The organism is Streptococcus sp. NSSLK0004, assembly GCF_059039125.1.
The window spans coordinates 1417644-1527817 of sequence record NZ_CM180142.1; the positions used below are offsets into that span (position 1 = coordinate 1417644).

General features: G+C 41.0%; 138 protein-coding genes, 1 tRNA gene and 2 pseudogenes (1 of these 141 only partly in view). 17 read left to right on the plus strand and 124 right to left on the minus strand.

The window, feature by feature from the left end; translation table 11 throughout:
* The 30 genes from AC4CS8_RS07200 to AC4CS8_RS07345 form a co-directional block, all read right to left on the minus strand.
* On the minus strand, positions 1-1248 hold the 5' portion of the coding sequence (locus AC4CS8_RS07200; protein ID WP_493892587.1) for a DNA translocase FtsK. 1122 nt of this gene lie to the left of the window's left edge; 1248 of the gene's 2370 nt are visible here — the first part of the coding sequence; it begins with the start codon at positions 1246-1248; its stop codon lies beyond the left edge, outside the window.
* Positions 1249-1627: 379 nt separating this feature from the next.
* Positions 1628-2032: a type II toxin-antitoxin system HicB family antitoxin gene (locus tag AC4CS8_RS07205; protein ID WP_029185623.1), complete on the minus strand. Its 405-nt coding sequence runs from the start codon at positions 2030-2032 to the stop codon at positions 1628-1630.
* Positions 2033-2091: 59 nt separating this feature from the next.
* Positions 2092-2277: a type II toxin-antitoxin system HicA family toxin gene (locus AC4CS8_RS07210; RefSeq protein WP_024381116.1), complete on the minus strand. Its 186-nt coding sequence runs from the start codon at positions 2275-2277 to the stop codon at positions 2092-2094.
* A gap of 146 nt (positions 2278-2423) precedes the next feature.
* Positions 2424-3098, minus strand: a complete 675-nt coding sequence (locus tag AC4CS8_RS07215; RefSeq protein WP_493892588.1) for a hypothetical protein — start codon at positions 3096-3098, stop codon at positions 2424-2426.
* A gap of 3 nt (positions 3099-3101) precedes the next feature.
* The gene (locus AC4CS8_RS07220; protein WP_493892589.1) at positions 3102-3422 is read right to left on the minus strand and encodes a hypothetical protein; all 321 of its coding nucleotides are present in this window, start codon (positions 3420-3422) and stop codon (positions 3102-3104) included.
* An 8-nt stretch (positions 3423-3430) separates the two neighbouring features.
* Positions 3431-3856 (minus strand): peptidase associated/transthyretin-like domain-containing protein, encoded by a 426-nt coding sequence (locus AC4CS8_RS07225; RefSeq protein ID WP_493892590.1) that lies wholly within the window; start codon positions 3854-3856, stop codon positions 3431-3433.
* Between the two features lies 1 nt (position 3857).
* On the minus strand, positions 3858-4478 hold the full coding sequence (locus AC4CS8_RS07230) for a CHAP domain-containing protein (RefSeq protein WP_493892591.1): 621 nt from the start codon (positions 4476-4478) through the stop codon (positions 3858-3860).
* A gap of 120 nt (positions 4479-4598) precedes the next feature.
* Complete coding sequence (locus tag AC4CS8_RS07235; RefSeq protein WP_493892592.1) at positions 4599-4862, minus strand: hypothetical protein; 264 nt, start codon at positions 4860-4862, stop codon at positions 4599-4601.
* 345 nt (positions 4863-5207) lie between these two features.
* Positions 5208-5441 carry a phage holin gene (locus AC4CS8_RS07240; RefSeq protein WP_493892593.1) on the minus strand — a complete coding sequence of 78 codons (234 nt, stop codon included), beginning with the start codon at positions 5439-5441 and terminating at the stop codon, positions 5208-5210.
* 3 nt (positions 5442-5444) lie between these two features.
* Positions 5445-5720: a DUF7365 family protein gene (locus AC4CS8_RS07245; protein WP_493892594.1), complete on the minus strand. Its 276-nt coding sequence runs from the start codon at positions 5718-5720 to the stop codon at positions 5445-5447.
* 3 nt (positions 5721-5723) lie between these two features.
* A complete protein-coding gene (locus tag AC4CS8_RS07250) occupies positions 5724-5939 on the minus strand; it encodes a hypothetical protein (RefSeq protein ID WP_493893888.1) in 216 nt (71 codons plus the stop codon).
* The gene (locus tag AC4CS8_RS07255; protein ID WP_493892595.1) at positions 5881-6303 is read right to left on the minus strand and encodes a DUF1366 domain-containing protein; all 423 of its coding nucleotides are present in this window, start codon (positions 6301-6303) and stop codon (positions 5881-5883) included. The genes AC4CS8_RS07250 and AC4CS8_RS07255 overlap by 59 nt, the downstream gene beginning before the upstream one ends.
* A 12-nt stretch (positions 6304-6315) precedes the next feature.
* On the minus strand, positions 6316-6747 hold the full coding sequence (locus tag AC4CS8_RS07260; protein ID WP_493892596.1) for a phage baseplate protein: 432 nt from the start codon (positions 6745-6747) through the stop codon (positions 6316-6318).
* Between the two features lie 11 nt (positions 6748-6758).
* On the minus strand, positions 6759-7511 hold the full coding sequence (locus AC4CS8_RS07265; protein WP_493892597.1) for a hypothetical protein: 753 nt from the start codon (positions 7509-7511) through the stop codon (positions 6759-6761).
* A complete protein-coding gene (locus AC4CS8_RS07270) occupies positions 7508-9049 on the minus strand; it encodes a phage tail spike protein (RefSeq protein ID WP_493892598.1) in 1542 nt (513 codons plus the stop codon). Before AC4CS8_RS07270 ends, AC4CS8_RS07265 begins: the two co-directional genes overlap by 4 nt.
* Positions 9046-9627 carry a hypothetical protein gene (locus tag AC4CS8_RS07275; protein ID WP_493892599.1) on the minus strand — a complete coding sequence of 194 codons (582 nt, stop codon included), beginning with the start codon at positions 9625-9627 and terminating at the stop codon, positions 9046-9048. The genes AC4CS8_RS07270 and AC4CS8_RS07275 overlap by 4 nt, the downstream gene beginning before the upstream one ends.
* A gap of 140 nt (positions 9628-9767) precedes the next feature.
* Positions 9768-12131, minus strand: coding sequence for a phage tail tape measure protein (locus tag AC4CS8_RS07280; protein WP_493892600.1), 2364 nt, complete (start codon positions 12129-12131; stop codon positions 9768-9770).
* The gene (locus AC4CS8_RS07285) at positions 12132-12521 is read right to left on the minus strand and encodes a hypothetical protein (protein ID WP_493892601.1); all 390 of its coding nucleotides are present in this window, start codon (positions 12519-12521) and stop codon (positions 12132-12134) included.
* A 29-nt stretch (positions 12522-12550) separates the two neighbouring features.
* Positions 12551-12877, minus strand: a complete 327-nt coding sequence (locus AC4CS8_RS07290) for a hypothetical protein (RefSeq protein WP_493892602.1) — start codon at positions 12875-12877, stop codon at positions 12551-12553.
* A 15-nt stretch (positions 12878-12892) separates the two neighbouring features.
* The gene (locus tag AC4CS8_RS07295; RefSeq protein WP_493892603.1) at positions 12893-13399 is read right to left on the minus strand and encodes a phage major tail protein, TP901-1 family; all 507 of its coding nucleotides are present in this window, start codon (positions 13397-13399) and stop codon (positions 12893-12895) included.
* 16 nt (positions 13400-13415) lie between these two features.
* Positions 13416-13823: a DUF5072 family protein gene (locus tag AC4CS8_RS07300; protein WP_493892604.1), complete on the minus strand. Its 408-nt coding sequence runs from the start codon at positions 13821-13823 to the stop codon at positions 13416-13418.
* Position 13824: 1 nt separating this feature from the next.
* On the minus strand, positions 13825-14193 hold the full coding sequence (locus AC4CS8_RS07305; protein WP_493892605.1) for a hypothetical protein: 369 nt from the start codon (positions 14191-14193) through the stop codon (positions 13825-13827).
* Positions 14190-14504, minus strand: coding sequence for a hypothetical protein (locus AC4CS8_RS07310; protein ID WP_493892606.1), 315 nt, complete (start codon positions 14502-14504; stop codon positions 14190-14192). Before AC4CS8_RS07310 ends, AC4CS8_RS07305 begins: the two co-directional genes overlap by 4 nt.
* Positions 14501-14824, minus strand: a complete 324-nt coding sequence (locus tag AC4CS8_RS07315; RefSeq protein WP_493892607.1) for a phage head-tail connector protein — start codon at positions 14822-14824, stop codon at positions 14501-14503. Before AC4CS8_RS07315 ends, AC4CS8_RS07310 begins: the two co-directional genes overlap by 4 nt.
* Positions 14825-14833: 9 nt before the next feature.
* Positions 14834-15031, minus strand: coding sequence for a hypothetical protein (locus tag AC4CS8_RS07320; protein WP_493892608.1), 198 nt, complete (start codon positions 15029-15031; stop codon positions 14834-14836).
* A gap of 2 nt (positions 15032-15033) precedes the next feature.
* Entirely contained in the window at positions 15034-15906 is an 873-nt protein-coding gene (locus AC4CS8_RS07325; RefSeq protein ID WP_493892609.1) for a phage capsid protein, read from the minus strand.
* A 13-nt stretch (positions 15907-15919) separates the two neighbouring features.
* Entirely contained in the window at positions 15920-16495 is a 576-nt protein-coding gene (locus tag AC4CS8_RS07330; protein ID WP_493892610.1) for a DUF4355 domain-containing protein, read from the minus strand.
* A gap of 158 nt (positions 16496-16653) precedes the next feature.
* Positions 16654-16785: a hypothetical protein gene (locus tag AC4CS8_RS07335; RefSeq protein ID WP_493892611.1), complete on the minus strand. Its 132-nt coding sequence runs from the start codon at positions 16783-16785 to the stop codon at positions 16654-16656.
* 45 nt (positions 16786-16830) lie between these two features.
* Positions 16831-17160: a hypothetical protein gene (locus AC4CS8_RS07340; RefSeq protein ID WP_493892612.1), complete on the minus strand. Its 330-nt coding sequence runs from the start codon at positions 17158-17160 to the stop codon at positions 16831-16833.
* Entirely contained in the window at positions 17157-17621 is a 465-nt protein-coding gene (locus tag AC4CS8_RS07345; RefSeq protein ID WP_493892613.1) for an ADP-ribosyltransferase, read from the minus strand. The genes AC4CS8_RS07340 and AC4CS8_RS07345 overlap by 4 nt, the downstream gene beginning before the upstream one ends.
* 330 nt (positions 17622-17951) lie before the next feature.
* Here AC4CS8_RS07345 and AC4CS8_RS07350 point away from each other — a divergent pair, with 330 nt between their 5' ends.
* Genes AC4CS8_RS07350 through AC4CS8_RS07365 form a run of 4 tightly spaced genes read left to right on the plus strand, consistent with a single transcriptional unit; the run spans position 17952 to position 22293 of the window.
* The gene (locus tag AC4CS8_RS07350; protein WP_493892614.1) at positions 17952-18230 is read left to right on the plus strand and encodes a helix-turn-helix domain-containing protein; all 279 of its coding nucleotides are present in this window, start codon (positions 17952-17954) and stop codon (positions 18228-18230) included.
* Positions 18231-18244: 14 nt separating this feature from the next.
* On the plus strand, positions 18245-18397 hold the full coding sequence (locus AC4CS8_RS07355; RefSeq protein WP_493892615.1) for a hypothetical protein: 153 nt from the start codon (positions 18245-18247) through the stop codon (positions 18395-18397).
* Positions 18398-18412: 15 nt separating this feature from the next.
* On the plus strand, positions 18413-20869 hold the full coding sequence (locus tag AC4CS8_RS07360; protein WP_493892616.1) for a type I restriction-modification system subunit M: 2457 nt from the start codon (positions 18413-18415) through the stop codon (positions 20867-20869).
* Positions 20866-22293 (plus strand): restriction endonuclease subunit S domain-containing protein, encoded by a 1428-nt coding sequence (locus tag AC4CS8_RS07365; protein ID WP_493892617.1) that lies wholly within the window; start codon positions 20866-20868, stop codon positions 22291-22293. The genes AC4CS8_RS07360 and AC4CS8_RS07365 overlap by 4 nt, the downstream gene beginning before the upstream one ends.
* Here AC4CS8_RS07365 and AC4CS8_RS07370 read toward each other — a convergent pair.
* The 5 genes from AC4CS8_RS07370 to AC4CS8_RS07390 all read right to left on the minus strand — a co-directional run bounded on the left by AC4CS8_RS07370 (position 22288) and on the right by AC4CS8_RS07390 (position 28036).
* The gene (locus AC4CS8_RS07370) at positions 22288-23886 is read right to left on the minus strand and encodes a transposase (protein ID WP_493892618.1); all 1599 of its coding nucleotides are present in this window, start codon (positions 23884-23886) and stop codon (positions 22288-22290) included. The genes AC4CS8_RS07365 and AC4CS8_RS07370 overlap by 6 nt on opposite strands.
* A 147-nt stretch (positions 23887-24033) precedes the next feature.
* Positions 24034-24969, minus strand: a complete 936-nt coding sequence (locus AC4CS8_RS07375) for a minor capsid protein (protein ID WP_493892619.1) — start codon at positions 24967-24969, stop codon at positions 24034-24036.
* Positions 24899-26236 carry a phage portal protein gene (locus AC4CS8_RS07380; RefSeq protein WP_493892620.1) on the minus strand — a complete coding sequence of 446 codons (1338 nt, stop codon included), beginning with the start codon at positions 26234-26236 and terminating at the stop codon, positions 24899-24901. The genes AC4CS8_RS07375 and AC4CS8_RS07380 overlap by 71 nt, the downstream gene beginning before the upstream one ends.
* Complete coding sequence (terL, locus tag AC4CS8_RS07385; RefSeq protein WP_493892621.1) at positions 26236-27642, minus strand: phage terminase large subunit; 1407 nt, start codon at positions 27640-27642, stop codon at positions 26236-26238. Before terL ends, AC4CS8_RS07380 begins: the two co-directional genes overlap by 1 nt.
* Positions 27635-28036: a hypothetical protein gene (locus AC4CS8_RS07390; protein WP_493892622.1), complete on the minus strand. Its 402-nt coding sequence runs from the start codon at positions 28034-28036 to the stop codon at positions 27635-27637. Before AC4CS8_RS07390 ends, terL begins: the two co-directional genes overlap by 8 nt.
* A gap of 99 nt (positions 28037-28135) precedes the next feature.
* On the opposite strand from AC4CS8_RS07390, the gene AC4CS8_RS07395 reads away from it, so the two are divergent.
* Together AC4CS8_RS07395 and AC4CS8_RS07400 are read left to right on the plus strand one after the other, a co-directional pair.
* Positions 28136-28321, plus strand: coding sequence for a type II toxin-antitoxin system HicA family toxin (locus AC4CS8_RS07395; RefSeq protein WP_095122502.1), 186 nt, complete (start codon positions 28136-28138; stop codon positions 28319-28321).
* 47 nt (positions 28322-28368) lie between these two features.
* The gene (locus AC4CS8_RS07400) at positions 28369-28746 is read left to right on the plus strand and encodes a type II toxin-antitoxin system HicB family antitoxin (protein WP_493892623.1); all 378 of its coding nucleotides are present in this window, start codon (positions 28369-28371) and stop codon (positions 28744-28746) included.
* A gap of 65 nt (positions 28747-28811) precedes the next feature.
* Here AC4CS8_RS07400 and AC4CS8_RS07405 read toward each other — a convergent pair.
* From AC4CS8_RS07405 to AC4CS8_RS07535, 27 genes and pseudogenes are all read right to left on the minus strand, one after another.
* A tRNA-OTHER gene (locus AC4CS8_RS07405) sits at positions 28812-28917 on the minus strand.
* 141 nt (positions 28918-29058) lie between these two features.
* Positions 29059-29481: an ArpU family phage packaging/lysis transcriptional regulator gene (locus AC4CS8_RS07410; RefSeq protein WP_105106956.1), complete on the minus strand. Its 423-nt coding sequence runs from the start codon at positions 29479-29481 to the stop codon at positions 29059-29061.
* A gap of 77 nt (positions 29482-29558) precedes the next feature.
* On the minus strand, positions 29559-29858 hold the full coding sequence (locus AC4CS8_RS07415; protein ID WP_493892624.1) for a helix-turn-helix domain-containing protein: 300 nt from the start codon (positions 29856-29858) through the stop codon (positions 29559-29561).
* On the minus strand, positions 29855-30289 hold the full coding sequence (locus tag AC4CS8_RS07420) for a YopX family protein (protein ID WP_493892625.1): 435 nt from the start codon (positions 30287-30289) through the stop codon (positions 29855-29857). The genes AC4CS8_RS07415 and AC4CS8_RS07420 overlap by 4 nt, the downstream gene beginning before the upstream one ends.
* Positions 30273-30659, minus strand: coding sequence for a hypothetical protein (locus AC4CS8_RS07425; RefSeq protein WP_493892626.1), 387 nt, complete (start codon positions 30657-30659; stop codon positions 30273-30275). Before AC4CS8_RS07425 ends, AC4CS8_RS07420 begins: the two co-directional genes overlap by 17 nt.
* The gene (locus AC4CS8_RS07430) at positions 30659-31156 is read right to left on the minus strand and encodes a DUF1642 domain-containing protein (RefSeq protein WP_493892627.1); all 498 of its coding nucleotides are present in this window, start codon (positions 31154-31156) and stop codon (positions 30659-30661) included. The genes AC4CS8_RS07425 and AC4CS8_RS07430 overlap by 1 nt, the downstream gene beginning before the upstream one ends.
* Complete coding sequence (locus tag AC4CS8_RS07435) at positions 31140-31694, minus strand: hypothetical protein (protein WP_493892628.1); 555 nt, start codon at positions 31692-31694, stop codon at positions 31140-31142. The genes AC4CS8_RS07430 and AC4CS8_RS07435 overlap by 17 nt, the downstream gene beginning before the upstream one ends.
* Positions 31658-31864 carry a hypothetical protein gene (locus AC4CS8_RS07440; RefSeq protein WP_493892629.1) on the minus strand — a complete coding sequence of 69 codons (207 nt, stop codon included), beginning with the start codon at positions 31862-31864 and terminating at the stop codon, positions 31658-31660. The genes AC4CS8_RS07435 and AC4CS8_RS07440 overlap by 37 nt, the downstream gene beginning before the upstream one ends.
* On the minus strand, positions 31851-32048 hold the full coding sequence (locus AC4CS8_RS07445) for a hypothetical protein (protein WP_493892630.1): 198 nt from the start codon (positions 32046-32048) through the stop codon (positions 31851-31853). Before AC4CS8_RS07445 ends, AC4CS8_RS07440 begins: the two co-directional genes overlap by 14 nt.
* Positions 32048-32614 (minus strand): hypothetical protein, encoded by a 567-nt coding sequence (locus tag AC4CS8_RS07450; RefSeq protein WP_493892631.1) that lies wholly within the window; start codon positions 32612-32614, stop codon positions 32048-32050. Before AC4CS8_RS07450 ends, AC4CS8_RS07445 begins: the two co-directional genes overlap by 1 nt.
* Positions 32607-32855, minus strand: coding sequence for a hypothetical protein (locus AC4CS8_RS07455; protein WP_493892632.1), 249 nt, complete (start codon positions 32853-32855; stop codon positions 32607-32609). The genes AC4CS8_RS07450 and AC4CS8_RS07455 overlap by 8 nt, the downstream gene beginning before the upstream one ends.
* Complete coding sequence (locus AC4CS8_RS07460; protein ID WP_493892633.1) at positions 32855-33133, minus strand: DUF1372 family protein; 279 nt, start codon at positions 33131-33133, stop codon at positions 32855-32857. The genes AC4CS8_RS07455 and AC4CS8_RS07460 overlap by 1 nt, the downstream gene beginning before the upstream one ends.
* Complete coding sequence (locus AC4CS8_RS07465) at positions 33115-33360, minus strand: DUF3310 domain-containing protein (protein WP_493892634.1); 246 nt, start codon at positions 33358-33360, stop codon at positions 33115-33117. The genes AC4CS8_RS07460 and AC4CS8_RS07465 overlap by 19 nt, the downstream gene beginning before the upstream one ends.
* A 12-nt stretch (positions 33361-33372) precedes the next feature.
* Positions 33373-33696, minus strand: coding sequence for a MazG-like family protein (locus tag AC4CS8_RS07470; protein WP_493892635.1), 324 nt, complete (start codon positions 33694-33696; stop codon positions 33373-33375).
* A complete protein-coding gene (locus AC4CS8_RS07475) occupies positions 33689-34078 on the minus strand; it encodes a RusA family crossover junction endodeoxyribonuclease (protein WP_493892636.1) in 390 nt (129 codons plus the stop codon). The genes AC4CS8_RS07470 and AC4CS8_RS07475 overlap by 8 nt, the downstream gene beginning before the upstream one ends.
* A 136-nt stretch (positions 34079-34214) precedes the next feature.
* Positions 34215-34406: pseudogene (locus AC4CS8_RS07480) on the minus strand (helix-turn-helix domain-containing protein); the annotation flags it as partial.
* Complete coding sequence (locus tag AC4CS8_RS07485) at positions 34403-34582, minus strand: hypothetical protein (protein ID WP_493892637.1); 180 nt, start codon at positions 34580-34582, stop codon at positions 34403-34405. The gene AC4CS8_RS07485 and the pseudogene AC4CS8_RS07480, both read right to left, overlap by 4 nt.
* 132 nt (positions 34583-34714) lie before the next feature.
* A complete protein-coding gene (locus tag AC4CS8_RS07490; RefSeq protein WP_493892638.1) occupies positions 34715-35551 on the minus strand; it encodes a PD-(D/E)XK nuclease-like domain-containing protein in 837 nt (278 codons plus the stop codon).
* Entirely contained in the window at positions 35548-36483 is a 936-nt protein-coding gene (locus AC4CS8_RS07495) for a recombinase RecT (protein ID WP_493892639.1), read from the minus strand. Before AC4CS8_RS07495 ends, AC4CS8_RS07490 begins: the two co-directional genes overlap by 4 nt.
* Positions 36480-36668 (minus strand): hypothetical protein, encoded by a 189-nt coding sequence (locus AC4CS8_RS07500; RefSeq protein WP_493892640.1) that lies wholly within the window; start codon positions 36666-36668, stop codon positions 36480-36482. Before AC4CS8_RS07500 ends, AC4CS8_RS07495 begins: the two co-directional genes overlap by 4 nt.
* Positions 36669-36791: 123 nt before the next feature.
* Positions 36792-37643 carry a DnaD domain-containing protein gene (locus tag AC4CS8_RS07505; RefSeq protein WP_493892641.1) on the minus strand — a complete coding sequence of 284 codons (852 nt, stop codon included), beginning with the start codon at positions 37641-37643 and terminating at the stop codon, positions 36792-36794.
* Positions 37643-37855, minus strand: a complete 213-nt coding sequence (locus tag AC4CS8_RS07510) for a hypothetical protein (protein ID WP_222293549.1) — start codon at positions 37853-37855, stop codon at positions 37643-37645. The genes AC4CS8_RS07505 and AC4CS8_RS07510 overlap by 1 nt, the downstream gene beginning before the upstream one ends.
* A 2-nt stretch (positions 37856-37857) precedes the next feature.
* Positions 37858-38298, minus strand: a complete 441-nt coding sequence (locus tag AC4CS8_RS07515) for a hypothetical protein (protein WP_493892642.1) — start codon at positions 38296-38298, stop codon at positions 37858-37860.
* A gap of 13 nt (positions 38299-38311) precedes the next feature.
* Positions 38312-38521 (minus strand): hypothetical protein, encoded by a 210-nt coding sequence (locus tag AC4CS8_RS07520; protein WP_493892643.1) that lies wholly within the window; start codon positions 38519-38521, stop codon positions 38312-38314.
* 63 nt (positions 38522-38584) lie between these two features.
* The gene (locus AC4CS8_RS07525) at positions 38585-38776 is read right to left on the minus strand and encodes a helix-turn-helix domain-containing protein (RefSeq protein ID WP_043028975.1); all 192 of its coding nucleotides are present in this window, start codon (positions 38774-38776) and stop codon (positions 38585-38587) included.
* Positions 38777-39381: 605 nt separating this feature from the next.
* Positions 39382-39555: a hypothetical protein gene (locus AC4CS8_RS07530; protein WP_493892644.1), complete on the minus strand. Its 174-nt coding sequence runs from the start codon at positions 39553-39555 to the stop codon at positions 39382-39384.
* Between the two features lie 2 nt (positions 39556-39557).
* On the minus strand, positions 39558-39707 hold the full coding sequence (locus AC4CS8_RS07535) for a hypothetical protein (RefSeq protein ID WP_153308639.1): 150 nt from the start codon (positions 39705-39707) through the stop codon (positions 39558-39560).
* A 344-nt stretch (positions 39708-40051) separates the two neighbouring features.
* On the opposite strand from AC4CS8_RS07535, the gene AC4CS8_RS07540 reads away from it, so the two are divergent.
* Positions 40052-40234, plus strand: a complete 183-nt coding sequence (locus AC4CS8_RS07540) for a YegP family protein (protein WP_493892645.1) — start codon at positions 40052-40054, stop codon at positions 40232-40234.
* Here the strand turns inward: AC4CS8_RS07540 and AC4CS8_RS07545 are convergent.
* The 6 genes from AC4CS8_RS07545 to AC4CS8_RS07570 all read right to left on the minus strand — a co-directional run bounded on the left by AC4CS8_RS07545 (position 40200) and on the right by AC4CS8_RS07570 (position 41944).
* The gene (locus tag AC4CS8_RS07545) at positions 40200-40328 is read right to left on the minus strand and encodes a hypothetical protein (protein WP_261291948.1); all 129 of its coding nucleotides are present in this window, start codon (positions 40326-40328) and stop codon (positions 40200-40202) included. The genes AC4CS8_RS07540 and AC4CS8_RS07545 overlap by 35 nt on opposite strands.
* Positions 40329-40406: 78 nt before the next feature.
* Positions 40407-40760, minus strand: coding sequence for a hypothetical protein (locus AC4CS8_RS07550; RefSeq protein WP_493892646.1), 354 nt, complete (start codon positions 40758-40760; stop codon positions 40407-40409).
* 102 nt (positions 40761-40862) lie between these two features.
* Complete coding sequence (locus tag AC4CS8_RS07555) at positions 40863-41027, minus strand: hypothetical protein (RefSeq protein WP_493892647.1); 165 nt, start codon at positions 41025-41027, stop codon at positions 40863-40865.
* 32 nt (positions 41028-41059) lie between these two features.
* The gene (locus AC4CS8_RS07560) at positions 41060-41314 is read right to left on the minus strand and encodes a hypothetical protein (RefSeq protein WP_493892648.1); all 255 of its coding nucleotides are present in this window, start codon (positions 41312-41314) and stop codon (positions 41060-41062) included.
* An 82-nt stretch (positions 41315-41396) separates the two neighbouring features.
* Positions 41397-41723, minus strand: a complete 327-nt coding sequence (locus AC4CS8_RS07565; RefSeq protein WP_493892649.1) for a hypothetical protein — start codon at positions 41721-41723, stop codon at positions 41397-41399.
* A gap of 35 nt (positions 41724-41758) precedes the next feature.
* Entirely contained in the window at positions 41759-41944 is a 186-nt protein-coding gene (locus tag AC4CS8_RS07570; protein ID WP_238711184.1) for a helix-turn-helix transcriptional regulator, read from the minus strand.
* A gap of 78 nt (positions 41945-42022) precedes the next feature.
* On the opposite strand from AC4CS8_RS07570, the gene AC4CS8_RS07575 reads away from it, so the two are divergent.
* Complete coding sequence (locus AC4CS8_RS07575; RefSeq protein WP_493892650.1) at positions 42023-42700, plus strand: DUF4145 domain-containing protein; 678 nt, start codon at positions 42023-42025, stop codon at positions 42698-42700.
* On the opposite strand, the gene AC4CS8_RS07580 is transcribed toward AC4CS8_RS07575, so the two are convergent.
* Entirely contained in the window at positions 42690-42830 is a 141-nt protein-coding gene (locus tag AC4CS8_RS07580) for a hypothetical protein (RefSeq protein ID WP_493892651.1), read from the minus strand. The genes AC4CS8_RS07575 and AC4CS8_RS07580 overlap by 11 nt on opposite strands.
* 475 nt (positions 42831-43305) lie before the next feature.
* Between AC4CS8_RS07580 and AC4CS8_RS07585 the strand changes: the two genes are divergently transcribed.
* The 4 genes from AC4CS8_RS07585 to AC4CS8_RS07600 all read left to right on the plus strand — a co-directional run bounded on the left by AC4CS8_RS07585 (position 43306) and on the right by AC4CS8_RS07600 (position 46404).
* A complete protein-coding gene (locus AC4CS8_RS07585; protein WP_493892652.1) occupies positions 43306-44073 on the plus strand; it encodes an XRE family transcriptional regulator in 768 nt (255 codons plus the stop codon).
* A 57-nt stretch (positions 44074-44130) separates the two neighbouring features.
* Positions 44131-44265: a hypothetical protein gene (locus AC4CS8_RS07590; RefSeq protein ID WP_493892653.1), complete on the plus strand. Its 135-nt coding sequence runs from the start codon at positions 44131-44133 to the stop codon at positions 44263-44265.
* Positions 44266-44311: 46 nt separating this feature from the next.
* Positions 44312-45028, plus strand: a complete 717-nt coding sequence (locus AC4CS8_RS07595; protein WP_493893880.1) for an Abi family protein — start codon at positions 44312-44314, stop codon at positions 45026-45028.
* Between the two features lie 278 nt (positions 45029-45306).
* Complete coding sequence (locus AC4CS8_RS07600) at positions 45307-46404, plus strand: site-specific integrase (RefSeq protein ID WP_493892654.1); 1098 nt, start codon at positions 45307-45309, stop codon at positions 46402-46404.
* A 172-nt stretch (positions 46405-46576) separates the two neighbouring features.
* Here AC4CS8_RS07600 and AC4CS8_RS07605 read toward each other — a convergent pair whose 3' ends face one another.
* From AC4CS8_RS07605 to AC4CS8_RS07635, 7 genes are all read right to left on the minus strand, one after another.
* The gene (locus AC4CS8_RS07605) at positions 46577-47935 is read right to left on the minus strand and encodes a glycoside hydrolase family 32 protein (RefSeq protein ID WP_493892655.1); all 1359 of its coding nucleotides are present in this window, start codon (positions 47933-47935) and stop codon (positions 46577-46579) included.
* A 3-nt stretch (positions 47936-47938) separates the two neighbouring features.
* Entirely contained in the window at positions 47939-48781 is an 843-nt protein-coding gene (locus tag AC4CS8_RS07610) for a carbohydrate ABC transporter permease (protein WP_493892656.1), read from the minus strand.
* Entirely contained in the window at positions 48774-49655 is an 882-nt protein-coding gene (locus AC4CS8_RS07615) for a carbohydrate ABC transporter permease (protein WP_493892657.1), read from the minus strand. The genes AC4CS8_RS07610 and AC4CS8_RS07615 overlap by 8 nt, the downstream gene beginning before the upstream one ends.
* Positions 49656-49741: 86 nt before the next feature.
* The gene (locus AC4CS8_RS07620) at positions 49742-51043 is read right to left on the minus strand and encodes an ABC transporter substrate-binding protein (RefSeq protein WP_493892658.1); all 1302 of its coding nucleotides are present in this window, start codon (positions 51041-51043) and stop codon (positions 49742-49744) included.
* Positions 51044-51230: 187 nt separating this feature from the next.
* Positions 51231-52214, minus strand: a complete 984-nt coding sequence (locus tag AC4CS8_RS07625; RefSeq protein WP_493892659.1) for a LacI family DNA-binding transcriptional regulator — start codon at positions 52212-52214, stop codon at positions 51231-51233.
* A 102-nt stretch (positions 52215-52316) separates the two neighbouring features.
* A complete protein-coding gene (locus AC4CS8_RS07630) occupies positions 52317-52610 on the minus strand; it encodes a hypothetical protein (RefSeq protein WP_493892660.1) in 294 nt (97 codons plus the stop codon).
* Entirely contained in the window at positions 52611-53150 is a 540-nt protein-coding gene (locus AC4CS8_RS07635) for a hypothetical protein (protein ID WP_493892661.1), read from the minus strand. It abuts the gene before it with no gap.
* A 244-nt stretch (positions 53151-53394) separates the two neighbouring features.
* Here AC4CS8_RS07635 and AC4CS8_RS07640 point away from each other — a divergent pair, with 244 nt between their 5' ends.
* The gene (locus tag AC4CS8_RS07640) at positions 53395-54192 is read left to right on the plus strand and encodes a peptidylprolyl isomerase (protein ID WP_493892662.1); all 798 of its coding nucleotides are present in this window, start codon (positions 53395-53397) and stop codon (positions 54190-54192) included.
* A 67-nt stretch (positions 54193-54259) separates the two neighbouring features.
* On the opposite strand, the gene AC4CS8_RS07645 is transcribed toward AC4CS8_RS07640, so the two are convergent.
* The 13 genes from AC4CS8_RS07645 to AC4CS8_RS07705 form a co-directional block, all read right to left on the minus strand.
* Positions 54260-56677: a GBS Bsp-like repeat-containing protein gene (locus AC4CS8_RS07645; protein WP_493892663.1), complete on the minus strand. Its 2418-nt coding sequence runs from the start codon at positions 56675-56677 to the stop codon at positions 54260-54262.
* A gap of 98 nt (positions 56678-56775) precedes the next feature.
* A complete protein-coding gene (locus tag AC4CS8_RS07650) occupies positions 56776-57465 on the minus strand; it encodes a 5'-methylthioadenosine/adenosylhomocysteine nucleosidase (protein WP_493892664.1) in 690 nt (229 codons plus the stop codon).
* 9 nt (positions 57466-57474) lie between these two features.
* On the minus strand, positions 57475-57795 hold the full coding sequence (gene macP / locus AC4CS8_RS07655) for a cell wall synthase accessory phosphoprotein MacP (RefSeq protein WP_493892665.1): 321 nt from the start codon (positions 57793-57795) through the stop codon (positions 57475-57477).
* Between the two features lie 9 nt (positions 57796-57804).
* Positions 57805-58350, minus strand: a complete 546-nt coding sequence (locus tag AC4CS8_RS07660; protein ID WP_493892666.1) for an NUDIX hydrolase — start codon at positions 58348-58350, stop codon at positions 57805-57807.
* A gap of 8 nt (positions 58351-58358) precedes the next feature.
* Positions 58359-59741 carry a bifunctional UDP-N-acetylglucosamine diphosphorylase/glucosamine-1-phosphate N-acetyltransferase GlmU gene (gene glmU, locus AC4CS8_RS07665; protein WP_493892667.1) on the minus strand — a complete coding sequence of 461 codons (1383 nt, stop codon included), beginning with the start codon at positions 59739-59741 and terminating at the stop codon, positions 58359-58361.
* 133 nt (positions 59742-59874) lie between these two features.
* Positions 59875-60345, minus strand: a complete 471-nt coding sequence (locus AC4CS8_RS07670; protein WP_493892668.1) for an ASCH domain-containing protein — start codon at positions 60343-60345, stop codon at positions 59875-59877.
* Entirely contained in the window at positions 60342-60893 is a 552-nt protein-coding gene (locus tag AC4CS8_RS07675; RefSeq protein ID WP_493892669.1) for a GNAT family N-acetyltransferase, read from the minus strand. The genes AC4CS8_RS07670 and AC4CS8_RS07675 overlap by 4 nt, the downstream gene beginning before the upstream one ends.
* An 11-nt stretch (positions 60894-60904) precedes the next feature.
* Positions 60905-61603, minus strand: a complete 699-nt coding sequence (locus tag AC4CS8_RS07680; RefSeq protein ID WP_493892670.1) for a 3-oxoacyl-ACP reductase — start codon at positions 61601-61603, stop codon at positions 60905-60907.
* Positions 61596-61832, minus strand: coding sequence for a DUF2829 domain-containing protein (locus tag AC4CS8_RS07685; RefSeq protein ID WP_004194840.1), 237 nt, complete (start codon positions 61830-61832; stop codon positions 61596-61598). Before AC4CS8_RS07685 ends, AC4CS8_RS07680 begins: the two co-directional genes overlap by 8 nt.
* A gap of 71 nt (positions 61833-61903) precedes the next feature.
* Positions 61904-62728: a DUF1129 domain-containing protein gene (locus AC4CS8_RS07690; protein WP_493892671.1), complete on the minus strand. Its 825-nt coding sequence runs from the start codon at positions 62726-62728 to the stop codon at positions 61904-61906.
* 1 nt (position 62729) lies between these two features.
* Complete coding sequence (locus tag AC4CS8_RS07695) at positions 62730-63524, minus strand: DUF1129 domain-containing protein (protein WP_493892672.1); 795 nt, start codon at positions 63522-63524, stop codon at positions 62730-62732.
* Between the two features lies 1 nt (position 63525).
* Complete coding sequence (locus AC4CS8_RS07700) at positions 63526-63843, minus strand: PadR family transcriptional regulator (protein ID WP_493892673.1); 318 nt, start codon at positions 63841-63843, stop codon at positions 63526-63528.
* A complete protein-coding gene (locus tag AC4CS8_RS07705) occupies positions 63840-63992 on the minus strand; it encodes a hypothetical protein (protein WP_493892674.1) in 153 nt (50 codons plus the stop codon). Before AC4CS8_RS07705 ends, AC4CS8_RS07700 begins: the two co-directional genes overlap by 4 nt.
* Before the next feature lie 251 nt (positions 63993-64243).
* On the opposite strand from AC4CS8_RS07705, the gene AC4CS8_RS07710 reads away from it, so the two are divergent.
* Positions 64244-65188: an IS30 family transposase gene (locus tag AC4CS8_RS07710; RefSeq protein WP_172095684.1), complete on the plus strand. Its 945-nt coding sequence runs from the start codon at positions 64244-64246 to the stop codon at positions 65186-65188.
* 58 nt (positions 65189-65246) lie between these two features.
* Here AC4CS8_RS07710 and AC4CS8_RS07715 read toward each other — a convergent pair whose 3' ends face one another.
* From AC4CS8_RS07715 to AC4CS8_RS07740, 6 genes are all read right to left on the minus strand, one after another.
* The gene (locus tag AC4CS8_RS07715; protein ID WP_493892675.1) at positions 65247-65588 is read right to left on the minus strand and encodes a P-II family nitrogen regulator; all 342 of its coding nucleotides are present in this window, start codon (positions 65586-65588) and stop codon (positions 65247-65249) included.
* 13 nt (positions 65589-65601) lie between these two features.
* Positions 65602-66837, minus strand: a complete 1236-nt coding sequence (locus AC4CS8_RS07720) for an ammonium transporter (protein WP_493893881.1) — start codon at positions 66835-66837, stop codon at positions 65602-65604.
* 240 nt (positions 66838-67077) lie between these two features.
* Entirely contained in the window at positions 67078-69090 is a 2013-nt protein-coding gene (locus AC4CS8_RS07725) for an ABC transporter permease (protein ID WP_493892676.1), read from the minus strand.
* Position 69091: 1 nt separating this feature from the next.
* Positions 69092-69850: an ABC transporter ATP-binding protein gene (locus AC4CS8_RS07730; protein ID WP_493892677.1), complete on the minus strand. Its 759-nt coding sequence runs from the start codon at positions 69848-69850 to the stop codon at positions 69092-69094.
* Positions 69851-69945: 95 nt separating this feature from the next.
* Positions 69946-70926, minus strand: coding sequence for a sensor histidine kinase (locus AC4CS8_RS07735; RefSeq protein ID WP_493892678.1), 981 nt, complete (start codon positions 70924-70926; stop codon positions 69946-69948).
* Complete coding sequence (locus tag AC4CS8_RS07740; RefSeq protein ID WP_493892679.1) at positions 70919-71602, minus strand: response regulator transcription factor; 684 nt, start codon at positions 71600-71602, stop codon at positions 70919-70921. The genes AC4CS8_RS07735 and AC4CS8_RS07740 overlap by 8 nt, the downstream gene beginning before the upstream one ends.
* A gap of 134 nt (positions 71603-71736) precedes the next feature.
* Between AC4CS8_RS07740 and AC4CS8_RS07745 the strand changes: the two genes are divergently transcribed.
* Entirely contained in the window at positions 71737-72918 is a 1182-nt protein-coding gene (locus tag AC4CS8_RS07745) for a DUF2974 domain-containing protein (RefSeq protein WP_493892680.1), read from the plus strand.
* A 13-nt stretch (positions 72919-72931) separates the two neighbouring features.
* On the opposite strand, the gene AC4CS8_RS07750 is transcribed toward AC4CS8_RS07745, so the two are convergent.
* From AC4CS8_RS07750 to AC4CS8_RS07790, 9 genes and pseudogenes are all read right to left on the minus strand, one after another.
* Positions 72932-74056: an aminotransferase gene (locus tag AC4CS8_RS07750; protein WP_493892681.1), complete on the minus strand. Its 1125-nt coding sequence runs from the start codon at positions 74054-74056 to the stop codon at positions 72932-72934.
* 92 nt (positions 74057-74148) lie between these two features.
* The gene (locus AC4CS8_RS07755; RefSeq protein WP_493892682.1) at positions 74149-74781 is read right to left on the minus strand and encodes a DUF421 domain-containing protein; all 633 of its coding nucleotides are present in this window, start codon (positions 74779-74781) and stop codon (positions 74149-74151) included.
* A 3-nt stretch (positions 74782-74784) separates the two neighbouring features.
* On the minus strand, positions 74785-75234 hold the full coding sequence (locus tag AC4CS8_RS07760; RefSeq protein WP_493892683.1) for a DUF3290 domain-containing protein: 450 nt from the start codon (positions 75232-75234) through the stop codon (positions 74785-74787).
* Between the two features lie 125 nt (positions 75235-75359).
* A pseudogene (locus AC4CS8_RS07765) lies at positions 75360-75580 on the minus strand (nuclear transport factor 2 family protein); the annotation flags it as partial.
* 109 nt (positions 75581-75689) lie between these two features.
* The gene (gene nmlR / locus AC4CS8_RS07770) at positions 75690-76076 is read right to left on the minus strand and encodes a stress response transcriptional regulator NmlR (protein WP_493892684.1); all 387 of its coding nucleotides are present in this window, start codon (positions 76074-76076) and stop codon (positions 75690-75692) included.
* Between the two features lie 100 nt (positions 76077-76176).
* The gene (locus AC4CS8_RS07775; RefSeq protein ID WP_105110388.1) at positions 76177-76641 is read right to left on the minus strand and encodes a DUF8821 family protein; all 465 of its coding nucleotides are present in this window, start codon (positions 76639-76641) and stop codon (positions 76177-76179) included.
* A 95-nt stretch (positions 76642-76736) separates the two neighbouring features.
* Entirely contained in the window at positions 76737-77672 is a 936-nt protein-coding gene (locus AC4CS8_RS07780; RefSeq protein WP_493892685.1) for a manganese-dependent inorganic pyrophosphatase, read from the minus strand.
* Positions 77673-77852: 180 nt separating this feature from the next.
* A complete protein-coding gene (galT, locus tag AC4CS8_RS07785; RefSeq protein WP_493892686.1) occupies positions 77853-79328 on the minus strand; it encodes a UDP-glucose--hexose-1-phosphate uridylyltransferase in 1476 nt (491 codons plus the stop codon).
* Between the two features lie 9 nt (positions 79329-79337).
* The gene (locus tag AC4CS8_RS07790) at positions 79338-80510 is read right to left on the minus strand and encodes a galactokinase (protein WP_493892687.1); all 1173 of its coding nucleotides are present in this window, start codon (positions 80508-80510) and stop codon (positions 79338-79340) included.
* Positions 80511-80643: 133 nt separating this feature from the next.
* Here AC4CS8_RS07790 and AC4CS8_RS07795 point away from each other — a divergent pair, with 133 nt between their 5' ends.
* A complete protein-coding gene (locus AC4CS8_RS07795; protein WP_493892688.1) occupies positions 80644-81642 on the plus strand; it encodes a LacI family DNA-binding transcriptional regulator in 999 nt (332 codons plus the stop codon).
* A gap of 49 nt (positions 81643-81691) precedes the next feature.
* Here AC4CS8_RS07795 and gatB read toward each other — a convergent pair whose 3' ends face one another.
* The 6 genes from gatB to AC4CS8_RS07825 all read right to left on the minus strand — a co-directional run bounded on the left by gatB (position 81692) and on the right by AC4CS8_RS07825 (position 89648).
* Positions 81692-83131 (minus strand): Asp-tRNA(Asn)/Glu-tRNA(Gln) amidotransferase subunit GatB, encoded by a 1440-nt coding sequence (gene gatB / locus AC4CS8_RS07800; protein ID WP_493892689.1) that lies wholly within the window; start codon positions 83129-83131, stop codon positions 81692-81694.
* Complete coding sequence (gene gatA / locus AC4CS8_RS07805; protein WP_493892690.1) at positions 83131-84597, minus strand: Asp-tRNA(Asn)/Glu-tRNA(Gln) amidotransferase subunit GatA; 1467 nt, start codon at positions 84595-84597, stop codon at positions 83131-83133. The genes gatB and gatA overlap by 1 nt, the downstream gene beginning before the upstream one ends.
* On the minus strand, positions 84597-84899 hold the full coding sequence (gene gatC, locus AC4CS8_RS07810) for an Asp-tRNA(Asn)/Glu-tRNA(Gln) amidotransferase subunit GatC (RefSeq protein WP_493892691.1): 303 nt from the start codon (positions 84897-84899) through the stop codon (positions 84597-84599). The genes gatA and gatC overlap by 1 nt, the downstream gene beginning before the upstream one ends.
* A 243-nt stretch (positions 84900-85142) precedes the next feature.
* On the minus strand, positions 85143-86402 hold the full coding sequence (locus AC4CS8_RS07815) for a transposase (RefSeq protein WP_493892440.1): 1260 nt from the start codon (positions 86400-86402) through the stop codon (positions 85143-85145).
* Positions 86403-86651: 249 nt separating this feature from the next.
* Positions 86652-88820, minus strand: coding sequence for a PTS transporter subunit IIBC (locus AC4CS8_RS07820; protein WP_493892692.1), 2169 nt, complete (start codon positions 88818-88820; stop codon positions 86652-86654).
* Positions 88821-88856: 36 nt separating this feature from the next.
* Entirely contained in the window at positions 88857-89648 is a 792-nt protein-coding gene (locus AC4CS8_RS07825) for an endonuclease/exonuclease/phosphatase family protein (RefSeq protein WP_493892693.1), read from the minus strand.
* 197 nt (positions 89649-89845) lie between these two features.
* Here AC4CS8_RS07825 and AC4CS8_RS07830 point away from each other — a divergent pair, with 197 nt between their 5' ends.
* Positions 89846-90553, plus strand: coding sequence for a UTRA domain-containing protein (locus tag AC4CS8_RS07830; protein WP_493892694.1), 708 nt, complete (start codon positions 89846-89848; stop codon positions 90551-90553).
* Between the two features lie 63 nt (positions 90554-90616).
* Here AC4CS8_RS07830 and glgP read toward each other — a convergent pair whose 3' ends face one another.
* The 14 genes from glgP to AC4CS8_RS07900 form a co-directional block, all read right to left on the minus strand.
* Complete coding sequence (glgP, locus tag AC4CS8_RS07835) at positions 90617-92881, minus strand: glycogen/starch/alpha-glucan family phosphorylase (protein WP_493892695.1); 2265 nt, start codon at positions 92879-92881, stop codon at positions 90617-90619.
* Positions 92874-94382, minus strand: a complete 1509-nt coding sequence (gene malQ / locus AC4CS8_RS07840) for a 4-alpha-glucanotransferase (RefSeq protein ID WP_493892696.1) — start codon at positions 94380-94382, stop codon at positions 92874-92876. The genes glgP and malQ overlap by 8 nt, the downstream gene beginning before the upstream one ends.
* Positions 94383-94587: 205 nt before the next feature.
* Positions 94588-96687 carry an ATP-dependent Clp protease ATP-binding subunit gene (locus tag AC4CS8_RS07845; RefSeq protein ID WP_493892697.1) on the minus strand — a complete coding sequence of 700 codons (2100 nt, stop codon included), beginning with the start codon at positions 96685-96687 and terminating at the stop codon, positions 94588-94590.
* Positions 96688-97074: 387 nt separating this feature from the next.
* The gene (locus tag AC4CS8_RS07850) at positions 97075-97440 is read right to left on the minus strand and encodes a VOC family protein (RefSeq protein ID WP_493892698.1); all 366 of its coding nucleotides are present in this window, start codon (positions 97438-97440) and stop codon (positions 97075-97077) included.
* 39 nt (positions 97441-97479) lie between these two features.
* The gene (locus tag AC4CS8_RS07855; RefSeq protein ID WP_493892699.1) at positions 97480-98682 is read right to left on the minus strand and encodes a chloride channel protein; all 1203 of its coding nucleotides are present in this window, start codon (positions 98680-98682) and stop codon (positions 97480-97482) included.
* A 50-nt stretch (positions 98683-98732) separates the two neighbouring features.
* Entirely contained in the window at positions 98733-99245 is a 513-nt protein-coding gene (locus AC4CS8_RS07860) for an HdeD family acid-resistance protein (RefSeq protein ID WP_493892700.1), read from the minus strand.
* A gap of 28 nt (positions 99246-99273) precedes the next feature.
* The gene (locus AC4CS8_RS07865; protein ID WP_493892701.1) at positions 99274-99876 is read right to left on the minus strand and encodes a TetR/AcrR family transcriptional regulator; all 603 of its coding nucleotides are present in this window, start codon (positions 99874-99876) and stop codon (positions 99274-99276) included.
* Between the two features lie 284 nt (positions 99877-100160).
* The gene (locus tag AC4CS8_RS07870; RefSeq protein ID WP_493892702.1) at positions 100161-101495 is read right to left on the minus strand and encodes a 5-methylcytosine restriction system specificity protein McrC; all 1335 of its coding nucleotides are present in this window, start codon (positions 101493-101495) and stop codon (positions 100161-100163) included.
* On the minus strand, positions 101485-103401 hold the full coding sequence (locus AC4CS8_RS07875; protein WP_493892703.1) for an McrB family protein: 1917 nt from the start codon (positions 103399-103401) through the stop codon (positions 101485-101487). The genes AC4CS8_RS07870 and AC4CS8_RS07875 overlap by 11 nt, the downstream gene beginning before the upstream one ends.
* A gap of 87 nt (positions 103402-103488) precedes the next feature.
* Entirely contained in the window at positions 103489-104469 is a 981-nt protein-coding gene (gene trhO, locus AC4CS8_RS07880) for an oxygen-dependent tRNA uridine(34) hydroxylase TrhO (protein ID WP_493892704.1), read from the minus strand.
* Between the two features lie 389 nt (positions 104470-104858).
* The gene (lplA, locus tag AC4CS8_RS07885) at positions 104859-105848 is read right to left on the minus strand and encodes a lipoate--protein ligase (protein ID WP_105140666.1); all 990 of its coding nucleotides are present in this window, start codon (positions 105846-105848) and stop codon (positions 104859-104861) included.
* A gap of 287 nt (positions 105849-106135) precedes the next feature.
* Entirely contained in the window at positions 106136-106519 is a 384-nt protein-coding gene (locus AC4CS8_RS07890; protein WP_105095601.1) for a VOC family protein, read from the minus strand.
* Positions 106520-106614: 95 nt separating this feature from the next.
* The gene (lpdA, locus tag AC4CS8_RS07895; RefSeq protein WP_461682367.1) at positions 106615-108375 is read right to left on the minus strand and encodes a dihydrolipoyl dehydrogenase; all 1761 of its coding nucleotides are present in this window, start codon (positions 108373-108375) and stop codon (positions 106615-106617) included.
* Positions 108376-108644: 269 nt separating this feature from the next.
* Positions 108645-110033: a dihydrolipoamide acetyltransferase gene (locus AC4CS8_RS07900; RefSeq protein ID WP_493892705.1), complete on the minus strand. Its 1389-nt coding sequence runs from the start codon at positions 110031-110033 to the stop codon at positions 108645-108647.
* Between the last annotated feature and the right edge of the window lie 141 nt (positions 110034-110174).

The following is a 110174-nucleotide window of genomic DNA, read 5'->3' on the forward strand; positions in this document are numbered from 1 at the left end:
AATACCGACTAAGGATTTTCCAGGAATCGGTGCTTCAATACGGACATCTTTCGCAGCAAGAGCCAAGGCCAAATCATCTGCCAAATTAGAAATCCGATTAACACGAACCCCAACTGCTGGTTTTAACTCGTATCGTGTAACTGACGGTCCAATCTCAGCACGCTCTACCACGACCTTGATACCAAAACTTGCAAAAGTGTCTTCCAAAACTTTGATATTCTGACGAACAATTTTTTTCTCATTGGTTTGACTTTTTACCTTTATTGGTGCAAAAAGATCAATCGAAGGTAGCTTGTATGCTAGACTTTTCTTCGGTTTAAAATCAATCTCCAATTCTGGGACTCCTTCTTCAATAACCGTGCTCGCTTCTACAGGTAAACTTTCCTCTTCCACTAACATAACCGGAAATTCATCTTCAAGGTCAAGAGGTTGGTTGTCTAGATAGATTGGAACTGGTGAATCCTGTTCTAAGATTTCTCCTGTTTCCAAATCAACATTAGGATAATTTTCACTCACTTCTTCTTTGACAGTGCTCTGAGCAAGACGATGACGTTCTTCCATTTCACGCTCTGCTTCCTCCTCGGCCTCTCGAGCAGCAATTTCTGCTTTTCGCTCTGCTTTTTCCGCAGCTTTAATAACCCGTTTTTCAGATCGACGTTTCTGGCTTTGGGTAAATTTCTCTTTCAGTATCGCTAGCATATCTGCCACATCATAAACAGACCAAGGACTCATGAAGAAGAGACCGAAGGCAATGAACAGAAGACCAATGAAAAAGCTACCGATATTAGCAAATAGGAATGAAACAGGAAGGTAGAGAATACCGCCAAGAAGGCCGCCTCCCAAAAACTCTGTAATCTGAAATGAAGTCAGTTCCTGAAATGCCGTATTGAACGTATGTCCCAGTAGGTCTTTCCCCTTATACATCCAGTCAAAATAAGCTTGGTATTCCAAAAGAAGCCCTGCAAAAAAGAATAGAAAACCTGATAAGGTTCCTTCTCTTTTCTCGATCAGTGTTGGGAAAACTGTGAAAACAGCAATCCCAACCATGCAGACGTAGACACTGCTTCCGACCAATAAGCGTAGTAAATTATAGACCGTCACACCGAACACCCCAACTCGGGTCGCTGCAAAAATGAGAACTGCGATGATAAGAACTCTCACTAACAAAAATTTAATTTTCTGCTGTTGTGCTAATTCTGCCTTGGTGGGGCGACGAGTTGTTTTTCCTTTTTTTGTACTCTTTGCCATAAACTCCTCAACTTTCTCGATTTCTTTATTTTATCATAATTTGAAAAACATATACAGTGAATTGCTAACAACCTAAAAAACCTGATTAAATCAATGTTTTTTAAAGAATACAATAGTTAGTCACTATCCGTTTAATCCTATTGGAACGTATTAAAGAACGTATTAATTTTTTGTTGGGGAGTGCCCAAGACCTCTGGACAAGGTCTTTTTTTATGTCCGCAAAAACGACAATTTTTGAAAATGTCCGTAGAAAAGGCAAGCGCTATTGTTCAATTTTGCCTATTTTGTCAAAATAGAAATCAAATCTTGCAACCATTATTGTCAAAATGGCTATTTTGGACAAATAAAACGCCCCCCAACAATCGCTGAGGGGGTGAAATTATACCTGCAATTCCTCACGGATTGCTTTTTGTAATAATTGGCTAAAATTGACTTTGTTTTCTTTTCCAATTTCAACAAGCCAGCTTGGTAGTGTAACGGTCTTATTGACAATTTTAGAGCGTTCACGTTCACGGACAAGCTCGGTATCAACAGAGATGGCCTGAATCACATCATCATCGCTTGCTAGATTGCTTGCAAGTGCTTTGAATGATGATGGTTTAGGAAATTCTTTACCCTCGTCTTCAAACATGATGGTATAGATTTCAAGAACTTCACGAGCGTTGAAAATAGCTTCGCTTAGATTGTCAGCTTCGCTAAATGCTCCAGGGAAATCAGGGAAAGAAATGCTGTAGCCACCATTTTCCTTATCTGCTTCAAACAATGCTAAATAATTATATTTCATAGTGATAGATTAAGCCAATGATCAGAGTAACCCCTTTAGGGGTATGGGGAGGAGTACCCTCACTCCCCATACAAAACTTTGAGAATGTTGCTTAGTGTGCCTGGTCTGTAATCCTTCTCTTTTGGTTTAGGTATCGTCACTATCCGTCCATCTGGATGTTTCCAAACCTCGTGAGACCCTTTGCCAAAGTTTGTTTTACTGAAACCTTGCTTCTTAGCAATCTTCTTAAGCTCTCGCTCTGTCATTGGCTTATCTCCTTTCCTTATCTTTAATTATATTATACACTTGTTTTCAACACTTGTCAATACAAAACACTTGTTTTTAACAAATGTTTTTCAAAAATATCCGTCATAATAGAAAAACGCCCCCAGCAATCTGCTAGGGGCATTTCTTACATCTTAGTGCCTGGCAATACGTCTGGCCAAGCTTCATCACTGATATAGGTCAACATAGGCAATCGCATGACTGCGCCATTCGACTGCATGATGTCCTTGTAATTGTGGATACCCAGCCAGTTACTATCACTTATACCACCCAGATAAAGGGTACCATCTAGGACCTTGCCATCGTGAGCGATAGGAAGAAAGAGCGATACCGAACTACGGAAACCAACCGGTACTTCTGTGGTTTTTAACAATCTCAAGGAGCCGTTTGCAAATCGATATCCGTCTGTATTGTTTTCCGGACGTAACAATGTCACAGTCCCCCATCGTCCGCCTGTTGCGTTAACGAGACATTGATTATTAATCCGGCGGAACGTCAAATAGCCAGCCGTCAACCCCGGAGTGGTAATCTTACGCCATCCAGTATCGCCATTTGAAACGACCCAAGCAGACCCCCGCTTGACCCACTCCCAAGCACCGACACCAGCACCGTCTGTTGATTCGTAGACTGTACCATCGATTTCAGTACCAGTAATCACACCGTTTGTTGTCTCGGGCTTATCTGGCCGACCTACACCCGTTTTAATACGACTGTCGCTCTTTAAGAGATAATTACCTAGCTCTAATTTAAGAGCTTTAAAATCGGCTCCAATCGCTTGTGCTAACGCTCTTAAATTATCCATAAACTACTCCTTTGCTGTAGTATAAACAGCAACCAAATCAAGGTTGGTAATACTATCAATACGGGCACCAAGCTCTGCCAATTTTTTTACAATCGCAGTCTCAGTGTCGCCATTGATTGCAGAAATAGCGTCTGCCAGCTCTTTTAACGTATCCAACTGCTCAGGCACACCTTCGCCCAAAATATCCGATTTTAGCGCTGTTTTGGCTTGCTCAATCGCTTGTGACAAAGCTTCATTTGTTACTTTATCACCCAAAGCCAGTTTGAGCTCTTTGATATCTATTCCGACCGCTTGGGCAAATGCCGTTAATTTACTTGTACTCATTTCTTACCTCATATCTTTCCTAAATTATAAAACATCAACAAATCAGGGATATCCTGTTCCTGCTCTACATACTCTTTGACAATTTTTCTAAGGCCATAGAGCTCAATAGCCTCGCCTGACACAAACTCACCCAAATTCTCATTGACCGTCAAGGTAACCGAATCCGTTGACGGGAATACATAGCCAGCGTGTTCCACTTCAACGGTATAATTACCAATAGGCAGAGCTTTTTCCAGACGGAAACTGACAACACTATCCACCACTTCCGCCTCAAACTCAATCATGCCTTTCGAACTATGGATAAGCTGAATTTTAGCCGGACCATTGAGCACCGCATTATCATCTGTCCGTAGCTTTAACTTAAAGACTGATGACGTATCGCCTTGTTTAATCACATAGGCACTGTCCCAATATAATTTTGTTTGATTAACCATATCAAACCTCTTTAGCTTTGAGCAGATTAACAGTCGTGTTAAGATAGTTGACCGATTTAGTTGCTAATTTCATTTTTTTATGAGCTTCAGGCCACAGCTCTTTGGCTGTATTATACTCATCGCCCGACAAGTGATGGAAAGTACGAGCTGATGGATTGATAATGTAGATTTGACCCGCTCTACGCTTGTCATTTAAGTCTTCTGCTAATTTGATAAAAATCATGTCCTCTTCTCCTTCTGTTTTAATTTCAGATGTAGTTACAGGCTCGGTATACGGCAGTCTAAACCAACCGATGACGCCATCATAATTCCGAGAATGGTGACGAGTATAGCCACCGCCTCCAATTTCTAGCTGGTCATTGATGCCATTAGCGTTCTCGTCTTTCCAGCCGTCAATATTTTGCTCAACCGACACAATCATATTACGGTCTGCCGTCACACATACACCAATATGACCAAATAGATCGCTCGGACCCCATTGACAAACAAAAAAATCACCCACATCTGGCACGTTGGTACCGTTATAGTAGATGACTTCTAATCCTTTTTTCTTTGCACGGTCAAGGCAATCTTTGGCATTGGTGTAGGCCATGTTAAGCTTGCCGTCCGTAAAATGCTGCATGATATGGTCAATCAAGGCCACACACTGCTATATGTTACGTCACAACTCTCCACGATTGAATTTCTTCAATCGCTTGTATATTGTGACTCTTTAGATTTCTCCAAAGTTCAGACTATATCTTTAGTAAATACGTAAACTTTCACTATGTTTTCTGTTAAACTCTTTTATTGCCGAAACTCTTGCCAAATGCGCCTCGTCAGAAGGTGCTTTCCCGACATCTTTAAAAAATGCCATAAAACCATCCTTCCATTCTTGACACATTACTATACCTCTACCGCCATACCTATCATAATGCTGGTACGATTTTTGGTAACATCTTTTTTTAATGCCCTTCCAAGTGTTGTATTCTTTTGTTCCGTGCATTCCGTGTTTTGTTTTAAACATAATTTATACCCCTTTATATATATATTATACCACATGGGGTACTCTGTGTCACATACTTTACCATCCCGTGCTGTCTTTCGATTGAAAGCGCCTAGTCGTTGAAGCTTCCACCTCTGTTACCGAGGTGGCTCGCCTGCTGATTGCCCAATCTTTGCCTCTTTTACTGTATTCTGCTCATTACTGGCAGACGGAGTGTGCAAAGCTCTAAGGGTGTTCCAGTCAATTCTCGGGATTGTGAGGCCAGTTAATTAACCTCCATACGGATTCGTAGGCACAGTGACCTTTTGACCAACCAAACTGCGAGCGTAACTAGCGACTTGGTATTTTGTCGTCATAGGCTACCTCCTACCCAAGCTCATCATAGCCCATAGCACGCTCACTATCGCTCAAACCTGTTGTGGTAGGGTCATTGATGACCCCGACAACAGTCAAGATAGACATAATTGTGCCAAAAGTAGTCTCCCAATCTTTCGGCACCCAATTAAAACCCAGTTGTTGAGACAAAAGTACCAATAACGGCACCAAGGTCCACCAGAATGTTGTATTTCGTAGTCGGATAGACCAATTAATTTTTTTCATTTTTCAACCCTCTTTCATGATTACTCGTTTCAATTCGCGCACGTCATCTCCGAGACTTTTGACCTGCTCCGCAAGGACTAAGATAGCCTTGTTCTGCTCGTCATGATTGTCCAGACGATGATTAGCGCTGTTTTTAAACTCCTTGAGATTTTCGATATCTTTCTCAAGGACTGTAATGCGATTTTCCTGTTTTGTGATTTTGCCCGAAAAGCTGTTCCACAGCGTCCAAATAGTCGCTACAAAACCAATAAATGCATATACATGTTCTGGTTTAAACATAGGCTAATCTTCCTTAGCTAACTCTTCCAAGCCAAGGTCCGATAAACAATCCCTCACCTCATCTCTGAAAGACTTCGGATAGTTTTTGAGTGCTGAAAATTTCAATTTTCCTTTTGCGATACGGTTTGCGATAAAAATTGCCATCATTGATTTGTCCTCTCTATTCGTTAAAAGCTTCATCAGCACCGCTGATGTTAGTGTTGTCAATAAATTCTTCATGGTCGGTACCTCCTGCCATGATCTGTAAAATTAATTCTTGCATGGTTTGTTGAATCAGCTCACTCTCTGCTTTAAGAGACTCAAATTGCTTTTTCATCTCCTCAAACTCTTTAGAGCGAACCTCCTCGTTTTCAACCATCTTAGCCATCTGCCTATCAATATCCGAAAATTTCTCATTTTCAGCACGGTTAGGGAACAGGGAGTTGTACAATTCGTCAAGAGCGAATATGACGATATCATCATCTGTAAACGCTGAGATATCCCCTTCAAAACTCGATTCATATCGTAAAAACGGCTCGTCTTGTTGAACTACATAGCGAATGGACTTCCCTGATTGAAATTTGGTCTTAACTTGTAATGCCATACTTCCCCCTAATTAAGCTGTTCGAACCCACATATAGACTGCGATGTACGGTGGCATGTTGTTATGAGCTTGCCCTCCACCAGTCGACTTAGTCGTGGCACTTGCAACTTGCTTCGAGCCGTAAATCTGCTCTGCGTTTGCTTCTTTTTTCACATAGTTGTTGATTGTCATTCCTGCGAATTCGTGCGTATGGGATGGCATTTCAGACACCGTCAAAACATGTTCCTTCTCACCGCCCGTTGCACCAGCAGAAAAATCAGAATCAGCAGGATCTACACCAACCAACATGCGCCCAGCCCCAAAACTCTCCCACGTCCCATGTAAGAAACGCGATGGGTTGGTAGAGTCAATGCTTGTATAGATGGCTCCCACTGGGAAAATCCCCTCAAAATTCTCATTGATTGCTTCTGGACCGTTTTCCATACCTTTGTAAATCTGTTTCATCTTCTTACCTCTTATTCCTTGATGACGGCACTAACTGCTCCGTCTTCCACCTCAAACTTTATCGTTGTCAATCCGTCAATTAGTAGCACAACTGTTGGACTGACAACTGTAAATGTACCTGCTATCTTATAACTAGCTGGCATTGACACTTCCGCTACTTGGCCATTGTAGTTTACACTGACTGGTATAGCCTCGCTCGTTTGACCACCAAAGCTTCCGCTAGGACCTGTTCCAAGCCCGCCAGGCTCTGTACCAATTGCATATTGATAGCGTGTCGCAGTGATTGTTGGACGACGCGACAAATTATGTGTGATATTGACCTGGAAACCTTCCGGAACGTACTGAGATACCAAACGTTCTAGATTCTCTAAACGGTCATCCAGGACATTAAATGAACCGTACCGTTCGCTATTACGCGCCAAGATTAGCTCAGTTTCGCTCGTGACTGCCGATACAATCTCTTTAAACTGCGTCTCAATCTCTCTTTGCCGGTTTTCCAATTCTTCTTGTCGACTGCTATTTGCTCGTACTTGATCACTAGCCCGATGGAACATCATGGCATGATAGAGCACCGAACGAGCGATAGCTTCCCTGACATCGGCGCCATACTTTTTCTGACGTAACCACTCTGCGAGCTGGATAGCCGTAGCATCTCCAGCGTTTGCTAGTTCCTCGGTTATAGCCGTGATATGCGTTGGGTCCCTGTATACATTTACGTTTGCGGTAGCTTCCGCGCTTAGTTCGTTAAAGTCGTAGCTACTCATGTGCTACCTCCTATTTCTGCAATTTTAGCCCTTAATTCAGCAATTAAGAGACCGATGTTATCAATCCTAGATTGGATTGTAGCTCGTTGGACAACAAGCATTGGAATTTGGATTTTAGCTTCGTCTGTATCCAATTCTGTCAGCCGAGCAATTTCTTTCTCGACCATTTCAAGGCTTTTCGATTCACTATCCATCATGGATTGTACTCGGCTTACTTCGTCGTTTAACAGCTCGACTTTCATCTCACGTTGGATTGAGAGAGCATTATTGGCTAACACTTCCTGTTCCTTTGCTAGACGCCCCTGCTCCTCTTTTAACATCTGCTCAGAGGCTTTGCGTGCTGCATCACTATCTGAAAAAGCTTTCTGCATCGACGATTGAGCTTCTCTTTGTTGCAATTGATACGCTGTTAATGATTGCTTGTTAGAGCCAATCGTTACTTCGACCGATTGCGGATTGAGGACATCAATCGTCTTACTGATTACTTGTAATTTCTCGATACCAGCAAGAGGCGGATTGTCAAGTGGATAGGTATTACCAAGACGTGTCTTTTTAAACTGCGCATCTACCAATGACCGCTCAACCATAGACACAGTCCAGGAACTAATTGCGATTCGTTGGTCTCTCAGGTACTGATTCCCTCGCGTCTTTAATGTTGACGGATTGGATATATCTGACCATTCTACAGACTTTTGGATAATGCCAAACTCTTTGACAAGCTCTGTATCTTCCAGGTAGTTCTTTCCCTTATTGACGGATTCGATGGTTACCTTTCTGCGTGTCGTATACTGCCCTGTATCCTCATCGCGGTTCTTATCATCGGCATCTGCACCAATTGGCACAATACGTGTCAATAAACCATCAAGGTTAAGTTCACGCTTAGAGGATTTGATATTCTTTCCAAGGCGGATTGGCGAATCGACAAATTCACCAACCTCAGCAAGATAATCTAGATATAGCCCATCTTTTTCTGACCTAACACGTAGATAACCGCCCAACTGTTCCAGCAAATACTTCTTAATCGTGGCAAGCGTAGAATCATAGCCTGTATAGCGGTACTTGGTGTTGGACTGACTCTTGACAGTTACTTTACCAAGCCTAAACTGCTTCCACGGCTCAACCTGAGCATTATGGACAGTCAAAATTTGTCGCAACAAATCTTCCGGACTTGCATTTGCCATCCGTGCATAGACTTGCGAGCTATCATTCAGATAACCAAGAAAATCCTCACACACAACGGACTTGCTAAATGCTCCGTCACTACTCATTTCTCCCACATCTGTTAAGATGCGCCCGAAGAATTCGACTTCATTGTCAATCGTATTAACTACTTGGACAATGCCTGTCAAAACCTCTAATTGGGAATAATAGGCATGGGTCAAATACAAAGAAAATTCAAATGACGGCACCTCATCCAAGGATTGATTAATCTTTCCTGCCGTTACCTTCTCGCCGTACGAATACGGTTCGTGCAAGATGACAACATCGCCCTGATTAAAGGCTGTATGACTCTTAGCGTACTTAACCATATATGTCATGCCATCACCTCCACACGAGAATGAAAAGCAATCGTTCCAGTACCCTCTACTCTAACCGTAGAAAGACCAGGCAAGATAGAAAATAATGGATTGCTAGTTGTCCCTTTTTTAAACGCAAAGGTTTCGCCCTTGTGAATAACCTTGAAATCGCTCGTAGCTTCCACTTCGGGCTTGACAGAGTTGGTCCCTGCGTTAAATAACGTGATTTCTTTAAACCCTTTGACTTCATACTTCGTCCAATTGGCTACATCATCTTCAAAATCAAATGTATCCCATACATCATCAAAATAAGTCGCTTCACCAATCAAGAACGGATAACAGTTAAACTCTAACTGGATATCTAACGTCTTTGCTTCTTCGTCATCATCGACTGATACATTGACGCATTTTCCAAGCCAATAATAACCTTCATCATGTGTATCATATAGCTTCTGCTCACCGTACGGCATCAATAATTGCCGAATCTCACGCTCAATAGATTTATGCGCATCATAATCAACACCTAAAATCTGAAATTTATAGGTAATCGCTCGATTCTCAAATACTCGTTCACCAAGCAACATCGAAAAATCAAGCACCCCTTGCATAAAAGGGATGCTCTCGATGATTTCTTTTTCCGCCGGAACAGGCGCTGACCTGTCGACCAGCAACATGTTAAAATCTTTTGAGTTAAAACCCATAAATTGGATATACTCAGTAATCTCAAAAAAGTGATTAATTAACGTAATGACAATCGACCTCCAATCTGCGCCTTTTGACCAAGTCTGGTGTCAATAATTCCACCGACAACTTGACCATCCATGATAACTTGCGACCCTTTAGCTAGCAGTTGCTTCATAGCTCGTAGCTCTGTCAAGATAGACGTGTCAGCCTTACCGTTAGATGGTTGATTGATAGCAACGACATCTGGTTGATTCGCTCTCGCGCTTTCTCGCGCATACTTCATTGATACATCATGAGGCACAACTATGCTACCGTTTGGTAGATAGGTCAATTCCCCACGTCCGCCCTCATTCATTCGAGCAAAACCACCCTGCCAATCGTCAGTCCCTCGGTAAAGCTGAGGAATTTCTGAGATGCTCACACCAGGCACTTTATTGATCACGTCAATAGCCGTGTTAATGCCCTTGATAACTCCGTTAACAAACCCTTTGACTTGGTTTACCAATGCTTCTACAGAGCTAGAAATGCCATCAAATACCCCACCGACAAAACCTGTCAAACCTGACCAAGCACCTTTTACAGCCTCAAAAACTCCTGAAATCTTACTACCGACCGATTCCATGATGCCAGAAACGATGCTACTAATCGACTGGAATACAGATGAGAACGTGCTGATGAGATTCTTAACAATACCGCTAGCTTTACCGACCCACGTACTGATAAAAGTAGCCACAGTTGTCAAGCTATCGCCTATAATCGTTCCAGCTGTAGTAAACACATCACCAAAGAAATCAACAATCGGCTTGATTACCGGGCCAATCCATGCAACCATAGCAGAAATAACATCTGCGATAAACGTTGTTAAATCAGCCACTATTGATACAATCATCGAAACAATCGCGATAATGACCGTCAAAATGGACTTGATAATCGGTGTCACTATCTGAATCGTAGTTGTGATGATAGAAATTATCCAGCTAAAAACAGGACCGACGACAGCCATGATAGCCGTAAAGACATTGCCAATAATTGTTGCTACGTTGCTCAACAACGGCACAATTGCTTCTACAGCAGGCTCAGCCAGACTAACCAAGCTATCCCACAAGACTTGGAACATCGTAATGACAGGCTCAAGATATTGCTGTGCTGTACCAGCAATCTTTCCGAACTGAGCCTGAACATTTGCAATCAGCTCCCCAACGGAATTTCGGAACGTTTCGGATTTATTCCATAAATTGGTAAATGCTGTGACAACCACCGCAATGACCCCTGCGATGGCAGCAATCCCAGCAATTATTGGGCCAGCGCCAACCGCTGCCATACCTCCTGCGGCAGTTCCGGCTGCGGTCCCCGTCGCACCAAAAGCGCCTGCAATAGTAGATAACAGTCCAGATAACGAACCGAATGCGCTAACCAATGTCCCGACCGTGCTAACAATTTTCCCGACAATCAGCAAGGCTGGTCCAACGGTTGCAAGAGCCCCAGCAATAGCCAAAATCTTCTGCTGCGCACTGCTATCTAAGCTACCAAAGGTCGTTACCATATCCGTAGCCTTTTGGATGAGTGGTGTAATAATCGGCAAGAGATTCTGACCTAATTCTGCTGCAAGGTTGCTCACTTCCGCTTGGAAGGTCCGGATTGAGTTTGCCGTTCCGTCCGAGGTGCGTGCATAGTCTCCTTGAGCATTCTTGGTCGCGTCCATGACATAAGCATATCTGAGAGCAACTTTCTCGGATTGGCTCATCTCTGCTGTTGTCTTACCAAAGCCCTTTTCTAGAGCATAGGCATTTAAGTTGGTATCCGTCATAACGATACCCAGCGTTTTGAGAGATTCGGTTTCGCCTGTAAATACACCATTCAGAGCCGTCATAGCCTGACTGATATCAATATTCTTAAACGATGACAAATCCCCTGCGAGACCTGCCAATGAGGTTGCCATGGAGGACGCTTCGCCTGTTGACAAGCCCATACTAGTCGCCATATCGCCAAATAAAGCCGTGGCTTCAAGTGCTGCATTCTTTGACAAGCCAAATTGCTTAGTAGCAGTATCTGCCCAAGTTTTGACCTCTTTGGCATTGTTACCAAATGCGACATCAACCTTGTTCAGGTTTTCGTCCATATCGGATGCCGCATTAGTTAAAGCGACCCCTGCTGCAACGATCGGAGCAGTGACCGTAGCGGTAGCAACCGTGCCAAAACCTGCTACCTTATCGCCCCAATCAGAGATTTTCCCTCCAATTTCCTGAGCCTTTTTAGAAATATCAGACAGTCTCGATTGTAAACCACCAATTTTATTAGATGTACCAATTCCATCAATTTCTTTTTTTAGCTTGTCAGCTGATTTTTTTGCATCTTCAAAGGCTTTTTGCATATCGGACGAATCGCCCTTGATTTCAACTCCTAATGTGTAATCAGCCATCTATTCCCTCCTCTCGTTCGGTTTCTTCATACCGTTTTCTTTGTAAATCGCATCGACCCAAGACTTACCGTCCGCTTCTTCTACCTGCTCGATGATTTCCAAGTGGTTAGCGACCATCTCGACATCAACAGGCAACTGAGCTTTTTTCCACAGCTCCACAAACCTAGCAGACTTCTTCCGCAAGGCATTCGATACAGCATTCAGCGTCGCATTCCTGCTGTAAGTCGTCTCGCGAATAAGCTTATCTTCCCAAGCCTTGATGATAAAAGCTTTCTCACGCCTTGTTAGATCTAGATACTCGCTTTTTGAGGTACCAAAATTTACAAAGAAAAAAGCGAAGTCAATATCGTTTTGATATTGCTCCGCTTCCACATCGTACTCTGAATCCACAGAATCCGAAACGAGGTACTCAAGACCGACTAGCTTCCGAGGAAGAAAAAAGGGCAGTCACGCTTGATGGTCACGATAACCAATTGATTGACATACCCAAAACCTTTCTCTCTCAACACAGCCTCATACACACTCGTAGCGTGCTCAGGCGACATCTTCCCTCCATCCACTGCATAAAGCGCTTGGACGAAGTATTGACGCAAAGAACTAAGCGACAACAAGCCGTTTGAGTTAGCAATTGTATCCATAAAACCACGCTTGGTTACAGCTTCAATCGTTTCAATCGTTCGCTCAGAGTATTTCAATTCATAATGTTTTTCATTGTATACAATCGTTTCTTTTTCTGTTGGATTCATCTTTCACTCCTTCTTTTATCGCTCAGGCATCGCTGTCACTTTCGTACTATCCTCGGAAGATAGCGTAGACAGGTCAACCAACGCACCGTTCCCATCCAAAGCGATAGAGTAGGTCATTGCATCATCGTACGGCGCTTCAAGTGGATAGTCCGTCACATAAGCCAGACCGCCAAACATAGCCGTTTTAGTCTTACCGTTGATAATCTTGATACAAACAGGGTCTCCATTCTCAAAAGCCTGCGACAGCGTCTTGTGAGTCGCATCACTCGGCACATACAGACCATCATTATCGATAGACCATTCCTTCATTCCTGCGATTTTAGACTTCCAACCACCCTTAGTATCCTTCGAGGATACTTCGATTGAGTCAGCCGAACGGTTAATCGTTAACCCACGCTGACCACTGACCGCTAACAGACTCGCTCCTGTGCTATCAAAGATAGCCAAGATAACATCCTTACCAGCAATCGCTTTAGTCGCACTTGCGTCAAAATTACAATACACATTTTCATCAAATGCCATTCTGTATTCTCCTTTTTTATTTCACTTTAAAACCATAGCTTATCTTAAATTCATAAGCTATCACAGCATGCATTTCATTAGTCTCATCCTGTTGTAGAGACTGCATGCCAACTTCCGTCTGCCTCAATATCGTAAAAGCTTCAGGGATTGCGATTTCTTCTGTCAAAGCCTCTTCCAGACTTTGGATAAGATTGTAAATGCCGACCTTACTGTTTCCCGCTTCTGCGATTGCGTGTATCCAGACAGTAAATACCTCGCACCACATCATCTTTGTATCTTCTGGTCGCTTATCCACTATTTCCAAAAAATAAAAAGGAGAAGGGGTGTTTTCAGGCACATAATCATAAGCCCTCAACCCTGTCTTCTCCTCGATTTTATCTTTTAGAGCAACGTGAAAATCAACCAAACCTAATTTTTTTAACATGTCAATCCTCTCTCAAAGCTCTGCGAATATCTGTCAGGTAGATTTTACTTTGCTGTTCGACGTTTTTTTGTAAAAAGCGCTGGCCAGACACGAAACCACCTTTTCTGCCTCGATGCCCATATTCGACATGCGGAGCGTAGTCTTTCACATAACCAAACTCGCCTCTGTAGGTCACTCCTGACCCACTGGACTGCTTCCGTCTTGACCTTGCAAGTTCTCCACTCCTTACAGGTGTTCCAGGGCGCCTTGCAGCACGATTAAAGATTTGAGTCAGGTTTTTATCTGCAATAGCAGACCACTTAAAAGCAGACTTAGCTTGCAATCGAGCAACCAATTCGTCCACACCTTTCGTCCGAACTGAATATCTCATAACCTAAAGCCTTTAATCGTTAGCAACTGCCAACGAGAACCCAAATCTTTGACAGAGCCTATCTCGTATTCTGAGCCGTCTATTTTGACCGCTATCGCACTTTGGATACATTCGCGACTTATTCCCCTCGTAACCATTTTACGACTACCAGAGGTCAAATCACGACCGTTTACGGCAACATCATCTGCCGTCCATTCTGTAAAGCGTCCTTGATACGGGCCACTTTCGACCTTTTCAGCAACAACATTCCCCAATGCGTCCATTTTACCAGTGTCACGCTCAGAAATCAGCATGTAATCAACAAACCTCACAAGAAACGCACCACCTTCCGATTCGCATTACGAGACCGATAAGCCGAAAGCTCAACCTCGTACTCAGACAAGACATTATCCACAAACGATGTATTCAACGTATCAGCCGATTCGCTCGATATTCCTTCGTGGTACAACCTACGATAGAGCTTAACAGTCACATCAACCACGATGGAGGATAGACGTTTTGGCAATTCTTCCTCGTCAATCAGCAACAACACTCTATCAACTGCCGTCTGGATGAGTTCCTCGAGCAATTCAGCTTTGGGTTTTTCACCGGTCAAACGGACCTCTACACGGTCTAACAAATCATCCAGCATAGCACACCTCTACTTCGTTTCTTTCTTCCGTGTCTTCTTGACCTCTTCGATAAAAGCCGTCAGATGTGGATTGTTACTTGAGAGCAAGCTCGCAATCCGTTCTTTGCTTGGTTCATATCCTGCACGAGGGAAGACATCGCCCACCTCGTACAAGAAATGATTATCCAATTGGTCAAAAAAACGTGTTTTAACCTTGTAAGTAGCCATGATTAGACACCTGCAGTGATTGCGACTTTCACGATCCCGTCGATACGCTCTGGGAACATTTCGATACCAGACATCAACAGGGTTTGAGTAGTTGCTGTTGTATTATCCAAGAAATGCTTCATACCGATGTAACCAGTAGCATCTCCAGAAAGACCGAATTCTTTTGCAACAGCAGAACCAGTAGCAGAGATATAAGCTACGTTAATATTTTCAGGAACAGTCGCCCAAATCTCACCTTCTGCTACATCGGTAGTAGAAATGATAACTGTATCCAAGAAGCCTGTTACGAAAGTCAAACCAGCTACCGTTTGCGTAGTGATGCTTGCGTTGCCTAGATATTTAGCAATATCAAGAGGATTAGCAAAGATGACCGCTTTATCAGTGCTGTAGTCTTCAAACAAGACTTCCAAACGACCCCAAGCCGATGCAATCGCACCTTGCAGACCAGCACCGACAGCTGTCTGTGTAGTCGTACCAGTCTTCAACGTAGCCACAAACTGCTTACGGATTTCTTTTTGCAATTGACGCACAAGCGCATCATCTGTGTTAGTGATAGCTTCGTTCGCACCGTACATCTGCACGCTTTCTGCATCAGTTGCTTTACGGTATTTCTTAAGCTTGATGACCAACTCTTTGTGAGGTTTACGGTCTACTTTTGACAATGGAATCAATTCGCCCTCACCAACTGCGCCGTCTTCCAATGTGACATTGTAGCCGTCATAAATACGCAAAGTCTGACCGTCTGATACTGCGATTTTACGAGTAATTCCAAGCAACTCGAACATCTTGTTCAAATTCTCTTCAAATCGTGTAGAAACATCGATTGTGATAGGGTATTTCAAGTCAGTTGTTTTAATAAGATTATTTTCAGCCATGTTATTTTACTCCTTAATTAATAAATAATGATTGATTTTCGGCAATCAACCGTTGACGCTCTGCCGTATCCTTGATTGCCATAATAGCCTCTTTGGTCAGAGTTGATGTAGTCGCTCCTTTTTTCATGACTGGAGCTTTCAGACGCGCCGTGATACCATCTTCCACCGCTTGCTTGTAAGACGCTGCGAAAGCCTCTACATTTGATTTGGTGGCATCCGCATCCTCAGTGACCAAAGCTTTCAATAAAACATCGTCCACTGTAATATCAGCTTCTTTCAGCATGTTTCGGGCAGCGGTTGTCATCTCTGACAATGTCTTCTCACGCTTCAATTCAGCGATTTCAGCCTTGAGCTTGTCCTGCTCGTGCTTCGCTTTCTCCTCAGCGTTCATCTTAGCAAGGCGCTTCGCTTCATCAGCTTCCCTCTCTTGCTTTTCCTTCCACTGGGCAAACTTGCGACCGATGATCGCATCCAGTTCTGCGTCTGTATATTTCTTTTCGTCTTTAGGGTCTTCAATGACTTGTTCAGGTTCAGCTGCTACCTTCTTATCATCTTCGACCGCTTCGACTGTTTGTGTTTCTTCGTTCATTGCGAACCTCCTATTTTTTAAGTCGTCCCCGACTATCTATCCCATAGCTTTTTACGTCATCAATGCTTGGACAAAAAGAAAACCGCATGGGATTCCATACGGTTAAGTTATACTGTTAGTGGCAGTCTTTCCTGCTGTCAAGATGTCGGACCACCTCCCTAAAATCTCAGCGTGACATCGATTTTTTTACAGCTAAAACACCAGACCTTGCCAAATAATTCGAATTGCAACCAACTTTCAGCATAGTAGCGGTCGCCTTCTTTGTATTTGGTAATGTAGTGACGTAACATTCACATCTCCTTTCTTTTCTGCAACAAAAAAGCACTTAGATTTCTCTAGGTGCTTAAAAATTCCTTTGCTGTAAGGGTTGGGTTGTCTGTTAATAACCTATATAAGCGTGATGATTTCATTTTATAGTCTATTGGAATTTCTTCAGGAATACCATAATATTCCATATAGTCCTTTACAAAACTACAATCAATAGGAGTTTTATACCACGTTGACATCATTCTGAGCCAAGGCCCAGAAACTACCACAAAAATAGGCAGACCTATTTCACGTAAATCTTCATCAGTTGCAGAATTTAGAAAGTTTATACTAGTCTCTAAATTTACACTTCTCAAATTCGGATATTTTCTTAGTCCGTCAATCATATTTTGCTTCATTCTGAGACCACCTCCACTTTAATACGATTTTCGTTTTCTTCTAAAATCTTGTACTTCTGTCCTCTATGCAATAGCATTTCCTTTTCATTCATAACAGCTGTATTCTCGCCTATATAGATTCCTTTAGTTGTCCGTGGGGCATGGATTTCAACTAGACGGCGTTTATTTCCGTATTCATCTTCCTCAAATACCGTACTAACTACTTCTGAATCTATTGAGGTTGACAAATAAGTGTCCCATTTTTCCCCTTTTTTCCATAACTCAAATTCTTCTGGAGAAACGCCACGATAAAGAATCAAATCTTTATCTATTCTATTATTGCTCAAGACCTTGTCAATGAGTTTTACAGAGTCCTCAGGCCAGGTCACACCATCTTTGTTTATACCTCTTAGATATTCATTGATGGTTCGGTAGTCTGCATTCGTGTAGCCATCAAACGCATAACGTTCTTCCAAAAACATATTTTTGTATAGCTTATCAGACTGTTTTTGCAACTCCTTCTCAATTTCTGGAGCGACCTCTTTATAGCTAATTATATCACTTTTGTTAGCTTTTTCAACAGATTTAGAGTTTTTTTATATTATCCAATTAGAGAGTGATAACTAACTGATGCCTTAAAACGGCTTTATAACAACAAGAAAACTAACCATTGATAGCTGAAAATGCCAAAAACGGCTAGTTTTTGTTGTTTTCTCGTTGAGAATTTACTTCAAAATATTTTACGGTGTATGTATATGACCTTTTATGTAGTTTTGTTTTGTGATATAATAATTAAGTTAGGAGGGTTACTTATGGTTGAATTTACTCTTGAACCTTTCGCAAATGATACTTTCCGCCTGCTAAAGTCGCTGAAGGAAAATCAAGTCGAAGTGAAAGGCGATTATTATATCCCCCTATCTCAACAAGAGATAGCTGACATCAACCACATGTCAAAATTAAAAACAAATAGACTATTGCGTGATTTGATTGAGGGAGATTATGTTAGCCCTTATCAAAATAAGCGTGGTAAGTATGCAATTACTGAAAAAGGTCAAAAAGTTTTACGCCTAATTCAGAAGAAAAATGCTTGACGAAGGAGAGAATGATGGTACAATCATTAGACAAGACAAGACAAGACAAGACAAGACAAGACAAGACAAGACAAGTAATTAAGGTTATTTCTTTAACCTCTTTTTATGCTACAAAAAGAAAGACAGAATTTACTACTAAGCGTGTAAGTTCTGTTTTTTGTGTTTAGAGGGAGGGAGCAATCATGGGGAAAATAACAAAAGAAGAAAAATACCTAATCGAACAGTATATAAAATCCTTTGATAAACAAATTGTGAAGGTGGATGTAGAACAAGATTCTATAATCTATGATAAAAGTTTATCAATGGATAAAAAAATTAAAATGAAAAATTGTGGTGATGAGGAATGGACGAGAGCATTTATTATCACAAAATTAGTAAATGAATTAGGCTATCCAGTCGAAAGAATAAAACTAGAAAAGCGATTCAATCTAGGAAGAGGAGCTAAAGAGGTTTATGTTGATGTCAGATTATCAGATGCTAACGGAGACGCCTTCTTGTTCTTTGAAATAAAGTCTCCAAGTCAGTATGAAATTGAAATGGAAACTGCGATTGAAAATCAGTTGATAAAAGTAGCCAGTCAAGAAATAGCTGAGGGACATAATGTAAAATACTTGGTCTATTCTAGTATCAATTTTACCAATAATTCTGTCCAAGATATTTCGATATTATTAGATTATAGTAGAAATAATTCCTATGAACTATGGAAAGAAAATCGTGAATATACAGATACTATACCTTCAAATTACGGTTTAGCAATTAAAAAACCTTATGTTCGAGGAAGTGACAAAGATTTAGAGTTAGATTATAGCGAATCTACTATCAATCAATTAAGTGTTAAGTTGCATGATGTCCTTTGGGGTGGTGGAGCAACTTCTGATAATGATATTTTTTCAGCATTGACTAATCTAATTCTAGCTAAAATACATGATGAGGACACCACTTCTGATGATGAAGCATATAAATTTCAATCTAACACTTTTATTGATTCAAATGAAGAATTTGAAAGTTTGGAAGATTTATATGATAGAATAAATGGATTGTATATTGATGCAGTTAAAGAAAGAATGTCTATTACGAATGAAGCAGACATTCCGCCAGTAGTTCAACGTGGAAAATTTTCTCTTTCAAAACTAAAACACACAGTACAAACTTTAGAAAAATATGCTTTTAGAGCTGAAAATGGTGTTATAGCAAACCAAGACTTGTTAGGAAATTTTTTTGAAGGAATTATTCAGAGTGATTATAAACAAAGTAAAGGTCAATTTTTTACTCCTCAAAACATTGTAAAGTTTATGTTCTATGCAGTAAAAGCTGATGAACAAGCAATCGAACTCATCAATAATGGGACACCTAGTTTACCATATTTTATAGACCCATCTGCTGGAAGTGGTACATTTATGGTTGAATTTATGAGGTTATTAACACATGAGATTTCAAAAACTACTAAATTAAAACGAAATCCTCAAATTACTCAAAAAAGAAATCAATGGTTCCCAAGTTGGGCTGAAAATACATGGGCACAGCAATATGTATATGGCATTGAATTAAATCATGATTTAGGAACTGCCGTCAAGGTAAATATGATTTTACATGGAGATGGCTCTGCAAACGTATTTTCCGGAACAGAATTAGGAGATGGGTTATCAAAATTCACAAAGTATCTTAAGTTAGATGCAGATGGCAATAAACGTGATAATAACGAACTAGAGAAAAATATACATAGTGATGTGTACTCTAAACCTGTCAACGAACATTTTGACATTATAATGAGTAACCCACCATTCTCCGTAAAATTAGATGGGGATACACAAAAAGAAGTTGCAAGTAATTTTATCTTCTCAAATAAGAGTTCAGAAAATTTGTTTATTGAAAGATACTATCAGCTATTGAAACCTAATGGGAGGTTAGCTGTTGTATTGCCTGAAAGTATCTTTGATACCGCTCAAAACAAATATATACGAGTGTTTCTGTTTAAGTATTTTAAGATAAAAGCTCTTGTATCTTTACCACAAACTACTTTTGCTTATACTCCTACCAAAACGTCAATTCTCTTTGCACAGAAAAAAACAAATGATGAGATTAAAAATTGGAACAAAAACATCATCAAAGCGTGTTTAGAATATAATCGTTTAAGTCTCGTTGTAGGAAATCTATATAAAGTATTTTTTGAAGAAAAAGACGAGAAGAAATTAAATATCAAAGAGCTTTCTGGGGAACAACGTTCTTTGGCGGTTGCGGAATTTCTGCAAGTTGGAATAGGTTTGCAAATTGATTCTAGCGAATCTTGGGAAATCTTATTAGAAAAGTATAAATCTGAATTATTAGATACAGAGGGGAATAGAAAACAAGGATTGTTAATTCCTGACAAAGATTTGGAAGAATTAACTGAAGGATATAAAGTAAATATAAACTGGGTTCTTAGATATATAGCCAACAAAACAGAATTACAAAACAATGTTTTTATGGCAGAAACTGAGCATATTGGATTCAAAGTTAAAAAACGAAAAGGTAAGGTTATTTTGCAAAAATCCAAAAACGAACTCTACCTAGAGGATGAAAACGGAGAAATATTAACTGTTGATACAGAAAAAGCAAATATACTTAGCTTAATTAGAGAAATAGAATGGGATAAAATATGAAAATAACCAGTTATACTTTTAAAGATTTATTTATAGAGGATAGTTTGCGAATTGATTATTCATTTATTAGTCTGTCAAACAGAAATTATCAAGAAAGCTATTCTTTTACTGATATTTTTCAAGAAGTTACTTCTAATACTGTTAAGGATATTCCAAGCGGAAAGTTTAGATACTGCCAAATTGGAGATGTAGATTCCAATGGAACAGTCAATCCCGTTTCTCTCGATTTTGAAAATGAAGATAGAGATTTTGAGAATGTTGACTATTATAAAAAAATAAGAAACAACGATATTATCAAAGTAAAAAAAGGGGATATTTTAATTTCTTCTATTCGACCAAATCTTAAAAAGATTATCTACATTGATGAGACAAAAGAGGACATTTTTTTTACAAACGCATTTATTCATCTACGTTCGGTTGACCTTAGATATAGTTTGATAAACTATTTCATATTGAGAGATTTTTTCCTGAATGATATAATTTCAGTAGCTAGAGTAGGTAAAGGTTATCCCACTATCAAATTTTCAGACTTACGATATATAAATTTTGATAAAACAACAATAGATAAAATCTATTCTAATGGAGAAAATAACTTTTCTATAATTTCTACAAAATATCAAGAAATACAGAAGTTATTGCAAGAATCTATCACAAGATTTGACTTTTGTAACGAAATTTTTTCCAAGAAATTTTTTTGGGATTTAAGTGAATTTCAGAAAATAAAAGAGAATAGAGTTTTTTATCGAGATAGTTCTATATTTGTAAACTCGAATGACCTTAGAATGAGTTTTCATTTCAATCATCCGATTAGAAGTTATATAATTAGCACTTTACAAAATCAAAATTTTGAACTACTGAAAAATTTGACAACAGAACGAATTACTCTCGGACAATCAATAAAACCTGAAGAATATGTTTCAGATGGTATGTTTTCAAATTATTACTATGTATCAATGAATACCATAAAAACTTGGGATTTCAATGCTGATGAAGCTAAATTAGTTACCAGTGAATATTATCTGTCTAATTATGAAAATAAGAGTGTAGCAATGGGAGATGTAATAATTGCACGTTCTGGAGAAGCAATCGGTAAAACATCGTTAATTCCCAAAAATGTAGAAGGTATATATGCCGATTTTACAACTAGAGTGAGAGTTGACAAAAATAAGATTCTCCCTGAATACTTTTATTATTTTACATTAACTGATTTTTTTAGAAGTTTAATAATGACTGATTATAGCGGTCTTCAAAATAAAAATATTTACCCAAAAAATTTAGGAGATTTCCCTATACCAATGATAGTTTTAGAAGAACAAAAAGAAATAGTTAGAGACATAGAGTATTCTATGAAGAAGGAAGAACAAAAGAAAGAGAAAGCTCATGTAGTATATAGTGAAATCATAAAATTGTTATCTGCTTTATAACACATACCCACTAGACCGCATCACTTCCAAATCTTCTTCATCTATGAGTTGATTTCGGTCTTTTGCGAGTTGTTGGTAGAGTATATCTTGAATATTATCCTGCTTCAAGATAACTGATACCAACGACCAATGAGCTAGTTTCTTGTAACGAGGAATCCGACATTCCTTAGCGATAGCGTATAGGCGTGTTTTTGGCAAGTCTAAGAGGTACTCACGCTTATTGAATGATAATACTCCATCTTCCTCGTTAAACTTGAAATAGGGGTTATCAATGGCATTTCTAGCCTTTTCCGTTTCTTCTTTCAATACTTCCATATAGCGAGAACTTGGTTTTGGTAATGATAATTCTTTTTGCCTTACTTCGGTTGAAGTAAGGTTTTTCTTTGTTTTCAAAATCTCGATAAAGATATTTTCTGCATCATTCTGTGAGGTTGGGTAATGGCCGTTAGTAGTTCGCCAATTTCTGATATAAGTGAAAAATCCAATATAATCTTGAAGGTGTTTTGTTGATACATTTGTCATATCACGGTAGATATATTGCTTAATCTCATTATGCAGTTCATTGACACGAGCAAGAGAAAGTCCATTTTGGTATTTTATATCGTTAAAAGTATCAAATAGGATTTCGCCACGGTTGGTTATTTTGTCTGTTATCCCTTCATAGTAGAGGTGTTCTAATACCTTTTTGTTGGTTTTCTTTTCAAATTCTTCTGTTGCTTGAATGATATAGCCGTAGTTACCTATGATTTTTAAGAAATTTGAAGGTCTAACATAGTGTGGAGTGTTTCTCAACTGACAATAATCTTCATACACGCTATTGGCATCGCTACATAAATAAGCGATGTTATCAAAGTGTTGGTCAAATAAATCAAAGAATAGTTCAGGAGACAGTTTGCCAAGACTAGCAACCTTACAAACACAATAACCACGATTATCAATAGCAGTTACAACAGTCGCAAACTCCGCTCCCATAACACCATATTGAGAGGGTTGGCGACCATATCTAGCTTTACGCTCGACACTATTTCCGATGGTGGATTTTAGCTTCCGACTTCCTTTTTGACTTTCTCGGATAAAAGTTTCATCAACTTGCACAACGCCTGTTAGTTTTGGCATGGGCATTTCAGCTAGAGTATGTATTAGTTTCATTCTCCAAAGCCATACCGTCTTGTAGTTGATACCTTCGCAACCATAGTCTTTAGTCAAAACATTTATCATATCGTGTATGGAATAGCTGTTAATTGTCATTTCTAGGACTTTAATCCAAATATCCCAATGCCAACGTGTTTTTTCTAGGATAGTATCTGTAAAACGAGTGAACCTCCTATTGCACTCTTTACACTTGAATTGTTGGATATTATTCTTACGACCGTTTTTAACTATATCGTGAGAGGAGCAAGTAGGACATGAAGAATTTACTTCTAAACTCTCTAACCGTTGCTCAAAGTTTGAAACGGTCAGTTTGTTAAGGGTATCGGAGAAGTCGCTGTCTTGGGTATTTGAGTAATATTCTACAACGCTTTTGAATTGAGTAAACGGCAATTTCTCAATATAAGCCATAACTTCATCTAAATTCAAGTTTTTCTTAGCCATAAAACACCTCTCTAACAACATATGGTTTAATTATCTACACTATAATTATAACATATAACAATCTGGATTCACAGTAAGAAACAGCCTTGAAATAGAGTTATTGAGTTTAGAAATGTTGTTGTAATGGCGATTTGAACTGTCACACCATTATTGGATAATATAAGAGTTTTTCTCTTCCTCCTCCGGTATCACAATCAGAAAAGTAGACCGACAACGCGGATGCATGGGTGGAAAATTGACGCCTGGCATCTTGTCTGCAATCTTATATTTCTGACCGTCCAAACCACGGCAAACATCGCTGGTTGAACCATCAATAACTGCTACATATTCGTACTCATCATATAGCCCACTCTCTTCAAACGGTGCCATCATTGCCATATTGGCTACATAAGTCCCTTCCGTATAGACCAGCCTACGAATGTCTGCTTTTGAGACCTTGGAAAAACGCTCTTCCATCGCTTTCGCTATCTTAGCATAGTTATCGCCACGGATGAACGCATTACGGACATCATTAGCCAAATACTTAGCCAATTTATCACGATTAGACCAGATATTGCTTGAGTAGTTCCCTGCACCTGTCCAGTCCGCATTGATGAACAACTGAGCCGTTTGTTTGTCCACCACGCCTAAGCCTAACTCCTTGGCAAAGCGACCGTAAGTGCCTGTGTAGGTATCGAGTAAGTGTTTTTGCAAAGCCGTCTGCTCGCTAGCACCAACCTCTAATTGGGCCAAACGGATATTGTACTGCAGACCCTCAAGTCTATCCAAACGATAGATAGACTCACGAATCGGTAGCAGATAAGCATATTGAGGATACTTAGTAGCAAACGCATCGAACCGCTCAAACAACAGCTTTTTGTCTGCTGCATCCAACGACTGCAGCAAATCACGATAAGCAATCACATCGTCTTTGGCATACTTACCAAAATACACTGCGATATCCCTTGTCAAGTCAGCCGATTGGTCAGCGTACAGCTTGTCCAATTTCTTTAGTAGCTTAGCTTCATCCTTCTCAAGATTCTTCCACGTTTGATTCTGACGGCTCTTCCAGTATTCCGCGTTGGATAGGTTGTTCTTGGTCAACTATTTCGCCCTCTTTCTTCTTCAATTCCGCAATCGGATTCGGCACGATAGATAGCGTACTGAGTTGCGTCTCGTTCGACACGATGCCAGCAAGATTTTGTGCAATCTGCGTCTCTTCCAGCAAGTTAGCAGGGATATTGCGTGTGAAATTGTACCGTATCGAAGCCCAGTCATCATCGCTTATTTTTGAAGTCGGAAAATGAGAGATTAAACGATACCGTCTATTCATTCCTGACGTAAATTTCCGCTCTTTGACCCTTGCAAGATTGTCCATCGACTGCAGTTTGTAACGCAACGCGATACCAGACGATGCACCAAAATTCTCATCCGAGATATTTGCGACCATCGCCATCTCAAAGATAAGCGACTGCAAACGTTCCAACAGATTCTCTTGCGTGCCATCAGCGTCAGGCTTACTCAAGAACTCAACCGCAACAGCTTCTCCACCGTTACTCGCAATGTTGATGATGCGCTTATCACGTAGCTTCTCAAGCGTTTCCTCATCTAGCTCACCACCTAAAATTTTAAGATAAGCATCTGCGTAGTACTCAACATCATTCGCTTTTTCAGACAAAGCTTTGTTAAACGCATTGATAAGCGTTCGAACATTCTCAAAAATAGACTGCTTCTCTTCATTCTCGACATACTCAATAATAGGCACCGCTCCGAAATAATGCTCTTGCTCATCGGTTAGCTCATAACCCTTTTCACCCTGTTTAAAATACACGATTCGGTCGCTATCACACCAGCTCCCCTCAATCTTGTCCTCAGCGTTGAGATAGTAAAACACACCAAATAAAGGCTTTCTACGAATTGAGTCATCATAAATCAGAAACGCTTCGAGTGGACTGAGATAGTCCAAACCAAGCTGAGCATTCTCATCTGCAAACACCACTTCGTAGGCATGACCATAGATAGAGCACAACTTTGACAACTCAGCATTATTATCGTCTTGATCATTGTATCCATCTAGATAATCCAAATAGTCAGCGACTTCTTTGTCATCATGCGTCGTCTGAATAGGATTGCCAATAAAGTAACCATTAAAAGTATCCACGATATACTTAGCAAAATTAACGACCAAGCGATTATCAGGCTTGTATCCCTCTTTTTTCTCATTATGCAAGATATCATGGTCGCCCTCGTACATCATTTTCAAAGGTAAGTATTTTTTAGACACCAAGGCTTGATGTGCCGTGATAGCCTCTCTTAACAAATCCAGCGACATCCCCGTATCTGCCGACTGAATAAAAACATTTTTAGCCATTAAATTCCTCCATCGAATAGACGAACCGAAGCGACATTACTAGTCATCTTCTCTGCGATACCTGTCAAAGCATCTGCAGCATCGTCATGCTTATTCTTTCCTTCTCGTTGGTACTTTGTCAACTCTGCGTACAATTCAGACCAGCGGTTACGCCAGCCATCAGGAAAGTAGATATGTTCCATCACCCACGTAGCGTTAGTCAGGATACGAGCTTGCTTATTTTTCGACTGATAGAACCATTTGACAGTAGTGTAATTCGTACCGTGTTTCTCTCTCGTCAATCGTTCGACATTCCGAGCAAAGCCACGGCCGCCATTATTCGACTCAATCCAGCATAGATTGACCTCATTCTCTACCAATTTACGAGCCAGCAAAGGCTCTGTCACTTCCATCGGCTCCTTTGTAAAGACAACATCCAAGATATAGGCTTCCTTGTCCATCGTTTCGCCGTAGATATAGCTAGCAAGATAGTCACTTCCTGTATCTGCCGTATCTGTATAAGCACTAATACGCTTAAATGTCGGCTTGTCAACATAGGTCTTGAACTCGCTGTACAGTCTACCCTTGATGTCAATTGGCTCTTGCTGGTAGTTTGCAGATGCAATATCAGCGCCCATCGTCTTAATACGTTTAAAGTAGGCTTCCTTGCTCAAGACTTCCTCACAAAGCATCGTATCTGTATCTTTGTTATAAGCCTTCATACTAACATGTTTGACTCTATAGCCATTTTTAGGTAACTCAGACAAAGCCTTTCCTGCCAAGTCCTCAGAGTGCCATCTCGTCATAATGATGATGATTTTTCCGCCATCTTCCAAACGTGACAGCATCGTATTCGTAAACCATTCCCAATGCTTTTCAAGCACGCTAGCATTATTGGCTTCTTCCGCATTTTTTATCAAATCGTCCACGATAATCACATCCGCGCCAAAACCAGTTGCCGTACCTGTTGGACTTGTAGCAAGATAGTTATTATAGCCACCTTCCAAGCTCCAAAGATTCATTGCCCCGTCACCGTACTTAATCCTAGTGTCAGGAAAGACATCAGAAAAGACCGTGACAGAGTCATCAGCCTTTGTCTCTTGTATAGCATTGCGGACGTTCTTTGAAAACACGGTTGACAAAGTTTCATTATACGAACCCGTCATGATCTTTTTGGTATTGTCACGACCGAGAAGCCATTGGACGAACATGCCTGCTGTCCTTGATTTTCCGTGTCTGGGTGGTTCGTTGATAACCAACACATCATGTTCGTCATCATCTAAAAAGCCTTGCAAGTCATTGCAAAGCTCAACCAAGTACGTTCTATCTTGTTTGTAGAAGTCGCTTGCCATCAAATGACAATAGTAAAAGAAATCACGACGCGCCAACTCAAAACGTGCTTGTTGCTTGATTGCCGCTCTATCCATCCTCTACCAGCTTTCTGAGCTCTTCGGTTGTTAGACCAGCAAAGGGATTGGTTTGGTTGACATTGACTTCACCATCGTGTGTCACTGCTTGTTTTGTTTTAAAATCGTTGTCACGACGTTCTAAGTACCATTTTGACAAGTCTATATCTCCGTCTTCGATTGCTTTCGATATATTAAGTTTAGCTCGTGTTTTAACACGTTGTTTAAGCAACTCTTTTCGCTCCGAAAATTCAGGATTTTCCTTACAGTAATCATAAAGAGTTGTGGTTCCTATATCAGCTAGAAGACAAGCTTCTTCATCGCTCAATCCCCTCACAAACAACTCTTCTAATTTCCGTAGTGTTCCTTGCGTCATCTTGGTTGGTCTACCACGCTTTATTTTCGCCAATATCATCACCTCCTTTTTTTAAAAATAAGCATTTTATGCGCATTACCTCTTGACATTCTCTTTGTTTATGTGTATAATATAAGTATAGAAAGTGAGGTAAGCAATATGCCAATGACCCCAAAGCAGATAATTAAATTGCTTAAAAAGAATGGGTTCTATGAAATTAGTCAAAACGGAAGTCATAAAAAACTCCGAGACGACAAAGGACATCAAGTCATTGTCCCCATGCACAACAAAGATCTAGCTAAAGGTCTTGAAGATGCCATATTAAAGCAAGCAGGTTTAAAATAATCTGCTTGCCAATTGGCTATGCTTATCTCGAACAAAGGAGAATCATTATGTTACTATATCCAGCTATCTTTACACCAGACAGTGATTACGTTGTAGTCACATTTCCAGATGTTCCTGAGGCAATCACTCAAGGAAAAGATATCCAAGAAGCCTATGAAATGGCTGTTGAAGTTTTAGGTTTTGCTCTTGAAGATTATAAAGAATATCCGCAAGCAAGTTCCGTATCCGTTTTAAAAGAGCAATATCCAGATAACGCTATTGCTTTAATTGGAATCGATATACTTGCTTACAAAAAGAAGTACCAATCTAAAAAAGTCCGTAAAAATGTGACCATTCCTGAATGGTTAAATGAACTTGCCGAAGACAACAACGTCAATTTCTCTCAAGTCTTAACCGAAGCACTTGAACTTAAATTACACGCCTAAGAGCCACATTGTGGTTCTTTTTTTAGAACAAAAAAGCCACACTTCGTTGTGTGGCTTAAATTAAACGGGAACAGCAGGAGTCGAACCTGCACATAGCGTTATGCCGTGGACGTCACACGGTCTTGCTCAAGGCGCTACCCTTTGCCATTTTCCAATCTAGCTCATGTTCCCAGAAATAGATACCGAGTTCGATTCTCTAAGGAGTTTGGTTGTCAATTAATGATGACTCGAAATGTAACTATTTATCTCTCCTCGGTATCCGATAATACTATAATATCACTTTTATCGGAACTTTTTTCCGCGGTTTTTCCGCTATTTTTCCGCTACCAAACAACTCCCACGATACAATTCAGCGAATGCTAACAGAGCATCAGAAATCATATCATAGTATTGGCTTTTCTCGTATCCAATTTCCTCTCTAATCTCAAAATGCGTTTTTGGGCAATTAACCATATATTTATCGTGTAACATTCGTCGGTGCATCGGATCTAGTAAATGAGTGACAGCGTATTCGATTGCTTCGAGTTCAGCTTCAGCATCAGTCTTATTAATTGCTAATCGTTCAACTGGTCTGCTTGGATTCCCGTGAGCTTGTCTTGGTTCGAAAGTGTACACTGCAGTCACTTTCTGTTCGCCAACATCATTGGCAATGCGCCGCCAACGTGGGTATTCTTTCAATTTTCGTTTAGCGTTTCTGATTGTTTGTTTTTCGTCTATTTCAGGAAAAAAAGTCATCTGCACTTACCTTTCTGTGATATACTAGTTTTAGAAATTGAATCCACAAAGGTCAGTACTGGGGGTGCTGGCTTTTTTTATTTCTCCCACGGCTGTCTCTGATGCGAGTAGTACGGGTATTTTAAGATTATCTTACCACCTTTCGATAAGACTTTAGGACCATCTGGCACAGGCTCGTTAGCTCGTTTCCGCTCCCAGTCAATCCTGCAGGCACGGTCGTACATCTTGTCGATGCGCTCAATGTATCCAACCCGCACAGATCTACCGCGTTGCCAAGCAGATATAGCGCTCTGTGTTACTTTAAGCTCATCCGCAAGTCTCTGCTGCGTCCAATCTGTGACCTGTAATATGTACATGATTTTTTCTGCTGTTGTCATAGGTCCTCCAACAATTCAGGATTCTCATAGATGTTGCCGATGATTTCGACACTGATAGCAAAAGCTAGTATTGTAGGCAGGTCCCCTTTTCCTACATCTTCTAGGTATTCAATGCCAAAATATCCATTCCTATTAACTACCTTGCCTACTTTGCGGTATCCGCAAAAATCGTTATCATCTTTCCACCATGTGCTTTCCACTACATCGCCTTCAAAAATCTCCTTGCCATTCTTATCGACCAACCCTGTGGATTGCATGAGGACGCAATCCTCAAAACCAATCACATCCCCATACACATGGTCGTCACCTTCTACGGTAAATTGACGATAGCTGTAGTAAATATAGCCGTTTTCAAAATCTATACTATCAGCTCGAACCATTCGTTCGTTCCTATCATCAACTTTCCCAAAAAATCTAAACTTCGGTATCATTTTCTTCCTCCACTAATTTATGATAATCATCATAAACTAATTCTCCATTGATTTTTCTTAGTTTTTCCAAGCCACGCATAAACTCTGCATAGGCTTTTCGTTCCTCGCTATGTTTAGTGTAATTATCAAGACCAGGTTGTTGTTTTAAGATAAACCTGATTTCCTTGTCGGATAACTTGTATTTCACGAACATCTGTACATCAATCCAGAATGTATCAATATCAGACCGATGCCAATTAAAGTCTTGTCTTCCGTAGTCTATACATAACTTGGTGACCTCGCCCCCCCGTTTTGAATCAAGCAGATTGCTTTTGGGCTTAATAGCCATAACGCTTGCAATCCATTCTTTCCATACATTGTCTTGATACATCACTCCACCTCTTTCGCAAACTGCCACGCCCAGTCAAAGTCCTTTTTAATTTCTTCCTCGGTTAGCTGAAAACCTTTTTCTTTCTTCCAGTCATTACCAAATTCTTTTTTGAGAATTACTTGCCTAAAGCCATTCATCATTAGCACATTAACTTCATTCCCAATTTTGTTAGGGTTAGGTATCTGCACCGTATACAGCTGTTCCTGTTCGACCTCGTAGCCGTCCAGCCAGGCACGAGCGAAAAGGTCTTGGTTCTCATAAATCCATTCTTCCACGCCTGTTTCTGCATTGTTTACCCTTGTGTATCTCATAGCATTATCTAAATCTAGGTTACTTTGTTTGCAGTGTTCAATCCACGTTGCCACAAACTTCGGCACCACAACCTTCTGCGGTTCGTGGATTTGGGAGATGATATCCGTGACCGTCTTAGCTATTGAGCCGTATCCATATAATTCTTCAACTCGTTTAATCGCTTCCTGCTTATTCATTTGTTCCATCCAAATGCTCCTTTCTCCAACGTTCTTTCTTAGCAAACATTTTTTCCGCATCCATTCTCCAAGGGTGGTTTTTACCTCTTTTTTCTGGTCGGACCTTGATACCGTGCTCGTAAGCATAGTTTCTTAAATTTTTGACCGTCCCACCAGTTCTCTCCGCTATCTCACGGTATGATAACCCTTGTTCTGCTAAAAGTCTAATTTCGTTTTCGTCGCGATAAATCATCTCATGCTTGCGAATACCTAATCGGACAACTTGTGTCTTAATAGCACTTTTGGTCCGTTTCAATCTCTCGCAAACAGTTTCTATGGGCAAAATCGGGTAGAGTTGTCGCAATTTATCAAGCTCGTCTGGTGTCCACGGGCGTCTAACTAATCCGCCTTTGTTGGTTCCTTTTGTAAGTTTCCAAACCTTACCTTTCACACCGCATACTGTACGACCAAGTAAAGCAGCCACATCTTCATAATTGCTCTCTTTATCTTCGATAGCCAGCCAAAGATAATCTAGTTCTTCTTCTGTGTACAATCTGACAAGACCCAAAATTTCCCCCTCTCCTGTGTCGCATAGAGATAAGCCACACCATTCTTCCTGTTAACGTAATACCGCATCTGTCCATCTCTGGACTCGTACACATCCTGCACCTCTCCAAGATGGATGTTGGGCTTAGCGTTGATTTTGTGACAAGTTGTTATAATCTCATCGACTGTCATCTGTCTCCTCCAACTTTCTAAGTGTATTTTCAAGTCTTATTCGCAAAAAGAATGCCTTGGTCAATTCAGGCGACAACCGTTCATGTTTTCTCTTGTGGAAAAGCTTCAGTTCTTCCGTTGTCACCTCAAAAAGATTATCCGCCTTCACGTTCTGCCAATTCCCGTCCAAGTGAATAAAAGCCATTAAAATAGTCCTTGTTCACGTAGTGCTACATATTCTTTAAGCGTAGGCTGTAGTTCTTCCGGTTCGATTTGAAATTCCTTCATCCAAGCGCCACTTTGACTGATGTGTAAATCTTTTTTGACCTCAATAAACGCCATAGGCAGTAATAGAATAATTGGGTCATTCAATTGTTCTCCCTCTGCACGTTCCAGAAATGCACAGATAAAATCTTGTTCCCCACGAGCCCCTACACTCCAATGCGACTTCCTAGTCCTATAGCGCTTGTCTATATGTAACGAGCTATATTTAACATCGATCGTCACATCTTTCAGGATAAAGTCATAGACAGGATTGTTTTTTTGAAAATAACGATTAGCATCTACTGCATCAGGTACCAAGGTCTGAAACAACTCTTCGGCCTGTCCACCTAATTTTGCACCTTTTGAGCCATAGCGGATTTTATCCTGTATCTTCAAACAACCACTTTTTAGCAACTTCAAATGAGCTACATGAATCGGTAAACCAGATTGTTTTACTGCCGCATGGAAATCGCCGCACTCCATATAAATATCTACAATGTCAGCCATTTACTCCTCCACCTAATAACATTTTCGGAGGTGTCACTTCCTTGTTCGTCACATCCGACAAAGTTTCAACCACACGCAAAGCCAAGGCCTGAGTTTTCAGAATTTCATCTGTCAAATGCACCATAGCTCTACTACGTGTGACTTCTAATTCCAATTCTTCGGGAGACAAATCATCAAAACTTAATTTCTCCAGTTGAGCTACTAACAGATTGTTCACATCTTCGATTGTGTTTCTGACCATCAACTCCCCCGCCCTTTCAAATACTCAGGCATCTCCTGCCCGATTTCAATTTCGTGATACTGTTCCCTGGTCACAAGAAACTTGCCATACGGACCCACTTCGACATAATAATGCCCGTCAAGCACATCCTTGGCCGTGACCTTGCCAAACATCTCTGTACCAGCGTTGTCAACACGGGATTCCAGGTTGTCAATCTTGCTTCGCATACTATGTACTTCAATCAATGATACAATCAACGCAAAGCTTAGTGCTATTATTATTAATCCTTCTTTTCGCATTTCTCCTCCAAATCCTCAATAAGCCAACCTAAATTCTGCTGAGCTTTCTTCAGGTCCTCGACACCGTTCTTTGACTGGAATCGCAAGATGTATTTCACTGCGTTAAAGAAGTACGCAGCTTGCATACCACGCAAAATACCGATAAAATTTCTGACGACATCAATTACTTCTAAACCATATTTACCTTGGTAATGTTTTGGTTTGGTTATGTTGTCGAATTGTTCCATTTGCTTCCTCCTTCACAAATCCTCCGACTTCACGTATGTACCGTTGACCATCTTACCGTTGCGGTCTTTGATTTCTTCGTAAGCAACTTCTAGACACTCAACGATATCCAAGCGTAACTGATACGCAAGTACAATCAAGGTAACCAAGGAATCGCCAAGCGCATCTTTTAACGCCTCTCGTGGATTTTCGAACTTGGTCGGTTTCAACAATACATCTCGGATTTCTCCGATTTCCTCGGTCACACGCATCCATTGGATTTTAGGGTCTGCTTCATGCAGCTCTCTCTCAAACGCCCAACGGACAACTTTGTTTTTTAATTCTTCAAAATTACTCATATATTTCTTTTACCTCTATTTCAATCCTGTATTTATCTTTTAGTCCACTCAGACCACCATACTCAAACGTCATAAACTTAATCACCTCATGGTTATCATCTGTCCAGATACCAGCGTCGGTCATACCGTCGACTAGAGCTTTTATAGTTGGATAAAAATTTGGTGGGTCCATCCGTCTTTTAGTAGGTGCGTAAATCGTCACCAGAAGCCCGCAGGGGCGTTTTTTTGTGTGGGTGGTATATTTACCCTCGGAGACTTTTAAAAACGCTATATGGCGAAGATAGGCGGTAATTTTAGCCTTCTGCGCCCAATGAGGTCTGTCATTAGCATTTAGCATCTCTTTTTTGTGCTTGGTGTTGGATAAAACAAATTCAAATTTCATACTTTTTCCCATCAATCACACCCGATGCGAGAGCGTGAATCCTGTGGAAGTCGTGAACTATTTCCTGATCCTCAAAGGGGTTTGCGTGCTGTAAGCAGATTTCTAAAATCTCTCTCAACATTTTTTGAGCATTGCAGTTCGATTCATACCTCAACAGATACCCGACACTCACCCCAAAATAATCAGCAAGTTTTTGGGCTTTGTCTGGTTTGATTTGTCTTTCGTCGTTTTCCCAACGGAGAATAGTTATTTTTGATACACCAATTTCACCGGCTAATTCTTCCTGAGTTAGCTTTTTTTCTTTGCGTAATTCCTTCAACCTATTCATAATTCAACTAACCGCCTCGCTTTACTCTCTTCTGTTCTCTTGATGTAAGCAGGCGACTTGTAAAAATGAATCGTCGACACCTTCACACCGAACTTCTCAGCCAATTCTTTAGCTGTACCTATTGCTAGTAGCTTGTCGCCTTTGTAGAGGGCATACTCTTTTTCGTGTGCTACCATATTCCAAAAATCAAGCGACTGCCATTGTGTGAGTTTGGCTAAATACGGGCAGTCGCTATCGTCCAACTGTCAACTGATTGTTTCCAATTGACGCTTTCTAGTTCGCTTTTATCGTGGTTCACGGCACGTTGTTTAAAATATCCCCGCAATTAAATCATTCAAGCTAACTACTGCATCCAACTTCTTCAAGCTTCGGCAATAGTCGCAATGTCCGCACTGTTTGGGTTTCTGTCTGCCCTGGATGACAGCCCAAACTTCAACAATGTTACTTTTGAGTAGCTCAAGCCCTTCTTCAAGCCACGATTCATCAATCTTCAAGATTTCCTTGTCAGGCACTTGCTCCTTACTGATTGCAACGATCAGCGGACGAAATTCTTTCCCTGTCATTTGCTTAAGCAATTCGCGATAGAGAGCTAGCTGGCCATGATAGCCAAAGTTCATGATGTTATTTACTGCAGCGGGCACACGTTTCTTCAACTCAGCGTTCCATTCCTCAGCATAGATTGATTTCATGGTTTTTAAATCCACAAAGTAACCACGACTAAGATTGACACTATCCAACTTGCCTTTGACCGGCACCCCTTCGATTTCTCCATAAACGATCATTTCTTTCTGGACATCATCTTCAGAGAAACCGTGATATAGTCGACTGAAACCTTCGTCATCTTTCAAGCTTTCAATCATTTTGTCGCCAATGACGAAATCGGCTTTGAGATTACCTTTGTTCTTTCCAGTCTTGGCCAGTAGTTTGTCCCCATTCTCAGATAGGAATTGCTCGTGGGCTTCTGGGCTTTCAAAATAGCTGTGTACATAGTTTCCGAGCAAAAGTGGCGTTTCGTCACGGTCTTCTATCCATGTGCCATTGTCGATAGCATACGCTTTGGCCTGGCACTGCAAATATTGCTTCATTTTTGAATTTGACAAGTAAGTCTTGTCTTGGTAGTAATTTTCTTGCGTTAGCTCAATCATTTGGTCACACTTTCCAAATCTCCAAACAAGGCCCCTTGCTCACCTTTCAAAATTTCGCCTGTTTCAGCATCAAAATCTGGAATTTCATCCGCCGGGTACTCGGAAACTCTTGACGTGCTCTTATTTGCCGTATTTTTGCCCGTTTTAGCCCCTGTTTCGTTATGGTCGGTAAATTCTCCATCTGCCACGTTCTCGCTCTCTACGGGCTCGCTAGGGGCGTTTAAGAGGTCGTTCAGACTTTCACTCTCTTTTGGAGTGACATCAACCGGTGCAGATTTTACATCTTCCGTTTCATTGTCGGCCACAATCGCTTTTTCCATTTCAATTGACAACGGGCCGTACTTGCTGATAATCTGCTTCAGCAAAGTCTTCTGTGCCATAGCATCAAAATCCGATTTCCACGGACCGTTGTTAAATGTCTTAGAAAATCGCTTGCCGTGTGCCTGTGCTTGCTCCTTGGTCCAGTAAGTAACCTTTTCAAAGCCATTCAGCAACTTAAAGGCAGCAAAGTAGCCGACCACTTCGTCTTGTGGTTGAGTAAAGTCAATTTCCAAATCCTCAAAAAGCGGATTGTAAGAAACGAATTGGCTCTTATAGACCACGCCTGATGTAATACTCTTGTATTTCCCGCTTCGTTGGGCAAGTTGGAGCAGTCCTTTATAGCCAAGCTGGAATTGTGCTTCTCGTCCATAAGGCACGATATAGGCTTGCCCCAGACTTGGCTCGATTGGCAAGTTAAGCACCGCTGCTTTCATGGCTGCCGTCATAATTGACTGGTTGCTAGCCTTGGCAAGTAGGTTGTTGTTTGATACTACGGACAACAAACTTGCCACGAACTCATTTTCTTTGCCGTGAAGTACCTCCTGAAATCTAGCCTTTACGGCTGGTGCGTTAAAAAAATCCTTATGGGATACAGTTGCTAAGTTAGTCATTTCCTTCTCCTTTTGGTCTGTTTCAAATTCCAATTCTCACGCTTTAAGCGTTTATTTTCTCGTTTCAGGGCAAGTATCAAGTCCTGTTGCTCATTGATAATCTCTCCTAGCTCATAACAAAGCTCTAGGTAACGTTTTCGCCAGTAAGCATTATCTTCATAGCATTCCTTCCGTCCGTCAATCATAGGCCCTCGCCCTCCAAGTCACGATTGGGTCTTCTGATTCGCACTCTGGGCAGTTTAGGGTTGGATAATCTCCAAGGTCCGACCAGGTATGCTGACAGTCAGGACAGAGATATTCGTTAACAATCATGTTCCTGCTCCTTTTTCCAATTCATCGAGCTCAGCGAAAATATCTGCCATCTTCTTCTGGCCTTCCTCTGTCTTCTGGATGCTCACAGGTTTATCAGCCCAATCAGGTACGTTTGTCTGCCGAGGCTGTGAGTTGTTTCCATTTTGGAAAGAGTTGGTTTTGGATTCAATCCGCTGGCGCTCACGTTCATCCACTTGAGCAATCGTCTTGATGCCATTCTGTTTCCAGTTGCGTAAGATAGCCAAGATATATTTAAAGTTACGCTTACCGTTGTCAGCAGCTTCTGTAATTGCTCTGATGACGACCTCTAACTCCATTCCGTCCAAAATGATGTAATCGGTCAGTTGCTGAAATTGGTCTCCGTCAATGACTCCAATTTTTGATTGATAGATTTCCGATACGATGACGAGGGGAGAAGTATCTTCTCTATCCTCGTCTAATCTATTCTTATCTAATCTATTCTTATCTAATCTAATCTGAGTATCCAAACTGTGTACATTTTGTATACATTCTGTATACGAGCCATTTTCAGCAGTCATCAACCTATTAAATTCATTCCCGTGAATCGTTGGTCTATAGCGGTCTTTTGGGATATAATTGTGAATCCGCCAGTCTTTTATTACAACGATTCCACTTTCAAACGGAATGATGAAATTTTGGTCCATGAGCAAACGCAAGTCTCCGTCGCTAGCCCCTAACATTCTCTTAACAGTCTTTGTATTATCAACAAATCCATCATCATCTCCGTGCATATTGAGATGAAAATATAAAGCTTGTGCCGAAAGTGGCAAATCTAGAAACTTGTCCGAATCAGTGATTTTTTTACTAAACATTCTTTTTTGAGCCATCAGACCTCCTCGTCTCCAATAAACAAACGTTCTACCGGAACATCTACTGTTTTAACTTCTACATGATCTAGAACATACCGAACAGCGTTTGAAATAAATCGGCTAATTACCAAATCATTTTCGTTACAAAAGGCGACAGCATCATCATAGACTGCTCTTTCAATTCTAGAGATAGGGTTTTGTTTGTTGTATTCTTTCTGTTTACTTTCCATTTCTATTTCTCCAATGTCTCTAATCGTTTATCATAAGCACGGATATACCACTCTTTCAGCTCTGCATATAGCTCCTGTGCCATTTCGTATTCCTCTTCGGTCAAGTCTCTGTTATTGGATTTGCCGAAAACATTCAAGACCAGAGAGCGAACAGAATTGTGTACCTGGCCATAGCTCAAAGTATGGTAGCTGGTTTCATCTATCACTTCGTTATGCCGTGGCTTGTTGGTGTAGATGAATCCAACGGGATTGACGGACTTCACTCGCCAATTCTGGCTCAATCTCGCTACGACTTCAGGATACTTCTGGTTGATTTCCAGCAACTCGCTACCCTCAAAAGCTACAGGACTAAACAATCCTTGTGGTGTGATTGGCTTATGCTCCATGCGTTCCTTGATAAGCGCTTCTAATTCTTCTTCGGTTAATGTGTATGTTTTTGCCATTTTTGATTACCTCCTAGTTATAGCGTTTGCCTGCAAGCTGTATATAAGCCCCGTAGCGCTCGTTTTCAAGGTGTCTGGTATATTTACCCTCAGAAACATTTTTCGGCTTGCTATGGGCTTGAAAAGTGCCTAAACCAACGCAAAGCCATAGATATAGGTTCAGAGGTGTCAAAATGGCAATCAATGTTAATGTTTGCTCGATTGTTAATGTTAGTTCTTCCATGGTGTGTCCTTTCGATTTTTGCAATTCGTCCAGACTAACACCTAAAGCGTCAGCAAGTTTTTTCTAGTCTTTCCGACAACCTCGAAATTCATCTAGAGAAATATCTAATACATCCGCAATCTTCTCCATTTGAAAGAAAGATGGGTCATGTTTTTTCATGTTCTCTAAACTTTTTCTTGGTATGCCAGAAAGACGCTCAAGTTCAGCGATTGTTATTCTTCGCTCAGCAAGTAACTGCTTCAATTTTTCCCACATAATAACCTCCTAACACTTGTTTTTTACCGTAAATTTACGGTATAATAAATTAAGCTATCTATGAAAGGAGGACTTCGAATTTGTCCGAGTTTTTGTATAGCAATGTGATGAACTTTTGAAAAACGTTTTCGCTAGCGAAGTGTGGTCTTTCCAACCACTTAGTAGGTAGTCCCGAGAAAGTTTTGCCCACTATCTGCTCAACACTTTAGCGTTATGAAGTTTTGCAACGCCATACGCTCTAGTGATTGAGATGGAACTTTTAGCGTGCAATGCTGAACTCCTTGAAAATTAGTATTCACTAAGCATGATGCATGTGTAGGAAGCAGAACCTCCAAAGTGATTGCTGTCTAGTCAACGTTCATCTTTAAAAAATCTTGCACCACCTCTACTCTGACTAAGTAGAGGTGTCTTTATTTTGCTGACGCCATAGGTATTATCCTAGACGAATTTTCAAGGTACACAAAAAGCGTACCTGTTGTTTTTAGGGTTGCTGAAAACAGGTACGCTATGATATAATCAAAACGTGCCTATTTTCGTATGAATATGGGTGCGTGTGGCTCTGCGTAACCTAAAACTTGGCGGTGGAAGGTTGCGTAGAGTATTTTTTATTTACCTTTCAAAATCTGTTCCAAAATCTCCCTTGCATAGACAGTTTTACTCAATCCTTTTGCTTTAGCTTGGTTTTCAAGCTCGTCATAAATTGATTGACTAACTCTGATAACAAGGTTTTTCGATAATGGTTCGGACGATTTCAAAGGTCGCCCCATTTTTTTAGTCAATGTTATTCCTCCTTATCCGATTTGACGACAAGGAAAACTAACAACAGGGTCAATGCTAAGTCAATGCTAGACCATACATCAAAGCCTTTTAAGATAGCTAAAACGCTATGGGCTACCAGCAAGACAACAATCAAAAATTTTAGTTGTTTCATTGCGTAATTCACTTAAACTTGGTATAATAAGGACAAGGCCAAGCCTGGGGGCTTTCGCCCCTGCTTAGCTAATGTTTTTTTATTTTTTGAGAAGTACTTCCACAATCTCTAAAATCGTTTTGAGGATTTCAAATTTGATTAAGAGAATGGCAAGTTCTTCTTTTTTCTTGTCCTTTTCCAAGTTTTTTCTCCTTTCTGTTAGTTTCCTTGTCTAAGATTGCTCCTTTATCAACCTTATGTCACTATTATATACTTTTGCGTTGCGTTTGTCAATAGTTTTGCAACGCATTTTTTTATTTTTTTTGGAAAATGTTTGCTATAATAATCACGAAAGGAGGTAAAATATGTATTTCTCAATACGTAAAGCTTCGAATGGTCAGTATTATTTCTTGATTAAATCAGACAATAACGAGACAGTGGCAACAAGCGAACTCTATCACTTTAAAGCAAGTGCCGAAGCGACCATTGAAGCGATTAAGAGCGGTATCAAACCTAACTCTTTTGTAATTGATTTGACAGAGAAATAAGCATAGCCGCAAGTTCTGTCAAATCATCAGCATTCAACTCTGGATTGTTCCTAGCAATCTGGAGTTTTTTGATAATGTCATCCAATTCTTCCATCACATCTCCTTTCGTCGTTTTTCCCAACGCACCCATATTCAATTGTCAAAGGACACTGCAATCTAACACGATTGCGGATTAACTAGCCACTAATAACTGATAAGCTTCTAAATCCAACTCCACCATGACACCTAAATTCTTAATAGAGGTGTCAATCTGCTTGCGGTATGCTGCGATACCCGCTTGCCGTTCTTCTTCTGTCTGAGCGATGAAATAGCCGAAATGGTTGTCACGTTTTAGCCCGTAAACGGGGATACTGAACTTGTTTCTCAACTTAACAACAATTTGTTCTACAGTTCTTTTCTCAATCCCAGTCACTCGAGTAATATCTTTCCGTGGTTTTGGGTTATCGAATGTTGCGTTCTTAATCTCTGCGAACACTATCCGCTCTTTTTCCGTCATATTATTTATCATCTTCTGAAATTCCGTCATATTCCAATATCCTTTCCACGTCTTCTAAATGCTCAATGTTACCTGTCTTGTCGTACAAATCCAACGATTTATGTACTTGTTTCATACGTTCCAAGTCGGTCATCAAACATCACTACTTCCTAGCCCATGTCGCTCTTTGGCAACTTCCATAAATACCTGATTCCGATATTCGTCTGAGTGCATTTTTTTATTTAATTTATAAGCAGTAAGTACCGCTGTCGCAGTAATGCCAAACATAGCATACGTTGTAATTAGTAATTCAATCATGTGTTTTTCTCCTACCAAGCACTCCCCAGCGCTTATTTTTTCATTAAGTGTTTAATTTCGTTAACATCTGCAAGACAGTACTTTTTATACTTACCTTGCTTAATTGACTGCAGCCCGTAGCGTTCCATCTTTTTAACTTCCTGCCACGAGATACCTTCGTGTTCCATCAATTCTTGCTGTGTCAGCCAAACATCCTTGTTGTGCATCTCTATTAATTCAGAGATTTTATCGAATAAGTCATTGGCTATACCTTCAATCATTGATCTATGATACTCTGCTATATCCATAGCCAAAATTTCCTTTCTGTGTTATAATCTATGTAGATATTTTTGTAAGCCCACTGTTTCCGCAGTGGCTTTTTTTTGCGTGTCAGGCATAACCTGCGGTTTTTGCAAAAACGTTCCATACACCCTGACGAATGTGTCCGCAAACGTAAATCGTACCAGATAGACCATCTGTGACAACAACATATAAACTATCAGTTGGTGGAATGTCATCTTTATACTTATCGTACAAATCGGATAGTCTGACAATATCGCATTCCATTTGCACATTCAGTTTTGTCATATTTCCAAAGATAATATCACCACTAAAAACAGTTACGATTTCTCCAGAAATTTGAGTATCTCCATTGACTACGCTCCCTAACACAACCGGATTCCGTCCGCATGGAATACCTATTAAATTCTCTTCCATATCTTCTCCTTCCTAGTTCGGTTGGTTTTATGCGGTTAAACCGCAATATTGTCTAAAAAAATAATGTCATCTATTGACAATTCAAAGTGTTCAGCAATTTTATAGGCTATTATGACATCTGGAGTTGTTTTTCCTTTTTCCCAATTTGCCCATGTATCTGCAGTCACTCCTACAAGCTGACCGGCTTGTTTCTGCGTAAGATTATCCCTGGCACGCAACATTTTTAGCGTCCATTGCAATACCCCTCACCCCTTTCTAAATTTGGTATAATGTTTGTAAAAATGATTGGAGATTGTTTTATGAATAAAGATAAATTACTTTGCCTTTTTTGTGGTTGCCCTGTGCCAAACCATCGTGATACTTTTATGGAACACGACATCCAATTTTCTAGAATAATAAGAGGGGACCATGAAGAATTTGACACCAGAGATAAACTTGTAGTCCAAGAACTTAACTGTCCAAATTGCAAAAATATCTCGATAGACATCGTTGGTATTGGGAGTCAGTACAGAGACAGAGTTATCCACTTTAATCCAATTTCTCTGGCAAAAATCTATCCAGATTACATCCCTAAGGCTATCCGAGAAGATTACGAAGAAGCACATGCCATACTTAATCTCAGCCCTAAAGCTTCCGCAACCCTTTCAAGACGATGCCTTCAAGGTATGATTAGAGATTTTTGGAAAATTTCAAAAGGTAGATTAGTTGATGAAATTGAGGCTCTAAAAGAATTGGTAGACCCAAGCACCAAATCTGTGCTTGATGCCCTTCGTAAACTAGGTAATATTGGAGCACATCCTGAAAAAGATGTAAACTTGATTGTTGATATAGAACCAAATGAAGCCTTGAAATTACTTAAATTTATAGAACTCCTTATGCAAAAATGGTATATCGAACGCCATGAGAATGAATTACTACTCCAAGATATTCTAGAATTAGACGAAGAAAAACAATCCAAAAGAAAAACTAATCAATAGGATCTAATTCAAATAGAAACTCACCTTCGATTGAATAATACTGGATGACTACTCTTTTAGGTTCTTCTCGAATCGAAGTTAGTTTAATCACTTTTTCAACCGTCAATGTGTTACGCGTTGGTTTATCCAAAGACATCCTCTCCTCCTTTACTTCTTCTTCCTCCACTTCACAATCTGCCGTATCACAAACGACAAAACCAACAAACCGGCTAACCAATAGATCATTGCTTTCTTTGGCAAATGGTGGTATACTTCAAATAAGAGGTTGGGGCTTTCGCCCCTTGCTCTTAATCTTTGTTTTGTAAGTTCCGCTTGTGCTCAAGCACTTGTTTGTGCCATAAGCGAGCTTCTCTTACTAAGCCTAGGACTATTAGAACTGTGCCGAGTTCTTCTGGTTTTAGGCTTTTTAGTATGTCCACCATTTGCTTTTCCTCCTGTTTTTATTTTTTTGGGTGGGGTTAATTCCTTAACCTTGACTATATTATACTGCGGTTTAACCGCAATGTCAAGAACTTTTTGCGTTTTTTTCGCAATTTTTTTGTTTTTTCTTGATTTTTTTGCGTTTTTGCCGTAAAATCTTCATTAGAAAGCGAGGAAAAAATGCTATGGCAATAGAAAACAAAGATATTTTCTCGAAAAATCTAAAATACTATATGGATAAAAAAGGAGTTGATAGAAACCAACTCTGCTCTGATTTAGATTTAAAATATACAACTGTACGAGACTGGATAAAAGGTATTACATACCCACGAATAGGTAAAATCGAATTACTTGCAAATTATTTTGGAATAAACAAATCGGATTTAATTGAAGAAAAATCCACAATCACTACTTCTATCCCCTTCCCCAACTTCGACCCACGCAAGACTATCCTGCTATCTAACTACGACAAGCTCAATGACACACGCAAGAATAAGCTCCTAGCAACCTCTGAGACGCTCCTAGCCGAGGAGCAAGGGAAAGTTATCGACATATCGGAAAAACGAGCAGAATACGACGCTAGGAAGCGTATCAGCCTATCTGTACCAGGTAAAGTCTCAGCAGGCACAGGCTACTGGCAAGAAGACGATTATGACACTATGGTAGACTTCTACGCAGACGAAATCCCAGACGAAAAGGACTATGACACCGTCGCAGTCGTGGTAGGGCACTCCATGGAACCCAAAATCAAAAACGGCGACTTCCTCTTTATCAAACTCAAGGACCAGGTTGATCTAAACAAAATCGGCATCTTCCAAGTCGACGGCGAAAACTACGTCAAAAAACTAAAAAGCGACCACTTAGAGTCGCTCAATAAAAACTATGACAACATCCAACTCACAGAGAATATGCGAACAATCGGTGAAGTGGTGGATGTGTATAGGGAAGGTTGAGACCATGGTGATTGAGGAGTATAATGGATTGGTTGCCACAGAAAGAGAGCAATATTTTTGAAACCAAAATTATCATTTGAAGATTTGATTGATAGACTAACCAATGAGAAAGGGATTACTCTCGGAACTTTTTCAAAAGAGCAAGTTGAAGAGTATTTAAAAACACGTAGTTACTATTATAAAATTTTCTAGTTATAGAAAGAATTACCCTAAATTACCAGATGGAAAATATGATAATCTGACATTTAACCACCTAGAAGCGACTGCAAAAAGCGATGTTCGTTTAAGAGAATACCTTCTTCATCTTTGTCTAGATGTCGAACATGCCACTCGGACAAACCTGATGACACAGTTAACCGAGGATGAGAATGAAGATGGGTACAAAATAATCGAAGATTTTCAAGATGAGTTCCCTGATAAATTTCATGAGATTTTAGAACACTTCCGAAACAACAAGTACAAACAAGATATGTTCGAAAAACGAACCCAAATTTCTGCGTGGGTATTCATGGAAATTATTGATTACGGCACACTAGTACAATTTTTGGAATATTATATCCACTCCAGATCAGTAACTGCAAAGAATTTGTATTCTGCCCAACACCGTTATATAAAAAATATTCGCAATTCTTGTGCTCATAACGATGTATTCCTCATAAATCTTTTCGATAAAAAATATTATATTCCTAGACCAAATCCAGCGACGAAATCATTTGCTGATAGCATGGGAATCAATAACGGTTTGGTTCGATATTTAAAAATTATTGATATTATCAATTTGTTTTATGTTCATGCCAATATTTGTTCGAATGAATTAAACGCTAGACGCTACCAAGAAGGTCTAGCAATTATTCAAAAATTCGATGAACAAAAAGAATTACTACACCATTCAACTTACTTAAATAAATTTTATAATAATATTTTTAACAAATGTGTTGACTTTTTAAATAAATAACGATAGTATAGTTATGAGGAAACAAGGTAAAACCTTGGCTCGCACGTAATGTCGGGTTATTGAAGAGAGTCAGCATGAAAGTGTTGGCTTTTTTCTATTTGCAAAAAACAAAAAAAATCCCCACACTCTCCGTCGCCAAACCTTGAGTGCAGGGTAACCTAATAAGCAAAGACCAGCTATTCAGCAGGACCTTTTGCGTACTCTATTATATCATATCAAAGGAGGTGATGCCAATCCTTATCTCAAAAAGCACTCCCCAGCGAAGAGAAAGGAGCAAAATGGCTAAAAAATATATAAAGAAAAATGGTGAAATCGCCTATAAATTTGTCGCCTACCTGGGCGTTGACCCAGTGACTGGTAGGCAAATCCGAACAACTCGACAAGGTTTTAAAACCGAACGTGAAGCAAAGTTGGCTGAAGCAAAGCTTATAGAGCAATATGAAAGTCAAGGAGCATGGAAAAAGAATAATACTACTACGTTTAATGACGTGGCACAATTATGGTTTGAGCAGTACGAACATACTGTCAAAGCATCCACCTACTTAACCGCTGAAAACAATTATAACAAACAAATCAAACCTTTCTTAGGTCATATTAAAATTGATAAAGTATCCGTCTTGATTTGCCAAAAGCTAGTAAATCATCTATCACAGTTCGGTGCCTATGGTTCCTATGTAAGTATTGTCAATCGTATTTTAAAATTTGCTGTCAATATAAGTGTTATTGGCGCAAATCCGATGGATAAAACGATACGTGCTAGAGGTAGTTATCAGAGCGGAGCAGATGAGTTTGAAAATTACTATGATAAAACTGAACTCGACCTGTTTTTGGACATCGTCAAGAAACATAAAAAACTTAGGGATTTGGTCATGTATCGCATTCTAGCCTATGGCGGATTGCGCATAGGCGAACTACTGGCTTTGGATGACAGTGATTTTGACTTCAAAGTCAATACTATACAAATAAACAAGACCATAGCGCGAACAAAGACAGGTCTGGTTGAACAAGCACCAAAGACTAAGAAAAGTAAGCGGACAATTTCTATGGATGCTGAAACTATGAGGCTTGCTAAAGAATATTACAAAACCTTACCTCGTCCTATCAGAGGCGCAATGAAAATGTTCCCAATCCGAGCGGAGACTGTCAGGATAAATTTGAGGAACTTGATAAAAAAACACAATCTCAAACCTATTACACCTCATGGTTTTAGACATACGCACGCATCGTTATTGTTTGACGCAGGGGTGCCGGCTAAACTGGCGCAGGAAAGACTCGGACACGCTAAAATATCGATCACTCTGGATTTGTACACACACTTATCCAAGACACAGAAAAACGATGTAGTAGATAAATTATCTGCCTACATCGCTAGCTAACGTATTAAAAAACGTATTAAAGCGGATTTGACACCTCGGAAAAACCTTGAATTCAACGTTTTTAAAGGAGATCTCTTTATTTTATCATAATTGAGAATATTTTTCACGACAGAAAAAGCCCCACACAACAGGGCTTTTCTTGGAGTGAAAGGATAATTTAGGGGGATTTATACTAAAACAGTGAACACTTCCCTTCTATATAAAATGTTGAAGTCAATGTTTCTTGACCATTATTGATAAAAATTTCTACGCAATTGGTATCCATTAATACTAGCAGCTCTGTTGCTCTAATAGTAACAGCTCGGCGAACCGTTGACCAATCCTCTTCACCAATTTGCTGGATTTTGAGGCGACTACGGTCAATATATACTTCTTGTCTGTCCCTATCATAGCCAAATTGAAGATAATCTTGGTCATTTCCAAATTTTACAGTTAGACTATCTTCTAGTCTGAGAGAAAGTTTACTTGGTCCTTGAATAACTTGATTGATTGCAATTTCTTCAAAGTTGCTCAACACACCCGATGGTAAAACTTGGAGCAGGCCTGTCTGACTTGGTTTAAGAATACGAGGAAGGGTCATCTGCCCAAACCATTGATGACCGAGTTCGTTAGTCACTAATTTGCGTCCCCATGTATGCATCCAGGCTATCATCACTCGCTCACCTTCCGGACCTTCCGTTGTTTGAGCGGCATAGAAATCATGACCGTGATCAATCTCTTTGAATGAATCTGCAATAAAAATTTTCTTATCCCAGTCCACATGACCATGCACAAAGATATTAGAATTGATATTGACAAAGTCGTTATCCTCTTTTTGATACCGCATTGGAGACACTATCAAGTACTCCTGCCCATCTACTACAAAATAGTCTGGACATTCCCAAACATGACCTTGGTGAGACTCTCCTTTTAAGAAGATGGATTCAAATTGCCAGTCCAACAAATTATCAGAGCCAAGTAGGACGATACAGCCGACACCGTCTTTGTGCTTGGTCGCTACAACCGAGTAGTAACGTCCATCTTTTTCAAAAATTTTCGGATCACGAAAATCATTGGCAATGACTTCTTCTGGTAATTCTTCTGCTGTTGCAACTGGATTTTGTTTGATTTTTTCAAAGTGAACTCCATCTGTGGAGAAGGCCATATTTTGTACCTGACTGACTGTTCCATCTTCATGAACAATGTGACCTGTGTACATGAGCCAGAGAGTGTCATCCTTAACAATAGCAGAGCCCGAGAAACAACCATCCTTATCATAATCCTTGTCTGGAGCTAGGGCAACTGGAAGATATTCCCAGTTAATCAAATCTTTACTTTTAGCATGACCCCAGTGCATTGGTCCCCAGACACTCTCATACGGATTGAATTGATAAAAAAGATGGTATTCTCCTCTGAAATAGACAAAGCCATTTGGGTCATTGATCCAGCCTGTTTCTGGTGAAAAGTGAGCTTGTGGTTTATAAATAGTACTGACTTTCTGAGCATTCGTTGTGATATAGTTATCAGCCCGTTCGCAATTATAGTTAGACATAAGTTATTTCACTCCTGTTCCCGTACTTCCTAATCCCTGTACTAGGTACTTTTGGAAAAATACATAAATAATGATGAGAGGGATTGTTGAAATTGTCAACATTGCCATAATTTGATTGGTATAGGTTGGTTGAGTGTTATTAATATTTGTAATTGCTACTTGCAGAGGAAAATCACTTGTATTGGTCAATACCATTAAGGGCCAAATATAGTCGTTCCAGCTACCTATAAAAGATAAGGTGCCAACTGTAGCAATAGCTGGTTTAGATAGTGGCAACATAATATTCCAAAAAATTCGAAACTGCGATGCCCCTTCAATCTTAGCTGCTTCTAAAATTTCATCAGAAACAGCTTTGAAAAATTGTCGAAACATATAGATAAATAAAGGGGCGGACAAAGCAGGTAAAATTACTGCTAAGCGTGTATTTAGCAATCCCAATTTTTGTACAATTGAAAACTTAGTAATCATAATTGTTTCGCCAGGGATAACTAGCAAGGCCAACATAAGTGCAAATAAAAGTTTTTTACCTTTAAATTCAAACTTTGCGAATGCATATCCCGCAAGTGAATTAACAAGAATAGAGCCGATTGTCACACAAGTAGCATAAAAAATACTATTGCCAATGTATTGAAAGAGATTAAACCGTGTAGAAATCTCCTTGTAAGGCTGAAACCATTCTCGTGGATCCATCGAAGGTAGAAAAGATTGCCAAGTCCCAAGTTGTTCAAAAACAGCTTTTTCACTCTTCATAGATGAAGCAACCATCCACACCAATGGAAACACGAAAAGTAGTGCTAGCAATAAGGTTAAAATAAAATAGATGATATGGTGAACGCGTTTATTCATGATAGCCTTCATCTCCTGTCAATTTTCGTTGTAACACTGTAAATATAATGATAATCAATCCAAAAATCACCGTAATCGAACTTGCATAGCCTACCATTCGATCTGTAAAACCTGTTCGATAGATATAATAAACAGGTGTCAAAGTTGAATTCAGCGGTCCACCTTGTGTCATAACCATCGGCTGAATAACCAATTTGAAAGCATCAATTAATGTAGTTGTTAAAATCAAAATCGAAGTAGGTTTTAACATGGGAAGCGTTATGTGGAAAAATTGCTTCAATTTACTCGCGCCATCGATACTCGCTGCTTCATATAACGACGATGGAATATTCTGCAAACCTGCTAAGAAAATGAGCATTTGATAACCTGCACCTTGCCAAGCTGATACAGCAATAATGACAAACATTGCTTGTTCAGGACTGGTTAAAAAAGGCTGCGGATCGATTCCTATCCCTTGCAATATTGAGTTAATTAAACCGCTTGACGGATTCAATAGTACCAACCACAATACAGATACTACAACAAGTGACATTACAACCGGCGCAAAAAATGCTACCTTGAAAAAGATTGTTGACTTGCGTTTATTGTTGACTAACAAGGCCAAGCCTAAAGCAAGTCCTAACTGAATGGGAATAATAAAAATTACAAACTGTCCGATATTTTTCAAACTTTGCATAAACAAGGGATCTTGAAAAAGTTTGATAAAATTGTCCAATCCCACAAAGCTCGTAGCATCTGGTGTCAACAAATAATAATCTGTAAATGCATAATAGATAGAAAGTAAGGTCGGTAGGAACAAGAATAGTCCTAAAATCAACATTGCTGGAGATAGAAATAGATACCCCATCACCGATTCTCTATTTTTTGCGATCATCCTCTATTTTCTCCTTCTTATTAAATCAATGAGGTCGCCTACCTCAACAAATTTACAATAGACAACCTCATCATCAAGTATGTATTTTATGGCAATAATGGATCAATTTCTTTTGCTTTTTGCTCTAGCAACGCTTCTACATCTGCATTTTGATCAACATAGGTCACTTCTGTCACTGTATCTTGTACAATACGACTGACTTGTGGATAGTTTACCAAAACTGGACGTGCATGACCTGTCTTAGCATTTTGTTCCAACAAAACTTTCATCTGATCAGACACTTCTGAAGCTAAACGATCTGATGTTGATTTTCTAGATGGCAAGACTGAGTTGCCGACACTCATATCATATACTTCTTGTTCTGAACCAAGAAAATCAATCAGTGCTCCAGCTGCCTCTTTCTTAGTAGTAGTTGCGCTCATTCCGTATGCCCAACTACCTGTTGGAGAAACTAATTTTTTAGTTGTTGGAGACATTGGTAACGGTAGTACACCGTATTCGATATCAGTATATTGTGAATCCATCTCTTGCATTGTCCAAGAGCCTGTCATCTTCAATGGATATACTCCTGTTTGGAAACCATTTTTCTCTGGTGTTATTGTCGAATAACCGTTTTTAATCAACCCTTGAATAAAGGTAAATGCTTCAACAGAGCCAGCATTATCGAAAGTTCCTGATGCAGTTTTACCATCTTCACTAACAACGTCTCCACCTGACGACCATACAAATGGTGTGAAAGCATACATTAGCCATTCTGAATGGTCATCAAATCCGACATCAATAGCTGGTTTGTTATATTTTTTGGTCAGTGTTTCAAACAATTCATTGTATTGATCATAAGTCCATGGGTTATCAACTGTTGGTAGAGTTGTTAAATCAACTCCCGCGTCTTCCAACATTTTTTTGTTATAAAAGATACCTACACCGGATTCTGAATATCCAAGTGAGTACAACTTACCATCGTATGTCCCTTCTTCAATAATACTTGGCAAAAGATCGTCTTTATTACTAACATAATCATCAATCGGTGCAATAATTCCTGATTTTGCATAAGCTGCTGTATTCGGTCCATCCAAGGTCAGTACATCTGGCAGAGTATTCGTTGTTAAGGCAGCATTTACCTTGTCCTCATAACCACCACCAGAGCCACTGCGGGGAATGTATTCTACTTTGGCTGTGTATCCTTTTCCATTACTCTCATTAAAATCCTTGATGGACTGTGACATCACTTGTCCTTCTGCAGACTCCTCTGAATACTGTACCCATAGTGTAACGGTCTTTTCGTCACCAGTATCAGCAGAGCCATTAGCACTACTATTTCCACAGCCCGCTAATGCTAATGCGGATAATAGGGTAATTGCAACAGTGGTTTTTTTAAAGAAATTCATCTTTAATCCTCCTATTTTTGAAACGTTTTAAAAATTGATGATTAATAATAAGGTGGCGCCACCTTTTAACCAAGAAATATTTTTGAAACGTTTCATTTTTTGTTTAAAAATTTAAATCAACTTAATGACAGGTTTATTTTAACATTGATAGCGCTTTCTGTCAATGTTTTTTTTTTAACTTTTTTTATTATTTTGTTGTTTTTCCTTCAATATAGGAAATAGGCAAAACAATTTGACTTGCATGAGGTTGCCCTTCAATAATAGATAATAAGACTTCTACCGCCTTCCTAGCCATATCTTCAAGAGGCTGTTTAATGGTTGATAAAGGATACTCTCTTTCCTCACCGTAACGAATTCCATCATAGCCTATTATCTGAATATCCTCTGGGACACGTTTTCCTAGTCTTTCCAATACCGCAATCGTATCCAAAGCTTTATAGTCATTGACTGTAAAAATTCCATCTATATCCGGATGTTCTAGTAGAAACTGTTCAAGTTGCTCTTGAAAATGATCGTAGGGCTCTTCCAAATCAAAAATATGGCAAACCTTCCCTGCTTTTTTTATTGTCTTTTCAAAGTATCGTCTGCGATTTTTGGTCTCGTTTGAAGTTGTATTGTGGCTTCCGACAAAAGCAAAATTTTGACAACCTTTCTCCAATAATTTTTCAGCAGCTAGCTGACCTCCACGTTTATTATCAGAAGAAATCCATGCAATATCTTTTTCTGAATAACTTCTATCAATACTCACAAACGGAATACTCGAAGCTAGATAATCCTCTATTGGATTGTAAGTTATCGCAATGATACCATCCACTTTATTCTGCTGAAGCATAGTAATATATTCTAAATCTTTTTTAGCACCATTTGTATTACACAGAAGTAATTTATAATTTATTTCACTCAAAGCAGTCTCAACATAAAATGCAAATTCACTAAAAAATGGATGCCATATGGTTGGAATAATGAGTGCTATCGTATCAGTTTTGCTTGTTTTCATCCCGCGTGCATAGACATCTGGTACATAATTTAGTTCTGCAATGGCAGCATTTACCTTAGTTAGAGTAACAGGTTTTAACCCACTTTTTCCATTAATAACTCGCGATACAGTTCCAACGCTGACACCTGCAACCCGAGCTACATCCTTCATCGTAATGGACTTTTGTTCTGTCATGTTCTGCTCCTTTCTAAAACATTTTGAAACGTTTCAATAGTGATTCAAGCATATCATTGATAGCGTTTTCTGTCAATAGAAAACAGGTCAACAAACCTGCATTTATCCATTTTTTATATCAATTGCATCTATGATTTGTCCTACAAATGACTGACCTGGTACTGCAAAGAGGAGATATTCCCTTTGAAAAGGCCAAAATCCTTTTACGATTTCATTAAATTGAAAATGAGCCAAAATAATGTGCTCTTCGTACTTAACCCTGCCGATTTGATAGGTTACAGAAACTGGAAAGACGTGTTTTTTTTGAATAGGTAGTACGGGACTTGAGTTAGTCACCAATAGATACTTTCCAGGAATAATCTCGAAAGAGTTCTTTATCGCAATCTGAACATTCATCTACATCTTCTTTTTCGGGTGTTTATCTATAACTTCTGGATGATTATCCAGAGCTGCTTTTCCTTTTTTCGTCAGCGCGTAACCACGGACAGAAAAGTAGGAAGCTAGTTTCTCTTCTGTCAAGTGGTCCTTTAGAGCTGTATCTAGGTCTGCTGCTTTCATCTTAGATATACCTGTTACTCCTTCTGCCTTTAAGATATTCTTTTTGGCTGTGGAAGTAATATGGTCTAGTGAATCAAACGCCGTCTCGATATAGGCATAACCATCAGCTATTAATTGCTCCATATGGACTGGTCCATTGATACCATACATGTACTCAAAATACTTGGAGTAAGGAGTCGTAGTTTCAAACGTACCAAAATTAATCCGCCAGAGTAGGATAATGTCTCCCGGTAGCAAGCCTTCTTCTAGACGAATCATATTGCGCTTAGGAACCGGCTTTGCTTCAAGCAACCAAGCAGTCAAATCACGCTCTGGTGAAATATAGGGTTTGACTTCATGATTCTCGTACATCTCCTTGATGCGTTGTTCAACTGACATATTTTTCCTCTTCTTATATATAGTACTTACTATTACTATTATACACATTTTTATGCTTTTGCAAATAAAATCGTACCGTTATTGAGTAAATCAAGCACCTTCACTAATGCAACGGACTGACTTATTTACCTCCCTCCATGGTTTTACCAGTCCCTAGCACAGTTCCATATGTATTTAATTGAAAAAATAGCCAATTAATGGTAGAATGAGCATAATTTTTCAATAGATATAGAAAGGATTTTACATGAAAAAAATAGCACTCCTAACCCTTCTCTCGAGCCTGACCTTAGCAGCTTGCTCCTCTGCTTCAGATAACACAACCTCTTCTACACAAACTAGCACTAGTACTACCAGCACTACTGATACCTCCGCTTCCTCTCAGTATGCCAAAGATTTAGCCTATGCCATCAATAATCCTAATGCTACTTTCCCGCAATTATCATCGGAAATTGCTGACAATGAAGCCGCTGTAAAAATAAAAACTTCTCAGGGTGACATCACTGTCAAACTCTTCCCTGAACAAGCTCCTCTTGCAGTCGAAAATTTCTTGACCCATGCAAAAGAAGGATATTATGATGGTATTATCTTCCACCGTGTCATCAATGGTTTTATGATTCAAGGTGGAGATCCAAATGGTGATGGTACGGGTGGTCAGTCTATTTGGGCTGGAAAAGATGATAGTATAGATGCTGGAAATGGTTTTAAAAATGAAATTTCTGCCTTCCTCTACAATATTCGTGGTGCTCTTGCTATGGCTAATGCTGGTGCAGATACGAATGGTAGTCAGTTCTTTATCAACCAAAATACCACAGATGCTTCTAGTCAGTTATCCACTGCAAGCCATCCTGGAAAAATTATCGAAGCCTACAAAAACGGTGGAAATCCAAGTTTAGATGGTAGCTACACAGTCTTTGGGCAAGTCATTGAAGGTATGGATGTCGTTGATAAAATCGCTGCTGTTGAAACCGACAGCAATGATAAACCAACCAGTGATGTTACTATCGAATCTATTGAAATCATTAAAGATTATAGTTTTGAATAACAAAAAAAGAGATTTCCAGGTAATTTAAGCTATCTGGAAAATCTCTTTTTTTTGTATTAAGGAAGTATTAGTCAGTGATTTTTATGAATGGAGCGCCCTCTGTCCGATCAACTGGGTCTGTACTTTGGATGCTCCACAGATACTGGATATTGTACCAGCCATTGTTACTTGGATTGTAAGGATCTAATACATAGGTGTGACCATTTTGATACCCTTTCAACACAATTTCATGACCACCACCAATGACAAATTTACTATTCCCTACAGCAGCTGCCACGAAATAACCTTGTTGGAGAGCAAGCGATAAATCGTTTACTGAATTGAGTGCAGTAGCTTTTAGCCCCCAATGTTGAGCTGCAAGAACTACTCCTCGGCTACTAGTTCCAGCAAAATTACGGTTAAATTCCATTGTGTTATAATGCAGGAAATTCCCTATATCTACAGGTGAAACAGTGGCCCCTTTCAGACTTGAAATAATCATTGCGACAACTGTCGGAACGCAACCTGTTGGACCAAAAGCCCACAATCCATATCGTAAGCCACTCCAACGTGAATCAAGCTGAGAAAAATATGGTGCAACAAAAGAATTTCTAGCAACCTGAACTGTCTGTGTCCCGATTCCCTTCATTTGTCCGTTGACTACTTCGTAAACATGGATATGGTACTTTCCTGTCCCTGAATGATTCTGCGCATTAAAATGACCAATGAAACTTGTGGTGCCCTGACGAATAGCGTCATACCAACGAATATCGTCTTGTCCATTTGTATCAGACCAAATCGCCAAACGGACCTGTCCACTCGTTAAAACTCCTTGTAGATTGATACGGTAATTACCTGTTCCTTGATAAATTGATGTAATCTGAGTTGTCTTGGTTGGTTTTGGTAGATTTGCTTGGGTAGTCCCTGCACCAGATTTCTGTCCATTCTTGGTGATTAGATAGGCATGAGCATGATAGAGACCCCAATCATATCGATGATTCGCCATATCTACTGTTACACGATAAGTTCCGTTGTTCTGTTTAGTTGCATTGTACCAACGAATATCATCTTGTCCGTTTGCATCTGACCAGACAGGAATGGATACTTGTTGAAGTTCTCCTGTGGCTACAATATCTGATACAATCACATCGAATTTCCCAGTATTCTGAACATTGGAAATCGTTACTTTAGCTGAGTTCTGCGTAATAGGAGCTACTTGGAAATTAGGAATCGTTCCAACTCCTATCGTTTCTTTACCATTTTTAGTGGTGATATAAATATGAGCTTGATAAGAACCAGAATTGAACTTATGATCTTGCAAAGATACCGTAACTTGATAGCTTCCGTCTGATTGCTTGGTTGCTGTATACCAACGGAGATCATCCTGTCCATCTTTTTCAGACCAAACAGGAATTTGTATAGATTGGACTGTTGGTGGTACATTGTTGACAACTAGGCGATAACGTGCTGGGCTTAGTTGACTTACTGTTCCTGTTAGACTTGGCTGAGCAAGGGTAAGCTGATGGCTCGTGATGCCACTGACTCTACCTGATACTTTCCAGTAGGCATGAACTTGATAAGCTCCATATCCTTTATGATTTTCATAAGGTACAACAACCGTTCCTGTTGCTGAACTTGCGTACCATTTTATGTCATCTTGACCATTTTTTTCAGACCAAACTGCAAAAAGAACTTGACTTAAATCAGCAGATTCGTTGGCAGTTAGCTGAATAAAAATTCCATTCTCTTGTAGTTGACTAGTCAAAGTACCGGTTAGTTGGTCTGGCTGAGTGGATCCAGAACTGGTGGAACCTGCCCCTCCATCAAGGGCGTAGAAGGCAATCCCCTCTTGCTTCCAGCCTCTGCTTGCTAACTGATTATATTCTGTCACACTCGTTGTATATAGATGACGCTGATTTCCTGCATGATAGAGACGATAGACAGGTACTGATCCGGAAGATTTAAAGGCCACACCTTCTTGTTTCCAACCTCTTTGCGCCAAGCTATCATATTCATTCTTACTTTTGGTGTACAGATGTACTTGTAAGCCTGAATGATAGAGGCGATACACATCTTCTCCATTTTTCGTTGACGTTTGCCAAGCTTGCCCTTCCTGTTTCCAGCCTCTTTGTCCTAGGGCTGTGTATTCGGTAATACTGTTCGTATAGAGATGCGTTCTTAGTCCTGGATGATAGAGACGATAGAGCACTTTCGTCTCTTCCGCAGTAGTTTCCGTCATCGTTTGAGAGCTATCCTGATTACCCGTTCCTGACGAAGTCGTCACCTCTTCTTCTGATGAACTCGTACTGGTCGAAGTTAGGCTTGTAACCGTTGAATCAATGGAATCTATTGTCGAAGAAGAGCTACTTGTATCCTGACCACTAGTGTCCTCTGCACGACTAGAGTCTACTGTTTCCAGCGCTGTCGTTTCTGCTAAAACTGGAAGAGCTGTCCCAGTCAGCAAGAAAAAGAGCGTTACAATAGTCAGACGACGCATTTTTTTCATATAAACCTCCTTAGTATCCTACTTTTTTATCTTACCATAAATTCTATAAAAAAGGAACAGCTTCTTTTGTTAGAAAATGGACAAAAAAAAAAGAAGTTCTACACTTCTTCCAAAAATGCTATTAGCATTCGAGCAGAACGTTCACCTGCTTGAATGATAAATTCATCAAAGGTGATATTGGCGTCTCCCTGAGCCGTATCACTCATAGCGCGGATGACCAAGAAGGGTTTGCCTACATTTACTGCCGCTTGAGCAATAGCTGCTCCTTCCATCTCTACAGCAAGGACTTCTGGGAAATGATTCTTTATCGCTGTAATCTTATCTTTTCCAGCAATAAAACTATCACCTGTCACAATCAAACCTACATGGCTGGTCATTTCCTGCTCCGCCAAAACGGTTGTTAACTGTCTCAATAAGGCTTGATCAGTTGGATAATACAATTCCTGCCCTGCCATTTGCCCATAGGCATAGCCAAAAGCCGTCACATCTACATCATGGTAACTCAAACGATCTGCAACAACCACATCACCTATCGCGATTCCATCAGCTACTGCGCCAGCTGATCCGGTATTAACAATAACATCTACTGCAAAACGGTCTGCTAAGATAGCCACAGACATGGCGGACATGACTTTCCCAATCCCTGACTGGACAAGAACAACTTCATGGTGACCAATTCGCCCACAATAATAAGTCCGCCCCAAAATATCGATTTCAGTTCCACCTTGTAGACTCTCCACTAGAATCTTTAATTCTTGAGGCATAGCAGCAATGATTCCAAATTTCATGACTTCTCCTTAGATAAATAAAACAGCGAGTATAAATAGAATGACCAATATAACGACCCAAAAGAGAATCTTGTTAACTTTTCCTCTGAATTCCTCACGTTTAATAGTTTCAATGCGGCGACTTTTGACAACAGAAGCCTCAACTGGTATTCGCATTGTCTGTCCTTCTCTATATCCAGTATACTCATCGTCGAAATTTGGCTCGAATTCTTCGTTTAAAGATTGTTTGGGACTATAGTAGCCAAAACCTCTATTGTCTTGAAAGTCCTCCAACTTCTGTCCTTTTCTAGCTTTCTCTAAAATTTCGTCTGTCAAAATGGGCTTTCCCATTGCCACTTCCTACTTTCTCATCAATTGTAAATACTGAACAGCCATAATGGTCTTAGCATCGCAAATCTCACCATTTGCAATCAATTCCTGCGCTTCTTCCAAGGTTACTTCGTGCAATTCAATCACCTCATCTTCATCCATAGGACGTGGATTGTCAACCTTGACCAGATTATTCGCCAGATAAAGATAGATGCGCTCATTGCAAAAACCAATTGCAGAGTAAAAATCAGCCAAAAGGGTTAACTTATCACTGGTATAGCCTGTTTCTTCTTCCAATTCTCGAAGGGCTGCTGCTTCCTGACTGGCTTCTTCACCAACTTCCAACTTACCTGCTGGGATTTCATAAATCACACGCTCAATAGCCTTGCGGTATTGACGAACCAAGATTAGCTTGTCTTCTGGTGTAACTGCCAATACACAGACAGCTCCCTTGTGGAAAATTAATTCTCGCTTGCCTGTACCTCCATTTGGCAGAGCTACATCATCAACGACTACATCAAAAATGTGGCCTTTAAAAATTTCTGTCCGCTGAATAGTTTTTTCTTCAAAATTCATATACTTACCTATTTTTGACTTGGATGAAACGGAAAACGTGTTGCATAGCCTTCTTTATTTTCTTGACGACCGCGACCAATTCCTATTGCATCTGTTGGAATATCTTTTGTAATAACAGAGCCTGCGGCTAGTAATGCATTATCTCCAACAACCACCGGTGCGATAATGGTTGAATTTGAACCGATAAAGGCATGGTTTCCAATGGTTGTATTGTATTTGTTTTTTCCATCGTAATTCACTGTAATAGTACCAGCACCGATGTTAACATCAGAACCAATTGTGGCATTACCCAAGTAAGTCAGGTGCCCAGACTTAGTCCGTTCGCCCAAAGTAGACCCCTTAACTTCAACAAAATTTCCGATATGGACTTCTTTCTTGAGATGGCTACCTGGGCGGATATGGGCGTATGGTCCAACTGTCACACCTTCCTCAACAATTGACTCTTCAATATCAGAGTTGCTGATGATGACATCTGCCCCAATCTTAGCATCGCGCACACGAGTTCCATTTGTCAAAACAGTTCGTTCACCGATAACTGTCTGACCTTTCAAGACAACATTGGCTTCAATCACTGCTTCCGCACCGATTACAACATCGATGTCAATATAGGTCGCATCAGGATTGGTAAAGGTCACACCGTTAATCATGTGTTGTTCATTGATGCGTTTTCGCATAACCGCTTCAGCAGTTGCAAGAGCAACACGATCATTAACCCCTAGACTCTCATCAAAGTCTTTGAGAACATAGGCTCCGACCTTCTCACCTGCCTGACGGAAAATGGAGATAACATCCGTTAGATAGTACTCTCCTTGAGCATTATCCGTATTGATGTCCTTGAGCGCCTCAAACAAGCGCTTGTTGTCAAAGAGATAGGTCCCCGTGTTGATTTCCTTGACTTGCTGTTCAAAATCATTGGCATCTTTTTGCTCAACAATCTTTTGCACTTCACCATCTGCATTTCGAATAATCCGACCATAGCCGAATGGATTGTCCGCTTGAGCGGTTAAAATCGTTGCAACATTCTTGTGGCTAATATGGAAATTAATTAGGTTTTTCAGGCTCTCTCCAGTGATTAACGGAGTATCACCAGCAATAACCAAGGTTTGCCCTTCCAATCCTGCAAGGGCTGACTCAGCCATCATAACTGCATGTCCTGTTCCCAACTGCTCTGACTGGAGGGCGAAATCGGACTGTCCCTCTAGGACTGCCTGAACCAATTCTGCTTTGTGACCAACGATGGTCACAGTTTTACTAGGTCCCATTGCATCCACTGCACGTTTAACATGCTCCAGCATGGTAATTCCTGCTACTTTGTGCAAGACCTTTGGCAAGTCTGACTTCATACGGGTCCCTTTGCCCGCTGCTAGGATAATTGCATAGTTATTGCTCATAGTGTTCTCTCTTTTCAATGATATACTCTCATTATAGCAAATTTTAGCCTTTTTTGGAAATTAGCAGAGCAGGAATCAAAGATAGGCAAACAAAAAGGAGCCTACATTCCTAAACTTTGTAACTCCCCCAAACCTAGAGAGGATAAACTAATTCAAATTCTTCGCAGACGACCAGCATATCTTCTGAAAAGGTTAGACCTGCTTCCGCCAGCCAGATAGTGAAAAGCTCTTGATGAACTTGTCGCCAGTGGACTAGACTTTTCTCTTTTACGACAGACAATTCTCCTTCCTGTCGATACTCGCCCTCCTTATAAGCATGATCCGCTGTCACTTGGGAGAAGGGCGTCACATAGACCTTACTGGTCTGGATAATGCAAACAGCCTGACCTTGACCATCAAAAATGATGTCGTAGCCACCTGCTGTTGGGAGTTCTTCTCCCTCTACTGCGTAGAGAGCATGGGCAGAACTAGTTGCGGTCTTCACTCCCCTAGCCACCAAATCAGCAAGCCGATTAGCTTCTGCTCCAAAAGCCCATGCCTCTGGCTCTGGACCAGCTTGGGGATTGATTGCAAAATAGTCCTGCCAGAGTTGTGTTGGGGTCATGATTGTTCCTTTCTAGTGTGCCATTCCTCTCTCGTCAGTAAACTCACTCGTTCCGTTTTTACATTATCAATAAGTGGGAAATACTCATCTTCCAGTAGATATTGATAGACAAAGCCTAATTTTTCTTGGACACGTTGGGATTTGGTGTTATCTACAAACGCACGACACCATATCTGATCTAAATCCAGTTGACTAAAGCCATAGTCTAGTATCGCTTTACAGGCTTCTGGGACCAGACCTTGTCCCCACAGAGTTTGGCCAAGCCAATAACCAATCTCGGCCTCTGAATCAGGCAAATCAAGACCACTCTGTTTGCCAATCATCAGACCGATACTGCCAATCACCTGTCCCGTTTCTTTGAGAACAAGGGCGTAGGTTTCGGGTTGGCTAAGGACTGTCTTGATAATTTCTCGACTTTCTTCCACGCTCTGATGAACAGGCCAACCCGCTGCAGGACCAACTTCATGATGACTGGCCTGAGAAAATAAGTCAGCTGCGTCTGTTTCACTCCAAGGGCGGAGCAAGAGACGATTGGTTTCAAGAATCATAATCTTCCTTCCTACTTCAAACTCCAGCCACCGTCAATGGTGATAATCTGGCCTTGCATGGAAGCCAGTTTGCCATTGGCCAGCATGAAGGTCAGCTCTGCTATTTCGCTGGGCTGGGTCCAGCGTCCGATTGGGGTCTGGTCTGCCACCCAGTCCGCCAGGCCACCAGGCTCAAAGTCCTTCTGGGTCATGCCTGTTTGGACGGCACCAGGAGCAATGCCGAAGACCTGGACCTTGTCCTTGGCATAGTCCAGTGCCAACTGCTTGGTAAAGCCTGCCAAAGCGTGCTTGGAGGCAGTATAGGCCGAGCCTCCTCCACCTGCTAGACTGGAGGCAATGGAGCACATATTGATAATAATGCCCGACTGTCTGTCCACCATTTGCTGCAGATAGGGGCGAGTTAGTCTGGTCACCGCAAAAAAATTAACCGCAAAGATGTGAGCTAATTCATCCTCCTCAATATCCAGATGGGGACGGTAATCGTCTAGAATGCCTGCTGTATTACAGAGGACATCAACTGTCTGGCACCAGGAAAAGACTGGGCTTAAATCGCCAGCCAGGTCCAGCTGTAGAAAGTGGAAATCCCCTGCCAAATCAGGCTTGCTGGCCTGATCAATCCCGTAGACACGCCAGCCATTTTCCAAAAAAATCCGTGCCTGCTCAAGGCCAATGCCGCTAGAAACGCCTGTGATGAGGATTGTCTTAGTCATGAACTTCTACCCAGTCGGTCGCAAGGACATCACATGGGGTCGGACTCCACATGGAGAAGCCCTCGCCCTCGCCGGTCACGTTGATGAGGAAATAAGGCGTCGCCTCTAGCTTTTGCCCGTGTACCTCAATGGTATCAAAGAGCTGGACGTAGTTCTCCGCCCCTCCCCAGCCTGTGCGAACATATTTTTTCTTGGCCTTCAAGCCTGGTAAAATCTCTTCAAATGTCATGGTTTGCTCCTTTGTTTTTCTTTATTATACCAAAAAATCAGACCACTCAACAGAGCAGTCTGACGGTATTTCTAACTGATTACTTCTTTTTTCAAAATGAAAAATGTACCTACAAGCGTAGAAATAAGGGCAAGAAACATGAAAATTAAGGGCAACCAGCCTGTCCAGTCCTGCGGTCCGTAACCAAACTGAGCCGCAATGACCTGACTAAAACCACTAATAACAACTAAAACATAGGCTGGAATAAGCGTATCAACCAAGGCTGACTTACTGCGGTAGTAAAATAGACCCACAGCAATCCCTAGTATCACTAATAGACTGGACCACAAGGGCATGGACATTCCTTCGAAAAACTGACGACTAATCCAAAAACGCAAGGCAATCAACCCAACAAAGCTGACGCCCCATGTCCCCATCATCAGATAGGACTTGATTTTTGACGATTCATAGACTAGATTCTTTAGGATGAAAAAGGCAGAGCTGGGTAGAATGAGTGCAATGAGCAAATCACAAAGCAAGCCTCGCCATTCTACCACCATAGCACCGGTCACCCCAAATACACCTAAGAAAAACCAGCTCATATATACCAAGGAAATCAATCCTGTTAATCGCAATCCATAATACCACCGGATTGGCGGCAAGTCTGACAAGAGTTCATCTGCCATTTGCTTGCTATCTTTTCCTAAAAATTCCTCAGCGGATTGACCGTCTGCTTGGGCGTCCAAGACATCTTGGTAAATAGAGAGCAATAGTTCTGTCGCCATTTCCTCCTGCTCATGAAAGGCAGATGCCAATATCATGTAGCCATGAAGTTTACGCATATAGGCCTTGTTCTCCTTGGTCAATTTCCCTTGCAGGTCACTAATGGCATTCAAATTTTCCTGTTGTTTGTTCATTCTACTTCTCCTTTTTCACTAACAAGAACGCAGTACCAATCCAAAAGGTCATAGAGGGAAGAATAATCAAGATGAGATTCATCCAGACAGGGACGGTCATATTCATATTTATTACACCACCAACAATCATAAAGAGGTAGCTTGGTAAAAAGACATAGCGGACTAACTTTTCCTTTTGGAAAAATAGCAGAGCAAAACCGATTAAGGTAAGTGGCACTAGCAGCCCCCATCCAGTCAGAACTAGGTCAGGTTCCTTTGGGATGACCCAAAAACGAACTCCTGTGACTAGGAGAAAAAAGAGGGGAACTAGGAAGTAACTAGCCCATATCTTAACCTTGCTAGTCTGGTAAATAAGACCACGAATAATGAGGAAAATTCCAGCTGGGAGGAGAAGGCTGAGAACCATGTTACAAATGACGGATAGCCAGTTGAGTGAAATCGTTCCTGTCCCTGCAAATTCCATCATCCACTGACTACCGAGATAGATGACGAGCATGAAACCGCTCAATCTTGCGACTTCTGAGAAGGCGATTGGAGGAAGGTAGCTGAGTAGCTCATCTGCCATCTGCTTGCTATCTTTACCCAGATATTCTTCGGCATAAAGACCGTCTTGCTGGGCATCTAGCACATCTTGGTAAATAGACAAGAGCTGAGCAGTCACCGCTTCTTCCTTTCTATGAAAGATAGAGGTAATCATCATATAGCCATTGATACGGGCCATGTATTCCTTATTTTCCTTGGTCAACTGCTTTTCAATTTTTTCAATCCGCTTGCGGTATTCCATAAGTTTGCTCATTCTAATCTCCTTTCAAACGGTCAACCTTATCAACCAATTCTGTCCATTGTGTCCAAAAATCTTCTAAATAGCTGTGTCCCTGGTCTGTCAGATAAAAATACTTCCTGTCAGGTCCATCTGGTGAGGGCTTGTTTTGGCTAACAATCAAGTTGTTTTTTTCCAGTTTTTGTAAGAGAGGATAAACAGTTCCACCGACCATGTTTTCAAATCCCTGCTTCCTCAGTTCTTGGACCAACTCATAGCCATAGATTTCTTTTTGGCTGATAATCTGTAAAACACAGCCATCTAGAACACCTTTCAGCATCTGTGTTTCTTTCATACATTCTCCTCATCTTCATTAAATAATCCAAACAGCAAGCCAGATACCAACATGACAAGAGAGTTCAAAGCCCAGCCTGTAATAATGGCCGTCACTATCGTAATCCCAGCAATTTCCCATTCTTCTCTTATTTTTTTATCCAATTTCATTTTACCACTCCCATCTAGTTTGTAATACATACTAGATAAGTAAAAATAAAAGTGATCCTCTTTGTCATTTCTCACTAGTTTGTTTTACCTATTAACTTTGTATCCATAGTATAACACAACCCGACTAGTTTGTAAAACAAATTAGTGAAAATTTGTAAAAAACCCAATTTGTAAAATTAAGCTAGACAGAAAAAGCCATCTATGTTAGGCTCAGATAAACTACCACATTTGTCTGAAAGGAACTAACATAAATGACCTATACCCATCTTACCACAAATGAGCTCGTAATGATAGAGGCATACTACCAAGAAGGCGTAAAAATTGTAGATATTATGACATCTCTGGGGAGGTCAAAGCAGACTATCTATAATGTTATCAACTTTCTCAAAGACGGCCATTCCGCCTATGACTACTACGAACGCTATATAGCCAATAAGAAACGCTGTGGTCGGAGGAAAACAAGTCTTTCGCAAGCAGAAAAAGACATTATTCAAACTCATTTGGATTTAGATTGGAGCCTTGATGTCATCAAAGGATCTTATTCGGATAACATTTCTTGCTCTATGAGAACTCTCTATCGACTGGCTGACCGTGGTATTTTCAAGAAAGAGGATTTCCCCTGGAAAGGGAAGAGAAAGCCAAATGGTCATAGTGAAAAACGAGGAAAACAAACGTTTCGCAGAGATTTACGTGAAAGGGCTGAACTCTATCCTGATTTTAATGCAGAATTTGGACACTTGGAAGGAGATACCATTGTTGGGGAAAAGCACAAAAGTGCGGTTATTACCTTGGTAGAACGCCTTTCAAAATCCATCATCACACTGAAAACCAAGGGACGAAAAGCAAGTGATATTGAGGCTGCCATCAATCAATGGCTGTCTCAACTTCCTAAACATCTCTTTAAGTCGATAACCTTTGATTGTGGGAAAGAGTTTTCTAATTGGAAGTCTATTTCGAATGCACATGACATTGATATTTTCTTTGCTGATCCAGGTTGCCCTGGGCAGCGAGGTCTAAATGAACACTCGAACGGTTTGTTAAGACGACACGGACTTCCGAAACAGATGGATTTTACTGATATTTCTCAGCAGTTTTTATCAGCTATAGCTGATAAAAGAAATAGAATCCCTAGAAAGTCTTTGAATTATCAAACACCTTACCAAGTTTTTCTGAGTTATATAAAAAGTCTAACTTAATTTGACAATTTAAAAAATTAAAAACTTGGGTTGCCCCAAGTTTTCATCCTATAAAATTCTAAATCGCATCACGACCGCGTTCACCTGTGCGGATGCGAATGACATCTTCTATTGGTTGAATGAAAATTTTTCCGTCACCAACTTCTCCTGTGCGTACTGCAGAAGTAATCAAGTCAACTACTGCATCTACCGCAGCATCTTCCACAACTATTTCAATCTTTACTTTGGCAAGCATGGTCGGTGTCACCTTATGACCACGAACAATTTCAGCGAATCCCTTCTGATTCCCGAATCCTAAAACTTGTGAAATGGTCATTCCCTTGGCAATTCCAGCACCTGTCAAAGCAATCTTTAAATCTTCTAATTTTTCTGTACGAATAATAGCTTCTACTTTTTTCATGATATTCCCTTTCTTATGAATCTAAGCCCATAAATGTTGGGTAGGCTGTTTCCCCATGTTCCGTATCATCCAATCCGATGGCTTCTTCTTTATCTGATACACGAAGTGGCATAAAGTAAGCAATCCCTTTGATAAGAACAAAGGACATACCAGCAGACCAAGCAATGGTAAATACTATAGCAGCAAGAGTTACCAAGAACAAACGGGGATTCCCATAAATCAGGCCAATATTCTCTGGGTCGAGAGCTAATTCTGGAGTAGTGAAAATTCCTGTTACAATTCCACCAAAAATCCCGCCAACACCATGACAACCAAATGCATCTAAAGCATCATCATAACCAAGCTTATGTTTGACAATCGCAATAGCATAGAAACAAACCGGACTAACCAATAGACCAATAATAACCGCACTCCATGTTGATACAAAACCAGCTCCTGGTGTGATGGCAACTAATCCAGCCACTAAGCCTGTTGAAGCACCGACAAGGGAAGGTTTCCCATTTTCTTTGTATTCAATCAACATCCATGAAAACATAGCCGCTGCAGCGGATAAATGCGTTGTGAGTAAGGCATGAACAGCCAAACCATCTGCTGCCAAGGCAGAGCCAGCATTGAAACCGAACCAACCAAACCAAAGTAATCCTGCTCCCAAAAGGACAAAGGGAACGTTATGAGGACGATATTCCAAACGGTTAAAGTCCCGGCGTTTTCCAACTACCAAAGCCAATACCAATCCGCTTACCCCTGATGTAATATGAACTACATCACCACCAGCAAAATCAATCGTTCCCCATTGGGCAAGCAAGCCCTCGTCCCAAACCATATGAGCAAATGGATAGTAAACTAAAAGCAGCCATCCAACGATAAAGAACAAAAGTGGTTTAAATCGCATACGACCTGCAACCGATCCAGTCAAAATCCCAACTGTAATGATAGAAAACATCATCTGAAATACTGCAAACAGAGAATCTGGAATGGACAGGCCACGTGTGCTTACTGAATCACTCACCCCACTAAAAAAAGCATGTCCAAAATCACCAATGAGACTTCCATCTCCTGAAAAAGACAAAGAGTAACCAACTGTGAACCACATCAAACTTGCAATGGCCAGTGAAACGACTGACATCATCATGGTCGAGATAACATTCTTCCGTCTTTCCAAACCACCGTAAAAGAAAGCAAGTGCAGGGGTCATTAGCAACACCAATCCTGTACAAACGATGATAAAGGCAATACTAGATCCTTCAATTTTCATAAGCACAACTCCTTTTCTGACCATAGTCAGTTGGTCTTTTTTCTCACTCTACTAACTCTATATAGCTGGAAATCAGCAAGAATAAAAAGAAATCAACCAACTATGGAATGAACTTTTTGTTATGCTACATACAATAACACTATCTACTCATTCTGTAAATATTAAATTGACAGAAAATTCTAAACTTATTCCACGATATGTCAGAAGTGACAAAAAACTTGGGTTGCCCCAAGTTTAGGAAATTATCTGTTTGTAAGACCGTGTGGTGATGGCATAGACCACTAGGTAGAGGAGGAGATAGCCACCACAGATGCCTGCAGTCACCTGCAACATAAGTCCTGCATTAACCACACCGATAGACAACAAGATTGACGAGAGCATCTTGTAGGCAAAGGCTAGATGAACAAAGGCAAGTAGGATAGGTAGGAAAAAGACGGTCAGCAATTGCTTGCGGATGGACTGTCTGGTCTGATCCTCATCCAAACCGACCTTGGTCATAATGACGAAGCGATCTCTGTCTTCATAGCCTTCTGAAATCTGTTTGAAGTAAATCACCAGCACCACCGCCATCAAAAAGATGAGTGATAGCAAGAGGCCGATGAAGAAAAGTGAACCTGCAAAACTGAAGAAACCACGCATCGCATAGGCACGATAGGCGAGACTGATGGCGTTGGTTCCATCAGGCAAAATATTGGAAGACCACAATTCGCTTTCAAAAGTACCAGATAAGAAAGTCTCTTGGCTACTTACTTGTTCTTCTTCTGATAGACTGCTTTCAAAGCCCATATAATAGCGATTCTCAGCTTGATTTTCAAAAACAGCCAAGTCTTGAACAACAATGACCATATACTGGCTGAAAAGGAAGGAACTATGGTCTGGTAGATGTCCTAAAGTCACATTCTTGGGCAAGACTTGGACAACTTCCATCTCCTTTTCACCAAAGGTGAGGGTTTGACCAGCTTGATACTGGACTCCCTTACTATAAATGGCCACTTGGTCAGATGCCAACTGGAGTTTTTCTCCCGTCATCTTTTCATAGCTGGCTTGATTAAGGAAAAAACCGTTCCCCAATCGGTCAGAGAAATCCATACCAGCAGCTTCTTCATCCGTCAAAAATCTTACTTGCTGATTTGTCACCTCAGTAAAATAGGCTTGCTGGTAAGGATAGCCCACCTTACTTTCAATAGGAATATCCTTCTCTTCTAAGATAGCATCCGCCCACTCCTCCCACTTCTCCGTTTGAGCTTTTGAAGTGGTTGGTTGCATTCCAACATCAATCGAATAATCATTTGGATTTTGATTGGCAATATAATCTTTGCCACCGATGTATATATTAAGTCCTCCAACCATGGTCACCAAGAACATACTGGAGAGGATGGTAATGGTCGCAAGACCCAGAGCATTTTTCCGCATACGGAAAATCAAGTTGGATACAGAAATAAAATTCTCAGGCTTGTAGTAATAGGTCTGACGCTGTTTTAGCCAGTTTAAGAGACTGATAACACCTGCGTGGAAGAGCAGGTAGGTCCCAAATATAACCAGAAGAGTCGCTCCAAAGAAACTTGGAATAGCTTTCAGCGGACTGGTCACCAGTTGGGCAATGGCGTAGCCTGCCCCCAATAGGATAAGGGCTAAGAGGGTTTGTAGCCAGAGGAAGCCTGATTTCTTATCCCCTCTCTTCTTACCTTGAACCAGTTTGAGAGAGTCGGTCAAGCCCAATTTCCCAATATTAAAGAGGCTGACCAAGGCAAAAATCCCAAAGAGATAGATGACTACAGTTACCAGACTTTTCAACTGGAAAGTTGAAGCTAGAACAACAGGCATCTGCATGGCCTTGAGCAAAAGGGCATAGAAGAGTTTATCTAGAGCCAAGCCCAGCAACAAGCCTGTCAAAATACTACTGGCTGCAAAAACTAGATTTTCTAGAAAAGTCATCAGGAGGAGGTGTTTTTTCTCCAAGCCTAGAATACTATAGACACCGAACTCTTTTGACCGTTGCTTCATGACAAAGCTATTGGCATAGAGAATCATAATAGCGACCGCCAACATGACCACAATCATACCGAAGCCCAAAACCATATTTATTCCGTCAGCACCTCTTATCTTGCTCAAATCTGGATGAAAAGTCAAAGAAGTAAAAATATAGGCTATAGCTGTTGAAACAGTGGTCATTAAGGCATAGGGAAAATAGAGCCTACGGTTCTTTTTGAGATTGGTCAGAGCCAATCGAAAGGTTAGTCCAAACATATTACTCACCTCGATTCGCCATGACTGTCAAGGTATCTGAAATCAACTGATACATTTCCTGACTAGTTCGCTCACCACGATAGATTTGATTGTAGAGGATACCATCCTTGATAAAGAGGACCCGTTTGGCGCGACTGGCTGCTGCTGTCGAGTGGGTCACCATCAGAATGGTTTGCCCCTGTTGGTTAATCTGCTCAAAAACATCCAGCAAGGTGGCAGAAGATTTGGAATCTAATGCCCCTGTCGGCTCATCTGCCAAGAGAATCTCTGGTCGAGTGATGATGGCACGCGCCACCGCAACCCGTTGCTGCTGACCACCGGAAATCTCGTAAGTCATCTTGTCTTGCAAGGTCGCAATTCCCAAACTGTTGAGGGTATGAATCAAACGCGTATTCATCTCATCGACAGGAAAGCGAGACAGGACTAGAGGCAAGAGTACATTATCCTTGACAGAGAGGGTATCCAAGAGATTGAAATCCTGAAAAACAAAACCTAGTTTCTCACGGCGAAAGGCTGCAGCTTCCTTGCTCTTGATAGACTGAGTGTCCAAACCATTCAGTAAGACCTTACCCTGTGTTGGCTTATCAAGGGTTGCCAAAATATTGAGCAAGGTGGATTTTCCAGAACCAGATTCCCCCATGATGGCGACATATTCACCCTTTTCCACCGTAAAATGAATATCCTTTAAAGCCTCAACCTGACCAGCCTTAAAGCGAGAACTGTATATCTTTTGAACGTGTTGAACATCTAAAACTGACATAACGTGACTCCTTTTCTTTTTCTACCTTCATTCTATACGGTTCCAAGATAAACTACCATCGCTTTAGCTTTCATTTGAGTGACAATTTTGTAAGATTAGTCTAGAGCAAGCTCAATCTCCTTGATACCGATTCGCACTTCTGTTCCTTGACCAATTTTTGATGTTAGTTTTAGGGAATAGCCCAGCTCCGCAGCAATTTTTCTTGAGAGATAAAGCCCTAATCCCGAAGATTGCTGAGTTCTGCGACCATTGAAACCTGAGAAACCACGCTCAAAGACCCGCTCCAAGTCACTCTCCGCAATTCCAATTCCCGTATCACGAATGACCAAATCATCTCCGTCCAGACAAATCGAAATACTTCCCGCCTGACAATACTTGAGGGCATTGGATAAAATTTGTTCAATCAACAGGCCCAGCCAACGCCTGTCTGTCTTAACAAGCCTATCCAACTGCCCCAAGTCCAAGCTGGTATTGGCCTGGATGAAAAATAGGGAATATTTCTTGACCAGACTTCTGACCAACTCTTCCAAATTGACGGCTTCGATAACCAAATCGTCATGAAAGGACTGTAAACGGAGATAGTTCAAGACAAAGCCAGTGTATTGCTCAATCTTGAAGAGTTCTGCTTCTAGCTGATGACGAACTGGACTACTATCTACTTCCTTAACCAAGAGCTGACTGGCTGCAATCGGCGTTTTCATCTGGTGGGCCCAGAGGGTGTAGTAGTCATCTAATTCTGTCTGTTCCTGTCGCTGTTTTTCCAGCAGGAGCTTGTTTTGGACTTCTAGTCGCTCCACTTTTTCCTGCAACAAACGCTCGCTGGCTGTCCCAGTAGCTACTTTTTGACCACGCCAGATTTTTCCAAAGCGGGAAAATTCCCTGAAAAAATCCCAGAGGAGGGCGAGAATCCAGCAGATAGTGAGCAGGGTGAGGGCGTAGAAAACCAGGTTCCTTTCGATGTCAAAGAGCCCACTATAAGCCAGAATGGTCGTGGCAAAAAGACAGTAGCTGACCAGAAATAGCCAACGATGACGGAGCCAAGAAGTTAGAAAATCAGGCAACATTTCCTTATTCATGTGTCCACACCAGGCCGTAGCCTACTCCTTTCTTGGTCATGATTAAGTCAGGCAGGCCCAGCTCTGCCAATTTTTTACGCAGGCGAGCGATGTTAACCGACAAAGTATTGTCATCCACAAAAATATCACTATTCCAGAGCTCGCGCATCAATTCCTCACGGCTAACCACTTCCTTGCCATGCTCAAACAGAACTCGTAAAATCTGAAATTCATTTCGTGTCAACTCTTCCATAGCCTTTCCATAAGAAACCTGCATGGTCTTCATGTCCAAGGAAACTTCCTCAAACCAGAGTAAACTTTGCTCTCCTACAAAATCATAGGTTCTACGCAAAAGTCCCTGTATCTTGGCTAAAAGAACCGTCATTTCAAAGGGCTTGGTCACATAATCATCTGCTCCCATATTGATAGCCATGACAATATCCATAGGCTGATCGTGCGAGGATAGGAACATAATGGGCACACGAGAGGTCTTACGAATTTCCTGACACCAGTAATAGCCATTGAAAAAAGGCAGACCAATATCCAATAAAATCAAGTGAGGCTGAAAGGTTTCTATCTGTTCCAAAATGGTTTGAAAGTCCTTGACTTCTTCCACCTGATAACCCCAGTTTATCAAATTTTTGGTAACCAAATGGCTAATGGTTTTATCATCTTCAACTACTAAGATCTTCTGCATAGCTCTCTCCTTATTTACTATACTATATATTATAGACTATAAATCAGTAAATAGGGAAAATTTTCTAAATAGCTGCCCAAATTTGTCATTCCTCACATATTTCGTTATACTAGATAAAAAAGGAAAGGATTGCTATGCCGAATTTATTAACCTACATTGAAGAAAGTCAATACGACACTTTCTATGACCAACCAATCAACAAACTGGATATTTTGGCTCTGACTGAGCTATCTTATCTTCCCTTTGATAATTTAGTGCCGTATACATTTACTGAAACTGGTATCCGCTTGGATTATCTAGCCAAGGTATTCGAGGAGACCTACCAAAATAACTTTCCTCCTTTTTCCATGGTGACCAAAAGCCGACTTACCTTACTATCTCTTCTTGCAAAATCAAACCGATTCAAACATCTTAAAGCATTTGGCTTTGTAGATGATTATCAACTGGACCAAGAAAAACAATTTTCTGCCATCAGTTACCGCATGGACAGACAGACCATCTTAACTTGCTTTAGAGGAACTGATGATACCATTATCGGTTGGAAGGAAGATTTCCACATGACCTACATGGATGAAATCCCTGCCCAACGTTCGGCAAGCGGTTACTTGGAAAAGTTAATGTCTAGTCAAAACGGAAATTTTTATATTGCTGGACATTCTAAAGGCGGAAACCTAGCTCTTTATTCAGCTTGTCAACAAACTTCTAACTTACAAGAGCGTATTTTAGCTGTTTATCCATTTGATGCTCCCGGACTCCATAAGAAACACTTAGAAGCACCCGGCTATCAAGCTATCAAAGACCGCATCCATCCTGTCATTCCACAAAGTTCCATCGTCGGTATGATGTTGGAAACACCAGAAAATGCTCAAATTGTTCAAAGCAACACTATTGGACTTCTACAACATATTAGCTTTTCTTGGGAAGTTGAAGGAAATGATTTTAAACCAGCCCCTGCTCTAACAAGTGATAGCCTACAAACTGACCAAACCTTTAAAACTTGGACAGCTAGTTTGACGGATGAAGAACTACGGAATTTCTTTGATCTCTTCTTCGGTATCTTCATCAAAGCTGGAATCGAGCGTTTTAGCGACATAACGGTCAATCCCCTCCAAAAATTACAAGAAATTGATCGACTACTCAAGGAACTTTCTCCTGAAGAAGCTGAGATGATGGACAAACTGATTCGACTACTGTTTGATACCCGTTATCAAATTTGGAGAGATAATTTGGGAAATCTGCTTCCAAATCCAGAAATTTCTCTACCCGATTGGCGAAAATTATTCCAAATTGACAAGCCTGAAAAAAACGAAAACTAGTTCAGCAACTGAACTAGTTTTCTTTATCGAATCTTCTTAAAAATTGGGATAATTTTTCCAATCCTTTGATTAGTGTTTCTTGCTCACAAGCAAATCCTAGACGGACATAGCCCTCACGATCGAAGCGATTGCCAGGTACCAGCAGAACACCATGTTCCTGTAGGAGTTGCAAACAAAATTCTTCCATGGACGTAGCCACATCAATTTTCACAAAAGAAGTTGATACAAGTGCTGGGCGAATATAGGAAACCAAAGGCTCCTCTTCCATCCATCGGTCCAAAATAGCTAGATTTTCTTCTACAATTTGTTTATTACGCTTTAAAATCTCTTGGCGATGAGCTAGTGCCAACTGGGCAACCATATCATCAACCCCCCCCGCACAAATCATAGTATAGTCCCGATAATCTCTTAGAATATCCGTCACTTCCAGATTTGCTGCTACCCATCCAACGCGAATTCCTGGTAGGGAATAGGTCTTGGAAAGGCTATTAACTGCAATTCCTCTGTCATACACTTCAATAATGGAGGGAATATCCTGCTCAGAGAAGGAACGATAGACTTCATCCGATAAAATGTAAGCACCAACTTCTCCAGCAATTTTTGCCAACTCTTCCAAGTAAGCCCTATCCATGACAGCACCAGTTGGATTGTTGGCATTGTTGATACAGATCATCTTGGTATTGGGGCGAATGAGCTGACGCAGTTTTTCCAAGTCTGGCAACCAACCATTTTCCTCCTCAATCTGCCACAAATCCACTTCTGCTCCCAAAGATTTTGGAATATCATAGAGCTGCTGGTAGGTCGGATAAAGAGAAATGACATGGTCCTCCGGTTCAATTAAACCATATATAACAAGCAGATTAGCCCCTGTTGCTCCGTTTGTTTGAAGAATTTGTTCTGGAGCCACATTTTCATAGAGCTGACTGACTGATTCTTTGAATGCAGGCGAGCCTTCTATCCAACCATAGTTTAATTTGGTGCTCTGCAATTTCTTATAAAAGTCCTCAGGATTGGTGTCCGATAGGACAAACAATTCATCCAAGGTCAAGGCAGAAATGGACACTCCCGCAATATCATAAATTGCGTCGTTTTCATGGACATTCAGCCATTCCTCGACGCCAAAACGTGGTAATTTCATATTTATTCCAACTTCAATTTATACTAGTTTCTATTGTACCATATTCTCATAAAATCGTATAAATATACAGCAAAACGTTTAATATTCGAGAACTATTTCTCCACATAAGGTGTAATATAAATTTGTCCATCAAAATATTCTGCTAAAAAGACATCTTGTAATTGATGACCTTTTTGTTCCAATTGCTCCAGCAGCCACTCCTGATTTTTGCCAGTTAAATCCAACACATCCTCATTAATATGAGCATTGCTAATAAGTGGAAACTTGGGATTTTGGGAGTGTTTGTCCAAAATCGTCAAGCTACCATTTGGCTCCATAATAGCACTTTTAATGTCTCTGGTTGACTGCAAACCAGCCATACGAATATGCAGCATGAGCTGGTCGGCTGATAGGCCGACACGGATACAGTTTTCTACATTGACCTGACCATTCTTCACCAGAACGACAGGATTACCAACTACCAAAGATTTAACCCACTTTTGATTCACCAATAATTTCACAACGATGACAACCAAGGACCAAATTAAAAGAACGATGACAAAGGTCAACAAAGAAATCGAGCTATTGTAGATGACTCCTCCAATGATCCCACCAAGAACATAGTTTTGAATTTGATTGAGCGGTGTATTTGCAGAAAACTCATACTTTCCTAAAATATTAATTTGTAAAATCATCACAAAGATTCCGATAATAAATTTACAGGCAACTAATATGTACATATCCATCTTCTACTTCTCCCCATTGATATAAACATTATGATCAATAACGTGTGTCCGAACCAGAGTATAGGAATTATTGTCACTGTTGAGGTGGACAGTGTAATTTTCCTCATTATAACGCACAATGATTCCATCTTTCAGCGTTGTTGAATTAACATAAACCTCTTTCTCTGACACTTGATTGTCAATGGCGACACTCTTAATAAACTGTGTCAACACTTGAGATTGTGTGAAATCTTGGTTATTTTGCATATAATCTTCAATTTGAATCCCCAAGACAATCAACATCAAAATCACCATACCAATACTAATATCCCGCAAGCGAGTGTTAATCCGGTTTCTCATATAGTACAGACCTGTCGCAGTAGCAACAATCAGTACACCTATTAACAGAATCGAACGCAAGACTAAATTAAACGATTGATTCTGGATAATGTAATCTAAATCATAAAAGTTCATGCAACTAATTGTCCTTTCCAAACAGATTTTCCCATTATAACATACTTTTTCAGGAAGGAAAAGCAGGCTTCTATACACAAAAAAACAGACAATCTCAACCAAGACTGCCTGCTCCTCATTTCCACTTAAAATTTCCCTAAATTCGTCAAGTCTTTTTTCTCTCTGGCATGACTTCTTTGTTGTCCCAATGTTCAACAATTTTCCCATCTTTGAGGCAGTAAATGTCAAAGTGGGCATAGTCCTGACCTGCAATCCAAACTTTCGAATAGGCCACGACATACTCCCCTTGTCCCATGACTTTAAAGACAAAATCATAGGTAACGTGATTCTCCACCAGATAGTCCTTACACCACTTTCTAGCTGAACAAACAGAAAAAGGCTGGAACTCCTTCAGAAAAGTTAGAGAAGAAATCTAACAATTAGAGTATCGTCTAGTTTTAGCCCTTTCTGTTTTTTCACATAATTTCACCAAATAATTGATTTTCCTTTTGTTCCAAAAATGTTTGGTAGTTCTCAATCTTGTAATCCAATCTCTCCAGAGCCTGTTCTATTTCTGACAAACGAGACCGCAGGATAGCCTGTTCCTCTTTTAATAAATCAATACGAGCTTCAACTGTGCTATTTCCCTCCTGCACCAAGCCCATGTACTCTATCAAACGATCGATAGACATACCAGCACTTCTAAAGCAACGAACAAATTCTAAAATGGCTACGTCGTTTTCTGAAAAGACCCGTACTCCACCCGATTTACGAGCAATTTTTGGAATAAGCCCTATCCGCTCATAGTAGCGAATGGTGTCTGCCGACAAACCGGTCGCTTGACTGACTTCTGCTATGTTCATCATTTACTCCTTTCGCAAAATCTACCATCTATTATATACCTTGAAGTCAACTCTAAGTCAAGTAATAACAAAAAATCTGAGCCTCCTCAGATTTTCCATTCTATAAATACTCACCCTTGACAACAAAGAAAGTGCCACGGATTTCACCTGCTAGTTTGGAGCGTTGGCGGGCAAACTTGAATTTCCCTTCAAATTCTTTGGGAATCTCAATCCCGTTTGACAATTTGAAACCGACCGCTCGTTTGCCACCTTCTTCTAGTGTATAGAGGACATTGACAGCTAGGCCATTGTCATAAAAAACAAAAGACCAGAGGATGCCGTCCACTTCAAACTGGGTTACATTGAGGGGAGTATAAGGAAATACCATGTCCCGCTCTGCCAAGACCTTCTCGATGAAGGGCAGGATTTCAGGCTTTTCTTCTGGGGTATAGACCACATACTCCTGCTTGTATTTGTTCCAGAAATAGCGAGCCTCGTTGGCACGCAAACCTGCTAAAACATCTGAAACTGGACTTGCTTCCAAACCCGTTGTTTCTACTTCTTTGAAATTAACTATGTAGGACATGAGTTCTCCTTTAGTGAAAAAAGCACCCGAAGGTGCTAGGTAATGTTTTTCATACCAAGTCACCCCCATCTACCTTAGGGTGACTAGTAAAATGATTAAGCGTTGAATGCCTCAGTCAATTGTGGCACCACTTGTTTCTTACGTGAAACAGCACCAGGAAGGAAGGCATGGTTGTCTTCCAACTTGAAGTTGAAAGCTGCTTCTACCTTGTCCATGTTGCTACCAAGTGCGAGAATTTCAGAGTTTGAGTTGACGATGTCTGTAATCATCAAGACAAAGTCAGAATAGCCATTTGCTGCTGATGCCGCTGTCATGGCAGCTTCGATTTCTGCTTGACGTTCCAAAACTTCTGCGATGTCTACTGTGTTGACCTGTGCTACACGGACATCATTGCCATTCAAACCAAACGTTTTTGCGTCGATGTCAATCAATTCTGCTGCTGACTTGCTAGCAAGGTTGGTACCAGCTTTCAAGAGTGCCAAGCCATATTCTTCCAAGTTCACACCAGCAATTTCAGCCAATTCCGCCGCTACTTGTGGGTCACTTGCGTGCGTTGTTGGAGATTTGAGCAAGAGTGTATCTGAAATCAAACCTGACAAGAGAAGTCCAGCTACTTCTTTTGGAGGTGTTACTCCGTTTTCTTTAAAGGCACGGTAAACGATTGATGATGCTGAACCTACTGGCTCCAAACGCATGTACAATGGATTTGCCGTTTCAAAGTTTGCGACACGGTGGTGGTCAATAACTGCTGCCACTTCAACATCCTTGATGTCTGCGATAGATTGTTGGAATTCGTTGTGGTCTGTCAAGATGACTTGGCTAACGCCTTCTGCCTTAGCTGATTCAACCACGCGTGGTACAGTTACACCAAAGTAGTTCAAAGCAAAAGCTGTTTCTTCATTTGGTGTTCCAAGAGCAACTGCTTCCGCATCGCGACCAAATACTTCACGCTCCAAGTGAGCCCAACCATAAGATGAAGCAATGGCATCTGTATCAGGATTTTGGTGACCAAAAACTAAAAATTTAGACATGTCTACAACCTCATTTTTCTAATAATCCTCTACATTTTACCATAAATAGCAGGACTTGTGAACTGGGGAAGTTCTAGTCAGAGTATTCTTATCTCTTTTTGAACCGCTATTGCTTTTCTTAGACATAATCAACTTGTTAACGTTAGGGAAGAATCAATTTCCTCAATTTATTTTTTCTTCCTATATCCCCACATATTCTATAAATTTCATAAAGGCCGCCTGTCCTTCATCTGTCCGTTTGTACACTCCTGCATCTTCCAAGACACGAGCAAAAATCTGACCAACTGATTCACGAACAACTTGCCCGACCTCTTCCTCTGTCACATCTGGATGAGCCGTTTTCAGACTTTCCGCCCATGTCTGATGATAGGCGGCTACTTGACTAGCTTGACCAAGTAAGAATTTCTCTACTTCAGCCAGCTCTGCCTTCAATCGCGGTGGCAAGATGGCCAAGCCCATGACCTCAATCAAGCCAATATTTTCTTTCTTGATATGCTGGACATCTGGATGGGGGTGGTAGATACCGTCTGGAAATTCTTCCGAAGTTTGATTGTCGCGGAGAACCAAATCAAGCTCATACAAATCCCCTCGTTTCCGAGCAATCGGTGTGATGGTATGATGAGGAGTCCCATCCGTCTCAGCCTTAATCTGAACGGCATCATCTGAGTAGCTCCGCCATTTTTCCAAAATCTTAGTTGCTAGACTTAGAAGGGCTGTCTTATCATCAGAAGTCAAGCGAATGACTGACATAGGCCATTTGACAATACCTGCCGATACGGACTCAAAGCCTGCAAACACCAAGTTTTTCTCGATTGGTGCCTTTTCCATGGCAAAACTGTGTCGCCCACCTTGATAGTGGTTGTGGGTCAAGATGGAACCACCCGAGATTGGTAAGTCAGAGTTGGAGCCGACAAAATAGCCTGGTAACAAATCCAACAAGTCCAAGAGTTGTTCAAAAGTCTGAGAACTAATGACCATTGGCACATGTTCTTGGTTCAAGAAAATAGCGTGTTCATTATAATAGGCATAAGGCGAATACTGGAAGCCCCACTGTTCCTGTCCCAAATCCATACGAATAATGCGATGGTTGGCGCGCGCTGGATGATTAATGCGTCCTTGATACCCTTCATTTTCCATGCAGAGCAGACACTTAGGATAGTTGGAAGCTTCCGCCAAGCGAGCCGCAGCAATAGCTTTGGGGTCCTTTTCAGGTTTGGAAAGATTAATAGTAATTTCCAAATTTCCATACTCTGTCTGGACTTGATAGTAGATATTTTTCGCAACAGCTGCAACCTTAATATAATCATTGCGTTTGCTTAAATCATAAAAGTCCTTTATAGCTCGTTCTGGACTATCTTGATAGGTTTGCCAAAAATCACGATTGACCTGACTAGGACTCGGTGTAATTAAGTCCATTAAACAAGCTCCTACTATGTCTTGCTCTTCCAAGAGTTCTCCCAAAAAACCAGATCGAACTCCTTGAGCCAATAGTTCATCTTTCAGTTCAATCAAGTCTTCAAGTTCTGTTTGAACAACCAGAGCTTGATCACCAACCAAAGCCAAGACCCGATTTCGCAAGTACAGAGCATCCATCTCTTCAAAACTACTGTTGGCAATAACCTGCTCAACAAAACGATCCACCAATCCTGTCATCATTTCTCCAATCTATTTACGAGATAAGACGCGAGAGCCTCCAGCAATCTCCGCCACATAGAAACTTGGCTCATAGCCAACAACTTCTGTGTAGGTCTTGCCGACATTTTCAGTAAAAGCTTCTACCTTATCTTTGTGGACAATGGCAATACCACAGCCACCAAAGCCTGCACCAGTCATACGAGCACCCAAGACACCTTCTTGCTCCCAAGCTGTATGGGCAAGAGTATCCAACTCCAAACCTGTCACTTCATAATCATGCTCCAAGGAAACGTGAGAAGCATTAACGAGACGACCAAAGGTTGCCAAATCTCCTTCTTCCAAAGCCTTACGAGCCTGCAAGGTTCGTTGGTTTTCCAAGACTGCATGGCGGGCCCGTTTGATACGGTTTTCCTCTTTGATTAGGTAGCTATACTGGTCAAAGGTCCATTCATCCAATTCACCCAGAGTTTGGATGTTCAACACAGCATTCAACTCTTCTACTGCTTTTTCACACTCTGCACGGCGTTCATTGTACTTAGAATCTGCCAATTCCCGGCGTTTGTTGGTGTTCATGATGACAATGACGTGGTCACCCAGATCCAGCGGAACTAAGTCATATTCTAAGGTGTTGGTATCGAGGTAAATGGCACGTTGGTCAACCCCCATACCGATAGCAAACTGGTCCATAATGCCTGAATTAACACCGATAAAGTGATTTTCAGTTTGTTTCCCAATCTTCACCAAATCCAGACGAGTCAACTCAAGTCCATACAACTCTTCTGCAATAATCCCAATCAAGAGTTCCAAGGAAGCAGATGACGACAAGCCTGAACCATTTGGAATATTGCCGTAAACAAAGACTTCCATACCTGTATCAATAGTATGCCCTGCTTCTTGCAAGAATTTGAGAACACCTTTGGCGTAGTTGGTCCAGTTATCAGCTTTATCAAAGACCAAATTGTTCAAATCCACTTCAACAATGCCAAGCTCTTCAAAGTTAGCTGAATAAAAACGTAGAAGCTGGTCATCCCGCTTGCGGGCAGCTCCGTATGTTCCCAAGGTAATAGCTGCTGGGAATACATGCCCGCCATTATAGTCTGTATGTTCACCAATCAAATTAATCCGCCCTGGTGAGAAGAAGGTTGCATCAGCCTCTTGACCAAAAATATCGAGAAAGGCTTGATTGAGTTGTTCTGTGTTCATAAGAACCTCCTAAATTTTGTAATCGTTTTCTTTTATTGTACAACTCTAGAAAATAAAAGTCAATATTTTTACTAAAAATTTACTAATTTTAATTTTTATGCTATACTAGAAACAAAGAAACAGGAGAAAAAGCATGGTTACCATCAAAGATATTGCTAAAAAAGCCGACCTATCCCCCACCACCATTTCAAGAGTTTTAAATGGCGATACCAGCCTATCCGTCGGACAAGAAACACGCCAAAAAATCCTGGCTCTGGCTCAGGAACTCGGCTATACCAAACACCTCAAAAAACAAGCACCCCAGCAAAAAGGTACAATCGGCATTGTCCAATGGTACACCGAAAGCGAAGAATTAGCCGACCTCTACTATTATTCCATTCGTGCCAGCATTGAGCAGACTGCCAGCCTCCTCGGCTACCAAATCATTCGTTCCTTCAACGACCTAACAAATCCCCTGCTTCAAGGATTGTATGGCATCATTGCTGTCGGTAAATTTTCTTCTGAGCAAATAGCAGAGCTGGCAAGCTTGTCTTCCAATTTAATTTTTGTCGATTCTGACACACTAAACGATGGATTTTCCTGTATCACGACTGACTTTGAACACTCTGTTCAGACCGTTATTGACCACTTCTGTCAACAAGCCATCACAGACATCGGCCTATTGGTCGGGCAGGAAGAAACAACTGACGGTCATAAACTGCCAACAGATCCTCGTCTGACTGCCTTTCGTGACTATCTAGACACCTTGGGCATTCTACAAGAAAACTACATCTACCAAGGAAAGTTCTCCACTCAGTCCGGCTATGAGCTGATGAGTCAAGCTATAAAAGATTTGGGCGATCAACTACCACCAGCCTTCTTCATGGCCAATGATACCTTGGCGGTCGGAGCTCTCCGTGCCCTCCAGGAAAAACAAATCCCTGTACCAGAACGGGTCCAGCTCATCACCTTTAACGATACCGCTATCACCCGTCAGGTTTTTCCTGCCCTGTCTTCCATCAGCGTCTTTACCGAAGAAATGGGGCAAGAAGCTATGCAACTACTGGACCGTATGATAACTAGTCCGACTCCCCACCATCCACGTAAAATCAAGATGGGGACCCTGCTGGTTATTCGCGATAGTTCATATTAAGATTGCAAAAAACCGAGAGTTCGACTGAATTCTCGGTTTTGTTTAGCTATTAATCCAACAATTTCGCCAATTCCTGAGCTAAGAGTTGTTGAGCAACTTGTGGGTTGGCTTGTCCCTTGGTTGCTTTCATTAAGTAACCTGTGAAGGCCTTGTCCGCATTGCGTTTGCCTGACTTGAAGTCTGCGACCGCTGCTTGATTATCCGCAAAGACTTGGTGGATAATCGGAATCAAGGCTGCTGGGTCTGAGATTTGTACCAAACCAGCCTTCTCCACGTATTCCTTAGCTGAACCACCATTTTTCGCAAGATGGACAACAACTTTCTTGGCAATCTTAGATGAAATTGTTCCATCTGCAATCAAGCCAATCATTTCCACCAGACTTTCTGGCGTCAGTGCAATTTGCTCAATGGTCGTTTGGTCTGTATTAAGGAACTGGGCGATGTCCCCTTGCAACCAGTTGGAAACCTGCTTAGCATCGCCACCCAAGGCTACTGCTGCCTCAAAGAAATCTGATAGAGCCTTGGTCGAGGTCAATTGACCTGCATCATAAGACGTCAAGCCCAATTTATCCACGTAGTTGGCACGGCGAGCCTTCGGAAAGACTGGCAATTCTGCACGCACTTCCTCAATCCAGCTATCGTCAATCTCATAGAGGGGTAGGTCTGGTTCTGGGAAATAACGGTAGTCAGATGAACCTTCCTTGACCCGCATGAGAATGGTCTCACCTGTTGACTCATCATAACGACGAGTTTCCTGTTGAATTTGACCACCTGAACGAAGGATTTTCGCTTGACGCTCCACTTCGTACTGCAATCCCTTACGAACATAGTTGAAGGAGTTCAGGTTTTTCAACTCAGTCTTGGTACCAAATTCCTCCTGACCATAAGGACGAAGGGAAATATTGGCATCCACGCGCATAGAACCCTCTTCCATCTTCACATCAGAAATACCTGTGTATTGGATGATTTCCTTGAGAGCAGTCAAGTAAGCATAAGCTTCCTCAGGCGAACGCATATCCGCTTCCGATACAATCTCAATCAATGGCACACCCTGACGGTTGAGGTCCACATAAGAGTAGCCATCAGTTCCGTGGGTATTCTTACCCGCATCTTCTTCCAAGTGCGCACGTTCGATACGGATTTTCTTAGTTGTACCGTCTTCTAATTCAATCTCAATCCAGCCATTGTAGCCAATTGGCTCGTCAAACTGGGAAATCTGATAGGCTTTTGGATTATCAGGATAGAAATAATTTTTACGGTCAAAATGCATTTCCTTGTGAATATCCATATTCAAAGCCAAGGCCGCCTTGATACCTGCATCTACAACACCCTTGTTGAGAACAGGAAGGACACCAGGGAATGACCAGTCAATCACGTTAGTATTAGCATTTGGATCCTCACCAAAATGAGCAGATGAAGGTGAGAAAATCTTAGAGTTGGTATTTAACTCCACATGGACTTCTAGACCAATAATCGTTTCAAAGTTCATTAGTTAGCACCTCCAAAAATCACTGGTTGTTGCTTATGGTAGTCTGTTGTTGCTTCAAAAGCAGCAGCTACTTGGTAGATTGTCTCTTCTGAGTATTTTGGTCCAATCAACTGTAAGCCGACTGGCAAGCCTTCCACAAAACCGGCAGGAATAGAAATACCTGGAAGCCCTGCCAAGTTGACAGGAATAGTCAAGAGATCCGCCAAGTACATAGCAACAGGATCATGGTTGAGCGTGTCCAAACCAAAGGCAACCGTCGGAGCTGTTGGTCCCAAAATCAAGTCATAGTTAGCAAAAACTTTTTCAAAATCTTGGATAATCAAGGTACGCACCTGACCAGCTTTCTTAAAGTAAGCATCATAGTAACCAGATGACAAGCTAAAGGTTCCCAACATAATACGGCGTTTCACTTCTTCACCAAAGCCTTGACTACGAGTTTTCACGTAAATCTCTTCCAAGTTAGTCGCATCTTCTGCACGGAAACCGTAACGGATACCGTCAAAACGTTGCAAATTAGAAGATGCCTCAGATGAAGCGATGATGTAGTAAACTGCAACACCGTATTTCGAATGCGGCAGGCTGACTTCCTCGATGATGGCACCCAAACTTTCCAAATGCTTAGCAGCCTTGAGAATCGTTTCCTTGACCTGTGGATCAATCCCTTCTCCCATGTATTCTTTTGGAAGAGCAATCTTCAAACCTTTGATGTCCTGACCAATCTTGCTTGTAAAATCTGCAATTTCATTGATGGTAGAAGTCGAATCTTTGACATCGTGACCAGAAATAACATTTAATAATTGAGCGTTCTCTTTGACTGTTTGCGAGAATGGACCGATTTGGTCAAGCGATGAACCAAAGGCAATCAAACCAAAACGTGATACTGTTCCATAGGTTGGCTTCATACCAACGATACCATTAAAGGCTGCTGGCTGGCGAATGGACCCACCTGTATCTGAACCAAGTGACAAACGGACTTGACCAGAAGCAACAGCTGCCGCTGAACCACCCGAAGAACCACCAGGAACCTTAGTTTGATCCCAAGCGTTTTTGGTTGGTTTGAAGGCAGAGTTCTCATTAGAGCCACCCATGGCAAACTCGTCCATATTGGTCTTACCAATGACAATCATATCCTTAGCATAAGCCTGAGCAACAGATGTCGCATCAAAAATCGGCTCATAGTTGTAAAGCATTTTTGAAGCTGCAGTCGTCAATATACCCCTAGTGGAGATATTGTCTTTGACAGCCAAAGGAATCCCTGCCATGACATTATCTGCATCAATCCCCTTTTCATCCAGCGCAGCTGCTTGTGCCAGAGCCTCATCCTCAGTAATAGATAAGAAAGCATCTACAGCTCCCTCACGACTCTTGATATCTTCCAAGGTCGATTTGGTCAACTCAAGCGCGGAAATCTCCTTTTTGACAAGGAGGTCATGCAATTCATCAATGGTTTTATTGTTAAAAGTCATTAGGCATCTCCTCCCCCGTCTAGAATAGCTGGTACCTTAATAAAGTTATCTTGTGATTCAGGCACATTCTTAAAGAGCTCCTCACGGCTCTCACCTTTTTGGGCAATATCTGCTCGCAAGACATTCTTACGGTCAGCCATAGTGGTCGTTACCGCAACACCTGTCGTATCCACTTCATTGAGCAATTCAACCATATCGACAATCTTGCTCAAGGTCGTCGCAAATTCCGCTGTTTCTTTGTCCGAAAATTCTAGCTTTGACAGCTTAGCAACGTGACGGACTTCTTCTTCAGAAATTTTCATCTTCTGCTCCTTCTAAACTTTCACTATCTTTTTATTTTATCACAAAAAAAGAGCTAGGTCATCTGAAATATCTAGGAATCATTCCCTTTGTTGTATTTTTCAAAACCCGTTCGCTTTTCTGACAAAAATATTTGGTTTAACTCTCTTAAACTCAAGAATTTTCCTCCACTGATGGATTGAGATGGCTCGAAAACTGAAAAAAAGGGCGTACTACCCCCTTGGTTTTTGAACTATTTTTTATTTTTAGACTACCCAGCTGGCTAAATGAGTATTCTGGCCTTGTTTGAGTTTGGCTAAGGCAAATCCAACCATCACTAAAAAACTCATGGCAATAGCTAGACTCATCTTCTTAAGCCCTCGGATAGTGTGCTTCTCGAATCGAAAGTCGCGGTCTATACGCCCATTCACCCTCTCCACAGCTGTCCGCTTCTTGTAGAGTCGTTTAAACTTCTGACTATCTCTAGCTACTTGATTAAAGATAATAGGTTCTACCGACCGTTTTAAACGGAAGATGCGATTGTCCTGATAACGGGGATGAAAACCATACCGCAAACTGTCACAAGACTTATCGTACCCCTTATAGATAAGCTGAATCGCTTTGCCCTTGTCATCCACCCAAAAGACTTCTCCAGATTGATTGTAAATCACATCCGTATCAAGGTATTGCCTGGTTTCATCTTCTTTCCACTTATGAGGATGATCAATGATAGGAATAATCGTGGCTTCTTCTATGAGATTCTGAAGAGGAATTCCACTATAACCACGGTCTGCCATCAAATATTCCGCTCTCTGCATGGTCGTTTGACGCATGTTTCGAATCAGCCTTTTGGCAACAGTAGGTTCCCCTTCTGAGGCCGTCGTCACTTCCCAAGCAACAGGCAGTTCATAGGTCGCATCAACCACAAGATGACAACGATAGCCATAGTGTTTCTCCATAGAGACCGTTCCATTTTTATGATGACGTTTTTTTATAGCCATATCGGCATCACAGTCAGAGCGTCTATCCTTTCTTTGTTTCTTACCATATGGTGTTGCATAACTATCAATGAACTTGCCATCTAGGGCTAAGTCAACACCAAATTCCGGAAGAAGGTTGTATAGTTCAGATATGCCAGATAAAACCCACTCGTCAATGTCTGGACAGACCTCTTCCAAATCCTGAATAAAACGAGAATAAGCAGACTTAGAGGGAGCATGAACAAGTTTAATAGTACCATTTTTGAGCTTAACACCGTGAGTTTCAAAGCCACAGATTTGACGGAGCTGGCTATTCATATTAAGCTGACGAATCAACTGTTGATCGGTTTCCAATTGAAGAACTATTTTAGCAATATAGGCAATGAAGTAAGATTGAACAGAATAATCCTTACGCCCGTGTTTGCGTTTGGCTTCTAACTCATCAAATAGACCCGTTTCTGGAAGACCATCTAATACCATCAAAATTTTTTCTAAATCACCTAGTTCCTGATCCTCAAAAAGGTTAAGCTGTGTTATAATTTTCATAGTGAGACCTCGCTAATAGAGATTTTTGACTTAAAACTATTATAACGCTTTGACGTTGCATTGAGGCTCACAAAAGGGAAAAATCGCTACTTAACGTGGCGATTTTTCTTTTTATAGCGTGCTAATCTGGTGATAGGACGGGAATAAATAACTACGGGAATGATTCTCTAGACCTAACTCCTAAAACTGACATGCTATGTGGGGAGCAAAAGAATGCTCCCTCTTGGAAACATTCTTTTTAGAAAGCTATTACAACTCAACTGTCGCAACTTGACCATCCTTACTTACTTGGCCAAGGTTGTCAAGGCTGACAGATTTGATTTCTGCAGTATTTGTAAAGGCAACAATGATAGTTGTTTCACGCTCTGCTGAACGAATGGCCTCTAAATCTGCCACAAGAAGTAAGTCGCCTGCCTCAACTCGCTGACCGTCAGTCACCTTAGCTGAGAAAGGTGCGCCATTTAGAGCGACTGTATCAATACCAACGTGTACCAAGACTTCTACACCCTTGTCTGATAAAATACCGACAGCATGCTTGGTTGGGAATACGCTGGTTACAATACCTGAAACTGGTGCATAGACATTGCCAGAGCTAGGCTCTACTGCATAACCATCCCCCATCATTTTTTGTGAGAAGACTGGATCGTTCACTTCTGTGATGGCAATGGCTTGCCCCTCAGCGACAGAGTAAACTGTCTCCGTCACACCTTTGAACTGAGTCTCAGGAGCAACTTCTTCCGTCGCAACAATTTCTGTACGAGGAATGGCTACACCAGACTCTAGCAAGTCTTGAATGTCGGATTTGAGAACATCTGCTTTTGGTCCGTAGACTGCTTGAACACCTGAGTCTTTGATAATCAAGCCCATGGCACCAGCTTGTTTCCATGCATTTTCATCGCCAACTTGTGCCACATCTTTGACGCTAACACGAAGACGGGTCATACATGCATCCACATCTGCGATATTATCACGGCCACCAAGCAAGTTGATAATTTGAACCACTTGTGAATTGGCATCAGCAGTATCTACGTTTGAGTTCGAAACCACATCTGTTGTTTCTGTATCATAGTTACCATTGCGTCCAGCAGTTGCCAAATTAAATTTCTTAATCATGAAGTCCGCAATGAAGTACATACCAACCGAAAAGAGAGCTGTTACCCAGATGAAGTTGACAACATCCATACCGATACCAGCTTTAATGGCCATCGGTGTACGAGTGAGGAATTCGATATTACCAAATGAGTGCATACGCAAGTTGACAATATCTGCCATGGCAAAAGCTGCACCTTGCACAAACGCATAAACGATATAGAGTGGCATTGCCGCAAACATGAACATGAATTCAATCGGCTCTGTTACCCCTGTCAAAAAGACGGCAAGTGCAGAAGATAGGAACATCCCTTTGTATTTTTTCTTTTTATCTGGGTCAACATTGCGATACATAGCCAACGTCAATCCCATAAGGATACCAGATGAACCAATCATTTGACCAACTTTGAAACGAGCTGGAGTAACATTAGCCAGAAGTTCATTATATTGGGCTGTATCACCCGCATCTTTAAGATTAATCAAATCTGTAATCCATGCCAGCCAAAGCGGATCTTGCCCAAACACCTGAGTGCCTGCTTGAGCACCTGTCATAATGTCATAAGTTCCACCCAGCGAAGTATAGTTCATAGGAATGGTCAACATATGGTGAAGACCGAACGGAAGAAGCAACCGCTCCAAGGTACCGTAAACAAATGGCGCCAAGATTGGGGCTGTTTCTTGAGAACTTGCAATCCATTTACCAAAGCTGTTAATACCTGTTTGAACCAAAGGCCAGAAAATCGCCAAGCCAAGAGCTACAAGGACAGAACGATAGATGACCACAAATGGTACGAAGCGTTTTCCGTTAAAGAAAGTCAAAACATCTGGAAGCTTGCGATAATTATAATACTTATTATAGGTTGTTGCCCCTACAAAACCAGCAATAATACCGATGAACACACCCATATTAAGAGCAGGTTGTCCCAAGATATTGACGAAGTAACCTGACACTGGAATTTCAGTACCAAAGACTGTGCTGACTGTCGCAGTCGCATCTGCTAACATATCTGTTGTAACACCAAAGAAGTTACCTGTAATCAAGTTAATCAAGATAAAGGCAAGACCTGCTGAGAAGGCACCACCAGCCTTCTCCTTAGCCCAGCTACCACCGATAGCCAAGGCAAAGAGCAAGTGAAGGTTTCCGATAATCCCCCAACCAATTTGGGCAATGATATTTCCGATACGAAGCAAGAGTTCTGATTCTGGGCTGATTAGTGGAATCGAGTTTCCTATAGAAACCATGAGACCTGCTGCTGGCATAACAGCAATCACGACCATCAAACACTTACCGAATTTTTGCCAAAATTCGAAACTAAGAAATTTTTTCATGTTTTTCTCCTTAAATTTTTCTTGGTCTGTTGACCATTAAATACTTAATCTTACTTCCACACCAAAGTGGTCCGATATTACAGGAAGATTGTCCCCGTTGAAAATCACTCGACTGGATTGAACCTGTCTTTCCTGATTTAAGAACACATAGTCCAGACGTTTTTCCTGGCTATGACCTGCCCATCCGTCAATGGCTTTTTCAACAGTGATACCGCTGTCCTTTTCCTCTGCCAAATCATAACTATCATAAAGGCCCAGGTCCTTGATAGCTTGGTAGGCTTGGGGATTTGATAAAGCATCCGTATTGAAATCACCCATGAGGATTTTCAATCGATTCGAATCCGTTCTCTCAATAATCGAGCGAATATTTTCCAACTGATTTTCTTCTTGACTATCTGGAAGATTGATATGGCAAGAATACAAGTCTATCAACTCATTCCCATATGCCACCGTCAAGCCTATAATCTTGCGAGACAGGATTGATGTCAGTTCTTGGTGCTGACTACAATAGAAGGCATCCACTTCGTAGACCGGTAATGCTGTGAGAAAGGCAATTCCTTCATCATACTTATCATAGCCGATATGAGAATTGGACCAAAAATAAGAATAGTCTGCTACTCCCAGCTCTTTCAGCTTTTCAAGCAAAACCAAACCATAATTGTCCTGACGTAAGTCCTTTGTTACCAAGGGACTTGTCATCAGTTGATTGACTTCTTGCAGGGCAATCACATCGTATCGCTTTTGAGCTATGGTCTGAGCAAGTATGTCCAACTTTTGGTCTTGATTTTCTTCTAACCAGGCATGGACATTGACTGTTAGTAATTTCATAGGTCTCCTTTCTTCATCAAATTCTAAAATAAAACATTTCCGTATTTGTAAACTAATTGTAACGTAAACGTTTCCATTTGTCAATAGTTTTACGTAATAATAATTAAAGTTTTACGTAATTATTGTGCAAAAATCGATAATACTGACGATTTCTCTCAAATATGTTAAACTAATGATAGAACATTCGAGGATAAGGTATGAGTAAATATAAAAAAGTCTATGCTGACATCAAAGAAAAAATTGAACAAGATATTTGGAAGGCAAATCAAGAAATGCCTACAGAAAATGAGCTGATGGAGCTTTATTCTTATTCCAAAGACACTATCCGCAAGGCCCTATCGCTTTTGGAGATGGATGGATACATCCAAAAACGGCAAGGGAGAAATTCGGTCATTTTAGACCACAATCTTGTCAGAAAACCGTATTTATCTGAAATAAAAACCATTAGCGAGCTCAACCGGTCTGCCCACCACGAAGTACAAACCGAATTGCAGGACCTCTACATTATTCAGGGTCAGGCAGAAGTGATGAGGGAATTGGAAGTTGACGAAAAAACGGATCTCTATCGAGTCAGCCGTGTTCGGAGAATTGACGGTGAACGCTTAGAATACGAGATTTCTTACTTTGACCGCAGGATTGTTCCCTATCTCAGCAAGGAAATCGCCGAAAGCTCGATTTATCAGTATCTAGAATCGGACCTGGGCTTAGGAATCTCTCATTCCCGTCGGGAAATTTCCTTCCGATTTGCGACAGAAGAAGAAAAGAAACTGCTTGACCTTGCAAGCTATGATATGGTAGTCTCCGTCACCAGTACTACCTATTTGGCAGACGGCCGCCCCTTCCAGTACGGAACCATCACCTATCGACCAGATAAGGTAACCTTTGTTTCAATGGCCAAACGGTAAAAAATGAAGTATACAAAAAAAGAATGTTCCCACCATGGAACATTCTTTGTTTTTAGGAGAGTATTAGTTTGAATGCCAAATATCTTGGTTGTACTGTTCAATGGTACGGTCAGATGAGAAGAATCCTGCTTTGGCGATGTTGTGAACAACTTTCTTGTTCCAAGATTCTTGATCTTCGTAATCTGCAAAGACTTGCTCTTTGACTTCAATGTACTCCGCCAAGTCAATCAAGGTCATGAACCAGTCTTTAGAGATCAATTCATGGTGCAAGCGTGCAAGACGCTCTTCATTACCGAGGGCAAGCACTTCATCGCTGACGATAAAGTCTACCGCACGTTTGATGTTGGCATCGCCATTGTAGTAGTCTGCAGATACGTAACCAGCCTTGTCGTACAAGTCGATAATAGTATCTGAGTCCTTACCAAATATGTAAATATTGTCCATGCCAACCAACTCTGCAATCTCAACGTTGGCACCGTCCATAGTACCAAGTGTCAAAGCACCGTTGAGCATGAATTTCATGTTACCAGTACCTGATGCTTCTTTTGAAGCGAGTGAGATTTGCTCAGAAATATCTGTCGCAGGGATGAGTTTTTCAGCAACAGTTACATTGTAGTTTTCAACCAAATGAACATTGAGGTATTTATTTACTTCTGGATCATTATTGATCAACTCTGACAAGCAAAGAATCAAATGAATGATGTCTTGAGCGATAATATAAGCTGGGGCTGCTTTACCACCGAAGATAACAGTGATTTTACGTTTTGGCAAGTTGCCGTTCTTGATTTCAAGATACTTGTGGATGACATACAAGGCATTCATTTGTTGGCGTTTGTACTCGTGGAAACGTTTGATTTGTGTATCGATGATAGAGTTTTCGTCCAATTCAATACCCTTGTTATCTTTGAGGTAACGTTTCAAAGCCAATTTATTATTGAATTTGATTTCAGCCAACTTAGCATGAACTTCCTTGTCATCAGCAAATGCAAGCAATTTCTCAAGCTTAGTTGCATCTGTCAAATAGTCATCGCCAATCAATTCCTTGATGTAGTCAGCAAGGTCTTGGTTAGCAAATTCCAACCAACGACGGAAAGTGATACCGTTTGTTTTATTGTTGAATTTTTCTGGATAAAGCTCGTAGAAAGCTTTCAATTCAGAGTTTTTAAGAATTTCTGTATGGAGCGCAGCTACACCGTTGACTGAGTTTGAGAAGTGGATATCCATGTGAGCCATGTGTACACGACCTGATTCATCAATGATTTGGACTGCTGGGTCTTTGATTTCTGCACGAATAAGGGCATCCAATTCTTTGATGATTTCAACCAAGTGTGGCACCACTTCTTCAAGGAACTCAAGTGGCCATTTTTCAAGTGCTTCCGCCAAGATAGTGTGGTTTGTGTAACCAGTCATATTCTTAACAATCGCAACAGCTTCTGCAAATTCAATACCATGTTTTTCAGTCAAAAGACGAATCAACTCAGGAATCACCATTGATGGGTGCGTATCGTTGATTTGAACATAAGCATAGTCTGCCAAGTCATGTAAGTTTGACCCACGCTCAATCGCTTCATCAATCAAGAGTTGTGCGGCGTTTGATACCATGAAATATTGTTGGTAGATACGAAGCAATTCACCATTTTTATCTGAATCATCTGGGTACAAGAAGAGGGTCAAGTTTTCTTTGATGTCTGTCTTGTCAAATGAGATGCCATCTGTAATCAAGTCATAGTTGACAGACTCGATGTCAAACAAGTTAAGGTAGTTCTTAGTCTCTTTTTTATAGCCAAGAATATCAAGACGATCCAATTTTGATTTCAAAGTGAAGTTTTTAAATGGCACGTCATAGCTGATATCTGTAGGGATCAACCAAGAATCATTTTCAATCCAGAAGTTTGGTTCTGCATCTTGTTGGTTGTCTTTAAAGACTTGACGGAAAAGACCACAGTGGTAGTTAAGACCAACACCTTCACCGTTGATACCAAGTGTTGACATAGAGTCCACAAAACATGATGCCAAACGTCCAAGACCACCATTACCAAGAGATGGTTCTGGTTCAACATCTTCAACTTGTGCTAAAGATTTTCCAGCAGCTGCTAATTCCGCTTGAATATCTTTGTAAACACCCAAGTTAATCAAGTTGTTTGACAAGAGTTTACCAATAAGAAACTCAGCTGAGATATAGTAAACTTTACGTTTTCCAGTGTTTTTTGGTTTTGTCGCTGCTTCAGCTTTGACATAGTTCAATAATTGAAGATAGATTTCTTCATTGGTCATTTCAGTTAGTTTCTTATTTGTTTTGCTTTCTGCAAATGTTGTAAAGTTATTCATGATTTTCATTTCCTCGTTGATATAATGTTGTCATTTTGACTAAGAAGTCTTTGCGTTCTTGGGTTAAATCTTCGGCTTTCATCCGCCATTCCCAGTTGCCACCAACAGTTGAAGGCATGTTCATGCGGCTTTCTTCGCCCAAGTCAAGAACATCTTGCATGGTCGCAATAGCTGTGTCGCTGACAGTGGCAAAGAGTGTTCGAAGCATGGCTTGGGTCACTGGTTCAATCGGCTTTCTGTTGGTATAGGCATCTACAAACTCCTGTTGTTCAGGTTCAAGATTGTTGTACCAACCGTTCACAACCTCATTGTCATGAGTACCTGTATAGGCGACAGAGTTTGGTACGCAACGGTGTGGGATGTCAATGCTCTGTCCAGTCACATCGAAGAAGCCAAATTCTAGGATTTTCATGCCTGGGTAGCCACAGTCTGCAAGCAATTTGCGAGCTTTTGCATCAATATTTCCAAGGTCTTCTGCGATAATCGGTAGATCCCCAAGAGTTTCTTTAACCGCCTTGAAAAGATTGTAGCCTGGACCTGGCTCCCAAGTACCAACCTTGGCAACTTTAGCATCTCCTGCTACCTGCCAGTAATCTGAGAAACCTTTGAAGTGGTCAATTCTCAAGACATCGTAGAGTTTGAAGCTCTCGTGAATACGGTAAATCCACCAGTTGTAGCCAGTTTTTTCATGTTGCTCCCAATCATAGAGAGGATTGCCCCACAATTGACCATCTGCCGAAAAGTTGTCAGCAGGCACACCTGCCACATAAAGTGGATTTCGCTCGCTATCTAATTTGAAGAGCTGTGGCTTGGTCCAAACTTCCACACTATCTGCAGAGACATAAATCGGCATGTCTCCGATAATCTTAATGTGGTTTTGATTGGCATATTCTTTTAGCTGTTTCCACTGGCTAAAGAAGAAATATTGAGTGACTTTAAAGTAATCAATTTGGTCTGCCAATTCCAAGCGGTATTTTTCAAGAGCTTCTTCATTTCGAGCAACAACTTTCTTGTCATCCCATTCTTGTAAGGCCTTGTTACCGAAGTGTTCCTTGATTGCCATAAATTCTGCATAGTCGTTTAACCATGAAGAATTAGCTTTTTCAAATTCTTGAAAAGCAATCTTGCGCTTATCATCGCTCAAAAAGTTTTTTACAGCTCTTTCCAAAATTGGACGACGAGCCTCATATATCAAGGCGTAGTCCACTTTTTCTGGATCATCTCCAAAGTTCACATCTTGGTAATCAAAATTAGCTAATAAATCTTCATCTGCTAATAAGTCAAAATCAATTAAATGTGTATTTCCTGCAATGGCAGAAAATGATTGATAAGGTGAATCTCCGTAACTTGTCGTTGTGAGAGGAAGGAGCTGCCAGTAGGTCTGCTTGGTTTCGACCAAGAAATCTACAAAGTCATAGGCAGGCTTTCCAAAAGTACCGATACCAAACTTACCTGGAAGTGAGGTAATATGCATTAAAATTCCACTGGTACGATTCGCCATAAAAACGTTTTCCTTTCTTTCGATTACAATGATAGTTTAACGCAAACGTTTGCACTTGTCAAGGATTTATACAATATTTTTTGAAAGTTTTACGTAAAAGCTGTCAAGAACTCGTAAAATATATCATATACCTACATTTCTCTAAAAAGAAAAAACAAAGAAAATCCGAGTTTAATTCTCGAATTTTCTATATTATTCTATAATTTTATGAAAAGGTTTGCTCTTTTATTTGGATAGTTCCATCAACAACATCTGCTTCTAGGTGTTTGACTTCAACATTATCCAAATAGAAGTCTGTCACCTTATCACGGATTTGATTTTCAATCACGCGACGCATAGGACGAGCTCCCATTGCCTGGTCATAGCCTGCTTCCATCAAGAATTCTTTGGCTGCATCCGTCACCTCTAGACTAATTCCCTTCTTAGCCAAGGTCTTGTTGACCTGTGCCAGCATCAATTCTACGATGGCTTTGAGATCTTCTTTATCTAAGTGTTTAAATTCAATAACCCCATTGAAACGGTTGAGAAATTCTGGACGGAAGTAAGGAGAAATGCGGTCCATAATAGCCACTTTCTCATCAGTCACTGGCACATCATAACCAAAGCCCGCATTTGAAGTAGCAATGATAATGGTGTTTTTAAAGTTGACTTGGTTGCCCTGACCATCTGTCAAATGCCCATCATCTAGCACTTGCAAGAGAAGGGTAATCACTTGTGGATCTGCCTTTTCAATCTCATCTAAGAGAACAATAGAGTACGGATTGCGACGTACACGCTCTGTTAGCGTATGAGAATTATCATCATACCCGACATATCCTGCTGTGGTACCGATTAATTTGGAAACTGCTGTCCGGTCGCTGTATTCAGACATATCCAGACGAATAATGGCATCCTTATTACCAAACAAGTCTAGAGCTAGTTGTTTAGCCAACTCTGTTTTACCAACACCAGTCGGACCAACAAAGAGGAAGGAGCCGATTGGACGGTTACCATCATCAAAGCCTGCACGATTACGACGAATGGCACGGGATACTGCTTCCACTGCATCATCTTGACCGATTACATTTGTGGCTAAGCGATTTTTCAAGTCCTTGAGGCGTTCGATATCAGAAGCTCCCATTTGAGAAACTGGAATACCTGTCATGCGTTCAACTGCCTGAGCCACATCATTGACACTTGCTACAACCTTTTGGCTTTCCGTATGGTTATCAATCTGCTCTTGCAATTGGTCAATACGGACCTTTTCATTCAAGGCTCTTTCGTAATCCTCTTTTTCTGCTGCTTCTAACTGCATACGTTTGGCTTCAGCCATCTCTGTTTCCAAGGTCTGAATATCTGTCACAGGGTGTTGGGCAGCCAAGTGTGCCGCCGTCACATCGATTAAGTCAATGGCCTTATCTGGCAAGCAGCGCTGTGGAATGTATTGAACTGAATAATCAACTGCAGCTCTTAAAACCTCATCTGGCAATTCAATATTGTGATGAGCTTCGTAGAGCGGTTTGATCCCTTTCAGGATTTGATAGGTATCTTCTGCGGACGGAGCATTAACCTTGACTTCATTGAAACGACGGGCCAAGGCAGCATTTTTGTGAATGGTGTTGCGGTATTCATCTTGTGTGGTCGCTCCAATGACGGTCAACTCACCGCGAGAAAGAGCTGGTTTGAGAATATCTGCCAATCCCTTGGAACCAGAATCCCCACCTGTGCTACCTGCTCCTAAAATCTGATGAATTTCATCGAAGAAGAGAATGATATTACCTGCTTTTTTGACCTCGTCCACAAGATTTTGGACATTTTCTTCAAATGCTCCACGGTACTGGGTACCTGCTTCCAAACCTGAGATGTCGATGGAAATAATTTCCTTATTCTTAATAGCTGCTGGCACATCTCCATTAACAATAGCCTGAGCCAATCCTTCGACCACCGCAGTTTTCCCAACACCAGCATCACCAACAAGAACAGGATTATTCTTAGTCCGACGTGCCAAAATTTCAGATGTTTCTTGGATTTCCTTATTGCGTCCAATGACTGGATCCAACTTACCTTCACGCGCATCTTGTGTCAAATTGCGACCCAGTTTTGCAAGAATTCCGTCTGACTTTATCTGACCTTTAGCCTGTGTTTGAGCCACTTCTTCTCTTTGTGGTAATTGACCAGTCTGGCGGTAGATAGCAAATTCTTCCGGTGTCACTTCACGACCATTTATAGAATACCGACGCCGTTCTGTGCTGTATCCTCCCATGTTCCCCATGAGTTGATTGAAAATATCGTCCATATTGCTAAAGTTGTTGTAATTGTTGTTCATAATAGTTACCTCGTTTAAAATTGTGATGTGTTTAATTGACTAAAACTGACCTTTGTGTGATAAAAAAATTTAATTTCTAGTAGGGAATAATCCTATCTTTCATAGCAACCTCCTTAGAAGTTTATTTGTCCTTTACTGATCAATTGGTCCAAAAGAAAATCAAATTCGAAATTTGACTTTAACTGACCTTTCAATCAAAGAATTCGTAAGGATGATACCTTACGAATTCTATTTTATACCATTGGTCAGTAAAAGTCAATAGTTTTGTTTGACTTTTTTATAAAAAAGATAGAAAAGCCAACATACTCCTCCCATCTTATTTGGTTAGATAGATGTTCAAATAGTAAATTCTTTCAAACTATCAAAAAGACTGGATTTGCTCCAGTCCTACATGACAATCACATTAAAGTGGTGGTTATCCAAGTCAGTAAAGCTTGCACCATAGAAACCGTAGGCATCTGTCGGACGACCTATAACCTGACCTCCGTTAGCCTCTACACGCTCTATCAAGCTATCCACTTCTTCTTTAGTCGTAACATTGATTGAAATCAGCACCTCATTCCCACTAGTTGCTACCTGAAAGGGAACACGCTGGGAAAAGGTATCGGTCTGCATCAAGATTAGGTTGCCACCTTCTGGCAGAGTCGCTGACTTGATGTCTCCGAAAGTCGCCACAGAAAAACCAACTGCTTCATAAAATTGACCCGCTTTTTCAAGGTCTGCTACTGCTAGGTTCATCCAAAATGATTTCATCTTTTTCTCTTTTCTAGTTGATAGACCTAGTATAGACCTTTACTTACCTTTGGTCAAAAATTTGGTCTTTTGTTTGGACCATAGCAGAGCTAAACCGATGATAGCAAGGGAAACTGGCAAGAGTTGAATAGGGAAGAAGAGACTGATAAAAATCCCTGCTAACCACTCCTTGCCCAAGAGCCCAATAGCCATTGACAAACTCACAACCAATACGACAAATAAACTATCAAACTGTGGGAAAATCTGTGCTACTGCAAAACCTTGTAAGAAAGCCGCAAAGGTAATCGGGAAAATATCCCCACCCGTCCAGCCTGACCAGATACTGAGGTCTAAGAAAAGAAGTTTTCCAAAGGATAGGAGCAACAATAGCAAGACAGGTGTTTGCAAGCCCAGCTCAACAAGGTCATGCAGACTATGCTGTCCCGAAAAGAGCAAAATGGGCGACCAGGTCATGACCAGAAAGGTCGCAAGAACTCCCAGTCCCAGTTGTAAAAATAGGGAAAGGTGCAACTTGTCTAAAAATGCCTTCAACCAGTTGCTAAGATAGGTATAGCCCTTACCCAGACCGTAGCCCCAAAGACAAAGCGGGACAAAAATCAGCAAATCTTGCCAAGACCAACCGGTCTGACCTAACTTTGTCACAAATGAAGGCTGATCAGTCAAACGCATTAAAATCCAGAAAACAAACAAGCCATTGGCAATCAGGAGATTGCGCAGCCCTTTTCCAGTCCCTTTCTGATAGTCTGGATAGGCTAACAGGTACTGACTGGGACTAAATAGCCACGCCAGTTTTTTCCAAAAAGATAGTGCTCCAAAATCCGTCCAATGTTGATGCAGGTAACGGAGTTTATCTGCCTGCCAGATAGACAGAGCAATGACGGCACCCAGCAAGGTTGCTTCGGGACCGACACCTGCTCCTGACAAAAGAATGAGGAGGGCAAGAGTGGCATCGTGCCAAGTCTGAGCATAGGAAACCGTCTGCTTACTTCCTAATTCATGGAGAAGGTCATGACTGGTACGTGGGAGATTGCCCCAATGCTTCTTGAGCTGATAAACTGCCCAAAAGAGTAGGGTCAGTACCACTAGGCGATAGACCCAACCTAGATGAAAACTGTGAGGCAGGGTTTCCCATAGTAAATAGCTCCCTAGCTTTTCTGCCATGATAAAGAGATAGGATAAACCTGCAATCAAACTACTATAGACTAGACCTAGCAAACCCAATAAAATTCCTTGTTTTTTCACTATTCTCTCCAATCTTGTAAAACGGGATAGTCCCCTATCCCGTCCCTGTTTTATTTTACTTTGAAAAATTGTACAAGACTGACAACACCTTGGTAGATAAAGACCATTGCGATGGTATAAGTCACAAACAAGCCTGTCATCACTGGATGAGCCATCATAATCACAGCAGCCACTATTCCCAAGATTCCCCATAGGAGAAGATTGTTTCCTAATTTCTTATCTTCTTTTTTCACCTTGAGTGCAATCATGGTACGGGTAATTCCGTTTGACAAAGCCCAGAATGAGAAGATAAATGGAATAAAGGTAACCATTTCGATAAAGCTGCCGGACATCAACGATAGGGCTAAGATGAGGATGATAATCCCGTTAGCCAAGGTCCAACCATGCTTCTCTTCTGCTTTCACATAGTGAACAATTTCCGAAATACCATGGATCCCAAAGATAATCGCAAACAATAGGGTCATAGAAACCAGGCTCAAACCTGGATTAGCCATTGTATAGACACCTGCAAGAATAGACAAAATCCCTGCTACTAATAAAAACCATTTCCAGTTTTTAGACATAAGAATCTCCTTTTCTCTATGAGGGTGGTTAGTCCTCTAAAATACCATAAATCATCAATTCCAACACCTTAACCAGCTGGTCTTGATAGTCGGTAGCGAGGGTGGCCAAACTTTTATCCGATGACATACTCAGATAGTAACTCCTGAACATATCTTGGATGAGCCTTAGATAAGCCATAGCCTGCTTTTGCTCCATTCCAGCCTTGAGGGTTGAACTTGATATCAATTTAAGACATACCTGCTCATTGAGGTCTTCAAATACTTGTTTCTGAGGAGCCAGATCTTCCTCCAGATCCTTTGGTGTCGCAATCATAGCTTCAAAAAAAATGTGACTATGAAGGGGATACTCCTGATAGAAACGGTGGCGGCGCTCCACATAGGTCTGTAGGCTAGGGATAGTACCCGTATCACCTATCAGCACCGACATGGCCTTTTGAAAACTCTCTTGTGCACAGGCGAGGTAGAGATCTGCTTTTCCTGAAAAGTTATGATAGAGAACTCCTTTGGAAATCCCATGCTGCTTACAGAGTTCATTGATTCCAAATCCCTCATATCCTTTGGTGGAAAATTCTTCCATAGCGGCAGCAATAATCTGTTTTTGACGGAGTCGTGTCTTTTCTTCTTTTTTCATCTGCTTTCCTCTTTCGATCATTTATTATAGACCAATCGGTCTATAATCTCAACCATCCCTTACAAAAAAAATGGGAGTGGGAAAGAACTTGACAAATGAAAAAAAGTTCGTCTTCCCACCCCCGCACAGTTGATTAGGTCAGATTTGAAGTGTGAAACACGAGCAAATCTGACCTAATCAACCACTGCGCTGAGATGTTGACACGAACTTTGAGAAGGGGAGCTGGGCTTAAGCCTAGCCTAAATTATATAAGTTATTAAGCATTTGCAGGAGCCAACCTTTGTCTATTTCCTTGTTGCTTTAATCCCTTTGAAAAGCATTTGAAGAAAACAATCCTCACTCTGCATCATCTGCAAACAAAATTCTTCAAACGATGCTACTCCTTGAGGTATGGTTAAGCCCAGTTTTTCAACCACAACCTCCTCACTCCTTGATTTCCCAGCTCCCTCTAGCAATTCATACCGCCGATTCCCTTCCTTATTTCCACTATTTGGAAAGAGATAAAATCCTTTTCTAGCATCAAATCGATACATATAAGCAACTAACTGCAGGTAGTCCGCTCCTTTAATATTCTCAATCGGCTTATACTTGGCATCCGCTACGATTGATTGTTCCGATAGGGAAACAAAGTCTGGATAAATTCGCCCGTTTCCACCTTTAAACATGGAAAAACTACCACTTTTAGCCTTGTTCCGCGGATGGAGAAAATCTGGTCCAAGCAATGTTGCCAGATATTCCTCCCAAAGCCAGGCCACATCAAAGAGCACCCCTTGAATCTTTTGTTCACTTTGTCCAAAACCTTGTTTTTCTCCCTTTAAGATAAGGAGGCAGAGTTTCTGAAGGGCACCATATTCATGAAAATAAGCATGACGGACAGGTGTCCGATGATTTGCAAAGATTACCTTACTTCTATCAGCTAATCGATAAGTTGGAGTGGCTTCTATGACAGCTTCGACATTCTCTCTATCTTTGGCTTGAAATAGTAGAGAACCGTGAATAAGTGAACTCGATTTTATAAACTCAATGGTGTGGCGAACCAGTTGCAGAAGATTAGTATCATACGAAAACTCTCTGGTCCTGTAAGCAAATTTTCCTTCAAAAGGCGTACTTTTGTTCAGTTGACCGGCTACATCCAAGACTCCCTTGATATTTGAATCATGATAGGAAAACCGACGGTACTCTTTGTATAAACCCTTTCTTAAGGCTGCTTGCAAAAAAGAAGGAAAGAGATAAACTAACAATCGATAAAATTGTTGTTCGACAGAAAGTGATGCGTCCAGATTAGTCACATTCAGATGAAGAACTTTTTGTAACATGTAATGCAAAAAATAATCTTTCTTATCACCTTGGGTGAAGCGGGAGTGAATGGTTAATCTTTCTTCCTTGCTTCCTATAAAACCAACGATATTCCCTGTCCGTAGAGAATGATCAACTGTTTCAAAAATTTTATCTGACCTATCGAGGTCGGAAATATCTTGCCAATCCATAGGAAACAAGAAAAGCCCCTGTTCTTTTGCTAAACTTTCTAAACTCCTATCCACCAACTGTTTTGTTAATATGGGGTAATTTTTTTGGAAATCCTCTTTGGAAATCTGTTGCTGATTATCTCTAATCCACATAATCCATTTCCTCTAAGCAATCAAAAGCTACCTTCAACTCTTTCAACTGCTCTGCCTCTTGATAGGTTCCACGAAGGTATTCTTCCAACAATGGCTGTAAATAATCCTGCCATAGAATTTCATAATCATAGCCAAGTTCAGGCAGTTTTAGAAAATAGGATGGTCCGACATGGTAGTTTCGATTGAGGTCAGCTACATTTTCGATGGCCTCATTAAGCTTGGTCAAGCGAAGGCTAGCTTGAGGAATTTCACTGGCATCCAACTGCCCATCCCACATACCCAGACTTTCTGCAGCAGTTATTTCAACAAAGCGGAAACGGCGTCGCATGGCAAAATCAAAACTATCGACAGAACGATCAATATCATTCATTGTGCCAATGATATAGACATTTTCAGGAATAAAGAACTTTTCTTCCTCTTCATACATATTGGCATACTGGGTCGAAATTTCTCCCTTCTTGCCGCGGTAGCCAGGGTCAACGGCATAAAATAATTCTCCAAAAATCTTGGAAATTTCTCCACGGTTGATTTCATCGATAATGAATACAAATTTTTTATCAGATTGTATATCTTCAGGAGCCTTGTATGGTTTTAAATCAAACTTATCTGTCATTTCTTTAATAATGGCTTTACGATAGGTATCCAATCCGCCTTTTGGAACCCCCGGCAAGCCACGATAGACATTGTAACATTGTTTGCGGTTAAAAAAGAGACTACTTGAATTTTTCTCCGTTACACCTGTCATGCCCCCTTTTACATAAGCAACTAAATTCATCGGCTTTCCTGTGAGGGTTTTCATTTTGTAGGCGTCTGGCTCATCAGAAACAGCCTCCCAGAATTTAGCCCAAGCTTCCTCAAAGTTATCTTGCCCCCCTGATTTTGACGAATCAATTGCCTTTTGACAAAACTCTTTGAAAATACCAGGTTTGATATCAAACTTTATCTCTCCAGAGTCATCTTTAACTGGACGCAAACCCTCCACAAAGTCCGTATAATCATAAGAGGGATGGAACTGGACAAAGCCGATTTGGTCTTCATTTCCCGTTAACTCCTCCGCAACCTGTTTAGCTAGGTAGGTTTTTCCAGTACCAGGAGCACCACGGAGGATGAGGTTGTGGGAAGTTAATAGAGTCGCCGTCAAAGTTGATTTCATATCTATCCTTTCTTTTTGACTTAGAAATTGAAGGTATTCTTTTGCAAAAACAGTGACTTTAAAATTGGCAAATTCTGCACTATTAGTATTTTGTAGATTTCTCTTCCTTACTACTTTGCTGATTGCTTTCTTATGCTCTTGACAGATGTCAACAATCTGTTCATGTGCCTTTTGGAAAGAGGTGGCTGAAAGAGAAAATAAATTTTCTGGGAAAGAACGAATGAGCGAGATTTCTTCTTCAGAAAGTGTCTCGATTTCTAGCAATAATTCTTTGATTGGAGATATCCGAATAGTTGCATCCTGGTAATTCTCACCTTTTAACCATGAAATTTTAGAATCAACAGATTGCCAACCCGTTTTCCCTTTTTTAACCTTCTCTTGTTCAATCCAATGCCTGAATTCTTGCTCATGAAAATCAGCCAAACTTTGTCTACTTTTTCTAATGCCTTCATAAGATTTTCGGATGAAAGGTAAGATTGTATTCATATCATCTTCAGACTGTATGTAGTACTCAGCGTCAAGTGACCACCCACTTTTTGGGGAAACAAGTCGAAAAACTTTTTTATCCTCATCAGATAAGAAGCGAGATAACACAAAGATTTTTACTCGATTTTTTTGGAAATGAATTTCAACAAAATTTTGTAACTTTCCTTTTTCATTTTGAACTTGAAAGGCTGTGTAACTGGTCGTTTCATTCTCTACTGAGGTTGGAAACTCTTCCCTTATCTTGCTCAGTACAACTTCTTTATCCATCTCTATTTCTCCTCTCATCTATTGTTACTACAAAAAGTTCCTACTATGTCATTATATCATAGCAGGAACTTTATTATCTAATAAATCTTATACAAGAACTGGCAATTCTTCCCCAATCACTTCCAAGCGTTCTGCCCATTCTTGACGAGTCAAGCCGTTTTCAGTGATGTAACGGTTGCGTTCGTGGGCACGGCATTGGCTAGAGCAGCCACGAACATACTTGTGCTCGTTCTCTTCTGATGTCAAGATCCGACGGTTACAGAATGGATTTCCACAGTTGACATAGCGCTCACATGGAGTGCTATCAAACCAGTCCTTACCAACAACAACTGGGTCTACATGGTTAACATCAACCGCGATGCGCTCGTCAAAGACATACATCTTACCATCCCACAATTCGCCACGAACTTCTGGATCTTTACCGTAGGTTGCGATACCACCGTGCAATTGACCAACATCTTTATAGCCTTCACGGACCATCCAGCCTGAGAATTTCTCACAGCGGACACCACCAGTACAGTAAACCACTACACGCTTGTCCATGAATTTTTCCTTATTATCACGCACCCATTGTGGTAATTCACGGAAGTTGCGGATATCTGGGCGGATTGCACCACGGAAGTGACCAAGGTCGTATTCGTAATCGTTACGAGTGTCAAGGACAACGGTATCTTCATCCAAGAGAGCTTCTTTGAATTCTTTTGGTGACAAGTAAGCACCGGTTGTCACAAGTGGATCAATATCGCTGTCGAAGTCATTGTCTTCTAAACCAAGGTGAACAATCTCTTTCTTGTAGCGAACAAACATTTTCTTAAAGGCTTGTTCATTTTCTTCATCAATCTTAAACCACAAATCGCTGAAAAGCGGATTAGCATGAACGTAATCCATATATTTCTGTGTGGTTTCATAATCACCAGAAACTGTACCATTGATACCCTCGTCAGCAATCAAGATACGGCCTTTGAGGCCGATTGATTTACAGAAGGCCAAATGTTCAGCAGCATATTCTTTGGCATTTTCAATAGGAACATATTTATAGTATAACAATACGCGAATATCTGTAGACATGGGATTCTCCATTTTCTCTATATTATAAAAATCTGTCATTTCTAATAAATGAATCCTTTTCATTATATCCTCTATAGGCAGAAAAAACAAAGATATTGACCAGAAAATGACAATCTTATACCTGCTTTGTTATACCTTTACAGCTACTGAAATCTGCAGCTCTAAAACTAGAACGCCGTTCATGTCAGCCGATTCGGTGATTTTTTTGAATCCGAAAATAAAGAAACCACGTTTCAAACTATCACTCTTGTGATTGATAGGTGGTAGACTGAAAACTTCCACTGGAGATTTTCACTCATCGAAGCAACAAAAGATTACCTAAAAACAACGCTTTGGTAATCTCACCATTCAAAAAAGTCCTCTCATATTAAACGAAAGGACTTTGGGCTCTAGGCTACAATGGCCTTCGCTACTTCTTCAGTAGTCATGCGTGAGAAGTAGTGAGTGGTGTCGATTTCTTGTAATTTTGCGAGAACATCTACATACTCATAGCGAGTGCCGACCAGCAAGTCTTCGATGTCTGATACATCACCAATTCCGAAGAAATCTCCGTAAATCTTGATGGATTCGATGACGGATTTTTCAGCCTTGATGTAGGTCGTGATTTTACCAGCTGGGTAACGAACACTACGCTCAACCGTGTATTCTGGTGTTTGACCGTAGGTCCAATCCCATGTCGCAAATTGCGTATCACGGATTTCTTGGATACGGGCCAAGTCGTCTTCTGACAAGACATACTCGTCCATGTCTGGGTATTCTTGCTTCATCTGGTTGAGGATAGCATCTTTGAACTCCAAGACGGTCATCTTCTCTGGCAATTCGTTGTTGATGTTGGTCACACGGGCACGGACTGACTTAACACCCTTGGACTCAATCTTGTCCTTGCTGACCTTGAGGGCACTTGCCAGGACTGACATATCCACATCAAAAAGCAGACAACCGTGGTGCATCATGCGCCCTTTAGCGTAGGCTTGGGCATTACCACAGATTTTCTTGCCATCGATCTCCAGGTCATTACGGCCGGTGAAATTCGCCTCAACACCCAATGTTGCCAAAGTATCGATAACTGGCTTAGAGAAGGTCTTGAAATCAAAAGCTCCCTCGTCTGCCTTATTAGATATAATGGTATAGTTGAGGTTGTTGAGGTCATGATAGACAGCGCCACCACCTGACAGACGGCGAACAACATGGATGCCCTTTTCGTCTGTGAATTCCTTGTTGATTTCTTCAATGGCATTCTGATGCTTACCGATAATGATGGCAGGCTCATTGATCCAGAGAATAAAAATTTCGTCAATATCTGTTAATTCCTTGAAGGCATAGGCTTCGAGGGCAATGTTATAAGCTGGGTCATTGCTGTTGTTTACGATGTATTTCATGCAAAACTCCTTTATTGTTAACTAATTTTTATTATAGTGGAAACGATAACAAAAGACAAGCCCGAAGACCTGTCTTTCAAACATTATTCCACATCAGCTCCGTTTGTAGCAATAGCTGTTTTATAACAAAGGAATGAGGTTCTTGGCATAGTTTAGATACATACGCCTGCTCTGTTCTTTTTTCACTCAAAGGAGAATCGACCCTCCCTTGTACTCGTTTTTGAGTATCAAAGAAGGCTTCACTGTGAAACAATAAGTAAATTGTTTCGCTACCCTATCTCCCTGTTTCACACTGTTAATTCAATTTGGATATCCTCAAAACCTAGAATACAAGATTCATAGTAACCATCTCCAGTAACTCGTGGGCCACTGAGAAGCTGATAACCCGCTGCGACCAATTGCTCAGTCAATTCATTCACCGCTTCTTCACTTCCCAAACTAAAGGCTAGATGAATCAGCCCCAAGTGATTGAGCTGGCTAGGCTTGTCCACCACATCATCTCTAGTCATAATTTCAAGACGAGCTCCATCTTCAAAAGTCAGGAAATAGGATTTAAAACTTGTTTTTGTATTATGATAGAGTTGATTGGACTTTGCACCGAAATAAGTTTCAAAGAAATTCCGCATTCCTTCTAGGTCTTGAGCATAGATAGCAAGATGTTCAATTTTCATTCGATTTTATCCTCCCTTAAAGAAAAACGGCACACTGCCGTTTTTCTTATTCTACGTCTTTACCATTGCTGGCGATGACTGTTTTATTCATCTGATTATTTACGTTTTGGTGGGTTGTGAATCGCAACACCAAGCACATCAAGGAAGGCTTCGTACATCACTTCCGAGAAGGTTGGGTGACCGTGGATGGATGCTGCCACGTCATCAACTGTCAACTCAGATTCCATGATAGTTGCTGCTTCGTTGATCATTTCAGCTGCAACTGGACCGATGATGTGAACACCAAGAATTTCATGGTATTTCTTATCAGCAATCACTTTGACGAAACCATGTGCTTCGTTAGAAGCGATCGCACGACCGTTACCAGTGAAGCTGTTGCGACCGATAAGGATGTTTTCTTTACCGTATTTCTCGATAGCTTGATCTTCTGTCAAACCAACCATAGCGATTTCTGGGTGTGTGTAAACCGCTGCAGGTGTGAAGTCCAACTTAGCCTTGTGGTGGTTACCGTGGATCGCATTTTCAGCTGCCACTTCACCCATACGGTAAGCAGCGTGTGCCAACATCTTGGTACCGTTGACATCACCTGGTGCGTAGATACCTGGGATAGATGTTTCTTGGTATTCGTTGACCTTGATACGACCGCGGTCTAGTTCAAGGTTAAGATTTTCAAGACCAGCCAATTGTGGTACACGACCGATTGAAAGAAGGGCTTTTTCAGACACAATTTCTGAGCCGTCATTCAACTTGATGGTCAATTGGTTGTTGGCTTCAACGATTTCAGATACACCAACAGATGTCAAGAATTTCATACCTTTCTTAGAAAGGACTTTTTGCAATTCAACTGAAACTTCACGGTCCATACCTGGAATGATACGGTCAGCCATTTCAACAACTGTTACTTCGGTACCGTATGATGCGTAAACCAAACCAAGTTCCACACCAACTACGCCACCACCCATAACAGTGAGTGACTTAGGAATTTCACGAAGATCAAGAATATCGTCAGAAGTCAATACCAACTTAGAATCGATACCTGGGATGTTGATGCGTGATACTTTCGAACCTGTTGCAAGAACAATGCTGCGACCTTTGATAACCTTGTCGCCAATCACAACTGTTTTGTCAGGGTTTACTTGACCAAGACCGTTGAAGATCGTTACCTTGTTAGCTTTCAAGAGACCAGCTACACCACCTGTCAAGGTCTTGACAACCTTGTTCTTGAAGTCAACAGTCTTATCCATGTCTACGGTGTAGTTAGTTGAAGCAAGGTTGATACCGCGCTCAGCTGCAATCTTCAAGCCGTCAAGGATTTCAGCGTTCTTAAGGTAGGTCTTAGTTGGGATACATCCCTTGTTCAAGCAGGTACCACCAAATTCTGACTTCTCAACGATTGCGATTTTACCGCCCAATTGAGCACCACGAATAGCAGCGTAGTAACCAGCAGGACCACCACCAACAACAACCATGTCGTACTCGTCAGCTGCCAATTCAGCCTTAGGAGCTTGTGGAGCTACTGCAGGAGCTGCAGGTACTTCCAAACCAGCTGCTTTCAAGTCGGCAGTTGCTTGAGCAACTTCAGCTGGAGCAGGTGCAGCACCTACTTCAACTGTCTCACCTTCTGCACCAAGGTAAGCAATCACTTCTGTTACAGGAACAGTAGCACCGTTACCGTGAACGATTTTTAAGAGAACACCTGACTCTTCTGCTTCCAATTCCATGCTAGTCTTGTCTGACATCATCTCCAAGATAACATCACCTTCGTTGACAAAATCACCCTCTTGTTTTTTCCACTCGATGATTTCGCCTTCTTGCATATCTACACCAAGTTTAGGCATAATAATTTCAATTGCCATAGTTATGATACAAAGAACGTCAAATGCGACAGAATTTTAGGAGTCCAACGTAGGATGTTTGCATCCAAGGCGGACTATCTAAATTCCGAAGCATTTAGTTCGTGTTCAAATGTCACGAACTCGTTCTACATCCTTTCTTTGTTTTTTATCTTTACCAAATTGAGCACAGGCTAAAAACCTATTGAAAAAGATAAATCGCCTCGTGCCTCAAGGCACATCGTTGATTTCCTATTTTCATACGGTTTTCTTAACGCCTTTTGCATCTTATCTTAAATCAACAATTCCAATGGGTTTTCCAACAAGTTCTTCAAGTCAACCATGAACTTGGCACCATTCATACCGTCAACGATACGGTGATCAATGGTCAAGCAGAGTGCCATGATTGGACGGATCTTAATTTCGCCGTCGATAACAACTGGTGTTTGAACCGTTGCTGCAACACCAAGGATTGCTGAGTTTGGTTGGTTGATGATTGGGTTAAAGGTCTTGGTACCAAACATACCCAAGTTGGTGATAGAGAAGGTTGATCCTGACATTTCAGCACCCTTCAACTTACCAGATTGAGCCTTCTTGATGACATCTTTCGAAGCCACCACGAAGTCAGACAAGCTCATCTTATCTGCACCGTGAACAACTGGCACCACCAATCCTTCATCCAAACCTACCGCGATACCAAGGTTGACAAACTTGTGCAACTCGATTTCCTGTGCATCGTTAATCAAAGATGCGTTCATGTAACGGTGTTCTTCTTTCATCAAAGTACGAACAACCGCAAGACCAATCAAGTCTGTAAAGGTTACTTTCAAACCAGTCTTGTTCATGATAGGCTCAAGGACTTGCTTACGCAATGCCATGAGGTTGGTCATGTCGATATCGTAGTTAAGCGTAAAGGTTGGAGCTGTTAAGTAAGAGTTGACCATACCTTTTGAAATTGCCTTACGCATTGGGCTCATCTTGATGATTTCAACGCCTTCTGGCAATTCTTTAGCTGGTTTCTCTTCAGCTTTTGGTGCTGGTGCAACAGCTTCTACAGCTGCAGGAGCAAGTACTGCAAGAACGTCGTCCTTGACAATCTTACCATTGACACCTGAACCTGTAAGGGTTGACAAGTCAACACCTTGGTCTGCTGCGATACGGGCTGCAAGCGGAGTTGCTTTTGGAGCTGCTCCCTTGAAGTCTTCAACGTCAACCTTGTGGACACGGCCGTTAGCACCTGTTCCTGGAACAAGACCCAAGTCAATTCCAAGCTCACGCGCCAATTTACGTGCTGCAGGAGTCGCACGAACCTTGCCACCACCTTGAGGTTTGGCAGCCGCTGCAGGAGCAACGATTACAGGTGTACGACCTGCAGGCACTTCTTCGATTGCTGCAGCTGGCTCAACAACTGGAGCAGATGAAGCACCAGCTTCAACCGATTCGCCTTCAGCACCCAAGTAGGCAATAACCTCAGTAACTGGGACGGTAGCACCGTTTCCATGAACAATTTTTAATAGGACGCCTGACTCTTCTGCTTCCAGCTCCATACTGGTCTTGTCAGACATCATTTCCAAGATGACATCGCCTTCGTTGACGAAATCGCCCTCTTGTTTTTTCCACTCGATGATTTCACCTTCTTGCATGTCCACACCGAGCTTAGGCATAATGATTTCAATAGCCATTATTAAGATACCAAGTCCGAACAGAAAACGACTGAATCTAGGAAATCGTCGAAAATCCTGATTTTCGTAACGATTTCTCTTTTTTCCGAGTTTTCCGGACGGGTTCAATTCCTTTCTTTCAGTTTCCTACGTTCCCAATAA

Coding starts and splice junctions, on each gene's coding strand:
- AC4CS8_RS07825 (WP_493892693.1), bottom strand. CDS start 89,648: ATGAAATTACTAACAGTCAATGTCCATGCCTGGTTAGAAGAAAATCAA.
- AC4CS8_RS07845 (WP_493892697.1), bottom strand. CDS start 96,687: ATGAACAACAATTACAACAACTTTAGCAATATGGACGATATTTTCAAT.
- AC4CS8_RS07255 (WP_493892595.1), bottom strand. CDS start 6,303: ATGGCATTACAAGTTAAGACCAAATTTCAATCAGGGAAGTCCATTCGC.
- AC4CS8_RS07395 (WP_095122502.1), top strand. CDS start 28,136: ATGCCAATGACCCCAAAGCAGATAATTAAATTGCTTAAAAAGAATGGG.
- AC4CS8_RS07325 (WP_493892609.1), bottom strand. CDS start 15,906: ATGGCTGAAAATAATCTTATTAAAACAACTGACTTGAAATACCCTATC.
- AC4CS8_RS07550 (WP_493892646.1), bottom strand. CDS start 40,760: ATGACGGAATTTCAGAAGATGATAAATAATATGACGGAAAAAGAGCGG.
- AC4CS8_RS07605 (WP_493892655.1), bottom strand. CDS start 47,935: ATGTCTAACTATAATTGCGAACGGGCTGATAACTATATCACAACGAAT.
- AC4CS8_RS07860 (WP_493892700.1), bottom strand. CDS start 99,245: ATGTCTAAAAACTGGAAATGGTTTTTATTAGTAGCAGGGATTTTGTCT.
- AC4CS8_RS07360 (WP_493892616.1), top strand. CDS start 18,413: ATGGGGAAAATAACAAAAGAAGAAAAATACCTAATCGAACAGTATATA.
- AC4CS8_RS07205 (WP_029185623.1), bottom strand. CDS start 2,032: ATGAAATATAATTATTTAGCATTGTTTGAAGCAGATAAGGAAAATGGT.
- AC4CS8_RS07460 (WP_493892633.1), bottom strand. CDS start 33,133: ATGCGAAAAGAAGGATTAATAATAATAGCACTAAGCTTTGCGTTGATT.
- AC4CS8_RS07440 (WP_493892629.1), bottom strand. CDS start 31,864: ATGACAGTCGATGAGATTATAACAACTTGTCACAAAATCAACGCTAAG.
- AC4CS8_RS07695 (WP_493892672.1), bottom strand. CDS start 63,524: ATGAGCAAACTTATGGAATACCGCAAGCGGATTGAAAAAATTGAAAAG.
- AC4CS8_RS07585 (WP_493892652.1), top strand. CDS start 43,306: ATGGCAATAGAAAACAAAGATATTTTCTCGAAAAATCTAAAATACTAT.
- AC4CS8_RS07500 (WP_493892640.1), bottom strand. CDS start 36,668: ATGATTGACGGACGGAAGGAATGCTATGAAGATAATGCTTACTGGCGA.
- AC4CS8_RS07230 (WP_493892591.1), bottom strand. CDS start 4,478: ATGCAGCATTTTACGGACGGCAAGCTTAACATGGCCTACACCAATGCC.
- AC4CS8_RS07215 (WP_493892588.1), bottom strand. CDS start 3,098: ATGGATAATTTAAGAGCGTTAGCACAAGCGATTGGAGCCGATTTTAAA.
- AC4CS8_RS07820 (WP_493892692.1), bottom strand. CDS start 88,820: ATGAAAAAATTTCTTAGTTTCGAATTTTGGCAAAAATTCGGTAAGTGT.
- AC4CS8_RS07645 (WP_493892663.1), bottom strand. CDS start 56,677: ATGAAAAAAATGCGTCGTCTGACTATTGTAACGCTCTTTTTCTTGCTG.
- AC4CS8_RS07430 (WP_493892627.1), bottom strand. CDS start 31,156: ATGGAACAAATGAATAAGCAGGAAGCGATTAAACGAGTTGAAGAATTA.
- glgP (WP_493892695.1), bottom strand. CDS start 92,881: ATGAATAACTTTACAACATTTGCAGAAAGCAAAACAAATAAGAAACTA.
- AC4CS8_RS07670 (WP_493892668.1), bottom strand. CDS start 60,345: ATGACCCCAACACAACTCTGGCAGGACTATTTTGCAATCAATCCCCAA.
- AC4CS8_RS07690 (WP_493892671.1), bottom strand. CDS start 62,728: ATGAACAAACAACAGGAAAATTTGAATGCCATTAGTGACCTGCAAGGG.
- AC4CS8_RS07320 (WP_493892608.1), bottom strand. CDS start 15,031: ATGGCTACTTACAAGGTTAAAACACGTTTTTTTGACCAATTGGATAAT.
- AC4CS8_RS07660 (WP_493892666.1), bottom strand. CDS start 58,350: ATGAATTTTGAAGAAAAAACTATTCAGCGGACAGAAATTTTTAAAGGC.
- AC4CS8_RS07890 (WP_105095601.1), bottom strand. CDS start 106,519: ATGAAAATTGAACATCTTGCTATCTATGCTCAAGACCTAGAAGGAATG.
- AC4CS8_RS07740 (WP_493892679.1), bottom strand. CDS start 71,602: ATGCAGAAGATCTTAGTAGTTGAAGATGATAAAACCATTAGCCATTTG.
- glmU (WP_493892667.1), bottom strand. CDS start 59,741: ATGAGCAATAACTATGCAATTATCCTAGCAGCGGGCAAAGGGACCCGT.
- AC4CS8_RS07790 (WP_493892687.1), bottom strand. CDS start 80,510: ATGAACACAGAACAACTCAATCAAGCCTTTCTCGATATTTTTGGTCAA.
- AC4CS8_RS07265 (WP_493892597.1), bottom strand. CDS start 7,511: ATGAGTAGCTACGACTTTAACGAACTAAGCGCGGAAGCTACCGCAAAC.
- AC4CS8_RS07340 (WP_493892612.1), bottom strand. CDS start 17,160: ATGAAGCAAAATATGATTGACGGACTAAGAAAATATCCGAATTTGAGA.
- AC4CS8_RS07545 (WP_261291948.1), bottom strand. CDS start 40,328: ATGGAAGAATTGGATGACATTATCAAAAAACTCCAGATTGCTAGGAAC.
- AC4CS8_RS07420 (WP_493892625.1), bottom strand. CDS start 30,289: ATGATACCGAAGTTTAGATTTTTTGGGAAAGTTGATGATAGGAACGAA.
- AC4CS8_RS07725 (WP_493892676.1), bottom strand. CDS start 69,090: ATGTTTGGACTAACCTTTCGATTGGCTCTGACCAATCTCAAAAAGAAC.
- AC4CS8_RS07235 (WP_493892592.1), bottom strand. CDS start 4,862: ATGTTTAAAACAAAACACGGAATGCACGGAACAAAAGAATACAACACT.
- AC4CS8_RS07225 (WP_493892590.1), bottom strand. CDS start 3,856: ATGGTTAATCAAACAAAATTATATTGGGACAGTGCCTATGTGATTAAA.
- AC4CS8_RS07570 (WP_238711184.1), bottom strand. CDS start 41,944: ATGTTGCGTGCCAGGGATAATCTTACGCAGAAACAAGCCGGTCAGCTT.
- AC4CS8_RS07775 (WP_105110388.1), bottom strand. CDS start 76,641: ATGTCCTACATAGTTAATTTCAAAGAAGTAGAAACAACGGGTTTGGAA.
- AC4CS8_RS07565 (WP_493892649.1), bottom strand. CDS start 41,723: ATGGAAGAGAATTTAATAGGTATTCCATGCGGACGGAATCCGGTTGTG.
- AC4CS8_RS07415 (WP_493892624.1), bottom strand. CDS start 29,858: ATGACAACAGCAGAAAAAATCATGTACATATTACAGGTCACAGATTGG.
- AC4CS8_RS07850 (WP_493892698.1), bottom strand. CDS start 97,440: ATGAAATCATTTTGGATGAACCTAGCAGTAGCAGACCTTGAAAAAGCG.
- AC4CS8_RS07365 (WP_493892617.1), top strand. CDS start 20,866: ATGAAAATAACCAGTTATACTTTTAAAGATTTATTTATAGAGGATAGT.
- AC4CS8_RS07900 (WP_493892705.1), bottom strand. CDS start 110,033: ATGGCTATTGAAATCATTATGCCTAAGCTCGGTGTGGACATGCAAGAA.
- AC4CS8_RS07510 (WP_222293549.1), bottom strand. CDS start 37,855: ATGGAAAGTAAACAGAAAGAATACAACAAACAAAACCCTATCTCTAGA.
- AC4CS8_RS07305 (WP_493892605.1), bottom strand. CDS start 14,193: ATGAGATATTCAGTTCGGACGAAAGGTGTGGACGAATTGGTTGCTCGA.
- galT (WP_493892686.1), bottom strand. CDS start 79,328: ATGATGACAGGATTGGTGGATCGTTTTGTTGAGCAGGTTATTGCCAAC.
- AC4CS8_RS07760 (WP_493892683.1), bottom strand. CDS start 75,234: ATGAACTTTTATGATTTAGATTACATTATCCAGAATCAATCGTTTAAT.
- AC4CS8_RS07865 (WP_493892701.1), bottom strand. CDS start 99,876: ATGAAAAAAGAAGAAAAGACACGACTCCGTCAAAAACAGATTATTGCT.
- AC4CS8_RS07700 (WP_493892673.1), bottom strand. CDS start 63,843: ATGAAAGAAACACAGATGCTGAAAGGTGTTCTAGATGGCTGTGTTTTA.
- AC4CS8_RS07635 (WP_493892661.1), bottom strand. CDS start 53,150: ATGTCAGTTGAACAACGCATCAAGGAGATGTACGAGAATCATGAAGTC.
- AC4CS8_RS07535 (WP_153308639.1), bottom strand. CDS start 39,707: ATGAAACAACTAAAATTTTTGATTGTTGTCTTGCTGGTAGCCCATAGC.
- gatB (WP_493892689.1), bottom strand. CDS start 83,131: ATGAACTTTGAAACGATTATTGGTCTAGAAGTCCATGTGGAGTTAAAT.
- AC4CS8_RS07555 (WP_493892647.1), bottom strand. CDS start 41,027: ATGATTGAATTACTAATTACAACGTATGCTATGTTTGGCATTACTGCG.
- terL (WP_493892621.1), bottom strand. CDS start 27,642: ATGGATAGAGCGGCAATCAAGCAACAAGCACGTTTTGAGTTGGCGCGT.
- AC4CS8_RS07220 (WP_493892589.1), bottom strand. CDS start 3,422: ATGAGTACAAGTAAATTAACGGCATTTGCCCAAGCGGTCGGAATAGAT.
- AC4CS8_RS07730 (WP_493892677.1), bottom strand. CDS start 69,850: ATGTCAGTTTTAGATGTTCAACACGTTCAAAAGATATACAGTTCTCGC.
- AC4CS8_RS07755 (WP_493892682.1), bottom strand. CDS start 74,781: ATGGATATGTACATATTAGTTGCCTGTAAATTTATTATCGGAATCTTT.
- AC4CS8_RS07560 (WP_493892648.1), bottom strand. CDS start 41,314: ATGGATATAGCAGAGTATCATAGATCAATGATTGAAGGTATAGCCAAT.
- AC4CS8_RS07240 (WP_493892593.1), bottom strand. CDS start 5,441: ATGAAAAAAATTAATTGGTCTATCCGACTACGAAATACAACATTCTGG.
- AC4CS8_RS07620 (WP_493892658.1), bottom strand. CDS start 51,043: ATGAATTTCTTTAAAAAAACCACTGTTGCAATTACCCTATTATCCGCA.
- AC4CS8_RS07705 (WP_493892674.1), bottom strand. CDS start 63,992: ATGAAATTGGATAAAAAAATAAGAGAAGAATGGGAAATTGCTGGGATT.
- AC4CS8_RS07390 (WP_493892622.1), bottom strand. CDS start 28,036: ATGATATTGGCGAAAATAAAGCGTGGTAGACCAACCAAGATGACGCAA.
- AC4CS8_RS07210 (WP_024381116.1), bottom strand. CDS start 2,277: ATGACAGAGCGAGAGCTTAAGAAGATTGCTAAGAAGCAAGGTTTCAGT.
- AC4CS8_RS07410 (WP_105106956.1), bottom strand. CDS start 29,481: ATGACTTTTTTTCCTGAAATAGACGAAAAACAAACAATCAGAAACGCT.
- AC4CS8_RS07640 (WP_493892662.1), top strand. CDS start 53,395: ATGAAAAAAATAGCACTCCTAACCCTTCTCTCGAGCCTGACCTTAGCA.
- AC4CS8_RS07735 (WP_493892678.1), bottom strand. CDS start 70,926: ATGAATAAGGAAATGTTGCCTGATTTTCTAACTTCTTGGCTCCGTCAT.
- trhO (WP_493892704.1), bottom strand. CDS start 104,469: ATGTCTACAGATATTCGCGTATTGTTATACTATAAATATGTTCCTATT.
- AC4CS8_RS07330 (WP_493892610.1), bottom strand. CDS start 16,495: ATGAACGAAGAAACACAAACAGTCGAAGCGGTCGAAGATGATAAGAAG.
- AC4CS8_RS07745 (WP_493892680.1), top strand. CDS start 71,737: ATGCCGAATTTATTAACCTACATTGAAGAAAGTCAATACGACACTTTC.
- AC4CS8_RS07495 (WP_493892639.1), bottom strand. CDS start 36,483: ATGACTAACTTAGCAACTGTATCCCATAAGGATTTTTTTAACGCACCA.
- macP (WP_493892665.1), bottom strand. CDS start 57,795: ATGGGAAAGCCCATTTTGACAGACGAAATTTTAGAGAAAGCTAGAAAA.
- AC4CS8_RS07490 (WP_493892638.1), bottom strand. CDS start 35,551: ATGATTGAGCTAACGCAAGAAAATTACTACCAAGACAAGACTTACTTG.
- AC4CS8_RS07380 (WP_493892620.1), bottom strand. CDS start 26,236: ATGGCTAAAAATGTTTTTATTCAGTCGGCAGATACGGGGATGTCGCTG.
- lplA (WP_105140666.1), bottom strand. CDS start 105,848: ATGAAATACATCGTAAACAACAGCAATGACCCAGCTTATAACATTGCC.
- nmlR (WP_493892684.1), bottom strand. CDS start 76,076: ATGAACATAGCAGAAGTCAGTCAAGCGACCGGTTTGTCGGCAGACACC.
- AC4CS8_RS07505 (WP_493892641.1), bottom strand. CDS start 37,643: ATGGCTCAAAAAAGAATGTTTAGTAAAAAAATCACTGATTCGGACAAG.
- AC4CS8_RS07830 (WP_493892694.1), top strand. CDS start 89,846: ATGAGTAAATATAAAAAAGTCTATGCTGACATCAAAGAAAAAATTGAA.
- AC4CS8_RS07575 (WP_493892650.1), top strand. CDS start 42,023: ATGAATAAAGATAAATTACTTTGCCTTTTTTGTGGTTGCCCTGTGCCA.
- AC4CS8_RS07650 (WP_493892664.1), bottom strand. CDS start 57,465: ATGAAATTTGGAATCATTGCTGCTATGCCTCAAGAATTAAAGATTCTA.
- AC4CS8_RS07630 (WP_493892660.1), bottom strand. CDS start 52,610: ATGAATGTTCAGATTGCGATAAAGAACTCTTTCGAGATTATTCCTGGA.
- AC4CS8_RS07485 (WP_493892637.1), bottom strand. CDS start 34,582: ATGGTAGCACACGAAAAAGAGTATGCCCTCTACAAAGGCGACAAGCTA.
- AC4CS8_RS07315 (WP_493892607.1), bottom strand. CDS start 14,824: ATGCTGGATGATTTGTTAGACCGTGTAGAGGTCCGTTTGACCGGTGAA.
- AC4CS8_RS07520 (WP_493892643.1), bottom strand. CDS start 38,521: ATGGAAGAACTAACATTAACAATCGAGCAAACATTAACATTGATTGCC.
- AC4CS8_RS07525 (WP_043028975.1), bottom strand. CDS start 38,776: ATGTGGGAAAAATTGAAGCAGTTACTTGCTGAGCGAAGAATAACAATC.
- AC4CS8_RS07715 (WP_493892675.1), bottom strand. CDS start 65,588: ATGAAAAAAGTAGAAGCTATTATTCGTACAGAAAAATTAGAAGATTTA.
- AC4CS8_RS07295 (WP_493892603.1), bottom strand. CDS start 13,399: ATGGCATTTGATGAAAATGTGTATTGTAATTTTGACGCAAGTGCGACT.
- AC4CS8_RS07610 (WP_493892656.1), bottom strand. CDS start 48,781: ATGAATAAACGCGTTCACCATATCATCTATTTTATTTTAACCTTATTG.
- AC4CS8_RS07540 (WP_493892645.1), top strand. CDS start 40,052: ATGTATTTCTCAATACGTAAAGCTTCGAATGGTCAGTATTATTTCTTG.
- AC4CS8_RS07750 (WP_493892681.1), bottom strand. CDS start 74,056: ATGAAATTACCACGTTTTGGCGTCGAGGAATGGCTGAATGTCCATGAA.
- AC4CS8_RS07470 (WP_493892635.1), bottom strand. CDS start 33,696: ATGAGTAATTTTGAAGAATTAAAAAACAAAGTTGTCCGTTGGGCGTTT.
- AC4CS8_RS07625 (WP_493892659.1), bottom strand. CDS start 52,214: ATGACAGAACAAAAGTCCATTACGATGAAGGATGTAGCTCGGGTTGCA.
- AC4CS8_RS07445 (WP_493892630.1), bottom strand. CDS start 32,048: ATGGCTTTTATTCACTTGGACGGGAATTGGCAGAACGTGAAGGCGGAT.
- AC4CS8_RS07795 (WP_493892688.1), top strand. CDS start 80,644: ATGGTTACCATCAAAGATATTGCTAAAAAAGCCGACCTATCCCCCACC.
- AC4CS8_RS07780 (WP_493892685.1), bottom strand. CDS start 77,672: ATGTCTAAATTTTTAGTTTTTGGTCACCAAAATCCTGATACAGATGCC.
- AC4CS8_RS07455 (WP_493892632.1), bottom strand. CDS start 32,855: ATGGTCAGAAACACAATCGAAGATGTGAACAATCTGTTAGTAGCTCAA.
- AC4CS8_RS07680 (WP_493892670.1), bottom strand. CDS start 61,603: ATGACTAAGACAATCCTCATCACAGGCGTTTCTAGCGGCATTGGCCTT.
- gatA (WP_493892690.1), bottom strand. CDS start 84,597: ATGACTTTTAACAATAAAACCATTGATGAATTGCATGACCTCCTTGTC.
- AC4CS8_RS07425 (WP_493892626.1), bottom strand. CDS start 30,659: ATGTATCAAGACAATGTATGGAAAGAATGGATTGCAAGCGTTATGGCT.
- AC4CS8_RS07600 (WP_493892654.1), top strand. CDS start 45,307: ATGGCTAAAAAATATATAAAGAAAAATGGTGAAATCGCCTATAAATTT.
- AC4CS8_RS07475 (WP_493892636.1), bottom strand. CDS start 34,078: ATGAAATTTGAATTTGTTTTATCCAACACCAAGCACAAAAAAGAGATG.
- AC4CS8_RS07450 (WP_493892631.1), bottom strand. CDS start 32,614: ATGGCTGACATTGTAGATATTTATATGGAGTGCGGCGATTTCCATGCG.
- lpdA (WP_461682367.1), bottom strand. CDS start 108,375: ATGGCAATTGAAATTATTATGCCTAAACTTGGTGTAGATATGCAAGAA.
- AC4CS8_RS07465 (WP_493892634.1), bottom strand. CDS start 33,360: ATGGAACAATTCGACAACATAACCAAACCAAAACATTACCAAGGTAAA.
- AC4CS8_RS07350 (WP_493892614.1), top strand. CDS start 17,952: ATGGTTGAATTTACTCTTGAACCTTTCGCAAATGATACTTTCCGCCTG.
- AC4CS8_RS07400 (WP_493892623.1), top strand. CDS start 28,369: ATGTTACTATATCCAGCTATCTTTACACCAGACAGTGATTACGTTGTA.
- AC4CS8_RS07815 (WP_493892440.1), bottom strand. CDS start 86,402: ATGAAAATTATAACACAGCTTAACCTTTTTGAGGATCAGGAACTAGGT.
- AC4CS8_RS07290 (WP_493892602.1), bottom strand. CDS start 12,877: ATGAATCCAACAGAAAAAGAAACGATTGTATACAATGAAAAACATTAT.
- AC4CS8_RS07335 (WP_493892611.1), bottom strand. CDS start 16,785: ATGTTACGTCACTACATTACCAAATACAAAGAAGGCGACCGCTACTAT.
- AC4CS8_RS07270 (WP_493892598.1), bottom strand. CDS start 9,049: ATGACATATATGGTTAAGTACGCTAAGAGTCATACAGCCTTTAATCAG.
- AC4CS8_RS07710 (WP_172095684.1), top strand. CDS start 64,244: ATGACCTATACCCATCTTACCACAAATGAGCTCGTAATGATAGAGGCA.
- AC4CS8_RS07260 (WP_493892596.1), bottom strand. CDS start 6,747: ATGAAACAGATTTACAAAGGTATGGAAAACGGTCCAGAAGCAATCAAT.
- AC4CS8_RS07345 (WP_493892613.1), bottom strand. CDS start 17,621: ATGTTTTTGGAAGAACGTTATGCGTTTGATGGCTACACGAATGCAGAC.
- AC4CS8_RS07245 (WP_493892594.1), bottom strand. CDS start 5,720: ATGTTTAAACCAGAACATGTATATGCATTTATTGGTTTTGTAGCGACT.
- malQ (WP_493892696.1), bottom strand. CDS start 94,382: ATGGCGAATCGTACCAGTGGAATTTTAATGCATATTACCTCACTTCCA.
- gatC (WP_493892691.1), bottom strand. CDS start 84,899: ATGAAAATTTCTGAAGAAGAAGTCCGTCACGTTGCTAAGCTGTCAAAG.
- AC4CS8_RS07355 (WP_493892615.1), top strand. CDS start 18,245: ATGGTACAATCATTAGACAAGACAAGACAAGACAAGACAAGACAAGAC.
- AC4CS8_RS07300 (WP_493892604.1), bottom strand. CDS start 13,823: ATGTTAAAAAAATTAGGTTTGGTTGATTTTCACGTTGCTCTAAAAGAT.
- AC4CS8_RS07370 (WP_493892618.1), bottom strand. CDS start 23,886: ATGGCTAAGAAAAACTTGAATTTAGATGAAGTTATGGCTTATATTGAG.
- AC4CS8_RS07250 (WP_493893888.1), bottom strand. CDS start 5,939: ATGAAGAATTTATTGACAACACTAACATCAGCGGTGCTGATGAAGCTT.
- AC4CS8_RS07515 (WP_493892642.1), bottom strand. CDS start 38,298: ATGGCAAAAACATACACATTAACCGAAGAAGAATTAGAAGCGCTTATC.
- AC4CS8_RS07675 (WP_493892669.1), bottom strand. CDS start 60,893: ATGATTCTTGAAACCAATCGTCTCTTGCTCCGCCCTTGGAGTGAAACA.
- AC4CS8_RS07280 (WP_493892600.1), bottom strand. CDS start 12,131: ATGGCTGATTACACATTAGGAGTTGAAATCAAGGGCGATTCGTCCGAT.
- AC4CS8_RS07615 (WP_493892657.1), bottom strand. CDS start 49,655: ATGATCGCAAAAAATAGAGAATCGGTGATGGGGTATCTATTTCTATCT.
- AC4CS8_RS07875 (WP_493892703.1), bottom strand. CDS start 103,401: ATGGATAAAGAAGTTGTACTGAGCAAGATAAGGGAAGAGTTTCCAACC.
- AC4CS8_RS07870 (WP_493892702.1), bottom strand. CDS start 101,495: ATGTGGATTAGAGATAATCAGCAACAGATTTCCAAAGAGGATTTCCAA.
- AC4CS8_RS07685 (WP_004194840.1), bottom strand. CDS start 61,832: ATGACATTTGAAGAGATTTTACCAGGCTTGAAGGCCAAGAAAAAATAT.